98 protein-coding genes, 2 tRNA genes and 1 pseudogene (2 of these 101 only partly in view) are annotated in these 115,343 nt (G+C 64.8%); 37 read left to right on the top strand and 64 right to left on the bottom strand.

Annotated features, from left to right (window positions below; all coding sequences use genetic code 11):
- From FGM06_RS09645 to FGM06_RS09605, 9 genes are all read right to left on the bottom strand, one after another.
- Window positions 1-1,669, bottom strand: partial view of a hybrid sensor histidine kinase/response regulator gene (locus FGM06_RS09645; RefSeq protein ID WP_144799045.1) — the 5' portion only. 1,181 nt of this gene lie to the left of the window's left edge; 1,669 of the gene's 2,850 nt are visible here — the first part of the coding sequence; its start codon is at window positions 1,667-1,669; the stop codon falls past the left edge of the window.
- Window positions 1,670-1,756: 87 nt separating this feature from the next.
- Complete coding sequence (locus FGM06_RS09640) at window positions 1,757-2,212, bottom strand: Zn-ribbon domain-containing OB-fold protein (RefSeq protein WP_144799044.1); 456 nt, start codon at window positions 2,210-2,212, stop codon at window positions 1,757-1,759.
- On the bottom strand, window positions 2,209-3,375 hold the full coding sequence (locus tag FGM06_RS09635) for a thiolase domain-containing protein (protein ID WP_144799043.1): 1,167 nt from the start codon (window positions 3,373-3,375) through the stop codon (window positions 2,209-2,211). The genes FGM06_RS09640 and FGM06_RS09635 overlap by 4 nt, the downstream gene beginning before the upstream one ends.
- 80 nt (window positions 3,376-3,455) lie before the next feature.
- On the bottom strand, window positions 3,456-4,208 hold the full coding sequence (locus tag FGM06_RS09630) for a proteasome assembly chaperone family protein (protein WP_144799042.1): 753 nt from the start codon (window positions 4,206-4,208) through the stop codon (window positions 3,456-3,458).
- Between the two features lie 86 nt (window positions 4,209-4,294).
- Complete coding sequence (locus FGM06_RS09625; protein ID WP_144799041.1) at window positions 4,295-4,480, bottom strand: RNA-protein complex protein Nop10; 186 nt, start codon at window positions 4,478-4,480, stop codon at window positions 4,295-4,297.
- 28 nt (window positions 4,481-4,508) lie between these two features.
- Window positions 4,509-5,309 carry a translation initiation factor IF-2 subunit alpha gene (locus FGM06_RS09620; protein ID WP_144799040.1) on the bottom strand — a complete coding sequence of 267 codons (801 nt, stop codon included), beginning with the start codon at window positions 5,307-5,309 and terminating at the stop codon, window positions 4,509-4,511.
- 18 nt (window positions 5,310-5,327) lie between these two features.
- A complete protein-coding gene (locus FGM06_RS09615) occupies window positions 5,328-5,501 on the bottom strand; it encodes a 30S ribosomal protein S27e (RefSeq protein WP_008004084.1) in 174 nt (57 codons plus the stop codon).
- Between the two features lie 2 nt (window positions 5,502-5,503).
- Window positions 5,504-5,785 carry a 50S ribosomal protein L44e gene (locus FGM06_RS09610; protein WP_053771189.1) on the bottom strand — a complete coding sequence of 94 codons (282 nt, stop codon included), beginning with the start codon at window positions 5,783-5,785 and terminating at the stop codon, window positions 5,504-5,506.
- Between the two features lie 112 nt (window positions 5,786-5,897).
- A complete protein-coding gene (locus tag FGM06_RS09605; protein WP_144799039.1) occupies window positions 5,898-6,605 on the bottom strand; it encodes a cyclase family protein in 708 nt (235 codons plus the stop codon).
- 119 nt (window positions 6,606-6,724) lie between these two features.
- Here FGM06_RS09605 and FGM06_RS09600 point away from each other — a divergent pair, with 119 nt between their 5' ends.
- Entirely contained in the window at window positions 6,725-8,851 is a 2,127-nt protein-coding gene (locus FGM06_RS09600) for a S9 family peptidase (RefSeq protein ID WP_144799038.1), read from the top strand.
- A gap of 36 nt (window positions 8,852-8,887) precedes the next feature.
- Here FGM06_RS09600 and mce read toward each other — a convergent pair whose 3' ends face one another.
- Entirely contained in the window at window positions 8,888-9,274 is a 387-nt protein-coding gene (gene mce, locus FGM06_RS09595) for a methylmalonyl-CoA epimerase (protein WP_144799037.1), read from the bottom strand.
- Window positions 9,275-9,563: 289 nt separating this feature from the next.
- On the opposite strand from mce, the gene FGM06_RS09590 reads away from it, so the two are divergent.
- Entirely contained in the window at window positions 9,564-10,316 is a 753-nt protein-coding gene (locus FGM06_RS09590; RefSeq protein ID WP_394348620.1) for a formate/nitrite transporter family protein, read from the top strand.
- A gap of 79 nt (window positions 10,317-10,395) precedes the next feature.
- The gene (locus FGM06_RS09585; RefSeq protein ID WP_094523019.1) at window positions 10,396-10,710 is read left to right on the top strand and encodes a YbjQ family protein; all 315 of its coding nucleotides are present in this window, start codon (window positions 10,396-10,398) and stop codon (window positions 10,708-10,710) included.
- A gap of 39 nt (window positions 10,711-10,749) precedes the next feature.
- Here the strand turns inward: FGM06_RS09585 and FGM06_RS09580 are convergent, their stop codons facing one another.
- The 4 genes from FGM06_RS09580 to FGM06_RS09565 form a co-directional block, all read right to left on the bottom strand.
- Window positions 10,750-12,426, bottom strand: a complete 1,677-nt coding sequence (locus FGM06_RS09580) for an acyl-CoA mutase large subunit family protein (protein WP_144799036.1) — start codon at window positions 12,424-12,426, stop codon at window positions 10,750-10,752.
- Between the two features lie 113 nt (window positions 12,427-12,539).
- On the bottom strand, window positions 12,540-13,694 hold the full coding sequence (locus tag FGM06_RS09575; protein WP_144799035.1) for a DUF63 family protein: 1,155 nt from the start codon (window positions 13,692-13,694) through the stop codon (window positions 12,540-12,542).
- Between the two features lie 79 nt (window positions 13,695-13,773).
- Window positions 13,774-14,223 carry an Lrp/AsnC family transcriptional regulator gene (locus FGM06_RS09570; RefSeq protein WP_144799034.1) on the bottom strand — a complete coding sequence of 150 codons (450 nt, stop codon included), beginning with the start codon at window positions 14,221-14,223 and terminating at the stop codon, window positions 13,774-13,776.
- A gap of 166 nt (window positions 14,224-14,389) precedes the next feature.
- Complete coding sequence (locus FGM06_RS09565) at window positions 14,390-15,154, bottom strand: 4-phosphopantoate--beta-alanine ligase (protein ID WP_144799033.1); 765 nt, start codon at window positions 15,152-15,154, stop codon at window positions 14,390-14,392.
- Window positions 15,155-15,264: 110 nt separating this feature from the next.
- Here FGM06_RS09565 and FGM06_RS09560 point away from each other — a divergent pair, with 110 nt between their 5' ends.
- Window positions 15,265-15,501: a hypothetical protein gene (locus FGM06_RS09560; protein ID WP_144799032.1), complete on the top strand. Its 237-nt coding sequence runs from the start codon at window positions 15,265-15,267 to the stop codon at window positions 15,499-15,501.
- A gap of 67 nt (window positions 15,502-15,568) precedes the next feature.
- Here the strand turns inward: FGM06_RS09560 and FGM06_RS09555 are convergent, their stop codons facing one another.
- From FGM06_RS09555 to FGM06_RS09510, 10 genes and pseudogenes are all read right to left on the bottom strand, one after another.
- Complete coding sequence (locus FGM06_RS09555; RefSeq protein WP_144799031.1) at window positions 15,569-17,269, bottom strand: acyl-CoA mutase large subunit family protein; 1,701 nt, start codon at window positions 17,267-17,269, stop codon at window positions 15,569-15,571.
- 116 nt (window positions 17,270-17,385) lie between these two features.
- Window positions 17,386-18,222 (bottom strand): annotated as a pseudogene (locus tag FGM06_RS09550) (universal stress protein); the annotation flags it as partial.
- A gap of 92 nt (window positions 18,223-18,314) precedes the next feature.
- Complete coding sequence (locus tag FGM06_RS09545) at window positions 18,315-20,690, bottom strand: amino acid permease (RefSeq protein ID WP_144799030.1); 2,376 nt, start codon at window positions 20,688-20,690, stop codon at window positions 18,315-18,317.
- On the bottom strand, window positions 20,687-21,127 hold the full coding sequence (locus tag FGM06_RS09540; protein WP_144799029.1) for a universal stress protein: 441 nt from the start codon (window positions 21,125-21,127) through the stop codon (window positions 20,687-20,689). Before FGM06_RS09540 ends, FGM06_RS09545 begins: the two co-directional genes overlap by 4 nt.
- Window positions 21,128-21,247: 120 nt before the next feature.
- A complete protein-coding gene (locus tag FGM06_RS09535) occupies window positions 21,248-22,786 on the bottom strand; it encodes a TrkH family potassium uptake protein (protein WP_144799028.1) in 1,539 nt (512 codons plus the stop codon).
- Window positions 22,787-22,898: 112 nt separating this feature from the next.
- Window positions 22,899-24,401 carry a TrkH family potassium uptake protein gene (locus FGM06_RS09530; protein WP_144799027.1) on the bottom strand — a complete coding sequence of 501 codons (1,503 nt, stop codon included), beginning with the start codon at window positions 24,399-24,401 and terminating at the stop codon, window positions 22,899-22,901.
- A gap of 7 nt (window positions 24,402-24,408) precedes the next feature.
- Entirely contained in the window at window positions 24,409-25,746 is a 1,338-nt protein-coding gene (gene trkA, locus FGM06_RS09525; RefSeq protein WP_144799026.1) for a Trk system potassium transporter TrkA, read from the bottom strand.
- A gap of 65 nt (window positions 25,747-25,811) precedes the next feature.
- Entirely contained in the window at window positions 25,812-26,729 is a 918-nt protein-coding gene (locus FGM06_RS09520) for a mechanosensitive ion channel family protein (protein ID WP_144799025.1), read from the bottom strand.
- Window positions 26,729-26,974: a YhbY family RNA-binding protein gene (locus tag FGM06_RS09515; RefSeq protein WP_144799024.1), complete on the bottom strand. Its 246-nt coding sequence runs from the start codon at window positions 26,972-26,974 to the stop codon at window positions 26,729-26,731. Before FGM06_RS09515 ends, FGM06_RS09520 begins: the two co-directional genes overlap by 1 nt.
- A gap of 103 nt (window positions 26,975-27,077) precedes the next feature.
- Complete coding sequence (locus tag FGM06_RS09510; protein ID WP_144799023.1) at window positions 27,078-27,503, bottom strand: SHOCT domain-containing protein; 426 nt, start codon at window positions 27,501-27,503, stop codon at window positions 27,078-27,080.
- 151 nt (window positions 27,504-27,654) lie between these two features.
- On the opposite strand from FGM06_RS09510, the gene FGM06_RS09505 reads away from it, so the two are divergent.
- From FGM06_RS09505 to FGM06_RS09495, 3 genes are read left to right on the top strand one after another with little or no spacing between them, the layout of a single operon-like run.
- Window positions 27,655-28,749 (top strand): metal ABC transporter substrate-binding protein, encoded by a 1,095-nt coding sequence (locus FGM06_RS09505; protein WP_144799022.1) that lies wholly within the window; start codon window positions 27,655-27,657, stop codon window positions 28,747-28,749.
- An 11-nt stretch (window positions 28,750-28,760) separates the two neighbouring features.
- Entirely contained in the window at window positions 28,761-29,564 is an 804-nt protein-coding gene (locus FGM06_RS09500; protein ID WP_144799934.1) for a metal ABC transporter ATP-binding protein, read from the top strand.
- Window positions 29,561-30,613 (top strand): metal ABC transporter permease, encoded by a 1,053-nt coding sequence (locus FGM06_RS09495; RefSeq protein WP_144799021.1) that lies wholly within the window; start codon window positions 29,561-29,563, stop codon window positions 30,611-30,613. Before FGM06_RS09500 ends, FGM06_RS09495 begins: the two co-directional genes overlap by 4 nt.
- On the opposite strand, the gene FGM06_RS09490 is transcribed toward FGM06_RS09495, so the two are convergent.
- Together FGM06_RS09490 and FGM06_RS09485 are read right to left on the bottom strand one after the other, a co-directional pair.
- Window positions 30,610-33,108, bottom strand: a complete 2,499-nt coding sequence (locus FGM06_RS09490) for an efflux RND transporter permease subunit (protein ID WP_144799020.1) — start codon at window positions 33,106-33,108, stop codon at window positions 30,610-30,612. The two genes, FGM06_RS09495 and FGM06_RS09490, sit on opposite strands and share 4 nt — an antisense overlap.
- Before the next feature lie 60 nt (window positions 33,109-33,168).
- On the bottom strand, window positions 33,169-34,878 hold the full coding sequence (locus tag FGM06_RS09485; protein ID WP_144799019.1) for a COG1361 S-layer family protein: 1,710 nt from the start codon (window positions 34,876-34,878) through the stop codon (window positions 33,169-33,171).
- A 169-nt stretch (window positions 34,879-35,047) separates the two neighbouring features.
- Here FGM06_RS09485 and FGM06_RS09480 point away from each other — a divergent pair, with 169 nt between their 5' ends.
- Entirely contained in the window at window positions 35,048-35,722 is a 675-nt protein-coding gene (locus FGM06_RS09480) for a TetR/AcrR family transcriptional regulator (RefSeq protein WP_144799018.1), read from the top strand.
- A 45-nt stretch (window positions 35,723-35,767) separates the two neighbouring features.
- Here FGM06_RS09480 and FGM06_RS09475 read toward each other — a convergent pair whose 3' ends face one another.
- Complete coding sequence (locus tag FGM06_RS09475) at window positions 35,768-36,469, bottom strand: HD domain-containing protein (protein ID WP_144799017.1); 702 nt, start codon at window positions 36,467-36,469, stop codon at window positions 35,768-35,770.
- A 230-nt stretch (window positions 36,470-36,699) separates the two neighbouring features.
- Between FGM06_RS09475 and FGM06_RS09470 the strand changes: the two genes are divergently transcribed.
- Both FGM06_RS09470 and FGM06_RS09465 read left to right on the top strand, forming a co-directional pair.
- Window positions 36,700-37,707: a cation diffusion facilitator family transporter gene (locus tag FGM06_RS09470; RefSeq protein WP_144799016.1), complete on the top strand. Its 1,008-nt coding sequence runs from the start codon at window positions 36,700-36,702 to the stop codon at window positions 37,705-37,707.
- A gap of 103 nt (window positions 37,708-37,810) precedes the next feature.
- Window positions 37,811-38,497, top strand: coding sequence for a YqjF family protein (locus FGM06_RS09465; RefSeq protein ID WP_144799015.1), 687 nt, complete (start codon window positions 37,811-37,813; stop codon window positions 38,495-38,497).
- A 47-nt stretch (window positions 38,498-38,544) separates the two neighbouring features.
- On the opposite strand, the gene FGM06_RS09460 is transcribed toward FGM06_RS09465, so the two are convergent.
- Window positions 38,545-39,855 (bottom strand): Glu/Leu/Phe/Val family dehydrogenase, encoded by a 1,311-nt coding sequence (locus FGM06_RS09460; protein ID WP_144799014.1) that lies wholly within the window; start codon window positions 39,853-39,855, stop codon window positions 38,545-38,547.
- Between the two features lie 184 nt (window positions 39,856-40,039).
- Here FGM06_RS09460 and FGM06_RS09455 point away from each other — a divergent pair, with 184 nt between their 5' ends.
- Window positions 40,040-40,504 (top strand): PH domain-containing protein, encoded by a 465-nt coding sequence (locus FGM06_RS09455; protein ID WP_144799013.1) that lies wholly within the window; start codon window positions 40,040-40,042, stop codon window positions 40,502-40,504.
- A complete protein-coding gene (locus FGM06_RS09450; protein WP_144799012.1) occupies window positions 40,501-42,396 on the top strand; it encodes a PH domain-containing protein in 1,896 nt (631 codons plus the stop codon). The genes FGM06_RS09455 and FGM06_RS09450 overlap by 4 nt, the downstream gene beginning before the upstream one ends.
- Before the next feature lie 18 nt (window positions 42,397-42,414).
- On the opposite strand, the gene FGM06_RS09445 is transcribed toward FGM06_RS09450, so the two are convergent.
- Window positions 42,415-43,605: an acyl-CoA dehydrogenase family protein gene (locus FGM06_RS09445; RefSeq protein ID WP_144799011.1), complete on the bottom strand. Its 1,191-nt coding sequence runs from the start codon at window positions 43,603-43,605 to the stop codon at window positions 42,415-42,417.
- Window positions 43,606-43,803: 198 nt separating this feature from the next.
- Here FGM06_RS09445 and FGM06_RS09440 point away from each other — a divergent pair, with 198 nt between their 5' ends.
- On the top strand, window positions 43,804-44,871 hold the full coding sequence (locus tag FGM06_RS09440) for a phytoene/squalene synthase family protein (RefSeq protein ID WP_144799010.1): 1,068 nt from the start codon (window positions 43,804-43,806) through the stop codon (window positions 44,869-44,871).
- A gap of 28 nt (window positions 44,872-44,899) precedes the next feature.
- Here FGM06_RS09440 and FGM06_RS09435 read toward each other — a convergent pair whose 3' ends face one another.
- From FGM06_RS09435 to guaB, 3 genes are all read right to left on the bottom strand, one after another.
- Window positions 44,900-46,891 carry a DEAD/DEAH box helicase gene (locus tag FGM06_RS09435; RefSeq protein WP_144799009.1) on the bottom strand — a complete coding sequence of 664 codons (1,992 nt, stop codon included), beginning with the start codon at window positions 46,889-46,891 and terminating at the stop codon, window positions 44,900-44,902.
- Window positions 46,892-46,985: 94 nt separating this feature from the next.
- A complete protein-coding gene (locus FGM06_RS09430; RefSeq protein ID WP_144799008.1) occupies window positions 46,986-47,573 on the bottom strand; it encodes a HalX domain-containing protein in 588 nt (195 codons plus the stop codon).
- Between the two features lie 138 nt (window positions 47,574-47,711).
- A complete protein-coding gene (gene guaB / locus FGM06_RS09425) occupies window positions 47,712-49,199 on the bottom strand; it encodes an IMP dehydrogenase (RefSeq protein ID WP_144799007.1) in 1,488 nt (495 codons plus the stop codon).
- 536 nt (window positions 49,200-49,735) lie between these two features.
- Between guaB and FGM06_RS09415 the strand changes: the two genes are divergently transcribed.
- The 4 genes from FGM06_RS09415 (at window position 49,736) to FGM06_RS09400 (ending at window position 54,160) form a co-directional block, all read left to right on the top strand.
- Window positions 49,736-50,758 (top strand): DUF5794 domain-containing protein, encoded by a 1,023-nt coding sequence (locus tag FGM06_RS09415; protein WP_144799005.1) that lies wholly within the window; start codon window positions 49,736-49,738, stop codon window positions 50,756-50,758.
- 75 nt (window positions 50,759-50,833) lie between these two features.
- Complete coding sequence (locus tag FGM06_RS09410) at window positions 50,834-51,055, top strand: DUF5795 family protein (protein WP_144799004.1); 222 nt, start codon at window positions 50,834-50,836, stop codon at window positions 51,053-51,055.
- A gap of 132 nt (window positions 51,056-51,187) precedes the next feature.
- Window positions 51,188-51,362 (top strand) — tRNA-Trp (locus tag FGM06_RS09405).
- Between the two features lie 227 nt (window positions 51,363-51,589).
- Window positions 51,590-54,160 carry a heavy metal translocating P-type ATPase gene (locus FGM06_RS09400; protein WP_144799003.1) on the top strand — a complete coding sequence of 857 codons (2,571 nt, stop codon included), beginning with the start codon at window positions 51,590-51,592 and terminating at the stop codon, window positions 54,158-54,160.
- 45 nt (window positions 54,161-54,205) lie between these two features.
- On the opposite strand, the gene FGM06_RS09395 is transcribed toward FGM06_RS09400, so the two are convergent.
- From FGM06_RS09395 to FGM06_RS09380, 5 genes are all read right to left on the bottom strand, one after another.
- On the bottom strand, window positions 54,206-54,895 hold the full coding sequence (locus FGM06_RS09395) for a hypothetical protein (protein ID WP_144799002.1): 690 nt from the start codon (window positions 54,893-54,895) through the stop codon (window positions 54,206-54,208).
- A gap of 81 nt (window positions 54,896-54,976) precedes the next feature.
- Complete coding sequence (locus FGM06_RS09390; protein WP_144799001.1) at window positions 54,977-56,701, bottom strand: cytochrome c oxidase subunit I; 1,725 nt, start codon at window positions 56,699-56,701, stop codon at window positions 54,977-54,979.
- Between the two features lies 1 nt (window position 56,702).
- On the bottom strand, window positions 56,703-57,245 hold the full coding sequence (locus tag FGM06_RS09385) for a cupredoxin domain-containing protein (protein ID WP_144799000.1): 543 nt from the start codon (window positions 57,243-57,245) through the stop codon (window positions 56,703-56,705).
- A gap of 6 nt (window positions 57,246-57,251) precedes the next feature.
- Window positions 57,252-57,407 carry a hypothetical protein gene (locus tag FGM06_RS16040; RefSeq protein WP_186311039.1) on the bottom strand — a complete coding sequence of 52 codons (156 nt, stop codon included), beginning with the start codon at window positions 57,405-57,407 and terminating at the stop codon, window positions 57,252-57,254.
- Between the two features lie 71 nt (window positions 57,408-57,478).
- Entirely contained in the window at window positions 57,479-58,849 is a 1,371-nt protein-coding gene (locus FGM06_RS09380) for a heme o synthase (protein ID WP_144798999.1), read from the bottom strand.
- A 793-nt stretch (window positions 58,850-59,642) separates the two neighbouring features.
- On the opposite strand from FGM06_RS09380, the gene FGM06_RS09370 reads away from it, so the two are divergent.
- Window positions 59,643-60,779: a mandelate racemase/muconate lactonizing enzyme family protein gene (locus FGM06_RS09370; RefSeq protein WP_144798997.1), complete on the top strand. Its 1,137-nt coding sequence runs from the start codon at window positions 59,643-59,645 to the stop codon at window positions 60,777-60,779.
- Between the two features lie 72 nt (window positions 60,780-60,851).
- Here FGM06_RS09370 and FGM06_RS09365 read toward each other — a convergent pair whose 3' ends face one another.
- Complete coding sequence (locus tag FGM06_RS09365) at window positions 60,852-61,748, bottom strand: hypothetical protein (RefSeq protein ID WP_144798996.1); 897 nt, start codon at window positions 61,746-61,748, stop codon at window positions 60,852-60,854.
- Window positions 61,749-61,926: 178 nt separating this feature from the next.
- Here FGM06_RS09365 and FGM06_RS09360 point away from each other — a divergent pair, with 178 nt between their 5' ends.
- The gene (locus tag FGM06_RS09360) at window positions 61,927-63,858 is read left to right on the top strand and encodes an aldehyde ferredoxin oxidoreductase family protein (RefSeq protein WP_144798995.1); all 1,932 of its coding nucleotides are present in this window, start codon (window positions 61,927-61,929) and stop codon (window positions 63,856-63,858) included.
- Between the two features lie 72 nt (window positions 63,859-63,930).
- Here FGM06_RS09360 and FGM06_RS09355 read toward each other — a convergent pair whose 3' ends face one another.
- Together FGM06_RS09355 and FGM06_RS09350 are read right to left on the bottom strand one after the other, a co-directional pair.
- Entirely contained in the window at window positions 63,931-65,064 is a 1,134-nt protein-coding gene (locus FGM06_RS09355) for a DUF1611 domain-containing protein (protein ID WP_321167644.1), read from the bottom strand.
- Window positions 65,065-65,136: 72 nt separating this feature from the next.
- Window positions 65,137-65,430, bottom strand: a complete 294-nt coding sequence (locus tag FGM06_RS09350; RefSeq protein WP_144798994.1) for a DUF4242 domain-containing protein — start codon at window positions 65,428-65,430, stop codon at window positions 65,137-65,139.
- A gap of 197 nt (window positions 65,431-65,627) precedes the next feature.
- Here FGM06_RS09350 and fer point away from each other — a divergent pair, with 197 nt between their 5' ends.
- On the top strand, window positions 65,628-66,116 hold the full coding sequence (fer, locus tag FGM06_RS09345; protein WP_241662558.1) for a ferredoxin Fer: 489 nt from the start codon (window positions 65,628-65,630) through the stop codon (window positions 66,114-66,116).
- A 48-nt stretch (window positions 66,117-66,164) separates the two neighbouring features.
- Here fer and FGM06_RS09340 read toward each other — a convergent pair whose 3' ends face one another.
- The 3 genes from FGM06_RS09340 to FGM06_RS16035 form a co-directional block, all read right to left on the bottom strand.
- The gene (locus FGM06_RS09340) at window positions 66,165-66,704 is read right to left on the bottom strand and encodes a hypothetical protein (RefSeq protein ID WP_186310997.1); all 540 of its coding nucleotides are present in this window, start codon (window positions 66,702-66,704) and stop codon (window positions 66,165-66,167) included.
- 71 nt (window positions 66,705-66,775) lie between these two features.
- Window positions 66,776-67,072, bottom strand: a complete 297-nt coding sequence (locus tag FGM06_RS09335; protein WP_144798993.1) for an ArsR/SmtB family transcription factor — start codon at window positions 67,070-67,072, stop codon at window positions 66,776-66,778.
- 87 nt (window positions 67,073-67,159) lie between these two features.
- Complete coding sequence (locus FGM06_RS16035) at window positions 67,160-67,318, bottom strand: hypothetical protein (RefSeq protein WP_186310996.1); 159 nt, start codon at window positions 67,316-67,318, stop codon at window positions 67,160-67,162.
- Window positions 67,319-67,452: 134 nt separating this feature from the next.
- On the opposite strand from FGM06_RS16035, the gene FGM06_RS09330 reads away from it, so the two are divergent.
- Entirely contained in the window at window positions 67,453-67,755 is a 303-nt protein-coding gene (locus FGM06_RS09330; RefSeq protein ID WP_144798992.1) for an amphi-Trp domain-containing protein, read from the top strand.
- 75 nt (window positions 67,756-67,830) lie between these two features.
- Complete coding sequence (locus tag FGM06_RS09325; protein WP_144798991.1) at window positions 67,831-68,574, top strand: class I SAM-dependent methyltransferase; 744 nt, start codon at window positions 67,831-67,833, stop codon at window positions 68,572-68,574.
- 114 nt (window positions 68,575-68,688) lie between these two features.
- Here FGM06_RS09325 and FGM06_RS09320 read toward each other — a convergent pair whose 3' ends face one another.
- The 3 genes from FGM06_RS09320 to FGM06_RS09310 form a co-directional block, all read right to left on the bottom strand.
- Entirely contained in the window at window positions 68,689-70,407 is a 1,719-nt protein-coding gene (locus FGM06_RS09320) for a pyrroloquinoline quinone-dependent dehydrogenase (RefSeq protein ID WP_144798990.1), read from the bottom strand.
- 12 nt (window positions 70,408-70,419) lie between these two features.
- The gene (locus tag FGM06_RS09315) at window positions 70,420-71,322 is read right to left on the bottom strand and encodes a hypothetical protein (protein WP_144798989.1); all 903 of its coding nucleotides are present in this window, start codon (window positions 71,320-71,322) and stop codon (window positions 70,420-70,422) included.
- 576 nt (window positions 71,323-71,898) lie between these two features.
- Window positions 71,899-72,174, bottom strand: a complete 276-nt coding sequence (locus FGM06_RS09310; protein WP_144798988.1) for a hypothetical protein — start codon at window positions 72,172-72,174, stop codon at window positions 71,899-71,901.
- Window positions 72,175-72,366: 192 nt separating this feature from the next.
- Here FGM06_RS09310 and FGM06_RS09305 point away from each other — a divergent pair, with 192 nt between their 5' ends.
- The 3 genes from FGM06_RS09305 (at window position 72,367) to FGM06_RS09295 (ending at window position 76,766) form a co-directional block, all read left to right on the top strand.
- Complete coding sequence (locus FGM06_RS09305; protein WP_144798987.1) at window positions 72,367-74,574, top strand: AAA family ATPase; 2,208 nt, start codon at window positions 72,367-72,369, stop codon at window positions 74,572-74,574.
- Window positions 74,575-74,724: 150 nt separating this feature from the next.
- Window positions 74,725-75,894 carry an ABC transporter substrate-binding protein gene (locus tag FGM06_RS09300; RefSeq protein ID WP_241662557.1) on the top strand — a complete coding sequence of 390 codons (1,170 nt, stop codon included), beginning with the start codon at window positions 74,725-74,727 and terminating at the stop codon, window positions 75,892-75,894.
- A 41-nt stretch (window positions 75,895-75,935) separates the two neighbouring features.
- Window positions 75,936-76,766, top strand: coding sequence for an ABC transporter permease (locus tag FGM06_RS09295; protein ID WP_144798986.1), 831 nt, complete (start codon window positions 75,936-75,938; stop codon window positions 76,764-76,766).
- Between the two features lie 42 nt (window positions 76,767-76,808).
- Here the strand turns inward: FGM06_RS09295 and FGM06_RS09290 are convergent, their stop codons facing one another.
- The 5 genes from FGM06_RS09290 to FGM06_RS16355 all read right to left on the bottom strand — a co-directional run bounded on the left by FGM06_RS09290 (window position 76,809) and on the right by FGM06_RS16355 (window position 82,636).
- Complete coding sequence (locus tag FGM06_RS09290) at window positions 76,809-77,591, bottom strand: ABC transporter permease (protein ID WP_144798985.1); 783 nt, start codon at window positions 77,589-77,591, stop codon at window positions 76,809-76,811.
- A complete protein-coding gene (locus FGM06_RS09285) occupies window positions 77,588-78,367 on the bottom strand; it encodes an ABC transporter ATP-binding protein (protein WP_144798984.1) in 780 nt (259 codons plus the stop codon). Before FGM06_RS09285 ends, FGM06_RS09290 begins: the two co-directional genes overlap by 4 nt.
- Window positions 78,364-79,689 (bottom strand): ABC transporter substrate-binding protein, encoded by a 1,326-nt coding sequence (locus FGM06_RS09280; protein WP_144798983.1) that lies wholly within the window; start codon window positions 79,687-79,689, stop codon window positions 78,364-78,366. Before FGM06_RS09280 ends, FGM06_RS09285 begins: the two co-directional genes overlap by 4 nt.
- A 101-nt stretch (window positions 79,690-79,790) precedes the next feature.
- Complete coding sequence (locus FGM06_RS09275; protein ID WP_186310995.1) at window positions 79,791-80,972, bottom strand: sodium:calcium antiporter; 1,182 nt, start codon at window positions 80,970-80,972, stop codon at window positions 79,791-79,793.
- A 1,538-nt stretch (window positions 80,973-82,510) separates the two neighbouring features.
- Window positions 82,511-82,636, bottom strand: coding sequence for a hypothetical protein (locus tag FGM06_RS16355; RefSeq protein ID WP_277752402.1), 126 nt, complete (start codon window positions 82,634-82,636; stop codon window positions 82,511-82,513).
- Window positions 82,637-82,985: 349 nt separating this feature from the next.
- Here FGM06_RS16355 and FGM06_RS09265 point away from each other — a divergent pair, with 349 nt between their 5' ends.
- From FGM06_RS09265 to FGM06_RS09255, 3 genes are all read left to right on the top strand, one after another.
- Window positions 82,986-84,002, top strand: a complete 1,017-nt coding sequence (locus FGM06_RS09265) for a tyrosine-type recombinase/integrase (protein WP_144798981.1) — start codon at window positions 82,986-82,988, stop codon at window positions 84,000-84,002.
- 79 nt (window positions 84,003-84,081) lie between these two features.
- The gene (locus FGM06_RS09260) at window positions 84,082-85,230 is read left to right on the top strand and encodes a GTPase family protein (RefSeq protein WP_144798980.1); all 1,149 of its coding nucleotides are present in this window, start codon (window positions 84,082-84,084) and stop codon (window positions 85,228-85,230) included.
- A 772-nt stretch (window positions 85,231-86,002) separates the two neighbouring features.
- Window positions 86,003-86,923, top strand: a complete 921-nt coding sequence (locus tag FGM06_RS09255) for a hypothetical protein (protein ID WP_144798979.1) — start codon at window positions 86,003-86,005, stop codon at window positions 86,921-86,923.
- 52 nt (window positions 86,924-86,975) lie between these two features.
- Here FGM06_RS09255 and FGM06_RS09250 read toward each other — a convergent pair whose 3' ends face one another.
- Entirely contained in the window at window positions 86,976-87,584 is a 609-nt protein-coding gene (locus FGM06_RS09250; protein ID WP_144798978.1) for a hypothetical protein, read from the bottom strand.
- 1,221 nt (window positions 87,585-88,805) lie between these two features.
- Here FGM06_RS09250 and FGM06_RS09245 point away from each other — a divergent pair.
- Complete coding sequence (locus FGM06_RS09245; RefSeq protein WP_144798977.1) at window positions 88,806-90,065, top strand: hypothetical protein; 1,260 nt, start codon at window positions 88,806-88,808, stop codon at window positions 90,063-90,065.
- A 512-nt stretch (window positions 90,066-90,577) separates the two neighbouring features.
- Here FGM06_RS09245 and FGM06_RS16420 read toward each other — a convergent pair.
- The 3 genes from FGM06_RS16420 to FGM06_RS09230 all read right to left on the bottom strand — a co-directional run bounded on the left by FGM06_RS16420 (window position 90,578) and on the right by FGM06_RS09230 (window position 92,642).
- The gene (locus FGM06_RS16420) at window positions 90,578-90,808 is read right to left on the bottom strand and encodes a hypothetical protein (protein ID WP_144798976.1); all 231 of its coding nucleotides are present in this window, start codon (window positions 90,806-90,808) and stop codon (window positions 90,578-90,580) included.
- Window positions 90,809-91,119: 311 nt separating this feature from the next.
- Window positions 91,120-91,500: a hypothetical protein gene (locus FGM06_RS09235; protein WP_144798975.1), complete on the bottom strand. Its 381-nt coding sequence runs from the start codon at window positions 91,498-91,500 to the stop codon at window positions 91,120-91,122.
- A gap of 29 nt (window positions 91,501-91,529) precedes the next feature.
- Window positions 91,530-92,642, bottom strand: coding sequence for a hypothetical protein (locus FGM06_RS09230; RefSeq protein ID WP_144798974.1), 1,113 nt, complete (start codon window positions 92,640-92,642; stop codon window positions 91,530-91,532).
- A 268-nt stretch (window positions 92,643-92,910) separates the two neighbouring features.
- Here FGM06_RS09230 and FGM06_RS09225 point away from each other — a divergent pair, with 268 nt between their 5' ends.
- The 3 genes from FGM06_RS09225 to FGM06_RS09215 all read left to right on the top strand — a co-directional run bounded on the left by FGM06_RS09225 (window position 92,911) and on the right by FGM06_RS09215 (window position 100,926).
- Entirely contained in the window at window positions 92,911-93,858 is a 948-nt protein-coding gene (locus FGM06_RS09225) for a hypothetical protein (RefSeq protein ID WP_144798973.1), read from the top strand.
- A 466-nt stretch (window positions 93,859-94,324) separates the two neighbouring features.
- Window positions 94,325-96,871, top strand: coding sequence for a helicase-related protein (locus FGM06_RS09220; RefSeq protein ID WP_241662556.1), 2,547 nt, complete (start codon window positions 94,325-94,327; stop codon window positions 96,869-96,871).
- A 2-nt stretch (window positions 96,872-96,873) separates the two neighbouring features.
- Complete coding sequence (locus tag FGM06_RS09215) at window positions 96,874-100,926, top strand: Eco57I restriction-modification methylase domain-containing protein (RefSeq protein ID WP_144798971.1); 4,053 nt, start codon at window positions 96,874-96,876, stop codon at window positions 100,924-100,926.
- Here FGM06_RS09215 and FGM06_RS09210 read toward each other — a convergent pair.
- Both FGM06_RS09210 and FGM06_RS09205 read right to left on the bottom strand, forming a co-directional pair.
- A complete protein-coding gene (locus tag FGM06_RS09210) occupies window positions 100,909-101,457 on the bottom strand; it encodes a TATA-box-binding protein (protein WP_144798970.1) in 549 nt (182 codons plus the stop codon). The genes FGM06_RS09215 and FGM06_RS09210 overlap by 18 nt on opposite strands.
- A 106-nt stretch (window positions 101,458-101,563) precedes the next feature.
- Window positions 101,564-102,064: a TBP family protein gene (locus FGM06_RS09205; RefSeq protein ID WP_186310994.1), complete on the bottom strand. Its 501-nt coding sequence runs from the start codon at window positions 102,062-102,064 to the stop codon at window positions 101,564-101,566.
- A gap of 248 nt (window positions 102,065-102,312) precedes the next feature.
- Between FGM06_RS09205 and FGM06_RS09200 the strand changes: the two genes are divergently transcribed.
- The 3 genes from FGM06_RS09200 (at window position 102,313) to FGM06_RS09190 (ending at window position 109,475) form a co-directional block, all read left to right on the top strand.
- Window positions 102,313-102,876 (top strand): TATA-box-binding protein, encoded by a 564-nt coding sequence (locus FGM06_RS09200; protein ID WP_144798968.1) that lies wholly within the window; start codon window positions 102,313-102,315, stop codon window positions 102,874-102,876.
- A 43-nt stretch (window positions 102,877-102,919) separates the two neighbouring features.
- The gene (locus FGM06_RS09195; RefSeq protein WP_144798967.1) at window positions 102,920-108,223 is read left to right on the top strand and encodes a DEAD/DEAH box helicase; all 5,304 of its coding nucleotides are present in this window, start codon (window positions 102,920-102,922) and stop codon (window positions 108,221-108,223) included.
- 436 nt (window positions 108,224-108,659) lie between these two features.
- The gene (locus FGM06_RS09190) at window positions 108,660-109,475 is read left to right on the top strand and encodes a toll/interleukin-1 receptor domain-containing protein (protein WP_144798966.1); all 816 of its coding nucleotides are present in this window, start codon (window positions 108,660-108,662) and stop codon (window positions 109,473-109,475) included.
- Window positions 109,476-109,479: 4 nt separating this feature from the next.
- Here FGM06_RS09190 and FGM06_RS09185 read toward each other — a convergent pair whose 3' ends face one another.
- The 6 genes from FGM06_RS09185 to FGM06_RS09155 form a co-directional block, all read right to left on the bottom strand.
- A complete protein-coding gene (locus tag FGM06_RS09185; RefSeq protein WP_144798965.1) occupies window positions 109,480-109,728 on the bottom strand; it encodes a hypothetical protein in 249 nt (82 codons plus the stop codon).
- A 45-nt stretch (window positions 109,729-109,773) separates the two neighbouring features.
- Window positions 109,774-111,675: a DUF262 domain-containing protein gene (locus FGM06_RS09180; RefSeq protein WP_144798964.1), complete on the bottom strand. Its 1,902-nt coding sequence runs from the start codon at window positions 111,673-111,675 to the stop codon at window positions 109,774-109,776.
- An 827-nt stretch (window positions 111,676-112,502) separates the two neighbouring features.
- On the bottom strand, window positions 112,503-112,742 hold the full coding sequence (locus FGM06_RS09170; protein WP_144798962.1) for a hypothetical protein: 240 nt from the start codon (window positions 112,740-112,742) through the stop codon (window positions 112,503-112,505).
- Between the two features lie 2 nt (window positions 112,743-112,744).
- On the bottom strand, window positions 112,745-113,029 hold the full coding sequence (locus FGM06_RS09165; protein WP_144798961.1) for a hypothetical protein: 285 nt from the start codon (window positions 113,027-113,029) through the stop codon (window positions 112,745-112,747).
- An 82-nt stretch (window positions 113,030-113,111) separates the two neighbouring features.
- Window positions 113,112-113,309 carry a hypothetical protein gene (locus FGM06_RS09160; protein ID WP_144798960.1) on the bottom strand — a complete coding sequence of 66 codons (198 nt, stop codon included), beginning with the start codon at window positions 113,307-113,309 and terminating at the stop codon, window positions 113,112-113,114.
- 181 nt (window positions 113,310-113,490) lie between these two features.
- Window positions 113,491-113,565, bottom strand: a tRNA-Arg gene (locus FGM06_RS09155).
- Window positions 113,566-113,774: 209 nt separating this feature from the next.
- Here FGM06_RS09155 and FGM06_RS09150 point away from each other — a divergent pair.
- A complete protein-coding gene (locus FGM06_RS09150) occupies window positions 113,775-114,377 on the top strand; it encodes an RAD55 family ATPase (protein ID WP_144798959.1) in 603 nt (200 codons plus the stop codon).
- A gap of 83 nt (window positions 114,378-114,460) precedes the next feature.
- Window positions 114,461-114,883, top strand: coding sequence for a CoA-binding protein (locus FGM06_RS09145; RefSeq protein WP_144798958.1), 423 nt, complete (start codon window positions 114,461-114,463; stop codon window positions 114,881-114,883).
- 26 nt (window positions 114,884-114,909) lie between these two features.
- Here FGM06_RS09145 and FGM06_RS09140 read toward each other — a convergent pair whose 3' ends face one another.
- Window positions 114,910-115,343, bottom strand: the final stretch of a protein-coding gene (locus FGM06_RS09140; RefSeq protein ID WP_144798957.1) for a PLP-dependent cysteine synthase family protein. It continues 547 nt past the right edge of the window; the window shows 434 of its 981 coding nt (coding positions 548-981); its start codon lies beyond the right edge, outside the window — the gene reads right to left on this strand; the stop codon is at window positions 114,910-114,912.

Genomic DNA, 115,343 nt, shown 5'->3' with positions numbered 1-115,343 from the left:
CCGCGATCTCCTCTCGGGAGCCCGCCTGGATCAGGCTCCGCGTGGCGTCGTGAAGCCGCTCCAGGCGCGTCTCGCGGTCGACGCGGTCGAGGGCGGCCTCCAGGTGATTCGCCAGTATCTCGGCGATGAGGACGTCGGTCTCGGTGAACGCGTTCGCCGTCGACGCGGAGATGACGAACAGCCCGCGATCGCCGATCGGGTGGAGCACCAGGCTCTCCGCCGGCGTCTCCTCGTCGAGCCGGTCCGAGGCCGAGAGCTCGTCGATCGCGATCGGCTCGTCGCCGCGGTACGCCTCCCAAACGAGCGCCGACCGCGACTTCGGCGGCGCGTCCCGGTCGTACGACGGCTGCTCCTCGAAGAACATCGGGACGGACTCGGCGAGCGCGACCGGTTCGAGCGCGTCCCCCGCGTCGTTCAGCAGGTGTATCCCGCTCAGCTCGGCGCCGACGATGGCGTCGACGGCGTCGACCGCCAGCCCCGTCGTCTCCTCGACGGTCCGGGTGTAGTTGAGGTCCCGCGTCCACTCGCGGAGGCGCGACAGCTTCTCCTCGCGCCGCTTGCGGTCGGAGACGTCGCGCGTGTTGACGACGTACCCGCCGATCCCGCTGTCGTCGAGCCGGTTGCTGCCGACCGACTCCACCCACAGGTAGTCGCCGTCCGCTCGCTCCAGCCGGTACTCGACGGTCGGGTTCGTCGTCTCGCCGGCGATCGACTCCCGGAACACCTCGACGACTCGGTCGCGGTCGTCCGGGTGCACGCGTTCGAACGCGTCCTCGCCCAGGAGGTCCGCGGGCTCGAAGCCGAGCAGCGACTCGACCGACGGGCTCACGTATTGGAACGTCCCGTCGACGTCGAGCGCCGAGACGATGTCGCTGGACCGCTCGACGAACGCGCGGTGTCGCTCGCGCTCCGTCACGTCTCGGATGATCCCCACGAACCGGCGCTCGCCGTCCTCCTCGAACTCGCCGAAGGAGATCGACAGCGGCACCTCGTGGCCGTCGCGGTGCTGCCCCGGGAACTCGACGGCGGACCAGTCCGTCGTCGGGTCGCCGCCCGAGAGGTACCGATCGATCGCCTCGTGGTGTCGTTCGACCTTCCGATCCGGCATCAGCCTCGACAGCGGCTCGCCCTCCAGCTCCTCCGGCGCGTAGCCGAACAGCCGTTCGACGGCGGGGTTCGCAAACCGGATCCTGCTGTCGGCGTCGACGGTGACGATCGCGTCCATCGAGTTGTCGGTGATCGCGCGGAGGTGCGTCCGGGTCCGTTCGGCCTCGCGCTCCGCGCGGCGCTTCATCACGGCGTCGGCGATCCGGTTCGCGAGGATCTCGTACTGCTCGGTGCCGCCGCCCTTCTGGAGGTAGTCCGTCACTCCGGCGGAGATCGCCTCGCTGGCGACCGTCTCGGACCCCTTCCCGGTGTACAGGATGAAGGGGAGGTCGGGGTCGCGCTCGCGGACCCGCTCCAAGAATTCGATCCCGTTGGGTCCGGGCATGTCGTGGTCGGAGACGATACAGTCGATCCCGCCCTCGTCGAGCCGCTCCAGCCCGACCGTCGCGTTCGGGGCGGCCTCGACCGCGATCCGCTCGTCCTCGCGTTCGAGGAACGACCCCGTCACCTCGGCGAGGTCGGCGTCGTCGTCGACGTGGAGGACGCGGATCCGGTCGGTCATTGGACACGACTACAAGTGACCATCGTATAACCATTTGGTCGAGCAGCGGAAACGTCGGCCGCCACCCGGTCGGCGGTTACGCCTCCCTTACTCACCGTCAACCGGCCGAAACACGACCAGCGGCTCCCCGTCCGTCGCCCGCTCCTCGACGCCGGCGTCGACCGACAGCCCGACTTCGACCGCGTCGCCTTCGGGGTCGACGCCGCGCAGGACCCCCGTCGCTCGGACCGGCCCGAGGTCGACGACCGCGGTGACGTACGGGGCGTCGTCGGCGAACCGGGGCGAGGGGACGTGGACGACGCTGAACGTCTCGACCCGCCCCGTCCCGTCGAGCGGCTCCCGCGAGAGCGGGCTCGACCCGCACTCCGGGCAGCGCCGCCGCGGCGGGAGCGACCCGTGGCCGTCGGGGCAGACGAGCGCGTACCCCTCGCCGGCCGCGAGCGCGTCGAGCCACTCGTCGTAGTCGGCGTCGGTGACCGGCGCCGGCGTTCGCTCCGCGAGGTCGACGTCCCCGCCGTCCTCGCTCGCGCCGTCGTCGCTCATTCCGCCACCTCCAGCACGTGGACGACCGCGCTGGCGACGGTGCCTCCCGCGTTGTGCGCGACGCCGACCTCGGCGTCCGGGACGTGCTCGCTGTTCGGGTGGTCGCCGCGGAGCAGCCGCGTCAGCTCGGCGATCTGCGACCCGCCGGTCGCGCCGACCGGGTGCCCCTTCGCCTTCAGGCCGCCCGAGAGGTTCACCGGGAGGTCGCCGTCGGCGGTCGTGATCCCCTCGCGGGCGGCGGCGATCCCCTCGCCGACCTCGAAGAGGCCGAGCGACTCCGTGGCGAGCACCTCGGCGATGGTGAAGCAGTCGTGGACCTCCGCGACGTCCACGTCGTCGGCCTCCACGCCGGCGGCCGCGTATGCCGCCTCGGCGGCGTCGTCGGCGGCCGGCGTGCGCGCGAGGTGCTCGCGGTCGCCGAGCGCCATCCGGTCGGTCCCCTGTCCGGTGCCCGTCACCGCGACGGGGGCGTCCACGTCGTGTTCGGCGGCGTACTCGGGGGAGACGATCACCAGGGCGCTCGCGCCGTCGGTGATCGGGCAGGCGTCGTAGAGGTGGAGCGGCTCGGCGACCGGCGGCGCGTCCATCGCGTCGTCGACGGACACCTCCCGGCGGTACTGGGCGTACTCGTTCGGGACCGCGTTCGCGTGGTTCTTCGAGGCGACGTGAGCCAGGTCCCGCCGCTCGCCGCCGTACGCCTCGAAGTAGGCGGTCGCCATCAGCGCGTAGGCGCCGGGGAAGGTGACGCCCGACCGCACCTCGAACAGGTCGTCGGCGGCCATCGCGAGCCCCTCCGTCACCTCGGCGGTCGGCAGGTTCGTCATGCGTTCCATCCCCCCGGCGAGGACGACGTCGGCGTCGCCCGCGGCGACGGTCCGAACGGCCTCGCGGACCGCGACGCCCGCGGAGGCGCACGCCGACTCGTACCGGGTCGCGGGGCAGCGCACGCCCGCGGCCTCGGCCATCAGCGGCGCCTGGTGGCCCTGGTGCTCCGCGAGCGCGCCCATGAAGTTCCCGTAGTTCAGCTCCTCGACGTCCCCTCGCGGGACGCCGGCGTCCTCGAACGCGCGCTCCGCGGCCGTCGCGAAGAGGTCGCGTCCCGCGCGGTCCGCGTGGCTCCCGAAGCGCGTGAGCCCGACTCCGGCGACGCGTGCGTCGGTCATACACGAACGATGACCGGGGTCCGGTTTATCGTTGCCGGAACGCGCGATCGGTTCCGCGTCGGATCCGGTCGAGCCGAGCGCTACCCGATGTACCGCAGGTCGTCGTCCGGCACCGCGGGGCCGTCCTGCATCTCGCGGATCTTGCCGACGACCTCCTCCATCTCCTCGGCGCGGTCCTCCAGGCTCTCGTAGCCGACCGAGAAGTCGAGGACCGCCTCGAGGACTTCCAGCACCGCGCGGGCGCTCTTGGGGTCGACGAGGTAGCCGCTCGTCTCGCCCATGAGGCAGGCGGCGTCGAAGCCGCGGCGCCCGCCGAGCCCGAGCACCAGCCCGGAGACGCCGACGATCCCGCCGGCCGGCTCGTCGGGCCGGAACTCGACGCCGGCGTCCTCCAGCCCGTCGACGAGGTCTGCGTCGGACACCGCGCCGAGCACGGTGTACTCCTCGACGAGCTCGCCGGTCGGGACGCCGCCGAGCGCGTACGCGCGCGTCGCGCCGAACTCCTCGGCGACGTCGAGGAACGTCGTCGTGAGCGTGTAGTGGCCCTTGTTCGAGCCGGCCTGGTGGTCCCCGGTCAACACGAGCAGGTCGGCGCCGTCGGTCTCGACGGCGTGGAACTCGGCGCAGGTCAGCTCCGCGACGCCGTCGCCGTCGACGTTCACCTGCGGCGGGAACTCCGTGGTGTACACGCGGCGGACCAGCTCGCCGTCGAACTCCTCCAACAGGTGCTCCGCCGCCAGCTTCCCCACGTGGCCGACGCCCGGAAGCCCCTCGATGAGCACCGGGTCGTCGAGCTCCGGCGTCGCGACCTCGTCGATCTCGATGTCGTCCATGTCGGATCCGTCCGGGCGGCGGTCACAAGAGGGTGGCTATTCCGGCGTCGCGGGAGGGCGGACGGCCGTCCGACGGGGCTCGACGGCTACTCGCTCTCCCGTCGCCGCCGCGCCCGCCGCCGGTACTCTCCGTACGGGTCCTCCGGGCTGAACGGCGCGGGCGCGCTGTTCGCGGCCGGGCCGTCGCACTCGGGGCAGCGGTCGCCGAGCGTGTACACCGGGCGGTCGTGGGTCGTCTCCCAGTTCGCGCAGACGCGGATGTCGGATTTCACGGGTGGAAAAGGAAAGCGGCCGAACGGGTTACTCGTCGTCCTCGCGGCGCTCGCGGTGGAAGTCGCCGGCGCCGCCGCGGCCCTCGATCGCCTCGCGGGCGCGGGCCGCGGCCGCCTCCAGCTGGTCCTCGGCCGTCTTGTAGTCGGGCGCGCGGACCTTGATGCGGTACTCGGGCGAGCCGACGTAGCCGACCTCCAGGTCGACGCCGTCGGGGACCTCGCCGTCGCCCTCGGCCGCCTCGAGCGCCGCCTTCACGTCGTCGACGCCGTCGGGGGCCGCGGACTCGAGGTCGACGTAGCCGGTCACGTCGACGTACGGCACGGAGACGTTGTCGCGGGCGGCCTCGACGATCGCCTCGCGGGCGTCGTCGTCGACGTCGACGTCGTCGAGGGCCTCGTCCCCGCTTATCGCCGCCGCCTCGAAGGCGTCGTACAGCGAGTCGTACTCGACGAGGAGCGCGTTGGCGACCTCCGTGTAGCGGTCGTCGTCGACGTCCTCGCCCAGCGCGATGAGCATCCAGTTGTCGGCCTTCTGCGAGTTCTTCCAGGCCTGTATCTTGTCCTTCCGCTGGTGCTCGTTGACGTCTTTGATCGAGAGGTCGATCTGGTTCGCGGACTCGTCGACCTCCAGCACCTTCGCGACGACCGTCTGTCCCTCGCGGACGTGGTCGCGGACGTTCTTGATCCAGCCGGAGGCGACCTCGCTGATGTGACAGAGGCCGCGCTTCTCCTCGTACTCGTCGAGGTCGACGAACACGCCGAAGTCGGCGATCTCGTCGACGTCGCCGACCACCAACTCGCCGGGTTCGGGCCAGCCGCTGTACTTCATACGGAGGTAGCGAGGCGGTTACCGCGCCTCAACGGTTTCGACGATCTCGCCGTGGAGCTCGGCCTCCCCGCCGGTCGGGGTCGCGAGCGTCGTGCCGCAGACCGCGCACGACACCACGGAGGAGGCCTTGCCGAAGACGACCTGTTCGTTCTCGCAGTCGCCGCAGGCGACGCGGTGGAAGCTTCCCGCCATGCTTACTCCTGGAACGTGAGCCGGCCGGCGCGCCATCCCTCGCGCATGTGGGCCTTGCCGCAGTCGCCGCAGCGGTACTTCAGGTGGGTCTTCTTGGTCGGCTTGTCGCCACCGGGCACCTTCGAGTACCCGCCGGCGTTGCCGATCGTCGCGAGCGCGCGGCGTCGCTGGCGCGCGTCCCGCTTCATTCCGGTCGCCCGACCCGATCGAACCTTCTCCACCTCGTGCTCCTGGTGGGAGTCACAGTGCGGACAGTACGTGTTGAAACGACGTGGCATCTCCATGGATATCGACCTTGAGTCGCGGTTCGTCGCCGACGCTTAAAACGGGTTTGGTCTGTCCCCCGGCCGGCGATCGCCGGCTCGTCACCTCTCCCACTCCGCGGCCGCCGATCGGTCACGCCTCCCACTCCGCGACGGCCCGAACCGGTGATCCGTCTCCGTCCCGCAGGCGGAGCGGAAACGCGTACAGCCGGAACCGCGCCGGTAGCCCGTCGAGCCCGCACAGGTTCTCGACGATCGGGAGGTCGTCTTTTAACAGGACATCGTGCGCGGGGGTGCCGTCGGGTTCGTCGCTCGCGGCCGCGACGTCGGTCTCCGCCGCGGTCGGCGTCGGGTCCGGCCCGAACGCGTCGAGTCCGACGCCGACGCCCCGGTCGCTGCACCGCGCCGCGGCCGCCTCGGTCAGGTACGGGTGGTCGCGGTACCGTTCGGTCCCCCAGTGTGCGGCCCAGCCGGTGCGGCAGACGAGGAGATCGACCTCGGCGTCGACCGCGTCGATCTCCTCCTCGACCGCGTCGGTTTCGCCTCCGAGCGCCTCCGACAGCGCCTCCGCCGTGATCGCCTCCCGCGGCTCCAGCGGTCGGAGGTCGACGAGGCGGGCGTCGAACGCGAACCGGCCGGGGTCGACCTCGTCGACCGTCGCCCCCGCCGAGAGCGTGTGGCGCGGCGCGTCGACGTGGGTCCCGACGTGGGTGCCGGTCCGGAGCTCGCTCGTCGCGTAGCCGTCGGCCTCGTGGGTCGCGTCGGGCGCGAGCGTCACCGCGGGGTCGCCGGGGTAGACCGGCATCCCCGTCTCGATCGGGCGGGAGAGGTCGCGGAACACGGGCGATGATGAGAGCGCCACCGCTTAAAAACGGCGGGCGAGCGGCTCCGACGACCGTCGCGGTCCGTCCGACTTCCGCGGCCCGAACGTATTTCCTCCGGCCGCCGTTCGGTGCGTCCATGTCTGCACTCCCGCTCGACGCCTACTACGACCTGACGCAGATCGGCGAGGTCACCGCCTCTCCCTCCGGCGACCGCGTCGCCTTCACCGCCACCGAGTACGACCAGCGCGAGGACGAGGCCATGACTTCGCTGTTCGTCGTCCCGACCGACGGCTCCCGCGAGCCGCACCGCCTGACGAGCGCGTCCGGCGCCTCCGCGCCGGCGTGGGGCCCCGAGGGCGACCGCCTCGCGTTCGTGGCCGCCCGCGACCGCGACGCCGAGCGGCGGGTCGGATGGCGGGACCGGGAGGAGGAGGCTGCTGAGGAAGAACCGGACGGAGAAGCGGATGACGAGACCGACGGGGACGGCGAGGACGGAGATGCGTCCGCCGGCGACGACGAGCCCAAGCCGCAGGTGTGGCTGTTCGACCTCGCTCTCGGCGGCGACGCCCGGCAGGTCACCGAGCGCGACGAGGGCGTCGCCGACTTCGACTGGTCGCCCGCGGGCGACCGGCTGGTGATCGAGTCGCGCGACCCGACCGACGAGGAGGCCGACTACCTCGATCAGGTCCGCGAGGAGGGGGGACCGATCGAGACGACCCGGCTCCAGCACAAGGTGAACGGCGTCGGCTGGACCGACGACGTGACGCCGTACCTGTTCGTCGTCGACCTCGACGACCCCGAGAGCGATCCCCGCCGCCTCGACGACGCGTACGGCGGGGGCGCCTTCCAAGACGTGACTGGAATGGACCCGCACTGGGGCGAGACGGGTCGGATCGCGTTCACCTCTTGTCGGCTGGACCGCCCGGACGACACAACCGTCCGCGACGCGTACGCGGTGTCGCCCGAGGGCGGCGACGCCGAGCGGCTCACCGGCGGCGACCTGAGCCACGGGACCCCGACGTGGCGCCCGGGAAGCGACGAGCTGGCGACCGTCGCGGGCGACCCCGCCGACCCGCCCGCGCCGGCCGAGGTGTATCTCGTCGACGGCGAGGGAGGTTCTGAGATCGTCACCTCCCTCACCGCCGACCTCGATCGGACGGTCGCCCGCGGCGGAGAGCCGGTCTGGGTCGACAGCGCGATCTACGTCCCGATCGCCGACGAGAGCCACACGCGGCTGGCCCGCGTGGAGACCGACGGCTCCGTCGAACGGGTCTTCGCGGCGCAGGGACGCGACCGCGCCCTCGCCGGCTTCGACGTCTCGGCCGACGGGTCGACGGCGGTGGCGGTCCTCTCGGGCCCGACCGCGGGGACCGACCTCTACTCGGTCGACGTCGACGACCTCGATTCGGAGACGGAACCGGGCTCGTTCCGACGGCTCACCGCGGTCAACGACTCCCTCATCGACGAGTTCGCGATGCCCGAGGCGACGCGCATCGAGTGGGAGTGCGACGGCTGGACGCTCGACGGCGTCGTCTACCACGGCTCCGACACCGACCCGGCCGAGGGGGACCACCCGCTCGTGGTCGCGATCCACGGCGGCCCGATGTCGTACGACGAGCCCGTGTTCAGCTTCGCGCACGCCGCGCTGACGAGTCGCGGATACCTCGTTTTCCGGCCGAACTACCGCGGCGGCACCTCCCGCGGCCGGGCGTTCACCGCCGAACTGACGGGCGCGTGGGGGACCGCCGAGGTCGACGACATCGCGGCGGGCGTCGCGTCGCTCGCCGAGCGCGGCTGGGTCGACCCCGACCGCGTGTTCGGTCACGGCTTCTCGTACGGGGGGATCGCGCAGGGGTTCCTCGTCACGCGGAAGCCGGAGCTGTTCGCGGCGGCGGCGCCGGAACACGGCATCTACGACCTCCGTTCGGCGTTCGGCACCGACGACACGCACACGTGGTTCGAGGCGGAGTACGGCCTCCCGTGGGAGGACCCGGAGGCGTACGACGCGGCGACCGCGATCCTCGACGCCGGGAACATCGAGACGCCCCTGCTCGTGATGGCCGGCGGCGAGGACTGGCGGTGTCCGCCCTCCCAGTCCGAGCAGCTGTACGTCGCGGCCCGGAAGCAGGGGATCGACGCGGAGCTCGTCGTCTACCCGGACGAGCACCACAACATCGGCGACCCGGACCGGGCGATCCACCGGTTAGAGAAGATCCTCGACTGGTACGAGACGCACGACCCGGCGATCGAGGGCGGCGACTGAACCGGGACCGATTTCGCCCCCGCGGGCCCTCCGGGCTCAGTGCTCGACGAACTCCACGAGCACCCCGCCCGTCGACCGCGGGTGGAGGAACGCGACCTCGTGGCCCCACGCGCCGGGGCGCGGCTCCTCGTCGACGAGGTCGACGCCGAGGTCGCGGGCGCGACCGAGCGCTTCCTCGGCGTCGTCGGTCGCGAGCGCGACGTGGTGGATCCCCGGTCCCTCCCGGTCGAGGTAGTCGGCGATCGCGCCGCCGTCAGCGGGCTCTAACAGCTCGAAGTAGCCGCCGTCGTCGAGCGCGAGGAAGACGACGCGCATGCCGTCGAACGTCTCCTCGTGCGCGACCGGCGCGTCGAGGAGGCCGTCGAACAGGTCGGCGAGGTCGGCGGCGTCGCGGGCGGCGACGCCGACGTGGTCGAAGCGCATGCGGGAGTGTCGCGGCGCGGGGATTATAAACCGATCCGCACGGCGCGGCGGTGCGGAGAGGAGCGGCGGTGCAGAGAGGTGCTGCGGCGCGGGAAGGCACCACCGTCGCGAGTTCGACGCGTCGGATCGGGAGCGGGTTCGCCGATGGAAAAGGTTGGGTACCCCGAGCCACAAGGCGAGGCCAAGAACTCCCGTGAGCGATCAGAACGACGCGGCGACGGCGCAGCGGCTGGACGCCGACTCGGCACAGGAGACGGAGTCGCCGCAGGATCAGAAGACGTCGCGGTCGATCCTCGACTCCATCCTCGACAGCGCGCTCCACGAGATGAACCGCGAGCGGTCCGGGCTGTTCCTCTCCGGGCTCTCCGCGGGGCTCGACATCGGCTTCGGCCCCTTGCTGATGGCCGTGGTGTTGACGCTCTCGCCGGGCGGCTACGGGGACCTCCGGACCGAGCTGCTGCTCGCGAGCGTCTACTCGGTCGGCTTCATCTTCGTCATTCTCGGCCGCTCGGAGCTGTTCACCGAGCACACGATGCTCGCCGTGATCCCCGTGCTGGACCGACAGGCCTCGCTCGGCCAGCTCGGTCGCCTCTGGGGACTGGTGTACGCCGGGAACCTCCTCGGCGGGCTCTGTTTCACCCTGCTCGCCGTCCTCTTGACCCCCGGACTCGGCGTCGTCGAGGCGGCCGCGTTCGAGACCGTCGCGCTCAAGCTCGTCAGTCACGACCTCCAGTGGCTGTTCGTCGGCGGGGTGTTCGCCGGGTGGCTGATGGGGCTGCTGGCGTGGCTCATCACGGCGGCCCAGGAGACGACCGGACGCCTGCTCATGGTGCTGATCGTGACCGGGACCATCGGGATGCTCCACCTGCCGCACTCGATCGCGGGCAACGTCGAGGTCCTGTTCGGGCTGTTCGTCTCGCCCGCGATCTCGATCACCGACTACCTCGCCTTCCTCGCGCTCGCGACCGTGGGCAACGCCGTCGGCGGCGCGATCTTCGTCGCCGCGCTGAAGTACGAGCACGTGGTCCGCGGGGCGGACTGAGCAGGCGGCGGCGAGGTAGCGGGCGCGGTCGCGGCGACCGGCGCCGATATTATCTCGGTGGTCGACGAATCGACCTCGTATGGAGCTCTCCAACACCGAATCGATCGCCGGCAAGGAAGTGACCGAGACGCTCGGGCTCGTCCGCGGGAACACGGTCCGCGCCCGCAACGTCGGCCGCGACATCACGCAGGGCCTCCGCAACCTCGCGGGCGGCGAGCTGAAGGGGTACACCGAGCTGATGACCGACGCCCGCGACCAGGCGCAAGACCGCATGATCGAGGAGGCGGAGGCGCTCGGTGCCGACGGCGTGATCAACGTCCGATACACGACCTCGTCGATCGCCGACAGCGGCGCGGAGATCCTCGCGTACGGGACCGCCGTGCGGTTGCGGTAGTCCCGCGCTCTCCCCGTGCGGCTGCGGTAGTCCCGCCCCCTACCGCCCCGGCTTGTACTCGCCGAACTCGTCGCGGAACACGTCCGATATCTCCTGGACCGTCGCGTACGCCTTCACGGCGTCGACGACGTGGGGCATCACGTTCTCGGACCCCTGTGCGGCCTCGCGAAGCGCCGCGAGCGCGTCCTCGACCGCGTCGCCGTCGCGGTCGGCCTTCACCGCTTGCAGGCGATCGCGCTGGTTCTGCTCCTGCTCGGGGTCGACCTCCTCGAGGTCCATCTCCGGCTCCTCGTCGACCTCGTACTCGTTGACGCCGACGATGATCCGCTCGCCATCCTCGACCTCCCGCTGGCGCTCGAAGGCGACGTCCTGGATCTGCCGCTGGACCCACTGGCTCTCGACCGCCTCCAGCATGCCGCCGCGGCGGTCGACCTCCTCCAGTATCTCGAACGCCTCCTCCTCGATCCCGTCGGTGAGGCTCTCCACGTAGTAGGACCCGGCGAGCGGGTCGATCGTGTCGGCCGCGCCCGACTCGTGCGCGAGGATCTGCTGGGTCCGAAGCGCGGTCCGGACCGACTTCTCGGTGGGGAGCGCGAGCGCCTCGTCTTTCCCGTTGGTGTGGAGGCTCTGGGTGCCCCCCAGCACGGCCGCGAGCGCCTGGTACGCGACGCGGACGACGTTGTTCTCGATCTGCTGGGCGGTGAGGGTGGAGCCGCCGGTCTGGGTGTGGAACTTGAGCTGTTTCGACTTGGGGTTCTCGGCGCCGAACCGCTCCTCCATGATCTGCGCCCACATCCGCCGGGCGGCGCGGAACTTCGCGGCCTCCTCGAACACGTTGTTGTGGGCGTTGAAGAAGAAGGAGAGCTGCGGCGCGAACTCGTCGACGTCGAGCCCGGCGTCGATCGCGGCCTGCACGTACTCGATCCCGTCGCCGAGGGTGAACGCGACCTCCTGGGCCGCGGTCGACCCCGCTTCCCGAATGTGGTATCCCGAGATGGAGATCGTGTTGAAGCTGGGGACCTCGGCGGCGCAGAACTCGAAGACGTCCGTGATCAGCCGCATCGACTGCTTCGGCGGGTAGATGTAGAGGTTCCGCGCGATGTACTCCTTCATGATGTCGTTCTGGATCGTGCCGCGGAGCTCCTCGCGCGGGACGCCCTGCTCGTCGCCCATCGCGACGTACATCGCGAGGAGGACGGCCGCGGGGGCGTTGATCGTCATCGACGTCGACACCTCGTCTAACGGGATCCCGTCGAAGACGGTCTCGAAGTCGTCGAGGGTGTCGATGGCGACGCCCGAGCGCCCGACCTCGCCCTCGGCCATCGCGGCGTCGGAGTCGTACCCCATCTGCGTCGGGAGGTCGAACGCCATCGAGAGCCCGGAGGAGCCCTCGTCGATGAGGTAGTTGAACCGCTCGTTCGTCTCCGCGGCGGTGCCCATCCCCGCGTACTGGCGCATCGTCCAGAGGCGCCCGCGGTGCATCGTCGAGTAGACGCCGCGCGTGTACGGCTCCTCGCCCGGGTTCCCCACGTCCTCGCGGTAGTCGTGGTCCGGTACGTCGGCGGGAGTGTACAGCGGATCGACCTCTTGGCCGCCCGTGTCCGTGGTGAACGTCTCCTTGCGCTCGCCGAACCGGTCGACCGTCTCGCCGTAAGTCCCCTCCTCCCACGACTCCTTGGCCTCCCTGATCTCGGCCAGTTCCTCGGGATCGTACATTACTGATCCCGTCGTCCGAACGCGACTTAACCCTTTTCGGGAGTGGCGTACCTCCGACAGGTCGGCGTCGACGACGCGGGATCGGAGAGATCCCGCGGGTCCGCCGCCGCCAGTTAAATACCGAACGTCGCGCGCAGCATGTCCCGCGTCCCGGGTCCGAGCCCGACGGCCAGCACGGTGATGAGCAGCATCAGCGTGTAACGCGGCGATTCCTCGAACATCTCGCCGTTGAACACCCAGACGACGAACGTCGCGGCCGCGAGCTTGACGAGGAGGAACGGCCACGCGTCGCCGGTGACGGCGAGGATCGAGTCGGGGAGGAGCCGCGCGGTCCAGTCGACGATCAGCGCGTTGACGACGTGCTTGGGCACGAGGTTCGCCGTCCCCGTCAGCGCCGGCATCCAATTGAGCCCGATCACGTTGGCGACGCCGTCGATCGCGTGGCCCCAGATGATGACGATCCCCGCGACCCCCGTCCCCTGTCGGATCGTCGGCTCGTACGCGGTCGCGAGCTTCCAGGTGACCGCGGTCGCGACGGTCGCGATGACCAGCGTGAGCGCGAGCACCTGCGGGTAGAACTCGACGTAGTCGGTCGCGGCGGCGAGGTAGGAGAGGTACGCGAGCGAGGCCGCGAGCGCGAGCGTCCCCATCGCGAACAGCGGCCGGGCGTAGTCGTCCGCGACCCCGCGGTCCGCCAGCGAGTACGCCGCGATCACGCAAGCGAGGGTGACGCCGAACGCGGTGAAGTAGATGAACGGGCTGATGAGCAGCGCGCTCGCCGGGAAGGGGATCAGCGGCTCTGTGCCGGCGCGGACGGCGGCGACGCCCGAGTCCTCGACGGTGCGGAGCGCGCCGCCGAGCAGCATGAACGGGAACAGCGCGTAGAAGAACCGCAGCTCGTCGCCGATCTCCAGCCGGCGGAGCAGGAAGACGACGCCGATCAGCATCCCCAGCAGGACGACGACGTAGCTCACGGTCGAGACGGTGGTGTACCCCGGGAACGCGACGACCTCGCCCGCGCCGACGGCGGCCTGACACGCCGACGAGCTCCCGAGCAGCTCCGTGCCGCCGGCGTCCCGGACGGCGCACTGCGCGCCCTGTCCGTCGGCGACGACCGGCCCCCAGAAGTACCGCCAGACGAACCGGTCGTAGACGGCTCGCGGGAAGACGACCGATCCGACGGCGAGCAGGAGCGCGACCCCGCCGACGACCGCCGCCCACGCCCGCTCCGGCGACCCCTCGATCCGTCCGGCGACCCGTGTGCTCATGGTTCCCGTTCGGGGTGTTCCCGAGTTGAGCGTTCCGGTCCCGACTCGCCCCGTCGTCGTCCGCGACGCGGGACCCCGTTCAGATCGGCGGCCCGGCGGACTCGAAGTCGGTGCCGAGGATTATCATCGTCTGCGAGCGCGAGAAGCCGTCCATCTCCGCGATCTCCTCGAACATCAGCTCGCGGAGGCTGTCGGTGTCCGCGGCGACGACGCGCAGTATCACGTCCCACTCGCCGGTCGTCAGGTGGATCTCGCTGACGCCGTCGATGTCGTGGAGTCGGTCGAGCGCGTCCGCCTCGCGCCCCTGCTCGACGCGGAGTCCGACGAACGCGCTGACGCCGTAGCCGACCGCCTTGGGGTCGACCTCCGCGTGGTACCCCTCGATGACGCCGGCCTCCTCCATCCGCCCCACCCGATCGTGGACGGTCGCGCTCGACATGTCGATCTGCCGCGCGACCTCCGAGAACGGCGTCCGGGCGTCCTCCTGGAGGATCCTGAGGATGGCTCGGTCCGTCTCGTCGAGTTCCATGGGGGAGGGTACGTCGGGAGCGGACTTTGCAGTTCCGGCGTTTCGGCGCCGCTATCCGTTGTAATTCTAATGTTTCTCGCGGCGAACCGTGGTCGTCGTCCCTCCGAGACGACTCGTCCGACGGCGACTCGCCTGCTACCGCCGCGCGCAGCGGCGACTCGTCCGCTTATCCCTCGTCCGGCGTCTCGAACGACCCCTCTCGAATCGCGGCCTCCGCCGCCGCGAGCGCCTCGTCGGCGTCGAACGCGTCGGCGATCTCCCGGAGCTCGGCCGGGGAGGCGTCCGCGAGGTCGCGGGCGTGAGCCGTGACGTTCGGCACGGCGCGGATCAGGTTGTCGATTATCGGGACGTCGGCGGTCCGCGGCGATCGGCTCCCGGGGTTGAGGTCGATCACGATCTCCGTCTTCCCCATCGCGTCGAGCGCCGCGGCGCGGTCGCCGTCCTCCAGCGGGACGACGACGACGTCCGCCGCCCCGATCCCGTCGGCGTCGACGACGCCGCGTGCGTGCGACAGCCCGGGGATCTCGCCGTCCCCGGTCAGCCCCTTCACCTCGTCGGCGCCGTGCTCGCGGAGGTGGTCGGCGATGCGCCGGACGCGCTCGTCGGTGTGGTTGAAGAGGTTCACCTCCAGGTCGGCGTCGACCGCCTCGGCGAGTTCGACCGTCTCCGCGGGGGCGAGGGCCGCGACGTTGCCGTTCACCGATATCACCGGGCGGTCGGCCGCCAGCAGGGTCGCCGCGGCGGCGCGAGCGGCGCGGTCCGCGCTCGGGAGCGTCCGCTCGCCGAGGAGGTAGTCGAAGGCCTCGCCGCGCCCCTGTGCGATGAGCCCCTGCTTCGAGGTGATCCCCTTCTCGACGCCCGCCTCGATCCGGTGGCGCGTCACGAGCGAGGCGTACCGCGGGTGGTCCTCCGGGACCTCCGTCTCCGTCATACCCGAGCGAGGCGGCGCGTCGATTAAAGTGGACCGTTCGCGGCCGCCGTGTGGCCTCGACACCCGGACGCACAAACGTTAACATGGGTCACTGCGTAGCTCGACACGGGATGGATCGCACTGGCAAGTACACGATCGTGGACGCGTGCAACGACCACGGAGCGATCACGCTCCGTGAATACCCCCGCAACGGGACGCTGTACGTCGTCGAGTACGACGACCCGGACGTGGAGGCCGAGCTGTCGTCGCTCGACGCCGGGACGGTCGTCGAGCTCGACCTCCGGCGCGCGGGACGCCGGGGCAACGCGTGGTGCGCGGAGTCCGCACGCTCGGTCGACCCGGCGTAACACGCCCGGTCGACCCGACTCGCGCCCGGCCGGTCAGTCCGCTTCGCCGTCCCCGCTTTTTCCCCGCTCAGGCCACCCCGATGCGCTCGCGGTACGTCCCGTACTCCGCCTCGAACACCGCCATGATCTCGCCCATCGTCGCGTACGCCTTCACCGCCGCGACGATCGCCGGCATCACGTTCTCGCCGGCGTCGATCGCCTCGCGGAGGTCGTCTAAGGCGGCGTCGACCGCGTCGTCGTCGCGCTCCGCCTTCACCGACTCCAGTCGGTCGAGCTGGCGCTCCCGGGTCGTCTCGTCGACGCGGAGCAGGTCGGGCTCCGTGTCCGCCTCGACCTGATAGGCGTTGACGCCGACGACGGTCTCCTCGCCCTCGTCGACCCGCTCCTGGTACTCGTAGGAGGCCTGCTGGATCTCGCGGTGGAAGTACCCCTGCTCGATCCCGCGGAGGACGCCGTCGCGGACCGACCCGTCGCCCATCTCTTTGATCTCCTCGACGTACGCGGTCGCCTCCGCCTCCACCTCGTCCGTGAGCGCCTCCACGGCGAAGGAGCCGCCCAGGGGGTCGACGATGTCGGCCGCGCCCGACTCCTCCGCGATGATCTGCTGGGTGCGGAGCGCGACCCGCACGGCCCGCTCGGAGGGGAGCGCGAGCGCCTCGTCGAAGGAGTTGGTGTGGAGGCTCTGGGTCCCCCCCAAGACGCCCGCCAGCGCCTGCAGCGTGACGCGGACGACGTTGTTCAGGGGCTGCTGGGCCGTCAGCGACTGGCCCGCCGTCTGCGTGTGGAACTTCAACTGCTTCGAGGCGTCGGCCTCGGCGCCGTACCACTCGTCCATGACCCGCGCGTAGATCCGGCGCGCGGCGCGGAACTTCGCGACCTCCTCGAAGACCGAGTTGTGCGAGTTGAAGAAGAAGGAGAGCTGCGGGGCGAACGCGTCGACGTCGAGCCCGCGGTCGAGGCAGGCCTCGACGTACGCGAACCCGTCGGCGAGGGTGAACGCGAGCTCCTGGACCGCGGTCGAGCCCGCCTCGCGGATGTGGTAGCCCGACACCGAGATCGGCTTGAACTTCGGCGTTTCGTCGACGGCGAACTCGATCGTGTCCGTCACCAGATCGAGGGAGGGCTCCGGCGGGATCACCCACTCCTTCTGCGCGATGAACTCCTTGAGCATGTCGTTCTGGAGGGTCCCTCGGAGCTCCTCGCGCGGGACTCCCTGTTGGTCCGCGATGGCGACGTACATCGCGTATATCACCGGCGCGCTCGGGTTGATCGTGAACGAGGTGGACACCTCGCCGACGTCGATGCCGTCGAAGAGGACCTCCATGTCCCTGAGCGTGTCGACGGCGACCCCCTCCTTCCCCACTTCGCCGAGCGACATCGGGTCGTCGGAGTCGAGCCCCATCAGCGACGGCATGTCGAAGGCGGTCGAGAGCCCGGTCTGGCCCTCGTCGATCAGGTAGCGGAACCGCTCGTTCGTCTCCTCGGCGGTGCCGAACCCCGCGAACTGCCGCATCGTCCACGTCCGGCCGCGGTGCATCGTCGGGTAGACGCCGCGGGTGTACGGCTCCTCGCCGGGGAACCCGAGGTCCTCGGCGTAGTCGAGGTCGGCCACGTCCGCGGGGGTATAGAGCCGATCGACCTCGTGATTCGACACCGTCGCGAACCGGTCGCGCCGCTCGCCGTGCCGGTCGAGGGCCGGATCCAGCGTCTCCGCCTCCCACGACTCCTTGGCCTCGCGGATCTCGGAGAGCTCCTCGTCGTCGTACATGCCGCCCGCTACCCGCCGAACTCGTATAAATATTCATTATATTTTAAAAGGAGGCCGCCGCAGACCCGGAGCGCTCTCGCCGACGTCTCTCGACCGACCCCCGTGGGGCGACCGCGTCAACGACCGCCGAACAGCCGCTCGCGGAGCGACCGCGACGAGGGGCGCTCCGCGAGCAACACCGGCGTTTCGAGGCGCTCGATGGCCTCGTACGCCAGCGAGCCGCGAACGATACGCGAGAGGAGCCCGCGCTCGGTCGCGCCGACGATCACGAGGTCGTACGCCTCGCCGACGCGGGCGATCGTCTCGTCGACGTCACCCGTCTCGACCCGCAGCGTCGCGTCGCCGAGACCGTGCCCCTCGGCCCAGTCGGTGAGGAACTCACGGCCCGACTCCTCGTCGCCCGGCTCGACGACGTGCAGCAGCGAGACGTCCGACCCGACGACGTCCCGGAGCGCCGTCGCGACCTCGGCCGATAGGTCCGAGGAGGGACCGCCGGCGGTCGGCACGAGCACGTCCGAGGGGTCCAGCCGCTGCCCGTCCAAGACGAGGAAGTCGCACGGGAGGTCGTGAGTGAGTTCGTCCAGCGACCCCTCGACGCGCCCGCCCGCGAACCGCGTCCCGCCGTAGCCCATCAAGACGGCGTCGGCGTCGTTCGTCCGCGCGGCGTCGAACACCTCCTCGATCCCGCGGTGCGAGAGGACCGTCTTCGTCTCGATCGGGGCGTCGAAGGCGGCCGCGTCGGCGGCGGCGGCGTCGAGCAGCGCCTCGGAGGACTCGTCGAGCCGCTCCCTGTTCTCGGCCGCCTTCTCCAGCGACGTCTGGTCCGGGACGGTGACGACGTGTATCGCAAGCACGCGCCCGCGTTCGTACTCGGCGATCGCGCCGGCGAGCGCGACGAGCGCGCTCTCCGTGCGCGGGTTCGACACCGCGATCATGACCGTCGGGCCGGCGTCTGCGGACCCGTTCGTCGTCTCGAACACGGACTCTATCTCCTCGGTGGCCGCCCGTTCGCTCGTTCGTCCGGTTCGCTCATCTCTCCGCTCGCCTATTCCCCCGCCTGTTCGTCCGCTTCCGACCGCCCGACGCCGCCGTCGCCACGCGCCTGGGCGGTCGCGTCGTCCGTCTCAGCGGCGTCGACCGCGCCGTCGTCCGGGACGTTCGCTCGGGCGCCGCTTCCGAACAGCCGCGCTCGGATCCCCCGCTCGTCGCGCTTCTCGGCGAGCAGCACGGAGCACTCCACGTCGTCGAGCACCTGCAGCACGAGCGAGCCGCGGACCAGCCGCGAGAGCAGTCCCTTCTGGGTCGCACCGATGATCAGCAGCGTGGCGTCCCGCGCGGCGCGGTCGATCGACGCCTCCACGTCGCCGCTCTCGACCCGCAGCGTCGCGTCGGCGAGGTCGTGCTCGGCGGCCCACCCCATGAGGAACCGCCGGCCCGTCTCCTCGTCGTCGGCGACGTGCAGCAGGGTGACCTCGCTGTCGAACTCCGTCTGGAGCATCTTGGCGACCGCGCCGGAGAGGTCTGACGCCGGCCCGCCGGCGGTCGGCACGAGGATCCGCGAGGGGTCGAACCCGCGGTCGCGGAACACGAGGAAGTCGGAGGGGAGCGAGTGCGCGAGCTCGTCGACCGCCGTCTCGGCGCGCCCCGGCGCCCCGTGGGAGTCCTCGCCCCAGCCCATCACGGTGAGGTCGGCGCCGTAGGTCCGGGCCGCGTCGAACACCTCCTCGAACACGCGGTGCGAGAGCACGACGTGGGTCTCCACGTCGACGCCGAACGTCTCGGCGTCCTCGCGGGCCTTGTCCAGCAGGTCGTGCGCCGCCTCGTGGGCACCGCGGTCGCGCGCGGCCTCCAGCGACGTCTGGTCGGGGACGTTCGCGATGTTGACCGCGACGACCGTCCCGTCACGCTGCTTGGCGATGGCCGACGCGAGCGTGATCAGGTGCTCCTCGGTCGCGGGGTTCGCGAGCGGCACCATCACGCGGTAGTCGTCGCCGCTCGGCTGGACCGACGTGGCCGCCGACACGGCGGCCTTCGGGAGCTCGTCGGAGCGGTCGAGGATCCACGCGCCCAGCACGCCCCGCGACTCCACCTTCCCGCGGGCGTACAGTAGGTACCAGAGGACGGCGAACGCGACGAGGCCGAACGAGATCAGGATGATCGTCGGCTCGATGTAGATTATCAGCGCGAACGACGACACCGTCCCGATGATCGGAACGAACGGATAGAAGGGGACCTCGAAGTCGGGGTCGTACCCCTCGACCCCCGACTCGCGCATCACGATGAGCGCGATGTTGAGCAGGCCGTAGACGATGAGGTGGAGGACGGACCCCATCGTCGACAGCGACTCGACGCCGCCGGCGACGAGGAAGACGAGGATGAGCGCGCCGGTGAGCGCGATCGACTTGTACGGCGTGCCGAAGCGATCGTGGATCTCGTTGAGCTTCGGGGTGACGATCTTCTCGCGGCCCATCGCGAAGTTGATCCGCGAAGAGGAGAGGATCGACGCGTTCGCGGAGGAGGCGGTCGCGAGCAGGCCGCCGATCAGGAGCATGCCGGCGCCAACGGCGCCCAGCGAGTAGCCGAACACTTGGTAGTTGCCGAAGAGGAGTCTGGCGGCGTCGACCACCGCGGTCTCGTTGTTGGCGACGAGCTCGTTCGGGACCGCCGCGAGCAGCACGACGAGGAACAGCGCGTACACGACCGTGACGATCACGACCGACCCGAGGACCGCGAGCGGGAGGTTCCGCCCGGGGTTCTTGATCTCCTCGGCGACCGAGGTGATCTGGACGAAGCCGAGGTACGAGACGAAGATGATCCCGGTGACGGGGAGCACCTGGCTTGTCGTCCCCGGCGGCGCGATCGGTCGCAGCGATTCCATGTCGGCGTTCAGCAGGCCGACGACGGTGAAGACGGCGAGGATCCCCAGAAGCGACATGACGATGACGATCTGGAGCCCGCCCGTCTCCTTCGCGCCGAAGTAGTTGACCGCGATGAAGAGGAGGGCGCCGGCGAGGCCGATCACCTGTGCCGCCTCCAGCGTCACGGGTCCGACTCCGACCGAGCCGAGCCCGACGAGCGCGTTGACGTACTCGCCGAAGCCGTACATGTAGAACGCGGAGGCGAACGCGAGCCCGAGCCAGTTGGCCCACCCGGCGACGGAGCCGAACATCGGCCCGAGCGCCCGGTTGACGTAGAAGTACGCGCCGCCCGACTTCGGCATGGCCGTCCCGAGCTCGGAGGCCGACAGCGCCGTGAACAGGGCGATGACACCCCCGAGAACGAACGTGGCCGCCGCGAGCGGCCCCGCGCGGGCCACCGCGGTGCCGGGGAGGACGAAGATCCCGGCGCCGATCATCGTGCCGATCCCGATCGTGAGCGCGGCGAGGGGACCGAGGTCTTTCGCGAGCTCCTCGTCGCTCATTCGGCCGATCCCTCGCGCGGGAGCGCGATCACCGGCACGTGCGACTTCGTCACGAGCTTGAGCGAGAGGTCCCCGGAGAGGAACTGCATCAACCGGTTACCGTCCCGGGAGCGGTAGGCGATGGCGCTCGCGCCGACCTCGTCGACGGCGTCGAAGATCGCGTCGGCGACGTCGCGGGCGTACGCGGTGTGGTCCTCGGCGTCGGGGAACACCGAACGGACCGCGGCGTACGACTCGGCCGCGAGCTCCTCGGACTGTTCGACCGGCGTCTTATCGGGGGTGCCTCCGCCCTTCTCGACGACGTGGAGGGCGGTCACGCGCTCCGGTCGATAGAGCTCGAGCGCGCGCGCCGTCGCCAGCGCGTCCTCCTCGTGGGCGACCGGCAGGAGAACGTGGTCGAGCAGGTCCCGTTCCACCGGTTGGTCAGTGCTCGTCATACCAACACTCATTGCCTCGCCAGTTAAGAAGATACGCTCTGCGACGCCGCGGCGTAAGGTCAGCGTAAGAACTGTTTCCAGCGATTAGATCGCGTCCTTACCGCTCTCGACGACGGGCGATCACCGGTCGTCGACGCCGGCGACGAACAGCGCGAGCACGGGGACGATCTCCAGCCGACCGATCCACATCAGCCCGATCATCAGCAGCTTCGTCGTGTTCGGCAGGAACTCGTAGCTCCCGAAGGGACCGAGCGGCCCGAGGCCCGGTCCGATGTTCCCGATCGTCGCCAGCGAGGCCGCGAACGCCTCCGTCCCGGTGAGCGCTTCTCCGACCCGCGCCGTGTCGATCTCGATGAACACGGCCGCGAGCGCGAACAGCAGGAAGTACAACAGCGTGAACACCAGAATCCCGCGGATCACGTCTTCGTCGACGACCTCGCCGCCGAGTCGTACCGGCCGGACGACGTCGGGGTTCGCCGTCGTGTACAGCTCCCGGCGGAGCGTCTTCAACAGGATGAGCCACCGGATGATCTTGATCCCACCGCCGGTCGAACCCGCCGAGCCGCCGAGGAACATCGCGAACAGCAGGAGGAACTGCGTCTGGGTGTCCCACTGCGCGAAGTCCGCGGTCGCGAACCCGGTCGAGTTCAGCAGCGAGGCGATCTGAAAGGCGCCCTGTCTGAGGGCATTCTCCGTGGCGCCCTCGGTGATCCCGCCGATTTCGGTCGCGGGTGCCCCGCCGTAAAACAGGCCGACCGCGAGCACCGCCGCGAACCCGGTCACCAGCCCGAGGTACATGCGGAACTCGGTGTTCTCGAACATCCGCGTCGGGTCGTCGCGGAGCACGAACCAGAACAGCGCGAAGTTCACCCCGGCGATCACCATGAAGGGGACGAACACCCACTGGACCACGGGCGAGAACGCCGCGATGCTCTCCGCCTGCGGCGAGAAGCCACCGGTCGGGAGCGTCGAGAAGCCGTGGGCGATCGCGTTGTACAGGTCCATGTTCGGCGCGAGCGGCGTGAGCCCGAGTCCGAACAGGATCGCGATCAGCGCGGCCGTGAAGCCGGCGTAGATCAGCCAGAGCGCCCGCGCCGTCTCGGCGATCCGCGGCGTGAGCTTCTGGAGTCCCGGGCCCGGCGCCTCCGATTTCATCAGCTCCGCGCCGTTGACCGCCAGCTGCGGGAGGATCGCGACCATCAGCACGATGATCCCCATCCCACCGAGCCACTGCGTGAGCTGTCGCCACATCAACACGGCGTGCGAGTGCCGCTCGAAACTGATCTCAGCGGTCACCGTCGCGCCGGTCGTGGTGAACCCGCTCATCGACTCGAACAGCGCGTTCATCGGGTGGCCGAGCGCCGAGGCGGTCCCGTACCCGGCGATGACGTACGGGACCGCGCCGACGATCGCGGCCATCAGCCACGCGAGGGAGACGACCGCCAGCGCGTCCCGCGGTCCGAGGTCCGGCTCGTCGTCGAGCCGCTCCATTCCCGCGCCGAGCGCGACGCCGAGCGTCAGCGAGACTGCGAACGCGACCGCGTCCTCCCCGTAGATCAGCGCCACGACGAGCGGGACGCTCATCGCCGCCGAGAGGTATTTGACGATGCTCCCGGTGTAGCTCAGCGTCGCCCGCGTGTTGACCGTCGTTCGCGTCACGGGTGCCCCCTGATGATATCGATACCAGTCGTAGCCTTCCCGCGCGCAAAGAAGCCGTCGATGGCCGGACCGCCCGGAGACGAGCGGTCCCTCGACCCAGGATTCGCGCCCCTCATGAGGTCCAGAACGCCTTCGTGAACAGGACGAGCACGGGGATGATCTCGATCCGACCGATCCACATCAGGACGATCATCACGGCCCGCGTCGTCGTCGGGAACGACGCGAACGTTCCGTAGGGGCCCGCGTCGCCGAACGCGGGACCGATGTTGAGGAACGTCGTCGCCGCGGCGCCGAGCGCCTCGAACTCGGTCACCCGGACGTTCGCCCGCTCCGCGTCGACGACGATGACCACGGCGAGCAGGAAGAAGATGATGATCGACAGGAGGAGGTACGCGTAGATGTCGCGGATCGCCCTCTCGTCGACCGGCTTCCCCGAGATCCGGACCGGTCGAACTGACTCCGGGTGGACGGCGGTAAAGAGGTTCCGGCGGAACGTCTTCAGCGCGACCAGCCACCGCAGCGACTTGATCGAGCAGGTGGTCGACCCGACCATCCCGCCGATGAACATCCCCATGAACAGCATGTGCTTCGCCGCGGGCGCCCACAGCACGTAGTCGGTGCTGGCGTATCCCGTCGTCGTCACGATCGACGCGACGTTGAACACGGCGTGCCGGATCGTCCCCTCGGCGCCGAAGGTGGTAGCGGGATCGAGGAACAGGCCGACGGCGACGATCGAGGCCAGCGTCCCCATCGCCCCGAGGTAGAAGTGGAACTCCTCGTTGCGCAGGAGCCGCATCGGTTCCCCGTTGATGGCGAAGTAGATGAGGACGAAGCTCGTCGAGCCGATCACCATGAACGGGACGACCGCCCACTGGATGAGCGGGTGGAACGCGCCGACTGAGTGCGGCTCCGGCGAGAACCCGGCCGTCGCGACTGAGGTGAACGCGTGCGCGACCGCGTTGTACAGGTCCATCTGCGGGTCGACGGCGAGTCCGAGCAGGAAGTAGACGACGACCGCGAGCCCCGTGAGCCCGAAGTAGATCCCCCAGATGAGCCGCGCGGTCTGTGAGATCTTCGGCGTGAGCTTGTTGACGTCCTTCGTCTGGGACTCGGATTCCATGAGCTGGGCCCCACCGACGCCGATCTCCGAGAGTACCGCGGTCGCCAAGATGAGGATGCCGAGCCCGCCGAGCCACTGGATCACCTGCCGCCACATCATGACGGAACGGGAGTGGACGGAGAAGTCCCGGAGCACCGTCGCCCCCGTCGTCGTCAGGCCGCTCATCGACTCGAACATCGCGTTCATCGGGTGCGCGACCGTGCCGACGCCGGCGACGACGAAGGGGATCGCGCCGACCGCGGCGACGAGGAACCAGATCAGCGCCACCGCGAGGAACGCCTCGCGAGGCCCGAGGTCCTCCTCCGGGTCCTGAACCGACCGGAACGCCGCGCCCAGGGCGAGTGAGACCGCGATCGCCGCCGCGAACGGGAGCACGGACTCGCCGTAGTAGAGGGCGATCAGCAGCGGGAACGCGAGCGGGACCGGGAGGGCGGTGAGGACGTCGCCGGTGAGCCCCACGCTCGCCCGCCAACCGACCCGGATCCTGGTGGTCACGGCTGTCTCACGCCATCGAGGTGATCGCGCTCACGGAGTCGGACTCCACGAACAGGATGACGTGGTCGCCGGCGCGGAGCACAGTGTCGCCCCGCGGCGTGACGAGCTCGTGGGCCCGGGTGATCGCGCCGATGACGAACCGGGCGTCGGTGTCGGCGACGATCTCCGAGATCGGCCGCCCGACGAGTCCGCATCCCTCGGTGAGCTCGAGCTCCAACACCTCCGCCTGGTCGTTCTCTAACACCGCGATGTTCTCCGCGACGCTCTCGTAGGTGAACCGCGTGATCTCCTCGGCGGTCACGGTGCGGGGATTGATCGCGATGTCGATCCCGATCTCCTCGAAGACGGTGACGTAGTCCGGGCTGTCGACGACGGCGATCACCCGGTCGACGCCGAGCCGCTTGGCGAGCACCGCGACGAGGAGGTTCTGCTCGTCGGACCCGAGCGCGGAGACGACGATGTCGGCCTCGTCGACGTGTTCGCGGGAGAGGAACTCGGTGTCGGTCGCGTCGTGCTCCATCACGACGGTGTCCGGGAGGTTCTCCGCGAGCCAGCGCGCGCGGTCGGGGTCCCGCTCGATCAGCCGCGGCCCGAAGTCGCGCTCCTCCAACAGCCGCGCGGTCTGGTATCCGATCTCGCTGCCGCCGACGACGACGATCTCGTCGGCCCGGCCGGGGGTCGCATCCGGGGCGACGTCGGTCGCGAACGACTGGACGCTCTCGGGGCTCCCGATGACCACGGCGCGGTCGCCGATCGCGATGCCGGTGTCGCCTCGCGGGATCGTCAGCTCCCCGTCGCGGAACAGGCCGACGAACGTCAGCGACTCGAAGCGGTCGGCCTCGGAGACGGTCTGGCCGGCCACGGGGCTCCCCTCGGCGATCTCGAACTCGGCCATCTGGACCAGCCCGCTCGCGAACGGGTCGACGTCGATGGCGGCGGGGAGGCCGATGACCCGGACGATGTTCTCCGCGGTCAGCAGGTCCGTACACACCATGAAGTCGACGCCGAACGCGCCGTTGCTCCCCTCCCACGTCCGGAGGAAGTCCGTGCTTTTCACGCGGGCGATCGTGAACCCGTCGCCGAGCGTCTTCGCGGTGCCGCAGGCGACGAGGTTCGTCTGGTCGTCGTCGGTGCAGGCGATCACCATGTCCGCGCGGCCGACGTCCGCCGCCGACTGGATCTCCGAGGTCGTGCCGTCCCCGGCGATCGTGAGCACGTCGATCTCGTATTTGAGCTGTTCCGCGCGGTCGGGGTCGACGTCCACGACGACGACCTCGTGGTCCGACGAGAGGCTCGCGGCGATGCTCGTGCCGACCTCGCCGGCCCCGATAACGACCACATGCATGGGCACAACGAGTTACCGGACCCTCAAGTTCGTTACTATCGGTCCCGCCGGGATCGCGGAGCGCCCTACGAGTCCCCGCCGATCCCGGCCTCCGCCGCCCCGCCGAACGCCGAGGGGTCCGTCCACTCGTTCCGCCCCGAGACGGTCCGCTGCGGGAACGGGATCGAGATCCCCTCCTCGTCGAACCGCTTCTTGACGGCCTTCACGTAGTCGGCGCGCGCCTTCACGAAGTCGGCCCGCGACGGGTCGTCGATCCAGATCCGCGACTGCAGGCCGACGTACGAGTCCGCCAGCTCGGTCAGCCGGACAGACGGCGCGGGGTCGTCGAGGATCGCGTCGCTCTTCTCGGCCTCCTCGACGATGATGTCGGTCGCCTTCTCGACGTCGTCCTCGTAGTCGATCCCGAAGACGAACTTCAGGCGGAGCGTCTTCTTCGCGACGGGGTTCTTCACCACGTCGCTCGTCAGCGCGTGGTTCGGCACCGTGAGCAGCTCGTTGTCGAACGTTCGCACGCGGGTGACCCGGAAGGAGATGTCCTCCACGACCCCGGAGTTCCCCTGCCACTCGATCCAGTCGCCGATGCGGAACGGCTTGTCGGTGTAGATGAACACGCCCGCGACGAAGTTCTTGATCACGTCCTGGAGCGCGAAGCCGATCGCGAGCGTCGCCGCGGCGGCGATCGTCGCCAGCGACCGCAGGAACCCCTGATACCCCGCCGCCCCGAACGCGACCGTGACGCCCGCGAACAGCACGAGGAACGCGACGATCTTCTGGAGGGGTCGCCGCGCGTGCTCGTCGAGCCCCTGTCTGTCGAACACCCGCAGAACGAGCGCCGAGATGACGATCTTATACAACAGGTACGTCGCGACGACGACGGCGAGGAAGATCGCGGCGTCGATGACGAGCCCGGTCAGCGGGCCGAGGAACGGCTCTAACGTCCCCGCGAGGGCGACGACCGAACGTGTACCGCCCGCGGCGCTCATCAGTGGAGCACCGCCGTGTTCCCGCGCGTCTCCACGAGGTCCGCGTTGACGGCGTCAGCCAGTTCCGCCGCGAGCTCGTCGGTCGTGGTCCCGCCCCGCGCCGCGCGCAGGAACTTCACCTTCACGAGCTTGGCGTCGTCGAGCTGGTCGGCCGCCTCGTCGACGACGGCGTCGACGCCCTTCTTCCCGACCCAGACGGTGACGTCGAGGTCGTGCGCTTCCTTGCGAAGCTGTTGGTCGCTCATACGTCGTTCACTCGGTCGCGGCAGTTGAAGCTTGAGGTTCGCGGACGTCGGGGCCGCTCGGGGCCCGCGGGCGACGCTCGCGCCCGGATCGGCCGCGCTCCTCCTACTCGCGTTCGACGTCGCGCTCTCGCTCCGCGGCTCGCTCTCGCCGCACGTACTCGGCGGCGTCCTCCGGCGTCTCCGTCGCCAGCAACCGGTCGAGCTTCCGCTCGAACTGCTCGTCGGTGAGTTCGCCCTCCGCGTACCGGGTCCGCAGTCGGTCGAGCGCGTCCTGCACGCGCTCGGGTTCCGCCTCGGCGTCCGCGGGCTGGGCGTCCGACGCGTCTCCGGTCGGCGTCTCCGCCTCGTCCTCGTCCGCGTCGAACAGCAACGCGACCACGGGCACGACGACGATGTAGCCGAACAGCATGAGCGGGAGCCACCAGTCGACGTTGAGCAGGAGCGCCGCGAGCCACGTTCCCGTCACGGTCGTCGCGGCGATCCCGCTCGCGTTCCGCTCGAACCGCTCGCGCAGGGAGGACTCCGCCATGGTGCCATTCCTCTCGGTGCGACGACTAAATCGTATCGGCGGCCTCGGGACGCTCCACCGGCGCCTCCCCCGCCCGCGGCCAGAGTTAGACTAATCTAATCTTTTTCTTAGACCCAAAGTGTATTATATTCCCGTCGCCAAACGACTGGTAATGCGCACCGACACGAACGAGCCAACGGGCCTCTCTCGACGGCGGTTCGCCGGCATCGGCGCCGGCGTCCTCGCTGGCGGTCTCGCCGGCTGCACGGGGAACGCCGCCGATCCCGGGCCCGGCGGCGGGAGCGACGGCGCGAGCGGGGACGGCACCGACGGCACGAGCGGAGACGGCACCGGCGACAGCGAGTACACGGTCGTGGCTTCCTTCTTCACCTTCTACGACTTCGCCGACACGCTCGCCGAGGGCACGGCCCTAAGCGTCGAGAACCTGGTGCCGACCGGGCTCCACGGCCACGGCTGGGAGCCCGACCCCTCGATCCAGCGCCGGATCACCGACGCCGACGCCTTAGTCCACGTCGGCCCCGACTTCCAGCCGTGGGTCGACCGCGCGATCGAGACGCTGGAGGCGGAGTCGACGGAGACGGCGCTGATCAACGCCAGGGCCGGCGTCGAGCTGCTCGACCTCGCCGACTCGCTGACCGAGGACGAGGCGGTCGAGGACGCGAAGGACCCGCACTTCTGGCTCGACCCGCAGCGCGCGAAGGTCGCCGTCGCGAACATCGCCGACGGGCTGGCGGACCTCGCTCCCGGCGACGAGGCGACGATCCGCGAGAACGCCGACGCGATCGACGCGGAACTCGACGCGCTCGACGATGAGTGGCAGACCGTCTTCGACGCCGCCGAGCGCGACGTGGCGTTCCTCGCCGCGCACAACGCGTTCCAGTACGTCTCGGAGCGCTACGGCGCGACGATCGAGCCGCTGGTCGTGAACCTCGCGGCCAGCAACGACGTGCGGCCGGCCGACATGCAGCGGGCGCAGGACACCATCGCCGCCAACGACATCCGCCACATCGGCGCGGCCGTCTTCGAGCCGATCCGCCCGGCGCGACAGCTCTTAGAGCAGACCGACGTCGAGGCGTACTTCCCGGTGACGCCGTACGCCGGGACGGCGGAGTCGTGGGTCGAGCGGGGGTGGGGGTACTTCGAGATCGCCCGCGAGGTGAACCTCCCGACGTTCCGGATCCTCCTCGGGATCGACGACCCCGACGACGTGACGTTCGCCGACTACGGCCGGAACTTCGAGCCATGAGCGGGGAGGCGATGCGCGAGGAGACCACGAGCGAGGGAGCCACCGCCGAGCGCTCCCCCGAGAGCGACACCGAACCTCTCGTCGACGTCCGCGGACTGACGTTCGGCTACGCCGCGTCGCCCGTCGTCGAGGACGTGGACCTGCGGGTCGACCGCGGCGAGTACGTCGGGATCGTCGGACCGAACGGCTCGGGGAAGAGCACGCTGCTCCGGCTGGTCCTAGGCCTGTACGAGCCCGACGCGGGGTCGGCCGAACTGCTCGGCCACCCCGCCCGGGCCTTCGCGGAGCGCGAGCGCGTCGGCTACGTCGCGCAGGACGTGACCGAAGACGAGAAACGCATGCCGATCACCGTGAGCGAGGTCGTCCTCATGGGCCGGTTCCCGCACGCCGGCTTCGGCCGCGTGACGGAGGCCGACCGCGACCGCGTCCGCGACGCGCTGGCGACGGTCGGGATCGAGCACCTCGCCGACCGGAAGATCACCGCGCTCTCGGGCGGCCAGCGCCAGCGGACGTACATCGCGCGGGCGCTCGCCGGCGAGGCGGAGCTGCTCGTCTTAGACGAGCCGACCGTCGGCGTCGACGCCGAGTCGGTCGACGCCTTCTTCGACCTCCTCGACGGCCTCGTCGCCGACGGGCTCACCGTCCTCCTCGTCGAGCACGACATCGGCGCCGTCATCGAGCACGCCTCGCGGGTGGTCTGTCTCAACCGCGAGGTGTACTTCGACGGCGACCCGGTAGCGTTCGCCGAGAGCGACGCGCTCGACCGCGCCTACGGGACGAACGTGCGCCGCGAGGCGGGAGGGCTCCGAACGTGATCCCGGCGGTATCCGCCGCGGTCGCGTCCGTCCTCCTGTTGAGCGCCCCCTACGACGCACTCTCCCGGCTCGTCGGGCTGTGGAGCGACGGGCTCGGCTGGGTCGGCGACCGCCTCGGGATCGCGATGCTGGAGTACGTGTTCATGCACCACGCGTTCCTCGTGGGCGCGCTCATCGCGGTGATGGCGCCGCTGATCGGCACCTTCCTCGTCCACCGCCAGCTCGCGCTCATCGGCGACGCGCTCGCGCACACCGCGTTCGCGGGCGTCGCCGTCGGGCTGTTCGTCAACTCGCTGCTCGGAACCGGGATCTCGCCGTACGTTACCGCCGTCGTCGTCGCCGTGATCGCCGCCCTGGCGATCGAGCTGATCTCGGAGACCACCGACGCGTACAACGACGTGTCGATGGCGATCGTGCTCTCGACCGGGTTCGCGCTCGGCGCGGTCCTCATCAGCCTGAACACCGGCGGGCTCGCGGTCGGGATCAACCAGTACCTGTTCGGGAACCTCTCGACGGTCTCGCGGGAGAACGCCGTCCTGCTGGTCGTGCTCTTCGCGATCGTCGCGCTCGTCGTCACGGTCACGTACAAGCAGCTGCTGTACGTCACGTTCGACGAGACGGCCGCCCGGGTCGCCGGGATCAACGTCCCGTGGTACAACCGCCTGATGACGACGCTGACCGCGCTCGTCGTCGTCGGCGCGATGCAGATCATGGGCGTCATCCTCGTCGCGGCGATGCTCGTCGTCCCCGTCGCGGCCGCGGCCCAGCTCGCCCGGGGCTTCCGCGAAGCGCTGCTCGCCTCCGTCGTGCTGGCGCAGATCGCGGTGGTCGCCGGGATCACGCTGTCGTTCAACTACAACACGACCGCCGGCGGCACGATCGTCTTAGTCGCCGTCGGCGTCTACATCGCCGCGGTGCTCGCCGGGAAGGTGCAGTCGCGGCGGGCGGGCGACGAGATCCCCGAGCGCGTCGGCGGAGCCGAGCGGACCGCCGGGAAAGCCGGTGCCGGCGCCGGCGACGACGCGGCCGGGACGGAGTCGGCGGACTAGTCCGCCCGCTCCGCGCTCTCGCCGCGGAGGTTCCCGTCGAGCCCGAGGCCGACGCGGTCGCCGTACCGGTCCCAGACGACCACCAGCGACGGGACCAGCAGGATCGAACAGAGGTACGCGTACAGCACGCCGAGCGCGAGCAGCACGCCGAAGTCCCGCAGGAGCGGGATCACCGCGAGCCAGAGGACGCCGAGTCCGCAGACGGTCGTGAGCATGCTCCCGGTGAGCGCGCCGCCGGTGCCCGCGATGGTGACGTCGAGCGCCTCGTCGACCGCGTTGCCGGCCTTGAACTCGTCGACGAACCGGTGGACGAAGTGGACGGTGTAATCCACCCCGAGCCCGATCGACACCGAGAGGATCGGGGCGTTGATCGGCGTTAAGGGGATGTCGAACAGCCGCATCGACCCGACGAGCAGGCCGACCGTGACGAGCACGGGAACGAGGTTGAGCAGGCCGTAGACGGCCTTCCCCTCCAGGTAGGCGTACGACAGCGCGAGGAACACGGCGGTCAGCGCGAACGCGGCGATCAGGCTCCGGATCGCGGACGCCGTGAGCCGGTCGATCACGGCCTCGTTGACGACGAGGCTCCCGGTCGGCACCGCCTCCAGCGGGGTGCGCTCCGCGAGAGCCCGGACGTCCGCAACCGCTTCCGAGTTGTCGACGCCGGGGCGGATCGCGTAGTCGATCCGCGCGCTCCCGCGGTCGGCGGCGAGGTACCCGCGCGCCTGATCCCGAGAGGGCGAGTCGAGCAGCGCGTCGTACACCTCGTCGACGTCGCGGTCGGGGACGCCCGTGCCGAGCCGGTCGTTGCGGTCCACGAGCCTCTCGAACTCGGGGTCGCGCGCCGCCCGGTCCTCGATGACGGTCACGACGCTCGTCGAGGCGGCGCGGCGCTCGTCGGTCGTCTCGAAGGTGGCCGGCGGGTCGCGCGTGGTCCGGTCGATCAGCTCTAAGGCGTCGTCGTCGCGCACCGACTGGTCGACGTACAGCGTCACGCTGCCGACGAAGCTCCGCTCGAACTCCTCCTCGAACAGCGTGAGCACCCGGAGGAAGGTGTAGTCCGTCGGCGCGAGCGGCTCCGGCAGGTTCGAGTACGTCTCCAGCCGGTCCTCGTCGGGGAAGAAGGCCTCCTCCGAGAACTCGGTGTTCACGCCGGTCCCGTACGCGCCGCCGACCGCGCCGCCGACGAGGAGCAGGGCGACGACGGCGACGGGGGCGACCTTCGAGAGGTCGACCCCGACGCGGAGGACGCGGGCGAGCCGCGAGCCGCCCGATCCGAGCGGGGTCGTGCCGAACGCCGGGATCGGGAGCCGCTCGCGCCAGCGGTCGACGACCACCTTCGTCGCCGGGAGGAAGACCCCGAACACCGCGAGCGTGAACGCGATCCCCGCCGCGGCGACGAGCCCGAAGTCGCGGTTCGGCTCGAAGGGGCTCACGAGGTTCGAGGCGAGCCCGAACACCGTGGTGATCGTGACCAGCAGGAAGGCGATCAGGAGCTGGTCGGTCGTGGTTCGCATCGCAGCCCCGATGCCCAGCCCCTCGCCGCGCTCCTCCCGGTAGCGGTTGACGATGTGGATCCCGAAGTCGATCCCGACCGCGAGCAGCAGCGGGAAGACGGTGATGAGGGAGTCGGAGAACGGAATCCCCGCGTATCCCATGAACCCGAACGTCCACAGCAGCGACATGAGGAGCGCGACGAGCCCGATCCCCATGTCGATCGGGTCGCGGTAGGCGAACACGAGGAAGCCCAAGATCAGGAGCAGCGCCGCGGGGAACACGATGATCGCGGTGTCGGTGAGCAGCGCGGTGATCTCCGACTGGAGGACGCCGTCGCCGAAGAGGACCGCGTTCTCGCCCGCCTCGTTGCCGGGGACCGAGTCGACGACGGCGACGCTCTGCGTCTGCAGCTCGGTCACCCGGGCGGTCGTCGCCGCCTCGGGCAGGTCGTACGTGACCCCGACGATCGCGGCCCCCGCCCGCTGGGCGGTCGGGTTGTAGTCGACCGACACCTGCGCCGCCACGGCGCCGGCCGCGTCGGCGTCGGCGATCGCCGCCCGTAGCTCTCCCGGCGTCGCCTCGGCGACCGCGTCGCGGCGCTCGCCCGGCGTCTCCGCGCTCGGGTCGAGCCGCCGAGCGATCGCGTCGGCGTGGCTCGTCGTCGAGCGCACCCGCAGGGTCGAGCGCGACTCCAGCCGGTGCTGCGTCTCCAGGACGCGGATCAGCGCCGACCGCGAGAGCACGTTGTCGTCGGTGACGATCACCTGCGCCGACGTCGCCGACCCGCCGATCGACGTCTCGAACTCCTCGTCGATGTCGTCTAACGCGCGCTGGGCGGGGATGTCCTGTGTGAACTGGTCGGCGCCGGCGGAGGTGGTGATCCCGCCCACCCCGCCGACGGCGACGACGCTGATCAGGAGGAAGGCGGCGATCACCGCCGCCGGCCGCTCCGTGACGAGCGCGTCGACCCGCTCGACGAGCCGGTCGGCGGCGTTCACGGGCGCCTCCTTCGAGGCGGGCTCCCTCTGCGTCGTCCGGCTGACTGGTCGGACATCGAGCTACCGCCGCCGGTAGAAGACGACCGCTCCCGCGCCGGCGACGACGACGAGGAGGCCGACGGCGATCGGGACGAGCGGGAGCCCGCCGTCGTCGGTCGATTCGGTCACCTCGACCGGGTACTGGGTGACGTCCGAGATGCGGTCGTTCCCGCGCTCGTCGTCGTAGCGGAAGTCCAGCTCGATCGGGTGGGTCTCGACGCTCGCGCCGGGCGCGGCCGCCACGTCGAACCGGATCTCCGTCGACTCGCCGGGCGCCAGCTCGTCGACGAACGCCTCGTCGTCGGGGGCCGAGAGGGGGCTGTCGGCGTACAGCCCGGCGTTGATCGACGAGAGCGTCTCCGGGCGCCGGTTGGTGATCTCGAAGGTGATCCGGCGCGTCTCGCCCGCCGGAACGGTCGCGTTGTCGGCGACGAGGTCGAACTCCGGTTGCCGCGGCGCGATCTCGATCCGGCGGGTCTCGTCGACCGCGAGCGTCGCGTCCCCGTTCGTGTACTCGGTGGTGAACCGGAACTGCCGGGGGCCGGGGTCGGCGCTCCCGCTCACGTCGGCGTCGAACGAGAACTCGACCGACTCGCCCGCCGGGACCGCCGGGAGCGCGTAGCGCCCCTCGCCGATCGTCACCCGGTCGCTCTGCGGGTCGGCGACGAGCACCGCGTCGTCGACGTCGAGCGGCCCCTCGTTGGTGAGCGTGCCGCTGACGGTGCCGGCGTAGCCGACCTCCAGGGTCCCCTCCACGCCGTCGAGGGAGAACGACTGCTCGGGGATCGGCACCACGCCGGCCCGCGAGGACGGGGAGGTCGCCTCGATCCCGTCGGCGTCCCGGTAGTCGACCGACGCCACGAGCGCGTACGCCCCCTCGCCGAACTCCGGCGAGACCGTCGAGTCGAACGTCACGGTCCGGTTCTCCCCGGGCGCCCAGTCGCCGACGAACGACTCGGCGCTCCCGTCGCTTCCGATCACGGCTGCGCTGCCGGTCGAACTGCCCGCGACGACCGCGTCGCGGGCGACCTCGTCGCCGACGTTCCGGAGCGTCGCGGTCACGTCGCCGCCGCCCCCGACCTGCGCCTCCGTGTCGGTCTCCACGATCGCGAAGCGCGCGCCGTCGTCGACGACGATCGTGACGTCGAATTCGTCGGTGCCGCGCCGGTCCTTGTGGTCGTTGAACTCGGGGATGATCTCGAAGGTGTACCGATAGCGGGCCGTCACCTCGACCTCGTACCGACCGTCCGGCACGTCGTCGGGGACCGTGACGTCGAGCGGGACCTGCACGGGGCTCGCGTCGGTCCGGACGTCGCCGACGACCGTCCGACCGTCGCCGACCTCGATCGGCACGTCGCCGTCGTCGACCTCCAGGGTGAGCCCGCGCGCCGTCGTCACCCGCGGGTCGAGCTGGTTCCCGAACTCCATCTCGCCGGTGTTGAGGACGTCGAGCGTCACCGTCGACTCCGCGCCGCTCGGCACCGTCCGCTGGGAGGCGAACAGCTCGAGCGCCGGCGACCCGCGGATCTGGCGCTCCGTCGTCTGCGCGGTGACACCGCCGCCCGCGGTCGGACCGACCGCGGCGGTCCGCCCGTCGTCGACGCCCTGCCCGACCGCGGGGTCCGTCTGTCCGACCGGTGCCGCGGCGCCGGCGAACGCCGTGGCGCCGACGAGGGCCGCGACGGCGACGACCGCGAGGACCAGCGCGCCGGCCCGCGCGGGCCGGCTCATCTCCCGCCTCCGTCGCTTCTCCGATCGACCGCGGGAGGGCGCCGAACCGACGACCGACCGCCGAACGCGTCGCGTCGAGTCATACGGTCGTGTGGGTCGCTCCCGTGTTAAGCGTGTTGAATGAACGTTCAATCAGGAGCGTTTTGTGCGTGGCCGCGGTGGATTCACCATGCACGACCCGTTCGCGGAGCCGACCGACACCCGGCAGGCCATCCTCGGGGCGGCGTACCGCGCGCTCTGCGAGCACGGGTACGCCGACCTCACGATCAGCCGGATCGGCGAGGCGTTCGACAAGAGCCCGTCGCTCGTCTACCACCACTACGACGGGAAAGACGAGCTGCTCGTCGACCTCCTCGGCTTCCTCCTCGACGGGTTCGAGGCGTCGGTGTCGGCCGACGAGTTCGACCTGACGCCCCGCGAGCGGCTCGACGCCTACCTCTCGGCGACGACCGAACCGGGCTCCGTCGACGACGAACACGCGCCGGACGCGCAGTTCCTGACCGTCATCGTCGAGCTCCGGGCGCAGGCCGCCAGCGACGACGCCTACCGGGACCACTTCGACCGCAGCGACCGCGTGTTCGAGGCGTTCCTCGAACGGACGGTCCGCGAGGCGGCGGCGGAGCTCGAAGGGGACGGCGATTTCGGTGAGAGCGGTCCGAACGGCGCGCGCGGCGAGGCGTCTCCGGTTCCCCCTATCGAGGTCGCCTCGACGCTCCAGACGCTCGCGACCGGCGGGATGCTCCGCTGGGCGACGACCGCCGATCGGGACTGGGCCGACGACACCCGACGCGGCGCGCGTCGGTACATAGAGACGACGCTCCCGCGGGTCGACGTCGAGGGATGAGTCCGGAGCGAAACCGCGTCTCCCCGGAACCGGGACGCCCGGCGGTCAGCGCTCGGTGACGCCTTCGACGTCCATCCGCGTGACCTCCTCTTCGAGCCACTCGCGGAGCCACTTCACGCGCTTGATCCGCTGGTGGGCGATGCTCTCGGCGCTGTCGGAGACGACGCGCTCGGTGTGGTCGTTGGCGCGCTGGAGCACCCGGTCGACCATCTTCGCGGCGTCCATGTGCGTGCGGGACTCGTACCCCATCCGCAGCAGCATCAGGACGGCGCCGTTCGCGCCCACCTTGTCGAGCAGGTCGGCCTCCATCAGACACCGGCTCTCCAAGGGCACGTCGCTCAGGTCGCCCGTGTACGAGTGGTCGACGACCGCGCCGCACACCTCCTCGATGAACGACTCGGGGTAGTTGCCGCGGCTCTTGAGGTACTCGCGAGCGACGCGCGCGCCCGCCTCGGCGTGGATGTCCTGCTCCGCCTCCAGCTTCGCGACGTCGTGGAACACCGCGGCCACCCGGACGACGTCGACGTCGGCGCCCTCGGCCTCGGCGATCTCGGTCGCGAGGTCGACGACGTTGACGATGTGGTTGAACCGGTACTCCGCGGAGTGCCAGGGGTACCAGCGCATCCGCCCGCCGTCCTCCTCGCTCTCGACGCTGGCCGCGAGGTAGTCCCTCACGAACCCCATCATCTCCTCGAAGTCCTCGTCGCTCACCTCCGTTTCCTTAATCTCGACGCCCACGGGGACCACCTCGGGCGAAAAACTCGTGATTCATTACCGTAACCGAGGAGCGTTTCGTTCTTAGTCGTTACGACGGCGGGCGATCCGCGCCGCTCGGGCCGCACGCGCCGGCCGTCGGCGGTCTCGGCGCTCCTCCTCGCGCTCGGACTTCGGCGGCTCGCTCCGACCCCCGACCGTCCCGCGTCCCGCGTCGCCCGAACGGCGAGATTCTTAAGCACCGCCGGCGACGACCCGAACATATGCTGCGCCCCTGGGGTGACGGCGAGAAGGCCCGCTTCCGGCTGGCCGCGGGGGCGAACATCCTCGGCAACGCGCTGAAGATCGCCGTCGTCGGCGCCACCGGGCTGACGTTCGGGAGCGTCGCGCTGCTCGCCGACGCCGCACACTCGGTCGCCGACCTCGTCGCCAGCGCGGTCGTGTTCGTCTGGGGGGGTGCCCGCTACGACGCCGCCGACGAGACGCACCCCCACGGACACCAGCGGATCGAGCCGCTGACGGCGCTGTTCGTCGGCGCGATCATCGTCCTGCTCGGCGTGTTGCTGCTGCGGGAGTCCGTCTCGGAGTTCCTCGGGTCGCCGGAGATCAGGGCGAGCCCCGTCCTCGTCGCGGCGCTCCTGTTCGCGCTGATCGACATGTACCTGCTCTACTGGTACACGGAGCGCGTGAACGTGACCCTCGGGTCGACGGCGCTGACCGCGCTCGCGGCCGACTGCCTCAACGACATCTACACCACCGTCGCGGCGCTGGTCGGGGTGTTCGGCGTGCTGCTCGGGTTCCCCGTCCTCGACCCGATCGCCGGCGGGCTGGTCAGCGTCCTCGTCGTCTACCAGGGCGTCGAGATCGCCCGCGAGAACGTCACCTACCTCGTCGGCGCCGCGCCGCCGGCCGGAGACCGCGAGCGCGTCACGGAGGCGCTCCGCGAGCACCCTGCCGTCGAAGGGGTCCACGACCTGACGGTGTTCTACGACGGGACCGACCTGGAGGTCGAGGTCCACGTCGAGGTCGACGGCGGGATGACGCTCCGCGAGGCCCACGCCGTCGAGACCCAACTCGTCACCGGGCTCCGCGACCTGGAGGACGTCGGGGACGTCCACGTCCACCTCGATCCCTCCGGCCTCGGCGAGTGGAAGGAGGCCGAGGACGCGAGCGACGGGGTCGGGTTCGGTGACGGCGACGAGGCTGTCGACGGCGACGAGACGACCGACGGTCCCGAAGCGGTCGACGGCTCCGGCGCGCGAGACGCCTGAGCGAGAGCGATTCGCCGCTCAATCTTCGATTCCCGTTCGGACTCCGTCCGCCGGAGAGTTCGCCCGCCGTGCGGGTTTTGCCCCTCGCGGCCCTATCGCGCGTATGGTCGGACGCCGCTGGCTGGAGATGACGTGGCGCGACGGGCTGTTCTGCCACTGGCCGGTCGAGCCCGCCGTCGTCGACGACACGCTCCCCGATCGGCTCTCGGTCGCCACCTACGACGGTGAGGCGTACCTCGGCGTCGTCGCCTTCGTGATGGAGGACATCCGTTCGCGGGGCGTCCCGTTCGGGCTCTCGTTCCCGGAGCTCAACCTCCGGACCTACGTCGAGGGTCCGGACGGCCCCGGCGTCTACTTCTACAACCTCGACGCCGACGACAGGATCGGCGTCGCGGTCGCCCGGCGGCTGTTCGCCCTGCCGTACTACCGCGCCGAGATGAGCGCGACCCGCCGCGACGACGGGACCGTCCGGTTCCGGAGCCGCCGGACGCACCGCGGCGTCCCGAGCGCCCGGTTCGACGCGACGTACGGTCCGACCGACGAGGCGTTCGCGGCCGAGTCGGGGTCGCTCGCGGCGTTCCTCCTCGAGAACTACCGCTTTTACGCCCGCGGGAACCGCCTCTATCACGGCGAGATCGCCCACGAGCCGTGGACGCTGCGCGAGGGGCGCGTCGACGTCCGGGAGAACACCCTGTTCGAGGCGAACGGCTTCGAGCGCCCCGCGGGCGGTCCGATCGTCCACTGCGCGGAGCCGATCGAGGTGAGCGCGGACCGGATCCGGCGGGCCTGAGCGCGGATTCGCGGCGCAGACCGATAGACGACGGCGTCGCCGACCGCCTACGGGAAGAGCCCGCGGTACTCGTGGGCGCTCGCGGTGCGTTCGAGCGCGAGGGTGTACGCCGCGGTCCGGAGGTCCGGGAGCCCCTTCTCGTCGTACTGGTCGATCGTCTGGTCGAACGCCGTCCCGATGCGGCGTTCCAGCTCCGCGTTCACCGTCTCCAGGGGCCAGGAGAACTCCTGGGCGTTCTGGACCCACTCCAGGTACGAGACGATGACGCCGCCGGCGTTCGCGAGGATGTCGGGCACCACCTGCACGTCGCGCTCGGTCAGGACCTCGTCGGCCGCAACGGTGGTGGGGCCGTTCGCGGCCTCGACGACCGCCGACGCGCGCAGGTCGTCGACGTTGTCGGCGGTGATCACGCCCTCGACGGCGGCCGGGATCAGGACGTCGACGTCGAGCGTCAACAGCTCGTCGTTGCCGATCTCGTCCGGGTCGTCCCAGCGGTCGGCGCTCCCGTCTCCCTCGCGATCCCCGCGGTCGGCGCGGGTCTCGCCGGCGACGTACTCCTCGATGAGCCCGCCCGCGCTCACGTGCGCGGCGAGCGCGCTCACGTCGAGCCCGTCGGGGTCGTAGGCGGCCCCGCTCACGTCGGAGGTGGCGACGATCCGGGCGCCGGCCTCGTCGAGGAGCCGGGCCGCGTTCGACCCGACGTTGCCGAACCCCTGGATCGCGACGGTCGCCTCCGAGAGGTCCCGGTCGAGGTACTCGAAGAGCCGCTCGGTGACGATGGAGACGCCGCGGCCCGTGGCCTCGACCCGTCCCGGGGTCCCGCCGATCTCTAGCGGCTTGCCGGTGACGACCTGCGGGACGGAGTGGCCCTCGTACATCGAGTACGTGTCCATCATCCACGCCATCGTCTGCGGGTTCGTGTTCATGTCCGGCGCGGGCACGTCGGTCTCGGGGCCGATCATCCGGCGGATCCCCTCCGTGTATCGACGGGTGAGGCTCTCCAAGTCGTTCTGAGTGAGCTCCTTCGGCTCGCAGATCACGCCGCCCTTGGCGCCGCCGTACGGGAGGTCGACGAGCGCGGTCTTCCACGTCATCCACCCCGCGAGCGCCTCGACCTCCCGCTGGGTGACGGTCGGGTGGAACCGGACGCCGCCCTTGAACGGCCCGCGCGCGCTGTCGAACTGGCAGCGATACCCCTCGAACACCTCCACCTCGCCGGAGTCGAGCTCGACCGGGAGCGTGACCTTGAGCGTGCGCTCGGGGTGTTTGAGCCGCTCGAAGACGCCGTGGTCCACGTCGGCGTACTCCTCCGCGCGGTCCATCTGTGCCAGCATGTTCTCGAACGGGTCGTCCGCCATGCTCGCCTCGACTCGGAGGCGAGTGATATCGGTTTCGGCAATAATTGACTATGGCAGTAACTGTCTATCACGGTCGACCGCCGCCCGTGGCGGGGCTCCGGTCGGTCCCCGTTTCGCCCGGACTTATACGTCGGCGCCGACAACGGCGGCGTATGAGACACGGACACGCGGCGGGGGACCGCCGATGACGTCGCAGTCGCTGCATCCTCGCGTTCGGGTCGTGTGGGTCCTCCGCGCGGTGATCGTCGCGGCGGTGTTCGCCCTCCCCTTCGCCGGCGGGGTCTACATCGACCGCCTCCCGAGGTGGGCGCCCCTCGCCGCCGGCGGCGTCGTCCTCGCGCTCGGCGTGACCCACGCTCTGCTCAAGTACCGGCGGTGGAGCTACGAGATCCGCGAGGACGCGCTGTACCTCGACCGCGGCGTGGTCACGCAGGTCCGGACGACGGTGCCGCTGGTGCGGATCCAGCACGTCGATTCCCGGCGCGGTCCGGTCGAGCGCGGCGTCGGGCTGGCCTCCTGCGTCGTCTACACGGCCGGCTCCCGCGGCGCGGACGTCCGGATTCCGGGACTGACGCCGGACGGCGCGAGCGACCTCCGCGAGGAGCTGAAGCGACTGGCGATCCGGGCTGACGGGGAGGACGCGGTGTGAAGCTCGCGCCCCAGTCGGTCCCGTACCGCGCGCTCCAGAAGGTGTCGGGATTCGTCGTGATCGCCTTCTTCGTCGCGAACAGCAACGACTGGGGGCTCCCGGCGGCGGCCGCCGCCGGCGGGGCGATCCTCCTCGCGGCGCTCGCGTACGAGACCGCCTACTACCGGCGGTTCGACTACGAGCTCACCGAGGACACGCTCGACATCTCCTCCGGGGTCATCTCGCGGCGCGAGCGGGAGATCCCCTACCGCCGGATCCAGAACGTCGACGTGAGCCAGAGCGTGATCCAGCGGGCGATCGGGATCGCCGCGGTCGATCTCGAGACCGCGGGCGGCTCCTCCACGGAGGGGTCGATCCGGTTCGTCAAGCCGGACGAGGCGACCCGGCTCCGCCGCGAGGTCCAGCGTCGCAAGTCCGGCTCGTCGGCCGCCGAGTCGAGCGGGGCGGAGGGGGCCGGCGAGACCGCCGCCGGCGACGCGGTCGGTCCGGCGGAGGAGGAGCTGTTCGCCATCTCGCCCGGCGAGCTCGCCCTCGTCGGCGCGCTGTCGTTCGACGGGCGGCTCATCGGCCTACTGGTCTTCCTGAGCTCGGGATCGGTCCCGGTTCTCTCGGGATTCATCCCCGAGGCGTCCGCCGCCGCGCTCACCGCGACCGCGGTCGTCGCCGTCGGCGGGCTGTTCCTCGTGTCGTGGGTCCTCGGCGCGGGGGTCGCGTTCTCGAACTACTACGGGTTCCGCCTCTCGCGGGCCGGCGACGAGCTCCGGTACGAGCGCGGCTTGTTCCGGCGGTACAGCGGCTCGATCCCGACCGAGAAGGTCCAGACGCTGATGGTCTCCGACAACCCGGCGAAGCGGGCCCTCGGCTACGCGAGCCTCTCGATCGAGACCGCCGGCTACGCGCCCGGCCAGTCCGGCGATGGGGGGAGTCAGGCGGCGGTTCCCATCGCGACGACGGACCGCGTCTACCGGCTCGCCCACGAGGTGGAGTCGTTCGGGACGCCGACGTTCTCCCGGCCGCCGAAGCGGATCCGATGGCGCTACGCCGTCCGGTACGCGCTCGTCGTCGCAGTCCTCGTCGGGATCGCGTTCGCGATCGACTGGTACGTGACCCCCGATCTCCCGTGGTACGGCCCGGCGATCCTGTTGCTCGCCGTGCCGCCCGCCGCGCACCTGAAGTGGAAGCACCGCGGCTACTGGCTCGGCGACGACCACCTCCTCACGCGAAACGGCTTCTGGAGTCGGACCGTGACGGTCGTCCCGTACTACCGGATCCAGACCGTCATCGACAGCCGGACGATATTCCAGCGCCGCTGGAACGTGGCGACGATCGTCGCCGACACCGCCGGGAGCAGCTCGCTCGGCGGCACGTCGGCCGCCGCCGTCGACTTCGAGCTCGAGGAGGCGATCGAGCTCCGCGAGACGTTACAGGAGCGGCTCCAGTCGGCGCTCACCACTCACCGCGACCGGCGCGACCGCTTCGAGTGGTTCGAGGGCGACGTCGACGAGATCGTCGAGTCGGGTCCCGACGACGACGATGCGAGTGACGCCGCCGGAGCGGAGATCGCGGACGCCGAAGACACGGCTGACGCCGCCGCAGACCCCACCGGCGCCGCGGAGGTCGCGGACGCGACCGGGATCCCCGACGCCGAAGCCACCGACGTCGACGACACCGAAGAGACCGAGACGGGCCCTGAGATACCCGACGACGGTGTGGTCAGACCCGACTTCTCCACCAGCGAGCGCGACTACTCCGAGCCTGCCGAGCGGATCGACACCGGCGAGTACGCGGTGGACCGCTTCCCCTCGGACGCGGACGTGGCGCATCGCGGAGGCGAACGGGAGGAAGGGGAGAAGGAGGAGGGCGACGACGAGCCCGCTGACGACGAGAAATAGCGCGGCGTCTGCGCCCGCCTACTCGTCGAGTATCTGCTGTGCGATGGTGTTCCGCAGGACCTCGCTGGTCCCCTCGTAAATCTCGTTCAGCTTCGCGTCGCGGTAGAAGCGCTCGGCCGGGAAGTCCTTCGTGTAGCCGTAGCCGCCGTGGATCTGGATCCCCTCGTTGGCGACCTCCCGGGAGATCTCGGAGGCGTACAGCTTCGCCTGCGCGGCCTCCTTGATGTACCCCTCCCCGCGCATTTTCAGGTCCGCCGCCTCGTGCATCAGCAGTTCCGCGGCGCGGGCCTTCGTGTCCATGTCGGCAAGCTTGTGCTGGATGGCCTGGAAGTCGGCGATGGGGCGGTCGAACTGCTCGCGCTCCTGCGCGTACGACTTGGCCTCGTCGAGGGCGGCTCGCGCGATGCCGACGGAGCGCGCCGCGATCGTGATCCGGCCGCCGTTCAGCGTCTTCAGGGCTTGGACGAACCCCTCGCCCTCCTCGCCGATCCGGCGGTCCTCGGGGATCCACATGTCGTCGAACCGGAGCTCGGCGGTCGGACACCCCTTGTCGCCGAGCTTCTCCTCCGTGCCTTCGACGATAAACCCGTCGTCCTCCTCGGGTCGGACGACGAACGAGGAGATACCCTTCCGACCCGCGTCGGGGTCGGTCTTCGCGAACAGCGTGACCGTGTCCGCGACGGAGCCGTTGGAGATCCAGAGCTTCCCGCCGTTGACGAGGTAGCCGTCGCCGTCGCGCTCCGCGGCGACGCCGCTCCGTTCCGTGGCGCTTTGCGCCTCGCGCTCTGCCGTCGTGGTCATCGCCGGCACGTCCGAGCCGGCCTCGGCCTCCGAGAGCGCGAACGCCCCGATCTCCTCGCCGGTGTTGAGCGCGCTGAGGTAGGTCTCCTTCTGTCGCTCGTCGCCGAACTCGTACAGCATGTTACCGGCGAGCGAGGTGTGGGCGGCGACGACGGTGCCGAGCCCGCCGGAGCCGCGCGAGATCTCGGCGAGGCCGATCGCGTAGCTGTGGTAGTCGAGTCCGGCGCCCTCGTACTCGACCGGGAACGGCATTCCCATGAGCCCGAGCTCGGCCATCTCGTCGATCAGGTCGGCCGGGAACTCGTCGGTCTCGTCGATCTCGGCGGCCCGGGGGACGACCTCCTCGTCGACGAACGCCGCGACGGTGTCGCGGATCTGACGCTGCTCCTCGGAGAGCGCGAAGTCCATGCCACACACTCCCGCGCACGCCGACTTATCGGTTTCTACACGATCCTACACGGGGATACCGTTCTTCGCGGCGAATCGAGCCGCGGTCCACCGATTTCGCCCCGAAGAAACGGCACCGCCGCCACCGATCCAGCGCGAGAACGCTTGCGGCGTTCCACGAGGCTTTTTATGCGTTGTGCCGTAAGTGTCGGTAACTGAATGAGCGGACGAGCACACGACCCCGTCGAGCCCGACCTCTCGTGGTGTCACGAGGCGGTTCAGGGCGTTTCTCGGACCTTCGCGCTGACGGTCGACGTATTGGAGGAGCCGATGGCCTCGCAGATCTGCGTCGGCTACCTCCTCTGTCGCGTCGCCGACACCGTCGAGGACGCCGGCCACATCCCTCCGGAAGCGCAGAGCGACGTGCTGCGCACGTACCGCGACGCCGTCGACCCCGAGACGGAGGTCGAGATCGGCGAGTTCCGCGACGCGGTCGACGAGTGGCTCCCGGCGCCCGCCGAGCGCGACGAGGACTGGGAGGTCGTCGCCGAGGCCCCGACGATCGTGGCGACGTTCGAGGACTTAGACCCGGAGGCCCGCGAGGCCATCGTCCCGCCTGTACTGGAGATGGTCGACGGGATGGCGATGTTCGTCGACCGCCACGCCACCGAGGGCGGGCTCCGCATCGACGACCGCGACGAGTTAGAGCAGTACTGCTACTACGCCGCCGGCACCGTCGGCAACCTCATCACGAACCTCCTCACCCGCGGCGACGTCGGCGACGAGCGGGCGCGGCGCCTCCGCGAGACCGCCGAGGAGTTCGGCCTCCTCCTCCAGCTCGTGAACGTCTCGAAGGACGTGTACGACGACTACACCGAGGAGAACAACGTCTACCTCCCGGCCGAGTGGCTGGCCGACGAGGGGGTCGAACAGGAGCGCGTCGTCCACCCCGAGAACCGGGAGTCGTCCGCCCGCGTCGTCGGACGCACGGCGGAGTACGCCCGGTCGTTCCTCGACGACGCGCAGGCGTACCTGGAGACGATGCCGCTCTCGAACGGGAACACGATGGAGGCGTGGACCGTGCCGTACCTGCTCGCGGTCGGCACCCTCCGCGAGCTCAACTCCCGGCCCGAGGACGCGCTCACCGAGACCGGCGTGAAGGTGTCCAGACAGGAGGTGTTCGCGGTGATGTCCGTCGCCGGCGAGGTCGGCCGCGACTCGCTGGCCGACCTCCGGCGGACGATCGCCCGGACGCCGTTCCACCGGGCCGTCGAGCCGGCCGACTGACGGGCTCGGTCGCCTCTTCTCACTCCGCTCACAGCCGCGCTCTCGCCCGCGAGACCGCCGGCACGCTCACGCCGGTCGTCTCCGCGAGCGCCTCGGCCGCGCTCAGTAGCCACTCCGCGCGCTCGATTCGCGAGTCGAGATCGCCCGGCCCGATCCGGTACGCCTCGACGAGCTCCTCGACGGTGGCGCCGCCGATCCACTCGTCGAGGATCCGGGCGGTCTTCACCGACTCCAGCCACTCCTCGAAGTCGTCGGTCTCGCCCATCGACGTGGTCAGCTGTCCCGCGTTCGCCCGGGCGAACCGGTAGATATCGGCGCGCTCCTCGTTGCCGAGGTACGTGTCCTGCATGTCGGGAGTGTCGCAGATCACCTCGAAGACGGTGAGCGTCGTCGCGGTCTCCATCCCGGCGGCGGTCCGGAGCCCGGCGACGATCCGCTCGCCGGTCTCCGGCCTGACATACTGCTTCGAGGTGGTCTCGCCGACCGGCGTGGCCACCAGCCGGTACGCGTCGACGCCGCCGGTCTCCCGGCGGACCATCCCGGCGGCGACGAGGTCGTCGACCGCGACGGCGACGGCGTCGGCGAGGCCGCCGGCGCCCGCCTCCCGGGCGTAGAAGGTGCCCTCGAACACGCCGAGGATCTCCTCTTCCGTCTCGGCGAACCCGGTCGCTATCGCGGAGAGGACGTGCGTGCGGAGGGACGCGGGGTCGGCGAGCTTCGACTCGACGGCCTCGGGCTCGCCCTCCACGTACCGCTCGATGAGCTCGGCCTCGGTGTCGGCGTCGCCGACGAGCACCGCCTCGCCGTGCGGGTCGAGCCCGGGGCGGCCCGCGCGGCCGCACATCTGGTGGACCTCCAGCGTCGGGAGCCACTCCATCGCCGACCCGGCGTAGCGCTTCTGGTCGCGGACCACGACGCGCCGCGCGGGGACGTTGACGCCGGCGGCGAGCGTCGGCGTCGCGCAGATGCAGGCGACGTCGCGGTCGCGGAACGCCGCCTCGACGACGGAGCGGTGCCCGGAGCGGAGCCCGGCGTGGTGGAACGCCACGCCCGACCGGAGGCAGTCGGCGAGCTGTCGCCCGGTGACCGTGCCGTCGACGTCTTCGACCTCGTCGGCGGCCGCCGCCGCAGCCGCCTCGATCCCCATCCCCTCGGCGAGCCCGTCCTCGGCGAGCCGCTCCGCCAGCGCGACCGCCTCGGTCCGCGACCGGACGAACGCGAGCGACTGGCCGCCGTCGACGACCGTGTCGGCGACGAGCGCGGCCGTGACCTCGCTGTCGTCCGGGCCGTCGTCGTCGTCGTCGACGTTGTCGGCCTCCTCGGCGTCGGCGGTCTCACCGCTCCGCTCGCCGTCGACCGCGACGTCGATCGCCGTCCCGTCGTCGAATTCGACGTGCCCGCCGACGGCGACGCCGGTCCGGAGGTCGACGGGGCGCCAGTCGGACTCGACGAGCGTCGCGTCCAGCCACCCGGCGATCGCCTCCGGGTTGTCGACGGTGGCCGAGAGCGCGACGACCTGCACGTCGGGGTTCCGGCGGCGCAGCGTCGCGAGCGTCACTTCGAGCGTCGGGCCGCGGCGCTCCGCGCCGAGGAGGTGGACCTCGTCGACGACGACGCAGGCGAGCTCGTCGACCCAGTCGGCCCCGTTTCGGATCGCCGAGTCCACCTTCTCGCTGGTGGCGACGACGACGTCGTTGCCGGCGAGCGCCTCGCCCGTGGCGTCGAAGTCACCGGTGGAGATCCCAACGTCGACGCCGGGCAGCGCGGCGAACGCCTCGTACTTCTCCCGGGCGAGCGCGCGGAGCGGACAGACGTACAGCCCCGGGCCGTCCGCGGTCAACAGCCCCAGCTCGGCGACGAACGTCTTGCCCGAGGCGGTGGGGATCGCGGCGACGACGTTCGCACCCTCGCAGACGCCGGCGTCGACGGCGGCCGCCTGCGGCGGGTACAGCTCGCGGATCCCCCGCTCGGCGAAGTGGTCGACGTACGGCTCCGCGAGCGGGAGGTCGCTGACGCGCATTCGATCGTCGGTTCGGCCGGACCGTATTTAAATAGTCGGCGGGTCACGGGTCCGGGGTCGCGTCGGATGTCTGTCGAGGGCCGCGCCCGGACCGTCAGTTCCCGTCGTCGAACTCCTGAAACAGCTTCGCGAAGTCCTCGTCGTCCTCGGTGACCGCCTCCAGCGACTCGTCGGCCTGCGATCGAAGCTCCGCTATCCGGTCGGTGAGGCGGCGGTACTCCTCGTTGTCGGCGAGCTCGGTGGCGCTCTTCTCGGTCTCCAGCATCGCCTTCTTCGAGGTCAGCGAGAACAGCTCCTGTACCTCCGTGTCGTACTCGCCCCGTCGCAACAGCCCCGTGACCGTGTCCTTGAGGGTGTCGCTGGTGACGGGTTTCACGAGGTAGTCGTCGAACCCCATCTTCAGGATGTCGAAGTCGGGTTCGACGGCGGTGACCATCGCGACCCGGCAGTCGATACCGCGCTCGCGGACGGCCGCCAACACCTCGTCGCCCGAGAGGCCGGGCATCCGCCTGTCCAAGAGGATCGCATCGACGTCGTCGTCGACCTCGTCGAGCCGATCGAGCGCCTCCTGGCCGCCGTACGCGGTCCGAACGCGATACTCGTCGCCGAGCCACGCGGCGTACAGGTCGGCCAGGTCCGGTTCGTCCTCGACCACGAGGACCAGCGGCGGTTGCTCACTCATGGGTTCTCGGAGCGACGACGTGTTCGCTCACACGGTTCGTCTCTCCGCGGACTATATTAAAATACCTCTTCGGGTCCACGCCACCGCTTTCGAGCCCCGTCGGACCGGAGGCCAACTACCGACCGATTCGGCGGCCGATCACTCGTTCGGGCTGTAGTTCGGCGCCTCGTCGGTGATCATCACGTCGTGCGGGTGGCCCTCGGTCTGGCCGGCGCTGGAGACGCGGACGAACTCGGCGCGCTCGTGGAGTTCGGGGACGGTCGCGGCGCCGACGTACCCCATCCCGGAGCAGATGCCGCCGGTGAGCTGGTGGAGCTCCGAGGCGAGGCTCCCCTTGTACGGGGTCGCGGCCTCGACGCCCTCGGGGACGAACTCCTCGTCTTCGTCCTCTTCCTTGAGATACCGGTCGCCGCCGCCGGACTTCATCGCGCCGACGGAGCCCATCCCGCGGTACTGCTTGTACTTCTTCCCCTGCATCGTGATGACGCGGCCGGGCGCCTCGTCGGTGCCGGCGAAGTACGAGCCCAGCATCACCGCGTTCGCGCCCGCGGCGAGCGCCTTGATCGCGTCGCCGGAGTAGCGGATCCCGCCGTCGGCGATCACCGGGACGCCGTGTTCGGACGCGACGTCCGCGACCTCCGAGACCGCGGTCATCTGGGGCATCCCGGCGCCGCTCACGACGCGCGTGGTGCAGATCGACCCCGGCCCGATCCCCACCTTCAGCCCGTCGGCGAAGTCGACGGCGGCCTCGGCGGCCTCGCGAGTCCCGACGTTGCCGACGACGACGTCGGCGTCGACGGTCCCTTTGATCGCCCGGGCGGAGTCGAGCACGTTGAGGTTGTGAGCGTGCGCGCAGTCGATGAAGATCACGTCGACGTCGGCCTCGTCGGCCGCGATCGCGCGCTCCTCCTCGAAGGGCCCGACGGCGACCCCCGCGAGCAGGCGCCCGCGCTCGTCGCGGGCGGCCTCCTCGTGCTCGCGGCGCTGGAGGATGCCCTGCATGGTGACGAGCCCGACGAGCCGGTCGTCGCCGTCGACGATCGGGACGCGCTCGATCTTGTGGTCGTACATCAGTTCGAGCGCCTCGCGGGCGTCGACGTCCTCCGACGCGGTGATGACCTCGTCGGTCATCGCCTCGCTGACGGCGTCGTCCTCGCCGACCTCGAGGTAGGGGCGGATGTCGGTCCCGGAGATGATCCCGAGGACGGCGTCGTCCTCGTCGACGACCGGGGCGCCGGAGACGCCCTCGCGCTCCATCAGGGAGTCGGCCTCCCGAACCGTGTCGTCGGGCGCGACCGTCACGACGTTCTCCCGGCGGATGACGAGCTCGTGGGCGCGCTTGACGCGCTCGACCTCGGCGGCCGTCTCCTCGACGGTCATGTTGCGGTGGAGGACGCCGAGCCCGCCCTCGCGGGCCATCGCGATCGCGAGGTCGCTCTCGGTGACGGTGTCCATCGCCGCCGAGAGGACCGGTACGGTGAGTTCGACGTTCCTCGAGACGCGCGCGGAGAGGTCGGCGTCGTCGGGCTCCACCCGGCTCTCCTTGGGTCGGAGGAGCACGTCGTCGAACGTCAGCGCTTCCGGCACGTCGAGCTTCGCAGAGAATCGACCGGAGTTGGTCTCCATATAAACCGTCATGAGTGCCGGATAAAAAACGTTGCGAGTCAGCACGGACGTGCACGTCGTTCTCATTCTAGATCATAATATATACAATATTGTGGATCAAGGCCGTTTCCGTCGGGTCGAGATCGCTTCTGGGGATACGTCCGACTCGCGCGCGAATCCGAAACCCACGGATCGGCACCCGGACGACGAACGCAGCGACGATCCGTCGACGAAACGCGGTATCGATCGTCGGTTCGCACCTTGATTTATAAGTTCTCGGCGGTGATCGTCCGTGTCGTGCGGACGGGTCTCACACAACCTTTAACGCGACCGAAACGCGTATATGGGGTATGGACTCCGACAGTCCCGTGAACGCGCGCACCGCCGGCCAGCCGATCCGCACCCTCGGCGCCTCCTTTACAGCCGGCAATCCGCGCAAACTCTTCACACGGGCTCGTCGGGCCGCCTTCGGCTTCGACTCCGCACGCCGGGCCCTCGGCTATCGCGGGTCGTCCGCTTCCCACCGTGTACCCGTCGGTCAGGGACATCGACCCTGAATGAGCGTCTCACGCCACCCGATAGCGCTCCGCTTAGAGCGGCAGGTGGGCAGCGCGACGAAGCTGCTCGCGACGGTCATGGTGTTGCCGCTGATCGACGGCATCTTCCCCGCCTTAGTCGTCGCCGGCGTCTTGAGCACCGCGACCGGCGTCGTCGAGACCGGGATCCTCATCTTCGGCGGCTCGGCCACCGCGGCCGTGATCCTCGCGGAGATGGACGGCGACCGCCGGCAGATGGTCACCTCCGTGCTGCTGATCGGCGCGGTGATCGTCCCGCTGGCGGCGCTCGAAGCCGCCTTCGCGCCCACGTTCAGGGGGTTCCTCAACCTCCCCGTCTTCGAGCGGTTCGCCGGCCTGGTGATCCTCACGATCGCCGCCAAGACCGCGAGCTCGGAGATCGGCGAGTTCCTGCCGAGCCCCGGCGTCATCATCTCGCTCGGGCTCGTCGCGAGCTTCGACCCCAGCGGCTTCGCGATCGAGACCTCGCCGGAGTACGTGGTCAACGGCGCCGCCGCGGCGGGCGTCGGCGTCGCGTTCGCGCTGGCGGTCGCGCTGCTGTCGCCGCACCTCCGCGGCCGCGTCGACATCGACCGCTTCCGGTTCGGCTCGGCGGTCGCGCTCGGCGTGCTCGCGCTCCCGATCCTGCTCGGGCCGTTCGACCTGATGCAGACCGAGGCGCCCATCGCGCTGGCTGTCCTCGCCGTCACCACGCTGTTCGCCTACGACCCGAACGCCGACCCCGTCGCGGGCGCCGCCGACGACTCGCCGGACGACGGTCCCGCCGGCGGCGACGACGAGGGCACCGACGCGGCGGGGAGCGGCGACGACGGGGGCGCCGCCGGCGACGCTCCCGCTGACGGGGAGCGCGCGCCGACCGACCCGCCGCTCGACACGCCGCCGAACGCCCCCGGCCCCATCGTCGACGACGACGTGGCGGCGTTGGCCAACGGCGGCGACCGCGACGCGAGCGACGACGAGACGGACCCGTTCACCGACGACGACTCCCGGGCGCCCTGGCTGTAGGCGCCGCGTCCGGATCGGTGGGGCTCCGCATGGCCGTGTCGCCGGGGTTTAGGTGCTCCGCCGTCTACGCGGGGTATGTCCAACCGCGTCGTGCAGGGCCGAATGGTGACGCCGGAGACGCTCGCGGAGCTCGTCGAGGGCGAACCGGTGCTCGAAGCCGAGTCGATAGCGGACGCCGACCGCGACTGCCCGGAGTGCGGCGGCGACGTCATCACCGTCGGCTACATGCCGAGCGTCACTGAGTTCGTCACCGGCTTCAAATGCCAGGAGTGCGACTGGAGCGCCGACGACCGCTGAGGAGATCGCCGTCGACGGCGGCCGAGCGTCGCTCCGTGTCGGTCCCGCTCGCGTCGCCCTCTCGTCCCCCGATCGCTTTCGATCGAAACCCCTTTATCCGCGTTTCGGCAACCACCTATTGCGATACCGCGTGGGGCTGTGGCCAAGCCAGGCATGGCGACTGACTCCAGAGGTTCGCGCCCGGGACGACGCTCCAGACTGATATACCGAGCGGGCGACTGATCATCGCTCGCGTTGACGACCCTCTGGAGTTCCGAGGCGCACCGGAGATATCAGTCGATCGGGGGTTCAAATCCCTCCGGCCCCACTTTCTCCGCCGCGAGCAACGTCGCGAGCAGCGGTGCCGTACAGAGGAGGAGCCGCATCCGGGACCGGTAGCGAGCGCGCTTCGAATCCCCCCGACGCCGACGTTCCGACGTGGGCCCGCTGTCCCGGACCGGGGCGGTCGACCCGCAGTCGGGTCCCTCGTTCGTCGGCCGCCACCCGAACGTGTTCGCGGACACTGATTCCCGGGTCGGCGAGCGAGTGTGACCGATGGGACGCTGTCGGCTCTGCGACCTCCCGACCCCGGACCCGCCCGTCGGCGCGGCCGACGTCGACGGCGAGTTCTGCTGCCGCGGCTGCCTGGAGGTTGCCCGCCGGCTCGACGACGTAGACGACGCCGAGGCGGGGGCTGACGGGCTCGGGGAAGCGCCGGCCGACGGCGACCGAGCGACGACCGAGACGGCGCTTCCGCCGGACGCGGCGGAGGCGTACCTGGCGGTCGACGGGATGCACTGCACGACCTGCGAGGCGTTCCTCGGGCTGCGCGCGGACGACCGTCCGGGCGTCCGCGCGGTGGAGGCGAACTACGGCACCGAGACCGCTCGGGTCGTCTACGATACGGAGACGATCGAGCGGGGGGAGCTTCCGGCGGCGCTCTCCGGCTACGGGTACGCGCTCCGGTTCCGCGAGGGGACGCCGACGGAGAACGGGGGCGAGATGCCCGCCGGCGACGGCCCCGCGGGGGGTCGCCCGGACGACCGCGCGGTCGAACGGCTCGCGGTCGGCGCGTTTCTCTCGATGCTGATCATGCCGTGGTACGTCCTGTCGCTGTACCCGAGCTACCTCGGGATCGAGGCGAACGTCCTCGCGATCGACGCGACCACGGCCGTCGGCCGGTATCTCCCGCTCGCGTTCATCGCGGTCCTCACGACCGTGCTGCTGGCGTACACGGGCGCGCCGCTCCTGCGGGGGGCGTACGTGAGCGTCCGGGCGCGGCGGCCGAACATGGACCTCCTCGTCGCGGTCGCCGCGCTGTCCGCGTACGCGTACAGCACCCTCGCGCTCGCGACCGGCGGCACGCACCTCTACTACGACGTGACGGTCGCCGTCGTGATGGTCGTCTCGCTCGGCCGGTACTACGAGCGACGGGTCCGATCGCGGGCCAACGACCTCCTCGAAACCGTCACGGCCGCCCGCGTCGAGTCGGCCACGCGGCTCACCCCGACCGGCACCGAGTCCGTCCCGATTGCGGGCCTCGAACCGGGCGACCGGGTCCGGGTCGCGCCCGGGGAGCCCGTCCCGATCGACGGCACCGTGATCGAGGGGACCGCCGACGCCGACGAGTCCGTGATCACCGGGGAGTCGCTCCCGGTGCGAAAGGAGCCCGGCGATCCCGTGATCGGCGGCGCGACTCTGCTCGGTGACGTCGGCGACGCCGACGAGCGCGGGCCCGACGAGCGCGGACCCGACGGTGCGGTCGTGATGCGGGTCGGCGAGGACGCGGAGAGCACCGCGGACAGCCTCGCCGCCGCCCTTTGGGAGGTTCAGACCGCCGCGCCGGGCGTCCAGCGGTTCGTCGACGCGCTCGCGACCGTATTCGTGCCGGTCGTGCTGACGCTCGGACTGCTCGTCGCCGGCTGGGGGCTCGCGACCGGCGAGACGGTCGCGGCCGCGATGCTCGCCGGCCTGACCGTCCTCGTCGTCTCCTGTCCGTGCGCCATGGGACTCGCGACCCCGCTCGCCGTCTCCGGCGGGCTCCGCGACGCGCTCGCCCGCGGCGTCGTCGTCACCGACTCCTCGGTGTTCGAAGTCGCGCGGGAGACCGAGACGGTCGTCTTCGACAAGACCGGGACGCTCACCGCGGGGGAGATGCGCGTCGGCGCGACGTACGGCGACGACCGGACGCTCCGGCGCGCCGCCGCGCTCGAACGCCGCGCCGATCACCCCGTCGCGGACGCGATCCGCGAGGCGGCGAGCGGCGGGCGGCCGACGACCGAAGACCGGCCGGCGACCGACGGCGGCCTCGACGAGACGACGGTCGAGTCCTTTACACGGCACCCCGGCGCGGGGATCTCGGGGGAGCTCGTCGCCGGCGGCGCCTCCGAGGCTCGAACGACCGCGTCCGACGACCGAACGAGCGCGTCGGGCGACCGAACGACCGCCACGCGCGTCGTCGTCGGGACTCTCGGTCTGATCGAACGCGAGTGCGGCCCGGTCCCCGACGACCTGCGAGACCGCGTCGACGGCGTCGCGGATCGGGGCGCGCTGCCGGTCGTCGTAGGGTGGGACGGCGCGGCCCGCGGGGTGATCGCCGTCGAGGACCGCGACCGGGAGGGATGGGACGAGGCGCTCGCGGCGTTCGCCGACCGGGAGGTGGTCGTCCTGACCGGTGACGACGGCCCGCGCGCCGACCGGTTCCGGAACCACCACGCGGTGGACGAGGTCTTCGCCGGCGTCCCACCGGACGGCAAGCTTGAGGCGATCCGGGGGTTCGCGGCCGCCGGCACGACCGCGATGGTCGGCGACGGGACGAACGACGCGCCGGCGCTCGCGGCGGCCGATCTCGGGATCGCGATGGGCGACGGGACGGCCCGCGCCGTCGAGGCCGCGGACGCCGTGATCACCGGCGAGGACCTGCGCGCGGTCGAGACCGTGTTCGACCTCGCGGCCGGGACGCGGCGGCGCATCCGAGAGAACGTGGCGTGGGCGCTGTGTTACAACGCCGTGGCCGTTCCGCTCGCGGTCGCGGGCGCGCTCAACCCCTTCTTCGCCGCGCTGGCGATGGCCGCCAGCAGCGCGGTGGTCGTGACGAACTCGACGCGCTCGGTGCTGCGAGAGTGAGCCGCGGCCGCCAGTCCGGAGCGACGGGCCGATTCGACGGGCTCGTCAAACGGTCCGGACGAACCGTCGGAGAGTCTCTCCGTCCGCGTCTCGTAACTCGATCTCGAACTGTTTTCCGGACGGTCCGTCGGAGAGCGACTCGCGCGGGGCCGACACCGCGTACGGCGGCTCGTCGCTCCGGTCGATCTCGTCGCCGCCGGCGAGGAGCACGACGTGGTCGACGCCCTCGGACGTCTCGAGCTCGCAGGTGACCGGGTCGCCGTCGGTGTCGCAGACGAGCTCCGCGGTCACGTCGCCGCCGTCCGCGCCGAACCCTGACGAGAAGTCGAGCAGCATCACGCCCGGCGCGAGCGTCCCCGCGACCGCGACGATCACGAGGAACGTCGCGAAGTTGATCTTCGACCCGTGGCGAACGATCCGTCGTACGGCGGGGCTCTCGGCGGTGCGCCGCAGGCGGATCACGGTCGGAACGACGAACACGTGCGTGAGCGGCCCCCAGGCGATCAGGACGAAGCCGTAGGCGATCGCGTACCGCAGCGCGGTCGCGTCTATCCAGTAGGCCGACAGGACGTTCCCGCCCATCCACAGGAAGAGCCCGAGGAAGACGAGCGCGCCGCTCTTCAGCCAGCGCCAGACGGGCGTGTTCGCGTAGTAGACGCTCAGGAAGTCGCGCCAGGCCTGGCGAACGGTACCGCCGAGTCGCGTCCGAGGAGTCGTTCGTGAAGCGTCGGTCATTCGTTGGGTGTCGTGCGGTCGGTCGTCGATTCGAGAGGTGGGTCCGGCGGTGAGCCGGTCGGTGGTTCGGGCGGTCGGCGGCTACGCGCCGATCGCCCACAGCTGGGTCAACAGGTACCAGTTCAGCACGTAGACGGCGGCGAAGACGCCGAGGAAGATCAGGCAGAGCGCGAACGTCCCCCGGAGCTCGACCGCGTGAACCGGCTCGCCGCCGTCGGCGTGGAGCCCGCCCTCGGGGAGCATCCCCCCATCGTCGCCGTCGGGGAGCCGGTCGCCGAACAGCAGCGAGCCGACCGAGACGCCGACGAACAGGACGCCGGAGAGGATCGCCAACAGCGCGAAGACCCCGAAGATCATGAATATCGGGACCGCGGCCGCGAAGCTGAACTCCGAGCCGGGGATGTTCCTGACGGCCTCGGCGGTCCGGCGCGGCACGCCGTAGAGGATCCCCGCGTACATGAGCATCAGCGTGGCGACGCTCATCGCGGCCCCGTAGGCGTACGGGATCGCGCTAGCGAGCGCGTCCGAGACGAAGTCTCGACGGAACATCGTCTTGATGACGAAGAGGACGAGCCCGAAGAACGCGAGCGTCGTCCCGAGCGCGACGGTGGCGTGGAAGTGTCCCACCGTCGCGAGGGTGTTGTGCCAGGTCATGTTCACCTGGATCTGGCCCATTACGACGCCGGTGATCCCGCCGAGGAAGCCGAAGAGGATGATGCTGAAGATCGTCGCGGCGAAGACGGGGTTCCGCCACGGCGCGGAGGTGAGCCAGCCGAACAGCCCGCCGCCCTGTCCTCGCCGGCGGCGCCCGGCCTCGATCCCGGCCGGGATCGCGAACGCGTGGATCATGCTCGCGAACGCCGCGCCGTAGAAGGCGTAGGAGGTGTTCCAGATGCGCCAGCCGGCGGACATGCCGGGGTCGACGAGCAGGTGGTGGGCCGCCCCGAGATTGATGAAGAAGAGGTAGAGGATAAAGGCGGTCCGGGATATCTTCTCGGAGACAACGACCGCGCCCCCCACGACGTGCGTGAGGAAGTACCACACCGTGATCATCGCGAGCAGGTTGATCTGCTGGCTCCCGTGGCCGATGATCCAGTAGAGCTGTCGGTAGATGCCCGGGTCCACCGAGGCGATGAGGTCGATCCGCCACGCGAGCGCGTACGCGAACGCGGCGATGCCGCCGAGGATCGCCTCCACGGCGATGATTCCCGTGACGAACGCGCCGAAGGCGACGAGCGGGAGCGTCCTGTCGCTGTCGCGCGTCTCCGACCAGATCGTCGCGAAGAACGGGAGCGCCGCGATCGTCGCCCCGAGCAGGAAGACGATCGCCGTGCCGTAGAACCACGGCGTGACGGGCAGCGGGACGTACGCTGTCAAAAGCGGCGCCTCGTTCGGCGCCTCGGCCAGCCAGATGGACGCGTTCACACCGATCGCGCCGACCACCATCGTGACCCAGCCGAGGGCGGCGAGCCGGCGGAGCGGGAGCTCCCGGCCGAGCACCATGGGGCCGCCGACGTAGAGGACGGCGATCTCCATGAACACCATCCAGAAGATGAGCAGGTTCCACGCGTGCATGCTCAGGTGCGTGTAGTAGCTGCTCGCGTCGAGCAGGCCGACGAACTCCCAGCGGGTCATCGCGACGGAGAAGGCGAAGCTCCCGCCGACGGCGAGCGCGATCACCGCAGTCAGCCCGAACAGCTTCACGTAGTTCTCCACGGACCGGTGGACGTCGAGCCCGGTCACCGAACACGCGCGGAACCCGTCCGCGCCGTAGTCGTTCCGGAACAGCGAGGCGATCGCCGACATGCTACCCCTCCACCACCGTGAAGCGACCGTGCATCGTCCGGTGCCCCTGTCCGCAGAACTCGTTACAGACGACGTGGTAGGTGCCCGGCTCGTCGAACGTCATCGGGATCACCCACTCGGAGCCCGGGAACACTTGGAGGTTGATCTGCTTGTTCAGGTTCTCCTCGGGCCTGACGGAGAATCCGTGCTGGACGTCGTAGGCGCCGAGATGAATGTCGTACTCGCGGCCCGCTTCGAGGACGACCGGGAGCCCGTCCCAGTTGAACCGCATCGCGCCGACGTACACGTCGTCGCCGGGCGGGATCAGCCCGTCGTCGGTCTCCTCGGTGGTCTCCTTGTATTCGCCGACGCGCGCCTGGTACTCCTCGGGGTCGACGTCGTACGTCGTCCCGATGGGGTTCTGATCGCCGAACTGCGTGAACCCGGCCATCCACGTGAAGATGCCGAGCGACCACGCGCCAGCGAGTCCGAGCCAGATGCTCTCGCGGCGGTTCACCGGGGAGTTCCACCAGTCGTCGTCGGGGTCTTCGAGTGGGTTGCTCACGGGATCTCACCTCGCGGGCAGCGACAGGATGTCGAGCAACCCCCATCCGACGTAGGCAACGAGGAAGAACAGTATCGCCGCCGCGGCCAACAGCCAGATCCGGTTGTAGAGGCGTTGCATCGCGGGAACATCCCCGTCGTCGCGTGTCGTACGGTTGCTCATCGGTCGCTCACACGTTAGATACACGGATACCCGTGGTGAGCGTTGTCACGCACATGTTCGCCCGGGCGGGTTCACACCGCGAGCGTCTCCACGAGGATGGCCGCGAGAAGGGCCCCGAGGTAGGCGTTCGAGGCGTGGAAGCTCCGGTAGGCGGCGGCCCGTACGTCGTCGGCCCCCTGCCGGCCGACGTCGTACTGTCGGGCGACGCTCCGCACGAACAGCGCTCCGAGCGCCGTGGTGGTGAGCGCGTAGAGGACGCCGAGCTCGGTGACGGCCCCCAGCAGGACCGCGGCGATCAGGGTGACGCCGAGCCACGCGAGTATCCGCCGCCGCGCGGTCGCGACCCCCGCGACCACCGGCAGCATCGGGTAGTCGGCCCGCGCGTAGTCCTCGCGGTGGGCGATCGCGAGGTTGTAGAAGTGCGCGGGGGTCCAACAGCAGACGACGACTGCGAGCAGGACCGCCGGGAGGCCGACGGTCCCCGTCACCGCGGCGTACCCGATCAGAGCCGGCAGAGCGCCGGATCCCCCGCCGATCACCGTGTTCCACCGCGTGGTCGGCTTCAACAGGACCGTGTACACGTACGCGTAGTAGACGACCGCCGCCGCCGTGAGCGCGGCCGCGAGCGCGTTGACGAACGCGAGGAGGACCGCCATCGAGGCGACGACGAGCGCGACGGCGAAGCCGATCGCCCGGCCGACGCCGACCTGATCGGTCGCGATCGGACGATCCGCGGTCCGCCGCATCTTGCGGTCGCGGTCGCGCTCGTACACGTGGTTGAACGCGCCCGCCGCGCCGATCGCGAGGACGCCGCCCGCGAGGGTCGCGACGACGGTCACGCCGTCGAGCGCGGCGCCGGCGGCGACGGCCAGCCCCATCCCCGCCAGCGCGAGCAGGCACAACAGCCACATCAACCGGGGCTTGGTCAGCTCGAGGTACGCCCGAAGTCGACTCCTAACTGTGAGCGCGTCGCGTTCGGTCGTTGCAGTCGGGGCGTCGCAGTCGGCCGCGCTCGACGCTCCGCGGTCACCGATGCCGGCCGAGTCGCTCGTCGTCATCTCCACCCCCGGACCGCTCGTCGTCGCCTCCACTCGTATCACGAGCGTCGCGAGGAGGACCGCGAAGACGCCGATCCCTCCCAACAGGTGCACTCCGCCGTCGAACGGGACGACGCCGGTGCGGCCCGCGAGCCCGACGCCGGCCTGTCCCAGATACGCGAGCAGGACCGCGATCGTTCCGACGCGGACGCGACGCGAGGCCGCCGTTCGGCGGGCGAGAAGCGCCGTGGCGGCGAGCAGGACGCCGACGACCACCGCCGCAACGTGGTGGACCGCGGCGACCGCAGAGCCGACCTCCGTGGCGGCCGTGGCCCCGAGCGCGACGAGCAGATACGTCCCCGCGACCGACCAGGTCAACAGCGTCGTGAGCCGCGGCGGATCCATACGTTCAGTCCGCGCCCGGCCCCCGCGTTTCTTCCCCCGAACATATTCGGAGTCGTCCTCCCCGGAAAAGCGAACCCGGAATCCGTTAACGGACGTCACGGCCGTGGAGTCGAAACCAACGCGGAGCTCGCGAACCGGGGTGCAACGCCCCGACCGTCGATGCACCTCAGGTTCGGCTCAATCCCGATAATTATAAATTTTGAATACAGTACTGAGTTTTTATATATTGCCGCACCAGTCGGCTTCGGGCTACCGTTCGCGACTGCGCTCACAGAGCTGACCTACAGCCAGGGAACGACCAAGTTCCGAACCACGCTGGGAGTTGATGAAACCGGGGTCCGACTCGCCGATGAACACCACGGGCCGTACGTCGCCGTCGCTGCTGAATAACCCGATCCGCTCCGAAAACGGCTCGAATCGAAACGAAGAGCGTGATCGGAACCCGATCCGGTCGCGGTGCTCCGCGACGATCACGACGCGGCTGGCGCGGCCCCTTCGTCGATGGCTTGATATCTCGTCGACGGCGCGATTTCACGTCGCTGATTCCGTGGTACATGCGACCGTCGTCTGGGGATGTCTGACACGGTGATGGCAACTCCCATTAATATGTCCTATATGGTATTAAGAAGAAAATGTAATTTTTTAGTTATTTCAGAAACACGGGTCGCGCGGTCGAGGCGTCGTCTCCTGACATACGCGTCGATACCGCCGGGTCCCGCCTGAAGCTGTGGCCGAACGGGCTCGATACTCATCATCCTTTATTACGATCGACGCACACCGCGTACAGACCACCATGGAAATACGCAGCGTCGAAGCGGTGCCGCTCAGGCGAGAGCTCGACGAGCGGTTCGCGAACGCCCAGAAGTGGATCTCCTCGCGCGAGTACTGCCTGGTCCGGATCGAGACCGCCGACGGCGCCGTCGGCTGGGGAGAGTGTTGGGGACCGATCGCGGGTACCCGCGAGACCGTCGACGACCGGGTCGCACCGCTGCTCCGCGGGCGCGACGCCCGGGAAGTCGAGTCGATCCACGAAGACCTTGTCTTCGACCTCCGCTCGGCGTACCACTCGACGGTGCCGGCCGGCGTCGTCAGCGGCGTCGACCTCGCTCTGTGGGACCTCCGCGGGAAAGCGGCGGGGGCGTCCGTCGCGACGCTGCTCGGCGGCGCGCGCCGCGACGCGGTCCCCGCATACGCCACCGGGCACTTCTGGCCCCCGGTCGACGAGTTCGCCGAGCTGGAGGCGGCGGTCGTCGCCGAGGCCCAGTCGCACGTCGAGGCGGGGTTCGACGCGCTCAAGATGAAGATCGGCACGGAGCGCCACTTCGGCTGGGGGCCGGAGGCCGACGTGAAACTGGTCCGCGCCGTGCGGGAGGCCGTCGGGGACGACGTCGCGCTGATGGCGGACGCGAACCACGCGTACGACCTCCCCGCGGCCCGCCGGGTTGCCGACGGGCTCGCGGCCCTCGACGTGCGGTTCTTCGAGGAGCCGCTCCCGCCCGACCGGACCGAGGCGTACGCGCGGCTGAACCGGGACGCCGATGTCCCGATTGCCGGCGGGGAGTGCTGGGCCCTCGCGCCCGAGTTCCGCCGCGTCGTCGACGCCGGCGCGGTCGACGTCCTCCAGCCGGACGTGACCAGCGCGGGCGGGCTCACGTCGGCGCGCCGGGCCGCGGAGACCGCCGACGCCGCCGGGGTGGCGACGTACCCGCACGTGTTCGGGAGCGCCGTCGCGCTCGCCGCGAGCCTCCAGCTGCTCGCGACGCTGCCGGGATCGCCCCGGCTGGAGTTCGACCGCACGCCGAACCCGATCCGCGAGGGGCTCGCCGTCGACCCGATCCGGAACGAGGGGACCGAGGTCCCCGTCCCCGACGGGCCGGGGCTCGGGATCGAGATCGACCCCGAGACGCTGGCGGAGTTCCGGATCGACTGAGTCGCCCGACGGTCGCGTCTCACAACCGCCGCGAGCGCGAGCGCGGCTCCACGGAGGACGCGCCGCGCGGCGTCAGGCCGACGGAGACGCGGGCCGGTCGGACGGCTCCTCGCCGTCCACGCGTTCGATCCACGTGTCCGCGGCCGACGCGGGCACCACGTGGTCCCCGAGCAGCGCCTCGCACTCCCGACACGCCGTCTGGACGGCGACGTGGGGGCGACGGCAGCAGTGGTCGAGCCGTTCGACCGTCGTCTCCGTGGGGGAGCCGCACGCGGGACAGCGTTCGACGCGCAGTCGGAGCCCGGTCAACACGTCGCGTCGGTCGCCGCGGTGGAGGGCCTCCCAACCGTCGAGCCGGTCGTCGAGCTCGGCGGCGAGCGCGGCGTCCACGGCGACCGCCTCGGCCGAGACCCAGCGCTCGATCCCCTCGCCGTCGACCTCGAACGAGGTCGCTCCGAGCGCCCTGACGTCGTCCGCGCACAACGCCGCGCGAACCCCGTCCACGTCCGGGTCTACCTGCGCGTCCGAGTCGCCCGATTCGATCCGTTCGCGGAGTGCCGTCCGAAACCCGTCGGCGAGGACGACGGCGTCGCCGTCCTCGGCCAGCACGCCCGCCCGCGACAGCGTCGCCGCGATCGCCTCGTCGTCGACCGATTCGAGGACCGGGCGGTCGGCGTCCCCCTTGCCGAACGCCTCGAGAACTCGGTCGGGGAAGTACCGGCGCGTGATCGTCGGCGTCCCCGGGATCAGGTAGCCGCGCAGCGCGATCGCGGCCAGCGCGGCGGCGAACACGGCACCGCCGGCGCCGGCCGCGGAGGCACGGGACCCGCCCGCCGCGAGGCCGCCGGCCGCGACCGCGACCGCGGCGACGACGGCGAGCGCGACGTTCAACGCTGTGCACGGCAGACACCGGTTCTCGCCCGTGTACTCCGGTCGGCGAAGCCGGTCGACGACGCTCTGATCGCCCATACCCGGAGATGCCGGGCGACCGTGATAAACGTAGGGCGTATGACCAATCGCGGATCCGCACGTCGGGCGCGCTCGAACGCGCCGGCCGGTCCTTCGACGGCCCGAACCCCCCGATATGGGGGTTAGTAATGGCAATAATTAACACACAGAAGCGCAAACATCCAGTCCGCATACTGCCATGACTGAAATGGGCGGCTACAGGGACCGAGTGGCACAGGTCGATCTCGGCGACGGCGACGTCAGCTACGAGGGCATCGACGACGCGGACGCGGAGAAGTACATCGGCGCGCGCGGCCTCGGAGTGAAGTACCTCTTCGAGGCCGGACCGGACGTGGACCCGCTGGGACCAGAGAACCGACTGGCGTTCATGACGGGGCCGCTCACGGGGACCCAGACCGTGATGAGCGGCCGGATCGCCCTCGTGACGAAGTCCCCGCTGACGGGGACGGTCACCGACTCGCACCACGGCGGCTGGTCCGGCGCGCGGCTCAAGTGGTCCGGGCTCGACGGGATCCTGCTCGACGGCGAGAGCGACGACCCCGTCTACCTGTTCGTCGAGGACGGCGAGGTCGAGATCCGTGACGCCTCTCACCTCTGGGGGAAGGAGACGGACGAGGCGATCGACGCGCTCGGGGAGGAGGTCGACGGCGCCGTCGGCAAGAACCTCTCCGTGATGACGATCGGCCCGGGCGGCGAGAACGGCGTCCGCTACGCCTGCGTGATGAACGAGGACGATCGGGCGTCCGGCCGCGGCGGCACGGGCGCGGTCATGGGATCGAAGAACGTCAAAGCGGTCGTCGTGAAATCGGGGACTGACATGCCGAAGCCCGCCGACCCCGAGACGTTCCAGGAGGGGTACCAGCAGGCGATGGGCGTCATTCAGGAGTCGGAGGTCACCGCGCCCAACGAGGGCGGACTCTCCGTCTACGGCACCAACGTCCTGATGAACGCGACCGAGGAGATGGACGGCCTCCCCACCAAGAACGCCAAGTACACCTCCACGAGGGCGTACAACGACGCGGAGGGGATCGACGTCGACGCCGAGCGCGTCTCCGGCGAGAACGTGGAGGAGAACATCCTCGTCAACGACCCGACCTGTCACTCCTGCCCGGTCGCGTGTAAGAAGGAGGTCGAGACCAACGTCACCCACAAGGGCGAGGACATGAACGTCCACATGGAGTCGTACGAGTACGAGTCCGCGTTCGCCCTCGGCCCGAACTCTGGACACACCCACCGCGACGAGATCGCGCTGATGATCCAGCGCTGCAACGAGGTGGGCGTCGACACGATCGAGGTCGGCAACATGATGGCGATGGCGATGGAGATGAGCGAGGAGGGGAAGCTCGACGACGTCGAGACGATCGACTGGGGCGACACCGAGCGCATGATCGACCTCATCGGCGAGATCGGCAACCGCTCCTCCGACCTCGGCGACCTCCTCGCCGAGGGGGCGGACCGCGTCGCCGACGCGAAGGACGCCCACGACAACTCGCTGGCAGTCAAGGGGCAGTCGATCCCGGCGTACGACCCGCGCTGTATGAAGGGGATGGGGATCGCGTACGCGACCTCCAACCGCGGCGCCTGTCACCTTCGGGCGTACACGCCGGCCGCCGAGATCCTCGGTATCCCGGAGAAGGTCGACCCGTACGAGTGGGAGGGGAAAGGCGAGCTCACCGCCACCTTCCAAGACCTGCACGCGATCTCGGACTCGTTCGACATCTGCAAGTTCAACGCGTTCGCCGAGGGGATCGAGGAGTACGTCCTCCAGTACAGCGGCATGACCGGCCGCGAGGTCACCGAGGACGAGCTGTTCGAGGCGGGCGAGCGCGTCTACAACCTCGAGCGCTACTTCAACAACCTCGCCGGCTTCGACGCCGAGGACGACGACCTCCCCGGCCGCTTCGTCGAGGGACACCCGGACGCCGTCCCCGGTCAGGGAGGCAGCGAGGGCGAGCTCTGCGAGCTCGACGAGATGAAGGCGGAGTACTACGAGACCCGCGGCTGGGTCGACGGCGTCGTCCCCGACGAGAAGCTCGAAGACCTGGGAATCGATGTCGGTCCGGGCACCGGCGTCTCCGCCGGCGACTCCGCCGCCCCCGCCGACGACTGAACGCGACCGCGCCGCGGTCGTCCGGCGGTCGGCTTTTCTTTTTTTTAACGCGACCGCTCGCCCGCGGGCCGCTCAGCCGACGTCGACGGCGTCGAGGATCGGGTCCGCGTCGAACCGAACGGGGTCGGTCGCCGGCGCGCCGAGCCGGTCGGCGAAGTCGGAGACCGCCTCGCGCGCCGCCGGGGGCGTCGCGACGTTCATCGTGTTGAGCGCCCCCGCGACGACCGCCGTCTCCGCGACCGGCGCGGCGACGCGCTCGTACAGGTCGACGTACGCCGCGGTCGACGGCAGGTCGACGTCGTACCCGTGCATGAGGTCGCGGCCGGCCGAGTGACAGAGGACGAGCCCGTCCGGTCTCGCGCCGTGGAGGAGCCCGCAGGTCTGGCCGGAGGACCCGGGATGGCAGATCGCTCCCCGCCCCTCGACGACGAGCAGGTCGTGACGCTCTCCCCGCTCGCGGACGAGGCCGTCGATCACATCGTAGACCCGTCCGGTCGGGACGCGGTCGAGCGAGACCCCGGGTCCGTCGAGCAGGACGCCGACCCCGCTCGTCGGCACGAGCGCCGCGTCGATCCCGCGCTCCCGGGCCGCGTCCGCGAGCTCGAACGCCGTCGCCGAGGTCCCCACGTACCGGTCGGTCCCGATCGTGAGCAGGACCGCCGCGTCGGCGTCGGCCGTGCGGTCCGCCGCTTTCGGCCGGTCCGCCGCTCTCGGCCGGTCCGCCGCTCTCGGCCGGCCCGCCGCTCTCGGCCGGCCCGCCGCTCTCGGCCGGCCCGCCGCTCTCGAACGGTCCGGCGGCGGGGCGCCGACGTCGACGATCTGCCCGCCGCCGTCGGCCGTCAGCCCCTCGAACTCGGGGTCGTCGACGGGGAACCCGGCCTGCGAGACGACCACGTCGCACCCGGCTTCGAGCGCGGCGCGCACGTCCCGGCGCACCGGTTCCGACAGGTCGGCGTCGTCGCCGTCGCGGCCGACGTCGATCCCGACGTACAGCGCGTCGATCGGCTCGTCGACGTCGTCGAACCGCCGCACGATCGGAATCTGCGGGAGCGACCGGACGAGCTGCGAGGTGACGGGCGACCGCCTGGCCGTGTCGACCACGGCGACAACCTCCGAGCGCCCGTACCGGATGAGCCCGATCGCCGCCCGCGCGTCGTCCGGGAACCGATCGTGGGCGAGCACGGCGATGCGCTCGTGGCGGATCATCCGCTCGGCGGGAGCGCGGGTCCCGTTCCGCGCGGTCGGCGCCGGAGCGCTGTCCGGGAGGCCCTCAGGCGGTCACTCACCGGAGAGCGGGTCGCCGCGTCGGGTCACCTTCGTCGCCGGGAGCCCGGCGCGCTCCGCGTGCTCCCGCACGGCGTCCTCGCTTTCGGCCTCGTAGTGACAGAACGTCCCGACGATGCCGCCGTCGTCGTCGGTCAACACCTCCGAGTCGACCCACTCGATGTCGACGCCCTCCCCGCGGAGCTCGGAGAGCGTCTCGCCGGACGCCTCGGCGGCCGCGTCCAGCTCGTCCTCGGTGATCGGCTCGGGCAGTTCGCGCAGGATCAGGAAGTCGTCGGTGTCGCTCATATTGCGATCACAGCGTGTGTCCCCCGGGATTGTAATTGTTTCTGCGGCGCCCCTCGGCGCGCCGGGAGCGGTCCCGGTCGTCGGCGCGCGGTCTCACCGCCGGCGACGTCCGCGGCGTCGCTCCGAACCGACGACGCCCGCGGTGTCGGGGGGTTCTCCCCGTGACGTTTAGGTACGTGGGGTCGTATCACGGACGTATGCCCGAGGACTCCAGCCTCCCGAACATCAAGATCGGAAGCGACGCGGCCAAGGATCCCGACTTCGAGGGGGGTGAGGCGGAGGTTTCGACCGTCGAGTACCTCGACTACGGGGTCGTCGCCGCGAACGACTGGGCGATCGACGACGACAACCTCTTCGAGAAGGCGGCCGCGGCCGGATTAGGCGAGGAGGAGTACGGCACGATAGAGGTGAGCAGGAATCGGAAGATCCTCGACGCCGCCGAGGACAACGGGCTCGAGTGGCCCTTCTCCTGTCGCGCCGCCTCGTGTGCGAACTGCGCCGGGATCCTCGTCGACGGCGAGCTGGAGATGGAGATGAACCTCATCATCACCGACGAGGAGGTGGAGAAGCGAGGGATCCGACTGACCTGTCAGAGCAAGCCCGCGACGGACCACGTCCGGGTGATCCACAGCGCGAAACACCTCGACTACCTGCAGGACCGCGTCATCGGAGAGCGCGAGGTCTGACGGGGCGTCGGAGCGGCTCCGGCGACGCCGGAGCGGTGCCGCCGAAGGTCACTCGTCGCGGCTCGCGGCCGTCAGTCGCTCGGCCGGGGACTGATCGACGACTCCCTCCTGCATGCGTCGGACCTCGGAGAAGTCGACGTCGATGTCCTCCTCGTCGAGCGCCTCGACGACCGCCGCCAACACCAGCGACATCTCGTCGACTCGCCCCTCGACGCTGTTCAGCTTCTGGAAGTTCCGCTCCGCGAACCCCGTGAAGGAGTCGGAGAGCTCCGAGACGTTCTGTTCGATCCGCTGCGAGTAGCGTTCGCCGAGGCTGATCCGAGCGAAGTTGTCCAACTCCTCCAGTTCGGCCTCGAGGCTCGCGACCTCCCGCTCGATCTCGGCGACGCGCTCGTCGATCAGCGCCTCGATCTGGCGCTCGATCGGTCCGTCCGAGCCCACTTCGGCCTCCGTGCCGTCCGCCGCCTCCCCGTCTCGCTCCGGTTCGACGTCGGCCGGTGGTTCGTCGTCCGCCTCGACTCCGGCGACGGCGGACAGTTCTTCGGTCTCCTCCGGTTCCGGGTCAGGCGTGTTAGGCAACGTAGCCATACGATGACAATTAACACAGTACCGCTTAAATTTTGGTGGCGACTCGGCGAGTCGCTCGCCGCCGACCGACCCTACTCGTCGCCGACCGGTCCCGTCGCCCGCTCCGCGCCGCGCTGTAAGATGAACCGGCGTTCCGGCGGCGGGGAGATATCGAGTTCGACCGCCCGGATCAGTCGGTAGTACTTCCGATTGCCGTCCCAGTAGTGATCGACGAGGTCCGCCTCCTCCAGCACGGCGAGGTGGTGGACCGCCGACTTCCCGTTCATGCCGACGGCGTCGGCCAGCTCCGTGACGTACATCGGCCCCTCGGACAGCTGCTGGATGATCCGGAGTCGTTGGGAGTTTCCCAGCGCGTCGATCAGCGACATCGTCTACCCCTCACTGTAAAGACACAAAAGCGTTTCTCGGGGAGGCCGCCCGAGGAGCGATTCACAGGGCGAGGGGAACCGACGGCGTCAGTCGCGGGTCGCCGACGGCTCGGGCACGACGGCGTGACACTCGATGCACTGCCAGCTGTCCTCGTCGACCTTCCGGTGGCCCTTCCGGGACGAGGCGGTTCCGCCGCGGTACCACTCGACGCCGCACTCGGGACAGGCGGTCGGGAGTCGCGCCATACCGGTTCGATCCGCGCGAGCAGTTATCAACGTTGTCCAGGGGCCGAACCCAGCACTTCAGCAGGGGCCGACCCCCGTGCCGGGTGTGCCACATCGTCACAAGAGATAAGATAGCGGACGTGTATGATGCACGTATGGCAGACAGTGTCGACTTCCCCGAGTCCGACGAGCGTGACAAACGAACGGTCTCCGACGGGTTCTTCGAGCGGGAGGTGTACCTCTCGGCGGACGAGACGGCGGCGTTCCTCCGGTCGGTGGCGGACTCGCTCGAGGACGGCGACGAGCTGACGATCAGCGGGGACGACTGGGAGATCCCCTTCGCGTTCCGGGAGCCGATCGAGGTGGAAGTCGAGTTCTCCTCTCGGCGGGAGCGCGAGCTCGAACTCGAGGTGGAGTTCACCGAGCGCTCGGACGGCGGCGGTATCGACGTCGCCTAAACCACGGGGGTCCCGGGCAGGCCGCGACGTATCGGGCGGCGACCGCATCGGAGAGACGCGGGACGCAATGGTCGGATGTACTGGTTCGGTCTCTACCACTGGCGGCGTCGGTTCCGCGCGGTCGGCGAGGGGCTCGTCGCCGCGCTCGCCGGAGTTATTTTGGCGCGGCGACGCTCCGATGGAGCGAGTCGGACCCTCGCCGCCGTCGCCGTCGCGCTCGGCTGCGTCCGCGCGGGCCGCGCGCTCTCGACGCTGCTGTCGCCGCCGCCGTGGCGTCTCGAGCGGTACAAGTACGACGCGCTCGCCCGGGAGCTCCCGCTCGCCGACGCGGACCGCGTGCTCGACGTCGGCTGCGGCACCGGGCGGTCCCTCGTCGGGCTGGCGCCTCGGCTCTCCGGGTCGGCGACGGTCCTCGGGGTCGACGTCTTCGACGACAGGGTGATCCTCGGCAACGGTCCCCGGCTCGCTCGGCGGAACGCCCGGCGGGCGGGGATCGCGGTCGAGCCGGTCCGAGGCGACGCCGGCTCCCTCCCGGTCGCGGCGGACGCCGTCGACGTCGTCACGGCGTGTCGCGTGCTCCACGACCTCCCGGCCGAGCGACACGATGACGCGCTGGAGGAGCTCCGTCGGGTCTGCCGGAGCGACGGCGCGGTCGGGATCCTCGAACTCCCGATCGCTCCGGACGCCGTCGACGTCTCCCCGGAGCGGTACTGGCGGACCCGCGTCGCCGACGCCGGTTTCTCGGTCCGGACCGTCGAGCGCGTCCCGCGGCGCGGCGGCGGTGACCCGTACCTCGTCATCGTCGCGACGCCGGCGTGAGTCGGCCGGTCCCTGAGGCGAGACGAGCCGACCGGGGACGCCGCCGAGCGAGTCGCTGCGACGGGGTTCCGACGAGTCGTCGACGCGCTTCAAAAAAAATCGACGGCGGACGGATTACGCCTCGAGCGAGAACACGCAGAGCCGGTCGTCGCGGCCCGCGGTGCCGCGGCGGAGCCAGCCGCTACCGCCGATCTGAATGGCCACGTACTGCTTCTCCGTCTCGGGGTCGTACCAGCTCATCGGGCTGCCGGAGATCGCCGTGTCACCGGTGGAGTACTCCCAGAGGCGGTCGCCGCTCTCGCCGTCCCAGGCGATGACGTCGCCGTTCTGGGTGCCGCCGAAGACGACGCCGCTCTCGGTGGTCAACAGCCCGCCCCAGATGTAGGCGTCGCTGTCGATCCAGTCGCGCCAGACGAGCTGTCCGGTTTCCGGGTCGACGGCGCCGACGGCGCTGATGTGGTCGTTGTACCCCTCCGGAGGCTGGTCGATCTCGTCCTCGAGGATGCCGCCCCAGTACTTCTTCCCCTCCTCGTACTCCTCGAAGCGCCACCAGGCCTCCTGGGGCGAGTTGTTCATCTTGAAGTACGCGAGGCCGAGTTCGGGGTTGTACGCGGGCGGCTGCCAGTCGTTCCCGCCCATCGCGCCGGGCATGAACGGCATCCGCCGGCCCTCGTCGATGTGCGGGATCATCCGGAACATGTTCAGCTGCTGGACGCCGGGCTCGCTCCGGTTGAGGAGCTTTCCGCTGTCCGCTTCGATCGTGTACGACCAGGCGGTCTTCCCGAGCGAGACGACGGCGTCGTCCGCGTAGTCGCGGTGCTCCACCTCGAAGTCGCGGATGAGCATCCGCGGCGCCGCGGAGTCGTAGTCCCACACGTCGTGGGGGGACTCCTGGTGGAACCACTCTCGCTCGCCGGTCTGCATGTCGAGGCAGAGCGTCCCCGCGCTGTTCCGGTTCGGTCCGGGTCGGACGGAGCCGTCGAAGTCCGGACCCGGGTTCCCGACGGGCATGTACAGCTTCTCGTTCTCGGTGTCGATCGTCGCCGTCATCCAGTTCGTCGCGCACGACTGCTCGATGCTGTCGCCGACCCACTCCTCGTCGGGCGACGTCCACGTGCGCCACACCTCGTCACCGGTCTCGGCGTCGAGCGCCACGTGGAAGCCGCGGACGCCGTACTCGCCGCCGGCGCTGCCGGTGAACACCTTCCCGTCGTACACCACCGGCGCCCACGTCGCGGAGTACCCGGACTCGTGGTCGGCGGTGCTGGTGTACCACTCCTCCTCGCCGGTGTACCGGTTGAGCGCGACGACGCCCGAGTCGAGCGTCGTCATGAACACCTTGTCGTCGAGGATCGCCACGCCGCGGTTGTTGTCGTCACAGCAGAGGACGACGTCCGACGGCACCGCGTACGTGTAGCTCCACAGCACGTCGCCCTCCCGCGCGTCGATCGCCTTGACGTGGTTCGGTCCGTTCGACTGGTACATCACCGGCGGGTCGCCGGGGACTATCAGCGGCGTGCCCTCCATGCTGGACTCCGCGCCGACGTGGAGCTCGTACTCGAGCTCGAGGTCGCCGACGGTCTCGGGAGTGATCACGTCCGCGGTGGTACAGCGGTGCTGTTCGTAGTTCCCGCCGTACGTGAGCCACGACTCCGGATCGCCGGCCGAGTCGACGATGTCCTCCTCGGTGATATCCCTGCGCGGGATCCGATCGGTGTCGTGCTGGTGCGTGATGGACTCCTCTGGCGATCCGAGCACCCGATACCCCTGATCCGTTTCACGTACGACTGTGTCCTGTGCGGCCTTGACTGCTCTGTCTTCTTCTATTGCCATTGTTGAATCCTCCTAGCGTGCCGGAGTCGGATTACGCATCTCTTCCGTGATCCAGTACACGTCCTTACAGATCTCTTCCTGGTTGACGATCGCGATCGCGGCACCGCCGGTCAGCGCGGCCACCAGCTGGGAGTCGCTCATCGCTCCGTCTTCGGCGATGTCGAGCGCCGCCCGCGCGATCAGGTCCACGCCGGCGAGCATCGCTTTCACGTCCCAGTAGCCGTCGTCGAGGATCTCCTCGGTGACGAGCACCTCCTTCTGCCAGAGGTGGACGTCCATCGAGTTGACCCACAGCAGCGCCCCGCCCATCGCGCGCTTGTGGAGCGGCGGGACGTGTTCGACGTCGAACTCCACGTCGCTGGGGATCTCTTTCGTCGGAACCCACCGAGCGAGTCGAGTGTTGTTGTTCACCACGTTCATCACGAGCACGGTCTTCTCCCGCTCGTCGAACCCGAGCTCGTCGAGCTCCTCGCTCAACGCGTCGAGCCGGACCAGCTCGTGGGCGGTTCGCTCGATGTGATTCGGCGTGAACCGGGGGAGCCGCTCCTCGAGGCTCTCGAAGAACCCGGCCTCGACGAGGTGATCGTAGAGGCGCCACGCGGGCTGAACGACCTCCCGGTACAGCGTCTCCGGCTCCTCCGCTCCCTCCGGGATCCCCGCGTCGCGGACCTCCGGGAGCCGAGCGATCTGCTCTTCGAACGCCGAGAGTTCGGACGCGAGCAGGTCGGCGTCGAGCTCTCTCGCCATGTCGTCGCGGATCGCCTCGCCCATCGAGGCGAACTCCGGATCCGTCTCCGTCTCGACCGTTCGTCTGAGCTCCGACAGCGTGGGTCTCTCGCCGACGTCCGACCGACTGATGCCGAGCGCGTCCGTGAGCTCGTCTCGGCCGTCGATCGTGATCTGTTGTCTCGTCATAGTGGTATCGTGGTGCGGAAACTCCCCATGCACCCGCAGTATCGTGTGGCACTTTGACCCATATAATAATTATTATAATCTTTTGACATGTGTGTGCTCGGCGCCACGGCGAGTCCTCGATCCGACCGGCGTCGGTGGCGCGGCGGCCTCGACTTCGACGTAACCGTATCTGTTCCCGATCTGCCGTATCGTTCGTGATACCGGTTCTGAATATCATCGTTCGTATGTGTATCCGCGTTGTGAATCGCATATATAATCAATATTATATTATTGTCCTGATCATAAGGGATGTTAATTATGTATTCGGTCATCCGGGTGCCATACGGAGCGGGGCCATTACAATCGTAGTAATGTAATGTGTCATCGGCTGTCGTAAACTCATTATTAATCTGAAAATCGTTCGGCGAGATCCGGTTATTCCCGTCGGACGCCCGTCTATCTAACACCGATCTGATAACAATTCAGCTGGGCCGAACGGGCCCCACAGTGGCTGTGACGGTGCAAACCGGGGATCGCTGAGAATAACCGTACCCGAGCCCGTCGCCGACGTCCCTCCCTCGGTCTCCGCGTTCCGCGTCACTCCTCGATCAGGACGACGTCGCCGGTCGACCCGCAGGCCGGGCACTCGAGAACGCCCTTGGTCTCCGTGATGCTCTCCCGGCGAGGGAACTCCGCGCCGCACGCCTCGCACCGCGCGTTGTTCCGATCGATCCGCACGTCGTCCGTCGGGTTCCCCTGGACGAGCCCGGAGCCGCAGATCGGACACTCGAGCGCGGTCGTGCCGCCCGTCTCGGCGCGCGACCGCGGGAACCACAAGCCGCAGTCCGCACAGCGCGCGTTCTGTCGCGTCATATCGGATTCCTCGTCCGCGACCACCTTCAACGTACGGTCGGTACCGTCGGCTCGATCGTTCGATCGAACCGATCAAACCGATCGAACCGATCGAGTCGCCCGAGTCCGGACCGCCGGGAGCGGCTGTCCGCGGCCGTCGCGGCGCCCCACGGTTTCATTACGCTCCCCGTCGTCGTCCCGACGAGAGCCACCATGTCAACGGACCGCGATCGACGGCCCGAAGCGACCCTCCGCGTCGCGTCGGTGCGGGGCGACGCGAACGACGACGACGGCGTGGTGCGGGTCGGGCCGGACGCGATGGAATCGCTCGGGGCGAGCCGGGGAGACACCGTCGTCCTCGAGGGGCCGCGGGGATCGGTCGCCGCGCGGGCCTGGCCCGCCGACCCCGACGACGACGGGACCGTGCGAGCGTCCCACTGGATGCGGCAGTCCCTCGGCGCCGGCGTCGACGACACGGTCGCGGTCCGCCCCGCCGTCGCGCGCGACGCGGACGAGGCGGTCGTCGCGCTGCCGGACGCGGTCGACGTCGACGACGCGCTCGGCCTCTCCTTCCGCGACGCGCTCGTCGACCGAGTCCTGACGGCCGGCCAGGTCGTCCCGGTCGCGCTCGGCCTCGACTCCGTCCCCGGGGCGCCGGAGCGAACGGTGCCCGTGAAGGTCGCGGAGACGAGTCCGTCCGGACCGGTCGTCGTGCGAGAGGGGACGCGACTGGCGGTGTCCGAGGAGCCCGCGACGGACGTCGAACTCCCGGCGCCGGGGCCGGAGGGACGCGCGACGTACGACGACGTCGGCGGTCTCGACGCGGCCGTGCGACGGCTGCGGGAGACGGTCGAGCTCCCCATGCGGAACCCGTCGCTGTTCCGGGAGCTCGGCGCGAATCCGCCGACCGGCGTGCTGTTGCACGGCCCGTCCGGCGCGGGGAAGACGCTCCTCTCGAACGCCGTGGCGAACGAGCTGGACGCCCACGTCGTGCGGGTCCGCGCCCCCGAGGTGACATCGAAGTACCGGGGGGAAAGCGAGGAGCGCCTCCGCGAGGCCTTCGAGGAGGCGACGGCGGAGGCCCCGTCGCTCCTGATCCTCGACGAGCTCGACGCCGTCGCCGGCGACCGGAGTCGCGGCGGCGAGGCGGACGGGCGGCTCGTCGGCCAGCTGCTCTCGCTGCTCGACGACCTGGGCGAGGGCGACCCCGTGATGGCGATCGGCACGACGAACCGGGTCGACGCGATCGACCCGGCGCTCAGGCGGCCGGGCCGGTTCGATCGGGAGATCGGGATCGGCGTTCCCGACCGCGACGGCCGCGAGGAGATCCTCGACGTCCACGCGCGGGACCTCCGCGTGGGCGACGGGGTCGACCTCGCCGCCTACGCGGAGAACACCCACGGGTTCGTCGGGGCGGACTTGGAGCGTCTGGTGACGGAGGCCTCGATGAACGCGATCCGCCGCGTGTGGCCCGACCTCGCCGACGACCCGGAGACGGCGCCCCCGGAGGCCACCGCGTCGGTCGCGGTCACCGACGACGATTTCAAGGCCGCTCTGCGGGAGGTCGAGCCGTCGGCGCTCCGGGCGATAAGCGTCGAGGTCCCGGACGTCACTTGGGACGACGTCGGCGGACTCGGGGAGGTGAAAGAGCGGCTCCGGGAGACGGTGCAGTGGCCGCTCGAACACCCCGAGGCGTTCGAGTCCGTCTCGCTCGACCCCGACCGCGGGATCCTCCTGTACGGTCCGCCCGGAACGGGAAAGACGCTGCTCGCGAAGGCCGTCGCCAACGAGAGCCGGTCGAACTTCGTCTCGGTGAAGGGGCCCGAGCTGCTGGACCGGTACGTCGGCGAATCCGAGAAGGGCGTCCGCGAGGTGTTCTCGAAGGCCAGACAGAACGCGCCGACGGTCGTCTTCTTCGACGAAATCGACGCGATCGCGGCCGAGCGCGGCGGATCCTCCGACGCGAACGTCGGCGAGCGCGTCGTCTCGCAGCTGCTCACCGAGCTCGACGGGTTAGAGGAGATGGAGGACGTCGTCGTCGTCGCCACGACCAACCGGAAGGACCTGATCGACGACGCGCTGCTGCGCGCCGGACGGATCGAGCGGCACCTCCGCGTCCCCCGACCGGACGCGGCGGCGCGGCGGGAGATCCTCGCCGTCCACTGCCGGGAGCGCCCCCTCGCCGACGACGTCGACCTCGACGCCCTCGTCGACCGGACCGAGGGGTACGTCGGCGCCGACATCGAGGCGGTCTGTCGCGAGGCCGCGGCCGCGGCCGTCCGGGAGTACGTCCGCGGCGACGAACGCAACGCCGACGGGATCCGGATCACCGGCGACCACTTCGATCGGGCGCTCGACGCGGTCGCCCCGAGCGGTCCCGAGGCCGCGGCGAGCGCGACCGACGCCGACGAGGGAGGCTGATCGCGCCCCGCGCGATCGGGTCGCCGATCGGCCCGGGCCGCCGATCGGCCCGAGCCGCCGATCAGTCCGAGCCACGAATCGTCGTCGCGGGACGACCGGATCCGGTTACTTATAAATGTTTACGGAAAACCATTATGTATATTCAATCACATGGGACCGAACGGGATGATCCGAACCAGGCGAGCGGTTCTCGCTACGCTCGGAACGGCCGCGGTATCGGGATGTACCGGCCGCTTCGGCGGTGACGGCAACGCCGACGGAGGGAACGAGGGGAACGGGGACGGCGGCGGAAACACGGCGAACGGCAGCGACGGCGACAGCGACGGCGGGAGCGACAGCGGCGACGACGACGGAGATCCCTCACTCGGCGTCGAGAGCCCGTCGCTGCTGCTCAACTGGCGGATAAGCGGCCTCCACGCGCCGTACTTCGCCGCGCAGTCGCAGGGGTTCTACGAGGAGGAGGGGTTCGAGTCGGTCGCGATCGAGAGCGGCGAGGGGTCCGACTTCGCCGCCCAGCAGGTCGCGCTCGGCAACACGGAGTTCGGGATCTCCAGCAGCGACCAGATCCTCGGCATCAACGCCGGGGACCTCTCCCCGCTGGCCGTCGGGGTCGTGATGCAGCGGAGCCCCGTCGTCGTCTTCTCGTCGCGCGAGCAGTTCGGCGAGGAGCTGACGGACGCGTCGCAGCTGTCGGGCGCGACGGTGGGGAGCGGTCCCGGGATGGTCCGACAGATGATGCGCGGTTACTTCGAGGCCACCGACGTCACCGACGTGGAGTACGTCGACACCGGATTCGACACGGTCCAGCAGCTCCTCACCGGGGAGATCGACGCCGCGGGGGGCGTCTTCGGCGACGTCGTCGACGCGCGCCACCAGGGCGCCGAGATCGACGTGCTGTCGGTCCACGACGTCGTTCCGTCGTACGGTCACGTGGTCTCCGTCGGGGAGTCGTTCGCCGAAGAGAACCCGGAGACCGTGGCCGCGTTCCTCCGGGCGACCGCCCGCGGGGCGGTGTGGGCCAACCGGAACCCGGAGGGGGCGATCGACGCGCTCGTCGACGCCCAGGGCGAACTCGCGGAGGTCCGGGAGAGCCAGCGCGACAAGTGGGACCTGATGCGGTCGGAGTACATGCTCTCCGACGCGGTCCGCGAGGAGGGATGGGGGTGGAACCGGCCAGAGCCGTGGCAGCGGACCTACGAGACATTGGACGCCGGGGACTTCTTCGAGGGGTCCGTCGATCCCGAGGCGGTCTGGACGAACGAGCACCTCGACACGGACGCCGAACCTATCGCTAACTACGCCGACCTCGTCGACCGGTGACTCCCGTCTCGCCTCCCCCCGTCTCGGAGGTGCCGTGAGCGATGGCCGAACCCGAGCGCCAACGCGAGTCGCGGACGCCCTCCGTCCTCCCGACTTGGGAGCGTCGAGAGCGTCGGGTGCGAACCCGGCTCCTCGCGGCGGCGAAGCGCGTCTTCCCGCCGCTGCTGCTGTTCGTCGCCCTCGTCTTCGCGTGGCACGGCGTCGTCGTCGCGCTCGGGATCCCGGCGATCATCCTGCCGACGCCCGCCGCGGTCGCCGACGCGTTCGTCGCCAACGGCGCGACGCTGCTCGCCGACGCCGCCGTGACGGGCGCGACCGCAGCGACGGGTCTGCTGGCCGGCTGCGCCGTCGGCGTCGCGCTGGCGTTCGCGATGACCTACTCGCGGACGGCCGCTCGGATCGCCTTACCGTACGTCGTCGCGCTCCGTATCGCGCCGCTGATCGCGGTCGCCCCGCTCGTCTTCCTCTGGTTCGGCCGGGGGATCCCCGCCCGCGCGGCGCTGGTCGCGACGCTGGCGCTGTTCCCGATGACCGTCGCGACGCTGGACGGGCTCCGGTCGACGCCCGAGCGGTACCTCGCGCTCGCGCGGTCCGTCGACGCGTCGAAGCCGTCCGTGTTCCTCCGGGTGCGGGTGCCCGCGGCCGCGCCGAGCGTGTTCGCCGGGCTCAAGCTCGCGGCGACGCTGTCGGTCGTCGGGGCCGTCGTCGCCGAGTTCGTCACGCTCAGGGCCGGTATCGGCTACCGCGTGTTCGTGACCGCGGAGCGCCTCCGGACCGCGGAGACGTACGCCGCGCTGGTCGCGCTGTCGGCGCTCGGGGTCGCCTTCTACCTTGTTCCCGTCCTCCTCGAACGCGCGGTCTGGACGGAGTGAGTCCGCCCTCCCCGTCTCCAGCGGAGCCGACCCGCGACCGGCTCAGTCGGCGGTCGGCGTCCAGCCGAGGCGCCGTTGCGCGACGACTATCAGCCCGTACAGCGCGAGCCCGAGCGCGACGAGCACCGCGAGGGCGGCGAGCATGAGGTCCACCTGGACGTTCTCCGAGGCGAGGAGGACGATGAACCCGAGCCCGCTGTCGGCGACGATCCACTCGGCGACGACGGCGCCGATGACGGCGAGCGTCACCGACTGCTTGAGCCCGGCGAACAGGTCCGGGACGGCGTACGGCAGTTCGAGCCGCAGGAACGCGTTCAAGGGGTTTGCGTCCACCGACCGCAGCAGGTCCCGCTGTTCGGCCGGGACGCGATCGAGCCCCGCCGCCGTGCTCAACACCATCGGGAAGAACGCGATGAGTCCGATGAAGACGACCGCGGTCGCCGTGCCGGTGCCGACGTATATCAGCAGCAGCGGCGCGATCGCAATCTTCGGGAGCACCCGCACGGTGACCAGGTACGGGTACACCGCGCGCCGGAGCCACGGGAGCCGGGAGATCGACACCGCGAGGAGGAACCCGGCGGCGACCCCGACGCTACCGCCGATAGAGACCTTCTCCGCGGTCGCGGCGGCGTTCCGGGCGAACAGCCCCGGGTTCCCGAGGATCACCGCGGCGACGGCGTCCGGGGGTGGGAGGAGGTACGGAGGGATATCCAGCGCGGCGACGAGGGCCCACCACGCGCCGGTCGCCGCCGCGAGGCCGCCGAGCGGGAGGGCCACGTCGGCCGCCGTCACCGGCGACCCGGACTCGCGGACGCGGCCGTTCATGGCCCCGTGAGCGTCGTCCCGGCCGTCGACGACGCCGAGCGCCCCTCGTGTAACACGCTGCGGACCGCCGCGACCTGTTCCTGGAACGCGTCGCTGCTGTACGCCTCGTCGGTCCGCGGCCGCGGGAGGTCGACGTCGAACGTCTCGACGATCCGGCCGGGGTCGCTCTCCATGACGACGCAGCGGTCGGCCAGGAAGACGGCCTCCGGGACGCTGTGGGTGACGAACACGACCGTCTTCCGCTCGGCCCGCCAGAGCCCGCGGATCTCGACGCCCAGCCGCTCCCGCGTTATCTCGTCGAGCTCGCCGAACGGCTCGTCCATGAGCAGGAGGTCCGCCCCGAGGTGGATCGCCCGGGCGATGGCGACCCGCTGTTTCATCCCGCCCGACAGCGCCGCCGGGCGAGCGCTCTCGAACCCCTCTAACCCTACCTCGCGGAGGAGCCGTCTCGCCCCCTCCCTATCGGCCGGTTTCCCCGCCATCTCCCGGAGGAACGCGACGTTGTCGACGGCCGACTTCCACGGGAGCAGCGTGTGCTGTTGGAACACGTACCCGAGCTCCGCGTTCGATCGCGCCGCGTCCGTCGTCCGCCCGTTCACGCGGACGCGACCCGCGGTCGGCTCCTGAAGCCCCCCGACGGTCCGCAACAGCGTGGTCTTCCCGCAGCCGGAGGGGCCGACCACCGTGAGGAACTCCCCCTCCTCGACCGTCAGATCGACGTCCTCGACCGCCCGGACGTCGTCGAACGCGACGGTCACGCCGTCGAGCTCGATCACGGGGTCTCACCGAGCAGATCGCCCTGCTCCAGCGCGGCCTCCAGCCGGTTCCACGTCGCCGGCCCGTGCCACCCCCATCCCTCGTCGCGAACCGCGTCGCCCGTCCCGAACGACTCGACCGCCCGCGCGAAGCGGTCGCTCACGGCGCTCGCGGGCTCGTCCGTCTCCGCGGCCACCGCCGCGGCCGCCGGGTCGGGGCCGGTCCGCGCCGTCGCCCAGCCCGCCGCCGTTCCCGCGAGGAACCGCCGCCAGCGGTCGTCGGTTCGATCGAACAGATCCGCCGGGCCGACGAGCGTGAGCCCGTAGATCGGGAAGTGGTCGCCGATCGAGAGGACGTCGACCGTCCGATCGGCCGCCTCCAGTTCGAGCGGATCGGCGAACGACCCCGTCGCCACGTCGGCGTCGCCCGCGAGCAGCGCGTCGCGCTCCTCGCCGTCGGCGTCGACGAGGTCGACGTCGCGGAGCAGGTCGGCCTGCGAGAGGAACAGCCTCGCGAGCAGACACGTCTCGGAACCCGTCGTGGTGAGGATCCGCCGTCCGCGCAGCTGATCCACGCTCTCGAACGGCTCGCCGAAGCGGTCGCGGATCGCGTACAGCACCGTCGCGGTCCGCTGGTGGAGCACGGCGAGCGGCGCGACCGGGCGGTCCGCGGCCAGCGCCCGGACGACGGACCCGGCGCCGACGAGAGCGACGTCCGCCTCCCCGTCGAGAACGGTTTCGAGCGCTCGGTGCGAGCCGCGATGGGTGGTGAGTCTCGCGTCGAGCCCCCGTCGCTCGTACGCCCCCTCGTCGAGGGCGGCGTACAGCGGGAGGTGGAGCGCGTTGGGGCGCCAGTTGAGCGCGACGGCGATCTCGCGGTCGGGCTCGGGCGCCGAGCCCGCTACCGTTCCGTCTCGCGGGCCCGATCTCCCTCGCGGGCCCGATCTCTCTCCCGGCTCCCGATCGACGTCCGCGACTGCGGCCGCCCGCTCGAGGAGGGCGTCAGAGTGGGTGCGGTACACGTGATCGACGGTCTCGCGGCGGTCTCGGACGGGCCGCCACGCGTTCGGCGGTCGCCCGCCGCCGGACGATTCGAGGGTCGCTCGCTCGACCAGGTCCCGCGTTTCGAGCCTCGAGACGGCGTCGTCGACTGCCTTCCCGCTCAGTCCCGTCCCGATGCGGATCTCGATCGACGTCGCCCGGGACCGTTCGATCCGGTCGTTGTCGCGGCGCAGGAGGAGGTACGCCAGCACCCGCGCCGCGTCGCGGCCGAGCCCCGCCGCGAGCCGCTCGACGAGCGCGCGGTCGTCGTCGTCGAGCACCCAGTGTTCGACCGTGTCCATCGTTCACGTATGCGTCGAACCGAGATAAAAATGCTCGCCTCGGCGACCGCCGGACGCCCGCCCCGTCGGTGGGGTCGCCGACTCGAATGGACCGGCGCCGATCAACCGCCGATCGGAACGCCACCGAAGACGAGGATCGCGACCACCCAGTAGACGGCGTAGAGCCCGCCGAGGAGGAAGCCGTGCCAGCGCTTGAGCTCCCCCGAGTAGAGGAAGTACGCCGCCAGCGTCGTGACGAGGATCACCGACGGGAGGTGGAACGTCAACACCGACCGGGAGATCTCGAGGTCGCTGAGCAGCATGATGACGCCGACGTTGCCGGTCACCGAGAAGAGAACGCTCCCGATGACGTTCCCCACGCCGATCTCTGGGACGCCCCGCCGCACCGGCTCGATCGTCAGCATGACGTCCTCGAACGTCAGGATCGCCGTCAGCACGGTGGCGCCGAAGACGGTCTGTTCGAGGCCGAACCCCTCCATGACGACCTCCGAACCCCCCTCGAGCAGCATCGACGCGAACACGATCCCGGCCAGCGCGAGGACGGAAAGCACCATCCAGGGCCACCCGGACGCGGAGCGACCGCCGATGAGCCGGTCCTCCGGGATCTCAGAGAGGGACTGGGGCGCGGCGACCCCGCCGTCGGCCCGGAGCGACTCGCCGAGCTCGGTGTTGCGAAACACCGGCGTGTCGCGCTGGCGCTCGCGGAGGATGATGTACCCGAACGCCAGGAGGAAGAACCCGAGAAGCACCAGCCCGTGGACGGTCGTCAGGGTCCCCGCCAGCGCGAACGGGACCAGGATCACCGGCCCCAACGCGAAGAGCACGACGTAGTCCGTCGGGAGGTCGACCGGGAACGGCCTGATGATCGCGGCGAGCGCCAGCGTGACGCCGATGATCGCCAACCCGGTGCCGAGCGCCGTCCCGAGCGCGGCCCCCTCCAGGTCGCCTGCGGACAACACGAGCGCGAGGACGGTGTCGTCGAACTCGATCCCGGTGAAGACGATAGCGAGGGTGAACAGCGACACTCGCAACCCCAGCGCCGCCCTCGTGAGATAGCTTATCAGCTTCTCGACGCAGACGGTCAGAATGACGGCACCGACGAGGAGAACGACCACGGCGCCCGCCAGCCCGAGCCCTTCGATGAACCCCTCGATCTGTCCCTCGATACCTCCCTCACCCGACTCCGCCTCTTCGCCGCCGTCCTGCGCGGCCACGGGAGCGGCCGTGAAACCCACGAGCAACACGACGACGAGCGACGCGACGACCAGCCGAGACACGTTCATGGCCGCCGACACGTTGGAATGACTTATGAAAATACGGAGTCATGTACTGATTTCCGTTGAACTGCTGTACACGCGGTTCCGTTCGGCGGCCACGGAGGCGGAGCGTCGACCGCCACTCGACGACGTGTCCGAACCGACGCGCCACGGTTGGATAGATTCGCGAACCGGTTCCGGAGTACCGTTCGGACGAACCGTCCATGCGAAAGCGACAGACCAGAATCGCTCGTCGGCGGTTTCTGTTCCCGCGGTATAATAATTACTGATAACTGATAGTTTCTTATTATTATATTGAATGAGATATATTGTGTCGCCTGCCGAGTTCCGCGTCGTTCGTATGCCGAACCGATAACTCGATCTCCAGAGTATCGCTGATGTGGCACCGCGGTATCGACGACCGGTATCGCACTATCGACGGGTGCGGTCGCGCCAGGCGTGTCGTGTTCGTGACGCAGCGTCGCGGATAACCGACCGTTACATTGCTTTTCGCAGCCGATTTAAACCGCTTGTGGCAACTCGTTCGGTTCGGGGTCGACGGCGGCGCGGGACCGAGACCTCCGCTCGTCGAGACGAGCCGCGGTCTCGTCGACAGCAACGATGTCACCTTCCAGTCAGTTTCCGACCGTGGAGCGGTCTCGAGCTTCCAGACGTGAACGGCGGGCTGTACCTAAAAAGAACCAAAATCATAATAAATCGAGATAGTATTTTAATCCGTCAATTTTGGCTCCCGTCATCGCACATCGGCCGTCGTTGATAGGGACGGCGCTGTCTCACGAGACACAAAACCGGTGTCGAACGACGGGTGCGGTACGTCGGAGGCGCCCCGTTCCTCGGGACGAATCGGTCGGCGGCGTGGGCCGCTCGTCGGGACGTGCCCCGCCGGCGCCGACCACGCCCTCGTGGCGCCGGTCGCCCGCAGGTCGTTGAGCGCTCGATTCAGGAGTTCACGAGGGACGAGCTCCTCGTACGGTTCGGTTGCACCGGATTCGTCGGGGGGCATTCCGGGATCGCCCGCACCGTCCCGGGAACTGCAGGCCCGTACTGAACGCCGGGCGTAGAGTCGGCACACTCAGTCTGATGCCGTTATGAGCCCTGATTCACCAAGTCATCAAGTTATCGGCTTTGCATGAGTATTGATCACATGGTGCGTGTTCTGAACGAAGTAACGAACACGGTGCACAAACAGGCGACCGGCACGTCGAAAATTGAAACTCCTTGTGGTGTCACGTACAACGTCGCAGACGATCACCTTCGCCAGGTAGCCACCGGAGATCTCGTCACGACCGTCACAAAGTGCGGCCGGTGTTTCGACGACGGAGGCGGATACTGAGCTGCACCCGTCCGTCGGAACGGGTTCCTCGCACTCTGTCCGTCTTGGATCCCAACGGGTACCGGCGACTCGGAGACGACGCTCACGGAACGTGAACTGACACGCGGACTCGCCTGCGACGAGCGACTCCGCGAGTCACGGACCCTCGCAGAGAGCCGACGCGGAGAGGGAAGCGAGCGGGGCGCTCGGAGTTCGATTCACTCGCGGGCTCTCACGCGCCGAGCAGGCGGGCGACGATTCCCGCGAGCATGAGGATCCCGCCGACGATGAAGGTTCCCGGAAGCGGGAGAGCGAACACAACCACGCCCACTGCGATGACGATTGACGAGGTTCGCATGCGGGATCCGGTTCGTCTTCTCGACAGATAACGGTTGTGCCAATTCCAGACGAGGAAACGAACGACTTGTGAGAATGGTATAAAAATTTCGTCACGATCCCCGCTGCCGAACTCGGTACTGCCTGTTCTGCGCTCCCTTAGCTGGCGTTTGAGCATCGATCGGAGCGGCAAACCCGTTCGATTGACGGTAACCGTCGCTCTGTCCGACGATTATCCGTCCAGCAATTAATGGGCGCTGCAGGATTTGGAACGAACCCGACCGCACGGAAAGGTCGAAAGCCAAAACCACCCAAAGGGACCAAGCGCCACGGGTAACGCTCAGGGTATCGGTTGACAGAGGAACCCAAAAATGTCAACCACCAAAGAACTTGAAAACATCGAACCCCAGACAGCGGTGCAAATGTACCTACAAGAAAAAGGTAGAGAATGCACCGAATGGACAGTCTATAGCCACGACTCCCGACTCTCACACTTCATCGAATGGTGCGACTCCGAAGGAATCCAGAACCTGAACGACCTAACAGGTCGGGACCTTCACCGCTACAAACTCTGGCGTGGAGAAGACATCAACAAAGTAACCCTCAAGACCCAGATGGACACGCTCAGAGTCTTCATTCGATTCTGCGAACGGATAGACGCAGTTACCGAAGACCTCTCAGAATCCGTCCTCTCTCCAAACATTACCAAAGAAGAAAACAGCAAGGACGAGATGCTGGACAAAGAAGTAGCAGAGAAAATTCTCTCATATGTCGATAAATACGATTACGCCACCAACAAGCACGTAACCCTGATACTGATGTGGCGGACGGGAATGCGGGTTGGAGCAATCCACGCACTAGATGTCGACGACTACGATTCAGAGGGCCAGTACATACACCCTCGCCACCGTCCCGAAACCGGAACCGGGCTGAAGAACAAACAAGCTGGTGAACGCTACATATCTCTATCATCCGAGACCTGTGCGGTGCTGAACGACTATATCGAAGACCAACGCCACAACGTAACCGACGACTCCGGGCGAGCCCCGCTTATAGCAACAGCACACGGGCGACCGCATACGACTACGTTGCGGAAATGGACGTATATCTACACGCAACCTTGCAGCATTGGGGCCGATTGCCCCCACGGACGAGACCCCGAAACTTGTGAAGCAAATAACTACGACAAACCATACCAATGTCCGTCCTCTCGTTCCCCGCACGCAGTCCGTCGGGGGGCAATTACATCGTGGCTACAAAACGATACTCCGCCACGAGCCGTTTCTGACAGGGTTAACTCATCGGAAGAGGTTATTGAACAACACTACGATGAGCGGACAGAAATTCAAAAAATGAAACAACGAAGGCAATACTTCGACTCTTCCTGATTGAAGGAGGATTTGATTCGCTTTGTAGCCACCTCTATCAGTACTCAAATTCATATGGGTCGGCTATCAGGAACATATCATGGCCTTAGATCCTGAGAAGTTCAGGGAGTTCAGAGAGAACTTAGATGAAATCATCGAGATGGCTCCCGGCAGCGAGGACTTCAACAAATCTATCATGGATACCGCTTTTGGAGATGCGCTTAGGGAAACAGAGGAATTGGTCGATGACTCTCGGCCACCCAGACTCTATGTCTTCGGACGTTCCGGCGCAGGGAAGTCGTCCTTGATCAACGCTCTTGCTAACAAAGAGGTAGCTGATGTCGGTACGGTAGAACCCACTACCGTCGAGTCCGAAATGTACCACGTCGAGTTCCCAGATCGCTACGCTAGCTGGGATATTGTTGATTCACGGGGGTTATTTGAGAGTGTTTCACCGGATGGCGACGTACCTGCGGATACTGTCGAGTTTATGAAGGAGGATCTGGAGGAATACCGACCCGATATTCTAATCCACGTTATGACTCCTGATCAGGTTCGAGCGGGTGAAGAGGACTTTGAAACTGTTCAAACCCTCCGGAGCGAACTTGGAGATCTATTCCCCCCAATTGTCTACTGTCTCAACAAGGTAGATATGCATGCCAGTCCCGGCGAGTGGCCACCGGACGAACATGAATCTCTGGCAGGAGACATCAAGAGCAACTTAGACTTTGTCGCCCGAATCCTCGGTGAAGACGAGAAGACCGCCTTTGATGACAACCGTCCGCTCCACGGCTACAAATTTGATTCTGATGAACACATCGGAGTCGTCCCAGCGTATCTGCAAGAGGAGGGTGAGTACTGGAATGTTGAGACGCTGTCTTGGCTAATCGGCGATTTTTTGCCGACTGACGCACGGCTCCAGTTCATACAGGCTCAACAACGGGACGAATTGATGAGAGATATGTCCAGAGATCTCACCAAACGCTTCGCTGGGATCAGTGCTGGAGTAGGTGCTTACCCCACATCGCTGGCAGACTTTCCACCATTAACCGCAATGCAGTTGCTGCTCGTCGGGATGATTGGCGGATTCTCCTGCCGAGAGATCGAGAGAGAAACCGTAGAAGATTATCTATCTTCTATGGGCGGTACGACCCTCGCAGCTGTCGGCTTTCGAGGATTAGCGAGAGGTCATTCGTCTTTAGTTAAGAAATCGCAAGACAGCAGGACGATTACTTTGCTGTGCAAGTAGCGGCTGAGATCTATTATGATAATATTTTGATCTGAATTACGATAAGCCGATAAGCTTACCGTGCACTTGGTGCACATGTTTCTAAGAGCGTCTAAGATTATGACTCGAACCAAAATGGGTGTCTCCGTCCGAACTGAACTCGTCGAAGAACTCGATACACTCGTCGATGAGTGCTCAGATCTCGGAGCAAGCCGCTCCGAGATCGTTGAAGCGATCCTCACAGCATATTTGCAGAATGATGAAGAGAGAATAGAAAAGACCCGAGAGCTGGTTATCCGCAATCGGAAACGATCTAACTCGTAGAGAAGTCCGTGCACCAAGTGCACGGACTTCTTAGAGCGTTATTCGAAATCACAAATTGACTGTATTAATATCGCCACCTCCTTAGGCGAATAGAAAACTGCTCTCTGCTAACTGATCCCGTCGCTGTACCGCGATTTCGCTCTTAACTAAAGACGAATGGCGAGAGGTATCATCCAATTTGTCCCCGGCTTTGGTCAAGCGGTCTCGGGGGCTGTTGCTGGGGCAGGAACCTACGCAGTTGGACGTTCCGCAGAGAAATTCTTCTTCGACGATGAGGTAGAGAAGCCGTCCGTGTTTATGGGAAAAGGAAAGGAGTGGATACAAAATAAGGGATAGCAACAAACTCGGATGATTAGCTGAATTCACTCTGACCCTATCCTCTTCTTCCTTAGCGGCTGTAACGTCCCCTTCCCGAGGTGAAGAGCCAAGTGTACTGCAAACACTTGTAGAAATACTCCAATCGACGACAATGACTAATGATCGCTTCTCTCCTCCGGATAAACTCATCAAGACGATGCTCCCATACTTCGAGAAGTTACTCGGAGGGAAGGAGAATATCGAGAATTTCGATAAATCGGTTAAAGACCATAGCGTGTTCCCAAGAAACGCTCTCTACATCGAATACTGGGAAATGCGCCGGTATCTCCAACAAGGAATCGCTCGTCCGCTTTGGCTGATCAGATCAGGATACCACGCACAATGTCTCAAGTACTGTATCGATAAAGTGTCCGTAGTCGACGTTGACGGGCAGGAACTCAACATCGATACTATAGACTATATTGCCGACACAGCATCTCCAGAACGAAGTATCGATATACTGAGCGAGTTAGAGTTCGCATCACAACTGCCCCTCAATGTGGATTCCGTAGGGCTGATCGCCGAGATCGAAAAGAGCCGAATGGATTCTCCGAAGAAGCGACCCGACATTTTGCTCAAACACAACGGAAATACGACTTTTATCGAATGTAAGCGGGCAGAGTCGAAGGATAATCCCAGTAGGGCCGATATTCAAGATGACATCGATAAAGCAGCCACGAGTGGTAAATTTCGAGATGAGTTCTACCAAGGGGAGAACCAGAATTGTATTCTCCAAATACTCGTCCCGCATACGTTAGATTACATAACTAACGGGGAGATGATGGCACTGCTCGAAGAAGCGAATGACAGAGTCTTGGGCAAAGGCGATAGGAGTGAATATATCTCCTCAGTCGTATCTACCTATTACACATTACAGCTCAAAAGAGAAGAGAGAACAACTCTATTCGGCCCGATATTTGTGGAAACCACTTCCCCGAATAGTGATTTCAAACTCGGCATTGAGTCTCCAATTCAGGGCACAATACAGAATGAACCAGTGTACGACGTTGAGGGGATTGCTGAATCTGAGTAATGCGGAATCAGACTCCCTAAGGGGACCAACGTGAGCCTCAACAGGATCAGTTCTACTTCTCTTTATTCTCCTCTTTAACGAGCCTAAGAGACCATACTACTATCTTTTGTAGCGCAATATCAAGCAAGCGAGCAACGGGAATGATAAGTAGAAAGACAGCCGCCATCATTGTGACAATCCCCGTCAAAAACACCATATCAGTAGCTGTTACACCAAGCGCAGAGTTCGACGGGAGATAAACCACTACGACAGTAACAATCCCGGAGAAGAATCCGATCAGAATCAAAATCCCGAACAGCAACGTCGGCACATACGCTCCACCAAGCGAATCAAGCGAGAACAGCGGTCGAAGTTCACTTCCTGCTGCCCACAACTGAGGAGGGGTAGCTTCACGTACCCAGTATCGAATTCCTCCTGCGCCACGACCGTCCCACTGTACGTACCGCTGGTCGTCGATATATTTGGTTTGTAGATAGCCTGCTTCGTGAAGACCGTCGATGTGACGACTCACGCCACTCTCATCAATATCGAATGCACCTACGATCTCCTGTCTCGAAACCCATCGAGCGGGACGGGAATATAGATATTCGCCGATCTGACGTTTCTTCTCTTGATCGGCTCGATTGAACTGATTCCGGAGGTCGGCTAATCGGTCAGGCATATTTCAGTGATTGGGATGTGCAGGTGCGTCTGTAAAGAGAGGCAATCGTGAATTTGGATTTGCAGACCCTCCTGTAAAACATAAATAAAATGAACTGTCTATCGTTTTTATATTTATGTGCTCTCTACGTCTCATTGCCGATGTTCCAACAAGCAACGGGTTGGTTAACGAACCTGCTAGCGACCAGAGATGATGTTCAAGAAATATGAGGAATCGAAGCATCAACTACTTCCTTGGAAGTCTGTTCAGTCGGCAGGCAATTTATGCGTACGGGATCGCTGGGGGCGTCACAACTGCTGGTCAGCTGCTACTCCTTTGGTTAGATGTCTTTTCGGGGGTACCACAGCGTACAGAAACGCTTCCCGTAGTCGTGGAGATGTATATTGAGACGCTTATTCCTTTGTGGATCCCGCCGATCACGCCATGGAACGCCCTCATTTTCTTCCTGAATGTCATACTTGCGCTCTGGGTTCTCCTCTGGTGGACACTCAACTACGAGAGATCATTTTAGATGATTAGCTCACCGTAGATGTGGAGTGGCCAAGAATTGAAGACAGACCTAATCGATCAGACAGCCAGAAACGGGGACAAAATGCGCCGATATAACCATACAGGCACCCTAAGAACGGCGAAGAAGTCCAAATAACCGGCTACGAAACCCGTGAGAAAGTCCTTCAAGCCGACACCTTCCAAGGCGCTCGTGGAGAAACACGACGACAAATAAAAAAAGATAGTCGACCACGACGACCTCCGCCCTCTCGAAGAAGTATTCACAGAATTCGAACCCTGAAGTGTGGCCGTAGAATAACTCCTTTTTTTCTTCCAACCAACTTTGAACTCCACAAGGAGTGGTGAAGGGACAGCCACCCGATATGGAGAGTGAGAGTTACGATGTGGCTTCCTCCGAGAATATATTTTTTGAGCCTCTTCCGAATTTTGCTCACGAGAACACTTCTATATGCTCGCTTCGCTCGCTTTTATGATAATCCCCGAAACGCTGGATTTCGTCAGTCACAACAGGTTACGATGGGTTATAGGGGCTTCGCCCCTCTGTGGTTGTAGCGGTGTAAGCTCTTCTGTGGCAATTCCACTCACACCCCCCACATACTACTATACTATATTACTAGATAAGGTAATATGACCTTATTTATATAACATAAGTAAGGTTGGCACCCTTATTTACGCCCAACACTTATAGGCAATGTTATCTTTAGTACATATATGGACACAATAGGATTCCAGAGTCGTGGTAAAAACAATGAAAAGTTAGTCGAGAAACCAATCAAGATGCACCCCGATGTGTATGACCGTTTTGGTGAGGCATATTCAGAGGCAGAGGGCTTCACAATGGCGAATTTAGTAAATGAGGCGTTGGCACATTTCGTTAATGCGGGTGATTTGTCCCGGTCTATTGAGTTGGCCGAAGAACAGTTAGAGAGTCGTGGTGTAACGCTCCCGCCACACAGCAGGTCTGAGGTGACGCAAAAAAATAATTCTGTACTGGATGGGGAGAAATCGTTCAATCAGGTGTATGATGTCACTTCGTATAAAGAATGGAAGCACCTAGATAAGGATGACACCACTATTTTCCCGAACACGAACGTGGATATGTGGGAGGCGTTGAAGAAGTATCCGGGGCGTGTCGGGTATGTCGCACAAGTTGCCATTGTAGTGTGGTTAGATAACCCGTTTGATGGGATGTTTAATAATCTCGTCAGTCTTCAGCAGATGCAGGCCGTAGCTGAAGGTGAGGAGGTCTCGGAAGAGGAGGCGACGGAGTGGGTTGAGCGACGGATGCTCGGAATCAGGAAGGAGTCCGACGGAGACTACCACGAAGAGTGGGAGGCATTGTTCTCCGAAGATGGTTCCGCAACGTTCGACATCTCGGAGGTCTCGGTTGATGATGAGGTTGAGATTGAAGAAGAGGAAGCACGGGAGGCGTGGAAGCATAGAGAACTAACTCAAAACGGAAAGAATCCCGTGGGCGTTCTTCGTGCAGTTCTCCGCTCAAAATCAGCCGGTGTGTGGGATCGTGAATCGGTCGAAGAAATAGCCGAGAATGTCTTCTTCGACGCTTCGGAACAATCGAAGGAAAAGTACGTAAATAAGGTACTGGATGAGGTCGACATCGGGGTAGAGTATGAGTGGGACCTGCCAGATACTTCGGAGTTCAAAGCGTTGCAGGATATTGGTATGAAGGAGTCGTACAAGTCGGAAGGTGATATGATGGACGACCTCATTCACAACTTCGGTCTGGCTCTTGAAGAAGGAGCAACCGGCACCACTACGGCTAAGATGGATTGTGCCAAGATATTTGCGGCTCGGTTGATTGAGGAAACTGAATTTGAATGGTGGAATGCGGAGCGGGAGGATAAGCTTGTTCAAGAAATCACGGAACACCAAGAGGAACACCAGACAACTAATGGGATGACGACACGAATACGGCAGGCAATTGAAAAACAGACTATGATTGAGTGGTAAGGCTTCTTTGCCCAATTTTTTTATACTTTTCTTGTGTCTCTTGATATTCAAGTGTTGATATTCAAGGACTATCAAATACCCTCCCCTAAAGTTCATATAGTAAACCCCGATACGACAGGGTCCCCATTGGACCCCCTATGCGATGCACCAAGTGGAATCCGGGATCTGGTCTATAGAAAGAGGTGACCACATATGGGGGTGTGATGCGCCTCTTTCCATGTAGATATAGTACACGATTCGAAAGATGTGAAGATAAATTGGTGTTTACGATGGTGGCAGCTGGCGGTGTATTGTTTTCCCGCTCAATCTTGAATAGAGGCTTATTCTCGAATGAGTGGAAGATATAAGACGGGCTATCGATACCGGGTCATTATGGGCGAATCTGAACCTGAGACATCCCAGACTGTTTAGCAGGCGGAGAGAGGGGGCTATATTGTATATCTCGGTGGATCGGGGTACTATCTACGGATTGGTAGTGAAAATGCCTGTGTGTGCGTGTATGAGGTTGATAGCTACTCCTGAAATGGGGGCCTGATGTCACGCCATCGGAGATCTACTGCTTCTCCTGATTCTAATCGGAGTCGGTAAATCTGAGAATCCCGTGAATCGCCCGTTTCCCGTCCTGCGTCGTCATCAATAATCTCTACCACCTCGCCATGTTCTCCATGGTATTCATAGTCAGGATCCGCCTCATTTGGAATATCAACTCGAACTCGATCTCCGATCTGAATTGGTTCAGTCATCGTAGTAGTCCTACAACCTTGTACTCAAACAGGTCATCTATGAGGTCTTCAATCGGTTGGCCAGTTTCTGATACAGCGTGTGTGGTTATCCAAGCTGTGATGCTACACCGAGGTTCCCAGCCTGATAGTGGAAATTCAGGGATCTATAAAAAGGAGGTCGGGAGGGAATCGAACCCTCCGTGATTCACCAGAATCGACCTCGGTTTCCTCTGAAGGCCGGACGATCCTTCGCAGATCGGTATCCGGCTAGTATTGATTGAACGGTGCTTGGAGAACCCTCCCGATGAGGCGGATGTGTTATTATCAGCTGGTCAGGGCGACTCACCATTTTCTCCCCCGTTCTCCTCTGCGATTCGTGTAATCTGCTGTAGCGCATCTTCGATGTTTGTGAAGGACCACGGGCTCTGGTGTTTTTGCTTGCCTGCCTCGTGAACCTTGATGTCCAGTTGGGGTGAGGAATCAATGTCATCGCTCTCAATTTCAAGACGCACTTCTGTATCGTGAAGCTCACCCGTTATCGAGGCGGCCAAAGAGTGCTTCCACCCCGTCGAAATGGAAGCATCAGTAACATTGTAGCCTGCTCGCTGAAACCACCCAATTAGCGCCCGTATCAACTGGTCGCCCTGCCTGTGGAATTCACCAGCTTCGATGCGGAAATCAGCATTACGAAGAGGGGTACAATCGCTACTCATACCGACCACCTTCGGAGAGGCTGGCACGCTCATACTTGCTCATAGTTCTCACCAGCGGGTTGCTCTGTCAGTAGCCAATCGATTGCACCCACGTCTCTCCCAGACACCTTCCGCTGGAGGCGCTTGAGAGCTTCTTTGCCTTGGTGGAGGGTGAAACCAGCCTTGACAGAAGCATTGACCAAGTCGAAGGCATCCTTGAACCGGTACTCATCGTCCAATTCGAAGAAGAACCCATCCTGAGATGGGAGATATTGAACGAGTATACTGTCTCCATGTAGCGAAAGCAGTAACCAATTGTCCGAAGCCACTCCCGTTCGTTGGTGATTGGGTTTGGGGTCCGAAGCGAGAGCGATGACCATGTTTTCACCCAAGCTACTGATAGCATCTTCACAGACCCCTTGCGAGACCGTATTACCGAAGGCTCGCTTTTCAGTCAACATCTCTCTGAGTGAAGGGAAGTTCGGCTCTTCTGAAGGCTCTTCGAGGACACCCTGGAACTGGTCGGCAAAGGCGTCTACCCCCTCCGATGGAAGTACCGGCTGTAGAGAGGGGGTTTCAACCTGCGAGTAGAGAACCTCGTTTCCAAGGGTTGGCGAGAGGTCTGGGCTGGCAAGCAGGTCAAAGGGATACTTTTTCTCAAGCTCTACAAACTCAATCTGGTCGGCGAGGAGGTCGAATGATTTGACCCACCCTCGGTCGACGTGGGCTTCGAGCAACAGACCATCGTTGATTACGGATGGCATCGCTGTAACGACTCTAGCGCCGCAGTACGAGAGTACGGATACAAAATCCGTTAGGGACATCACATCAGGAAGGTGTCCAGCATCGCTTACAATACTGGCAACTTGGTCAACTATTTCTTCAACGCTGTCACATTCGTGGGAAGTCTGCTCTTCTGTTTCAGTGACCAGTTTTGAACCGTCCTGTGTTCCAAGGAGTTGAGTTCGAACAAACCGTACCTCGTGAGACTCCCACAGTTGGATTTCAATAATACCAAGGATTGTTTGGTGCCCGCCATCCTCGTCGATTGACACCAGCAGTTCAACATTATCAGCGTGGCAGTTTGGTTCCAATACAACACAGTTCTTGACGATGTCTTCATCCGCACGAAGACTCGAACGCAGGTCATTTTGTAGCTCCATTGCGTTTAGAAAAACGAAGTAATTATTTATATATTTAACGAAAATAGGACTTAAGATTTAGACTCTAAACTTCCGCTTTGTACTGTATGGAGTTTTGTGATCCTCCGTTGTCTTGCGATTAGAATGAAACAAGGACTCACAACCAAAATTAACAACTGATGTATAGCTGGCAGATCGAGTCAATGGCCAGTCCGTGCAAATAAAGGCGGAGAAGATCGACGGAACGCCTCCGGTCGAATTTTATTGCCTAAAGTACATTCGAATACGTATGAAAGGGGAAGATCCAGAACATTCACTCACGGTTTTCGACACACTCGATTTGGGTAATCCAAAAGAACGGAGGTTGGCAGTCTATGCGCTGAATGATTACTATGGAGGGGTTTTCGCAGAGAATAAAGACTCTCTTGATTTTTGGCAGAGAGACCTTGAGATGGGTATCAAACACCAATGGAAGAAAACAAAATCTCGTCTTGATGCGTTAGATGACATCGAGATACCGGGTGAGTACAATACTGCTATAGAAAGTGTGAATGAGATTAGAAACAACGTATCTCACGACTTCACAGAAACGCCACCAAGAGATATTTTGGAGAAATCCCGTGAACTGGCACCTGAGTGGCGTGAGTGGATAAACGAAGTCTCAGAGGAATACGAAAGACATCAAGAATCACTAACGGCAACGGAAGCACTAGTCCAAGTCGGGAAGAGAAGATTAGAGTACATAGAAGATTCTCCACAGAATTATTCATTTGGTCTTGATCGAAGACAGGAGTCGTTAAATGACGACGTTAGTGAATTGCGACAAGACTTAGAGGAACTTTCTGATGAGGAAACTGTCTCTCGGGGTTTAGTCGAAACAATAGCTGACGTGATGGACTTGGAGCGGGACAAAGATTCCCTTGAGAATGAGCATGGCCTGCGAGAAGAAGAGGCACGAAGGGAAGAGGAGATTAGACAGGCAGAAAATACACGAAGAGTGATTGTTACCGAGAGTGTCAACGAGTTTGGTGAAATAGTGGTTGTTACTCACGAGGTTGGACAGCCGGACGAAACGTATGTGCTTGATATTAACCATCCAGATACTCCGAAGGATGTCCGTGAACGTCTTGCTGATCTGGAACCGAATGAAGAGGTCCAACTACGGATTGAAGAAGATATGATCCGTGACAAAAATGGGCGTATCAAGACAGAATCGTACGTAGCAGAGATCAGGTAGGATCCTCTCCAGAACGGAGGAGGAATAAACAAAAGATCGGATTGTGTACCGCTGCCCCGGTAGAGATAAGTGCGTTCTCTTTGCAGGTTATTAGTATCTTCAGCAGCCAACGTAGGACCATCTTAACCTCCAACAAATGAGTTCACAACTTCCATCAAATATCCAACCCGGTTCTGTGGTAGAAAATCGCAATCGACTCTGGAGAGTTGACGCTGTTGACGGAAATGTAGTCACCGCAACTCCTCTCGATGGGAACACGGCTGACAGACACCGATTCTATACGCCTGTCGAAAATATCGAAGAGGGAAGTCTCGAACCACCAGACCCGAAGAAGCTTGGCAACCCAGAGTTTCAGCGCTTGTTGAATCGGGCCTATCGCCTCTCGATGCTACACGGGACTGCCCCGCTCGTAAGTCTTCAGCGATCTCGGGTGATCCCAACGGAGTACCAGCTTACCCCGGTCGTGATGGCCCTCGATATGCCTCGGGTCCGGATGCTACTGGCGGATGACGTCGGTCTCGGGAAAACCATCGAGGCGGGTCTTATCACCAGCGAGCTTATCGCTCGCAACAAGGCTGAACGAATTCTCATCATCACACCTGCGAATCTCCGAGAACAATGGCGTGAAGCGTTCAACTACTTCTTCCACATCGATGCGGACATCATCAGCCGTCGCCACCGGAAGGCGATGGAAAAGGAGATCCCGCCGGGAACCAGTCCGTGGGAACACTTCTCGAAGCTCATCGTCAGTATCGACTATGCGAAGCAGAATAGCGTTCGACACGAGATTCTGGACCAAGACTGGGATCTCGTCATCATCGACGAGGCACACCAAGCGGCGAAACCCCACGAATCCGGGGCGAACGAAACGGTCGATATGCAGCGCTGGGACTTTGCGACCGAGATCACCGACCACGCCGAACACTGTCTCCTCCTGACGGCTACGCCTCACAACGGGTACACGGATTCCTTCGCCAGTCTGATCCGAATGCTCGACGTCGACGCCGTCACCGGCCCCCGTCACGATCCCACTATTCATCGGGATGTTGCTCGAAAGCACGTCGTTCAGCGGCGGCGAGACGACGTCAAGAAATGGTTCTCCGATGTCGACGGGAAGAGTCCCTTCCCAGAACGTGATCAGGACGAGGTACGAGTTACCCCCACAGAGTACGAACAAGAAACGTACGACGCCGTCCGAGAGTACGGCGAACTGCTGATGTCATCGGCCAAGCGTTCCAGTTCCAAGAGCCAGACGCTGGCACGTTGGTCCGTTATTCACTTCCTCAAGCGAGCATTGAGCAGTCCAGAAGCCCTCCGGCGATCTCTGAAGAATCGTCAAGACAAACTCGAAGGTCGGTTAGAGGATCTTGACGAAGAAGACACCCAGACCGTAATCGAGGAAACAGCCGGGATCTCCGAATCGATGGCACAGGCGAATGCGCTCGACGACGATCCCGGAGAGGAGTACAGCGAGGAGGAAGTCGGAGAACGAGTCGAGCGAGTCGTCACGGGTGACAAAGCCGCCATCGAACAGGAACTGGACGTTCTCGAAGACGTCGCAGAGAAGGCAGAACGGGTCACAAAAACCCGTGACGCAAAGCTCCAGCGACTCCTCGACGAAACACTCCCCAATCGGTTCCAGTACCCCCGTGTCATCATCTTCACAAAATACGTGGACACGCTGGAGTACCTCGAAGAGCAGATCAAGGACTCGCAGAGCGACGAGACCGATGTCTTCACGCTTCACGGGTCTCTGAACGAAGCCCAACGGAAAGAGCGGTTCAAGGAGTTCGAGGACTCTACACGGGGCGTTCTCATCGCTACCGACGTCATCAGCGAGGGGATGAACCTCCAGCACGCCGCAAACCAGATCATCCACTACGAGCTGCCGTGGAACCCGAACCGGCTGGAGCAACGGAACGGTCGAATCGACCGGTACGGGCAAAAGAACGACGAGGTCGTCATCCGGACAATGGTGGTCGAGGACCAGATGGACGTCGCCATCCTCGAAAAGCTGGTCCAAAAAGCGAACAACATCAGACAAGAGTACGGTTTCTCACCGCCGTACTTCGGTGACGACGAGGGGATCCTCGAACTCCTCAAAGACGAGGGGATCGACGCCGGCGTTCCACAGGCAACCCTCGAAGAGTTCGGTGGCGGTTCCGCACCAGCAGAGCGTGAGAGTGCAAGCGTCTTCGACGACCAGACGCTCGACCGGATCAAGTCCGAGTCCTTCTACGGACACACCGAAGTCGGACTGCAAGAGGTTCAGAAGCGTCAAGAAGAGACGCACCAGCGGATCGGCGGTCAGGGAACCTTGGAGCAGTTCGTCAAGAGCGCTCTGGACCTGTTCAGTTGCTCGTACGAGATGAACGTCCAAGGTCATCTCGACATCAAAATCACTGCTGATCGGCTTCAAGGGCCAGACATCAAGCGAGAGTACGAGGACGTGACGTTCGATCCGAACGAGGCATCCCAGTCCTCGGATACGGAGATGCTCGACATCGCCCATCCGCTCGTACAACGGCTCATCGAAGCCGTCAAGGAAACTGCCTTGACCGACGAGGATCGTTACGGGCGGACAGCCATACGGGGAACGAATGAAGTGAGCGAGCCGACAGCAGTGTATACAGCACTGGTTCGATACGTGGCAGACACCAAGCCCGACCCGACGATTATGGAGGAGTTGGTACAGGTCGGATTGCCGATCTACGGGGATGAGCCGCTCGATCAGGATCTCGTCGAGGCGCTGGAGGAGAGCGAAGCCAAACCGGTTCAGCGTACTTCGATGGAGAAGGAAGACGATCTCAAAGACGCTCTCGGACACGAGGCGTTCGAACAGACGCTACAACAGCGAGCAGAACAGCGGCGTGACAAGATCGTCGAACAGCGGACGGAGATGCGAGCGGAGCTTGAGAAGTCCGGAAGTGGAAGCTGGTTGTCCGGGATTGACGACGTCGAGATTGCGAGTAAAGATCTGCTGACTATCACCGTCTACTACGGGAGCAACTAACGATGAGTATCGATACACCCTCTACCGACGCCGAAGCCGAATCGAGTTCCAGTACGCCACGAACCGGATCGACGACGTTCATCAACACCAGCGGCGGTTTGCTCACGGACGAACTGGTGAGCAAGCTCCGCCAGCGTCATTGCGGGGAGTCCGCCGTCCGACCGGAGACCTTTGCGTTACCGAACAAAGAGCCGCCCGAAGAGGCCGACATCGAAGCGGAGATCGGGGATACGTGGGACACGCTTCGAGAGCGGTGGGACGAGCTCACGATGGACGAGACGCTGTTCCATATGGACGTTTCGGACGCTCGTGTGAAGTGGATCCTCAAGCTGTTCCAGAATATAGGGTTCGAACCGGTCTTCCAGCGGGAGAATCTCGAAGCGGGCGGCATCGAGGCGAACCTCTCACACAAGGGGTGGCCCGACGGGGAGATCGAAAGCTACGGTGAGATGGAGGGGCGGACGGCTCCGATTATTCATACCGTCGAACCAGAACAGAAGCTGGACGAGAAGCCGGAGAATGCTCCCCGTGGAACGAAGAGTCCGCACGATACGCTCCAGGAGTTCCTGAACGCCAGCGACGAACACGACTGGGCCGTCGTAACCAACGGGCTGACGCTCCGGGTCCTTCGAGATTTCTACCACACGTACACCCGTGGGTACGTGGAGTTCGATCTGGAGAATATGTTCACGAGCCGGAACTATGGGGACTTCCGGGCACTCTACCGGCTCTGCCACGCTACACGGTTCATCGAGCCGGTCGTAGCCGACGAAGAAGAAGATGACATCGAGACCCCGCTGGAGCAGCTGTATCAGGTCGCTCTGTCTACTGGAGTCAAGGTCGGTCAAGACCTCCAGTCCAACGTCGTAAGTGCCATCGAGACGCTGGGAACCGGACTACTCAATCAAGAAATTCGGGAATACCTCGAAGAAGGCGGTGAAGAGAAGGCCAAGGAGTACTATCAGGAAGTTCTCCTCTTAGTGTATCGCCTACTTTTCCTCATGTATGCGGAACAGCGGGGGATGATGGCTTCCCGTGATAGCCTGTACACCGACGAGTACAGCATCACGAACCTTCGGGAGAAAGCCGAAACACGCCGAAGCGGGAGTGACCGGAACACCGATCTCTGGCACGGCTTGCAGTCCACCTTCCGCCTCGTCGAGAAGGGTGACGAAGAGCTTGGTGTCCCCTGCTACAATGGGATGCTCTTCGACTCAGATCGGCTCGAATGGGTGTCTGAGAGTGAATGTTTTAACGACGATCTCTTGGACGCAATCGAGGACCTGACCCTCATTGAACACGAAGGAACTCGCCAGCGCATCTCGTACGCCGATCTCGGTGTCGAGGAGATTGGCTCCGTCTACGAGAGTCTGTTAGAATTCACACCCAAACTAGCGACCGAAGTAATTGAGCTAGAGAATCGGACAGTTTCCCGGGGAGAGTTCTATCTCGACGACCGTGGAACCGATCGGAAGGAGACAGGGAGCTACTACACGGATCCGGGACTGGTTCGAGAACTCGTTCAAAGTGCGCTCAACCCTGTCGTCGAGGATCGTCTCGAAGACGCTACCAAGACTGAGGAGCAGGAAGACGCTCTCCTCGACATCAGAGTCTGTGACCCAGCGAGTGGGAGCGGTGCGTTCCTGATCGCCGCCAACAACTTCCTCGCACAGCGACTCGCACGCATTCGATCTGACAGCGACTATCCCCCTGAAGACCAGATACGTGAGGCACGGCGAGATGTCCTGCAGCATTGCATCTATGCCGTTGACCTCAATCCGATGGCCGTTGAACTGGCAAAGGTTAGTCTGTGGATCAACTCCGCCGTGGAGGATAAACCGCTGAATTTCCTCGACCATCACATCAAATGCGGAAATTCCCTGATCGGAACCAATTCGGAACTTCTCGAAGGGGAATTCCCCGTGGATGCCTATGAAACGTCCGGTGGGCGTGACTGGCACGTCGGAAACGAGATCCGGAAGCGGGTCAGGAACGAAAACAAGGAACGGTCTAAGGGTTCCTCCGAGTCGTCGCTACAACAATGGGGTGCGGGCAAAGAGGAGTACGTGGATATCGCCGAACGACTCGATGAGATTGATGAGGAGGATACTGAAGATATCGAGAAAAAGAGGGAGCTGTACAACGAACTCCAACAGTCAGAAGCGTACCAACAAGAGAAGCTAGCGTACGATATCTGGACAGCAGCGTTTTACTGGCCTATGGATGGCTCTACGAAAGAATATCCATCTCCATCCACCATCGAAAAGGTTCGCCGGAATCCGAATCCGAATGATGGCGCACTTCAGGATCTGATAGAACGAGCTACGAAGATCGCAGAACAGCAACGGTTCTTCCACTGGGAACTTGAGTTCCCGGAGATATTTTACAACTCTGAATCCGGGTTTGACTGCGTGCTCGGTAATCCCCCCTGGGATAAAATAAAACCAGAAGAGAAACAGTGGTTTGCCGGGAAAAATGAGAAAATTGCCACTACAGATGCAAAGCGTAGTAGAAGTCGACTCATAAACGAATTAGAAGATACTGATGAGGATCTCTATACTAAATGGGAAAATTATAAGAAATCTATATCCAGTACCTCTGAATTCATCCGAAGTTCGGGAAGATATCCCTTGTCTGGTTCTGGTGAATTAAATACGTATCCAATTTTCACCGAATTAGCAGGTGTCGATATATTGGATCCGAAGGGTAGAATGGGTATGGTTGTCAAGACAGGAGTTGCGACAGACAAGGGGAATGCCGATTTCTTTTCCTACTTAATCGAAAATAATCGGATCGATTCTCTATTTGACTTCGAAAATACGGAGGGTATTTTCGCCGATGTCGAGAAGAATGAGCGCTTCTGTCTTCTCACCCTTGTTGGTAGTCAGATATCGGTAGATAAGGTTAGATTTTCGTTTTTCAATAAAAATGTAGAGATGGTACGTGATTCTGAACGGCGATATTATTTGTCTCCTGATGAGATAATTCGTATAAATCCTAACACCAAAACATGTCCTACTTTTCGGAATACTCTGGTCAAAGATATAGCTATAGAAATGTATACTGGGCTACCAGTTCTGATTAATGAGTCTGAAAATTCCAATCCTTGGGGGATCACCTACCATAGATTATTTGATATGACCCTTGATTCTGAGCTATTTGAAGACAATACTTTAGAAACTCTAAAGCAAGACTTTAATCTAAATGAATTAAATCATTTTGTTGGCGAAGGTGAAGAATATCTTCCGTTTTTTGAAGGGAAGCTATTTAACCAATTTGATCACCGATTCGGTAGCTTCGATGGGGTTGACAAAGAAAACAGGTTTGGAACAAAGGCCGAAACTAGAAAATTGTTGGCAGAAGAGAAGAAGGATCCGCATGTAGAGACATTTCCACGATATTGGTTGAACAAGGAAGAATTTAATCAAGAATTAGAAAACATTGAGTGGGAACAAGATTGGATATTTGCCTTCAGAAATGTTGCCCGTTCCCATACAGACTTCAGAACATCCGTTGGAACAATCATTCCCTGTTACCCCTGTGGCAACAGCGCCCCCGTTCTCACCTTCGATGATCCCTCAGTAGAGAAAGCTATGGTATTTACATCACTTTTCACATCTTTTGCTTTTGATTTCACTTTACGCCAGTCCATTGGCGGTGCAAATCTAAACTTATACATCCTCAAACAGCTCCCCATGCCCTCTCCTGAAACGGTTAAAAACACCACACTGGAGAAAGAGGGGGAGAAAATCAACACTTGGGACTATCTCTACGAGAGAGGTGTAAAGCTCACCTGGACCTCCCACAGTCTTGATTCCCTTGGACAAGAAACCAACTTTGAAGGTCCTTTCATTTGGGATGATGAAGAGCGACGTCAGCACCGTGCAGAGATTGATGCAGCTATTGCCAAGATCTATGGCTTATCCAGTGGTGAGTTTGAATTCATCCTGAACGAATTCAGAGTTCTCAAAGATAAAGAATCGGACGAATTCGGTGAATTCCGAAGTAAGAAGAATTGTCTCAGAGAATTTGATAAACTAAGTACTATTGAATAATTCATCAAATATTTTGAATAAATCATCAAACGCACTAGAAATATTCTTCAGATCAGAGTCCCCTGTGTAAATCACTTTCCCGGTTCTATATATTAGAAAAGTGCCATAGTTTGGTCCAATTGAAAAACGAATAGCAGGCATATCTTCTGGGTTATAATCGGACTCTTCAAGCGCATCTGATAATGTCTCTAAGTCTAGTTTAGATGAATACTCATTCACAGCTACAATATTTCGGACTTCACAATCAGCCTGATAATCTAAATCGTTCTCGTCACTAATGCCCTCTATATATGTTTTTAGCTCCGTATGTGTTTGGTATAATTCTTCAACAGATTTAGCACCAGTAATATGGAAATTGCCAGAACTGAATAACATAACTGTTGGACCATCTTCATCAAACTTGAATTTAAACCCCGAATGTATTTCCGGTTCATAATCCATATCGATAAGAGAGGACTTAGATGCGATTTTATGAAGATCTAGATCTATTTTGAAACCGCCGCCTCCAACAACATTAACGATCTCGATCATTGGGTACCAGATTTGATCTCGGTATAAAACATATCCTGCTTAAACGACTGACTTTTACTCAGGATAGTTCTAAGGTCACCGGACAAATTTCTATTAAGTAGATACATTATAGATTGGTCGAAGTTTGTTCCAATATTTCTTTAAGTTCGATAATTCTTGGCTCGATACATTCTCTTTTCTTGAGCCCTTGTATAGAGAACTTTCCGTTTGAGAACAATAGAAATGTGGTTGCGGGGTTTTCTAGTTTGACAATTATTGCTGGGAATTGCTCCGGTTCATACTGAACATCTATCTCTTCTTTTCGTAGGTCTTGTACAGCTCGCTCTAATCGGAGAGGTTCTCCAAAATCCCCGTTAACAGATATATTCGAGATTTCTATATCTCCTATTAGTTTGGCATCATGACCTATCTCCCTGACTCTTTGGATCAAAGTTTCAACATACTCGATTGCCGTTTCAGAGGAGTTAGTACCATATACTAGAATTCGCTTTTCAGACCAATCATTCCCGAGCAGGGTTAGACGGACGTTTGTATCCTCCGGGACAAATTTATAACCGGACTGGTTCCGTTCAAAACCATCAAGCTTCTCTAATGTTGTTGGATCCATCTGGACAATACACTTATATATACATAAATGGGCTCGATAAACCACACCGTTTACTTGGCAAGTTTCATCAGCCCCCGGATCCATTAGTTGTATCCCATTTAGGACGGAGTGACCTGACTCTTTTGTATTGCGAAGATTTTGATTACCAGTCGTCAATAGAGGTACTTGGGAGATCATCGAACAGGTAGTTCCCCTGTCGAGAAGAAGCAACATCAATTACTCCTGGATTCGTAATAGACAATAAGTACGTGACTGATGTTGAGATAGCGAATATTGTCGGGATACTCGATTTCCATAGGGAACTAGACTTGGCCGCTGTCTGCGATTTGTTAGAATCGTCTAACAAGGTGCTTGAAGTAAATTACTCCCCCGAGGAAAACCATTGGCTCCAAACTAAATTTGAATTTAGTGGGGATTCAAAATACGTAGCTTTCTACCGATCTGGATCCTGTGCATTGGTTGGTTGTAGCTCATTTGAGCGATTAGACCAACTTGTAGAGCTTGTTAAAGATGCTATGAGGCCGGCAATCCGAGAACCCCCTACGCTCGAAATTAAGAATATAGTGTGTGTTGGTGAATTAGACCACCAGTTGGATTTAACACACTTAGCGATTGCTGCAGGTCTTGAACAGGTTGAATATGAACCTGAGCAATTTCCGGGATTAATTTATAGAGGTAAGGATTCTGAATCGGTCTCTCTTGTCTTCGCTAGTGGGAAAGTAGTTATTATGGGAGTTACCACAATTGAGGCAGCAAATAAGTCATTTCAGGATTTCATAGCGAAGTTAGCAGAATGGGGATTTAGAGACTAATTCAGCACAAGCATTTTGTCGCACTTGGCCATCTGACAATGTAATGGCCACTCGTCTCAATCCTTTCGACGCCCTCGATAACGTCCAATCCTCCTATCGCTCCTACGTCGAGACGTTCCAGAACGTCGACGACGAGACGATCAACGCTTGGATCGAGAACCGCATTGAGACGGGGAAGGTACTGTGGAAGGAGCCGTTCGTCCAACTGAATCAGCGCTTCCAGTACGGTGATACCCTCGAAGAGTTCGTTGCGGACGATAAGCTCCACGAGGGTATTCTGGACGTGTTCACCGGGGCTGGCGGCGATCCCATCGAACCGTACAAACACCAGACCGAAGCAATTCAGTCTATCCAAGCTGGGAACAACACCATCGTCTCCACGGGTACGGGATCAGGGAAGAGCTTCGCATTCGGGATTCCAATCGTCAGCCATTGTCTCGAAGCCAAAGAGCAGGGTGAGGACGGGATCAAGGCGGTCATCATCTATCCGATGAACGCTCTGGCGAACTCCCAGTACGAGGACTTCGCAGAGCGGCTCGACGAGACGGGCCTCCGGCTGGGACTCTACACGGGCGACACGCCACACAACCCTGACGAAGCACCTGAGTTCCTCCGGCAATTCGGCCGTGAGGAGGCCTTCGACTCCGAAGTCGTCTCTCGGGAGGAGATGCAGAACGATCCGCCGGACATCCTGATGACGAACTACGTCATGCTCGACCTCATCCTTACCAGGCATGACGACAAGAAGCTCTTCCCAGAGATGCACGAGGGAGTATTACAGTATCTGGTCCTCGACGAGATTCACACCTACACCGGTCATCAGGGAGCCGATGTCGCCGCACTCGTCCGCCGACTGAAGCAGAATACCGACGCCGGAGAAGAACTCGTCTGTGTAGGTACCTCTGCGACGGTCCAGAGCGACGAGGGAATCAATGCCAACGACGAGATCGCCGAGTTCACCGGGAAGATATTCGGCGAGGAGGTCGACGCTGACAACGTCGTTCGAGAGTCTCACTATCCGCTACCCCTCTCCGACGACGAACCGCTCCCGAACGACATCGAGGTCATCGAGGAGGACATCGTAACCTTCGACGGGAGTCTCGAAGCCGCACAGGACCTTACCGAGAAGCTCCTCGACCGGGATCTGATGCCAGCCGAGACGACCGATGCGTCGGCACTCGGGAATGCGCTGGAGGATCACCCCACGATCAAGTTCCTCGACGAAGAGCTTAGCTCTCAGAGCCAGCAGATCTTCGCCGGTGAGGATGACGAAAGCGAAGACGGGAAGGACCTCGTCAGTAGCTATCAGGAACAGTACCGGCCCGACGCATCTCGGTACGACATCGAGCAGGAACTACAGGCTGCTCTGCTCGTTGGAACGGTTGGAACGACCGAGATACAGGGTGAAGAACAGCCGATCTTCATCCCGAAGCTCCACACCTTCTTCAGTCAGGGGAGTGGTCTCGTCTCCTGTCTCACCGAGGAGTCCTTCGAGGACGACGATCCTCATCTGAGTGACGCCGGCGACATCGAGTGTCGTACGTGCGCCCAAGAACACGACCGTACCCGGACTGCCTACCCGCTCTCGTTCTGTCGGGGATGCGGTCAGGAGTACTACACCACGGTCGTCGATCAAGAGAACACTGTCACACAGGGTGCGCTGAGTACCTTCGTAGACACGGAGGAAGACGAAGAGGAGGCGTACCTGATGCGGGGCGATTGGGACCGAGAAACCGCTCCACTCCCCGATGAGTGGCTGAATGACAACGGGCAGCTTCGAGACACCTATGTCGAGGCTGAACCCCGACCAGCTACCTACTGCCCGGAGTGCGACCAGCTTACCCCCGGACGAGTGGAACAGGGGCAGCTCGAATGTGGATGCTTCGCTGCGCAAGGCGTCGAGGTGATGCGAGTCAACCAGCCGTTCCTGTTCTGCCCGAACTGCGGGGTTCATTACACTCGTCGGGTCAAGAACGAGTTCAACAAGCTGTTCACGTTCGGGACGGTCGGTCGTTCGACGGCGACGGACGTTCTCATCGGAAACACGATGCGGAATCTGCCCGATAACCAGCAGAAGACTATCGCCTTCTCTGACAATCGACAGGATACTGCGTTACAGGCGGCTCACTTGAATAACCTCTACCAGCGGGTTCGATTCAGACGCTCGCTGTATCATACCCTCGCAGAGGGCGACGACGTTAGCCTCACCACGCTCGGGAACGACGTCTTCGACCTCCTCGGTGACGAGGAAGCCCTTCCGCCAGCCATCGACACGGGAATGTTCGGGCCATCGGCAGAGGACCGTCAGAACTACAGCGACTACCTGCTTTTCAACGTCATTCTCGAACTCGGTCGTGAACAGCAACGCACCCAGCAGAGCCTCGAAGACGTCGGGCTGATCGATGTCGAATACGAGAACCTCGATAAGCTTGCGGACGTCGACGATGTCTGGGACTCGATCCCCGTGCTTTCGAATGCAGATCCGACGGTGCGGGAGGAGTACGTTCACGGCTTCTTGGACATCTTCCGCCGGAGTATTGCGATAGACCACGAGAGCACCACGAACTTCGCCGACTTCAAGCGGAATGTCATCAACCAACTCGACGAAGAGGTCCATTTCCACGGGCAGGAGTTCTTCAACTTCCCGGTTGGCTACAGCGACACGGCAAGTACTAGTGGGAGACACCGTGTCCGTCGACTCACACACCCCCGCTCTCGACACGTCCGTTGGACAGCCCGTGCGTTAGACGTCGACACCGATACTGCGAAAGCGATCATCAACAGCGTCATCGACCTCATCAGCGACGACGAGGTACTCAAGCTGTTGACGCAGGAGTCGCTGAAGTACACCGGGAAGGTGTATATGCTCAACCACAGTGCGATTCGGGTCACGCACGCCGATCCCGAGGACGTGCGAGTCTGCCCGAAGTGTGGAACACCGACGACTCGGGATGAACTCGACGTCTGTCTGAACTACAGCTGCGACTCGATCACGCCCGAGGAGACGGATCTCGAATCGTCCTACTTCTACGATCTCTATACCGAGTCGTTCGACGACGCCGTCGACATCATCGCCGGCGAACACAGCGGTCAGGTTGAGAACGAGAAACGGAAGCAACTGGAGTCGGACTTCCGAGAAGGCGAGAAGGTGAACACCATCGTCTCGACGCCGACGATGGAACTCGGGATCGACATCGGTGACCTCTCGAACGTCTATATGCGAAACGTCCCGCCGAACCCGAGTAACTACGCCCAACGTTCCGGGCGAGCCGGGCGACAAAACCAGCCGTCACTCGTCACGACGTTCTGTGGCCGTGGGTTCGGACGTGGCTCCCACGACCAGTATTTCTACCGAAATCCGGAACGGATTATCGCTGGGGAGATCAGCCCGCCGACGTTCCTGCTCAACAATCAGGATCTGGTTGAGGCGCATATCAACGCTCTCGTTCTCGAACAGATCGAACTGAAATTCCAAAGCAAGCCCCGCCAGATGCTGGTCATCGAGGAGGGAAGCGACTACGAGATTATGCCCGATTATCGGGCAGATCTGGAGAATGCCGTCAAGAACAACAGACAGAAGATCATTCAAGCGGTGAAGCAAGCGTTCGCCCGTGAGCGTGAGCAGGATACCGTCGGGGAGTGGTTCACCGACGCCTTCATCGAGCGCCAGGTGGACAACTTCGTCGAGAATCTCGATGAAGCGTTCGAACCGTGGCGACGTGAGTACACCCGCCTGAGCCGTGAATTGCGGCGCTTGAACCAACTCCTCGCCACAGAAGGAGGATCGTATCAGGACCGGATCGAGCGCAACGCTATCGAAGACCGGCTTGAGGATATGCGTTCGGGGAAGAAACGCTTCTACACTTATCAGTACCTCCGCTCACAGGGATTCCTGCCGAACTACGGATTCCCCAGACAAAGTACGACTCTGACGTTCACTTCCCGAGAGGACGATATTCAGCGGGATCAGACACGGGCTATCAGCGAATTCGCCCCCGGAAATCACGTTTACTACGCTGGAGAGCGGTTTGCTGTTCGGTATGCCCGTCCCCGGACGAAGGATTCGGAGCCAGTCACTCGACATCTCCGTGTCTGTCCGGAGTGCGAGACCATCCTGATGGGAGAGGATGCTCAGGAGGCCGCAGCGTGTCCCTCCTGTGAGACAGCCTTCGATGGGACCCATCCGAATCCGAATGCGATGGAACTCCCGAACCAACACGCTCGACCAGAAGAGTACATCACCAGCGACGAGGAGGAACGCCGTCGACAGGGCTACGACATCAATAGCTACTACGAACGGTCTGATCCCCAAGCATACGAGTTAGAAGGTAATGGGATTGAGGCCCGAGTCACCTACGAGGGAAGTGCGAATATTGTCTTGGTCAATAGCGGGCTTCGAGATGCTGACGAAGACGACCTCAACGGATTCGCCCTCTGTATGGAGTGTAACCGCTGGCTGACTAGCGAGGACCAAATCGAGAGTCACGTCGACGAAGACGATCCTGATTGCTATGCTAATGCGTCAGAGGAAGCGATCAAGCGTGAGATAGAGTTGTTCTCTGAGGGACAGCACGACACGGTGACACTGACAACGCCACTCCCCAGCGATCTTGAGCCTGAGCAGACTGAAGAATTCTATCGAACCCTAAAGGAGACCGTCTATCAGGGAATTCTGGTTGCGTTCGATCTGGACGAGGAAGAGATCGACACGTTCGTGAAACCAGCGACAGGGGAACACGGACAGGTCACCATCGTAATCTACGAAACCAGTGAGGGTGGCGCAGGTGTGCTTCATTCGCTAATGGACGAAGCACGCTTCAGAAAAGCAGTTCGGGAGGCACAGACCGTCCTACACGGGGATCCCGATGACGATGGTTGTGAGCGAGCGTGTTATGAATGTCTCCTATCCTTCTACAACCAGCCGGAGCACGAGTTCCTCGACAGAACGCTCGTTGATTCGTGGTTAGGAAATATGGAAACTGCGACCCTGACGGAAGTGGCTGGTCCGAGTGAAAATGGGGGTGGCGAGAACTTTGATGAGCTACTGGAAGCCTGCGAATCCAGCTTCGAGAGTGAGGTGCTTCACGCTATTCGAGATCAAGGCTTCGAGCTTCCCGATGAAGCTCAAAAGGTCATCTATGACGGCGACGAGCCGGTCACAAAGCCGGATTTCTTCTATGAACGGCCCGGCAGCTCTATAGCAGTATTCGTCGATGGGCCTGCTCACGAGAAGGATTACGTCAAAGAAGATGACGAACACAAGCGAACGAAGCTCAAGCGAATGGGGTATAGAGTCATAGCAATCACCGATCTGGATCAGGTCGAAGAGGTGTGGGGCAATATCTGATTCCAGAGTCTGTGTCGATGCCAATCTGATTGCTAACAGAGATTGGATTGACTGCCCAGATTATGACGAAAGGTGCTGTATCCAGTTTTCTGGATTTTCTCTCGCCTCTTTCAGTATCGCCTCGTGTATTTCTCTTCTTTCGGCTTCTTCAACGACGATGTTTTCTAACTCTAGCCGTTTGATTGTACGCTGAAATTCCTCTTTGCTACGGGTGTAGAGCGTAACTCGCTCAAAGTCGGTATTACATTTAGACATGTAGTTTATATGATGATGTACTACCCCAAAGGTGCTCCCCCGGTGCGAAAGTCACAGTCCTCACCCGCCGACTGTTTTGCACGAGTAAGTTTTCGAACGTAGGCTTCCAACAGATTGAGCCGAGTTCAGATAATAGAGAGTGGATGGTACTTAACTCAGTTGAGTCTCCACATCGTCGTAAATGGCTCCCGACACAGACAGATCTGAATCAAGTCCGGATGTTATGATCTCCTATGCTCACGCCGACTCTAAGAGCATCGCAGAGGAGCTATATCAAGAACTGACTGCATATGGTCTTGAGGTCTGGTATGACGATGTAGAACTCGACCTTGGGGATGATATTCGAGAATCTATCGACAAAGCATTGAGCGAGTCCGACCACGCCGTGCTTATCATCTCTCCCTCGTATTTCGAGGGAATGTCCCAGTTTGAATTAGGTGGGGTGGTTCAGATGCACAACAACTCCGATGATAATGTTCTCATTCCGGTTTTACACAAAATGAGCTTCGAGGAATTGAGAGAAGAGAGTCCTACTTTGGCAGGAACTATCGGCATTCAGATTACAGAAGACAATGTGGATGAAGTTACCGCTGAAATCTTTTCTTCGATTGATTCCGCCGGCACCAACACGGGAGGAACCTTATCCAATGAATCTGATAACGCCAAAAGAGTCGATGTTGGCGTTACCTTGGACGATCTAGCAGATATTTCTAAGGGGTCAAAGGTGACCGTCAAAGAATGGAGAACAGAAGGCACTCCACATGACAGAGGGATTAGAGCCGTGGAAATGACGGTCGAAGATAACGGGCTTACGTATTCTGGTGCGAATTTTGTCGGGACTACCAGAGTCGTCAAAGATGAGCCGCTGGAAGGTTATGTCTCGGGGATTTCTGAGAAATCAGCCGGCAATACGGAGTTCTCTCTGCGCATTCCACAGACACGATTAAATGAGCTTTCTGATGACCCAGATGATTACAAGTCTGGACTCGTTGGGTAGTTCTTCACTCTCCAGAATACTCGTAATCTTTCAATTCCTCGTGATTGCTAAGGCCCATCTCTTCTAATTTATCCAGAACATCCCGTGCAGTCTCAAAATCGGTTTCCATCAGAATCGAATCATCTCCTCGTTCGATGATTAGTTCTACAGAATCATCATCAGGGTCCGAATCGATTTCTTCGATAGGATCAATATCGGCCATTCCAGCTAACTCAATCGTCATCCTGAATGCCGGCATATGGTAGGCCTCCACACGAGCGATGATAAAACGGTCTTTCTAGACTGATACCTCTTTGTCTCACATAGAGACTGTCGCCGGCTCTTCTACCTCTTTAACTGGGAGTTCTTCCTCTAATCGTTCTCTAATCAATTCGAGGCGCTTGTTCAGAAACTCTGGATAATTCTCGTACTCGTGTAGACTCGGATCAGATGGGACCCGGTGCTGATTGAAGTAGTCCTCTCTGCTTGCAACGGAATCTACCTTATCTTCATCGAGTCGGTCTAGCCAGTCAGTCAAATCTCGATCACTCTTTGACTGATTCTCCCCGTTTTCGGCACTAAGGAGTTGGAGATTAGCGAGGTGATCTCTATTCTCCTTGTACCAATCAATCTGTTCCGGATCTACCCCTTGGTCAAGGAGGAACTCCTCGTCACCTAATTTGCCTCGTGGGAAGATATGGTCAACCTCGTATCTCTTGTACCCTGCTCGACGGTCATCGTAGAGGTGGGTGAGGAGTACGTTCCGGCGAGACCCTGACCGATAATCTACCTCGTCCAGTAGCTCGTCCAGTACCTCGTTATCCAATCGTATGACTGCGCCACTTCCTCGAAGGTCGTTCAATATCTCGGTCGCCGGGAAGCTATCAGTTCCCGATTCCCGTATGTGTCCTCGGGCAGTCTTCAGCACCCTCTCAGACCCGATGTTTCCAAATACGCTATTCAGGACAGTCGTAGTTAACCAGTAGTGGATCGACTGGCGATCCTGTGATGTAGCAGGCGTATCCTTTTCGTAGAGGTACTGGATGACTGGTGTCACAACGTTTTTACTGGAAAGCGCTCCGCTGTGGAATCCAATTTCCGATGAAAGCTGGAAGGTGTCAATGATCGCCTGCTCAAACTCCTCGTCTTGGAAGATGTTTTCAGCCTCTCTCAGTCGGTCACCGTCATATCGTCCATCCTTACGAAATGCCGGGCGTTCGTCGGCGAACAGTAGGAGAGTCCGGAGTACGAAGTTCTTCCCGAACGTGAACCCGTAGTCGGATAGTTCCTCATTTGCCGAGAGTTTCTCGGTGAACCTCTCAATCTGCTTTTTTGCATCCGTTGGTTTGCTCTCGTCATCTACTCGCTCCCAGTAGCCAGTAAGAAGAGCGAGAAGAATATCCACCCCGCTCAGAACTTTTCCCGCTTTGTTTCGACGTATGAATAGCTCACGGGCTGTTCTTTCGTCTGTGTGAGTCGTCTCGTAGAGAATTGCCTCACGCTGATTGACGCCCCACCAGAGACGTTCTAAGTTCTTTTCGACCTTCGGAACTGCATCTGCTTCGACTTTGCTCTGTATCTCGGGGAGCTTCTCTTCCAGTAGCGTCTCTTTCTCGACAAACGACTCAGAAGTCAGAGAATCCGAATCAGTCACAAGCTCATTGACTGGGAACCAGTAACTATCACCGGACTCGCTCAGCCCTCTCCCTTTTCGGAAATCAAAGTCATACACGAGATCTCGGTCGTGGTCTTCGGTCTTATCGCCCGACAACAGATCAAAGTGCAATTCCCGTTGATTCCACGCTCCTCGATTGCTCTTCCATCCGCCGTGTTTGCGAGTCGTGAAGCTCCCCATCAGACTCAGATAGAAGGATGTGAGCCGCTGTTGGCCGTCGAGCACCAGCGAATAAGAGTCGGGGAGTTCTTCGAAGTTGAATCGCTGGCTGTACCGTTGTGGACCATCGTCCCACGAATATGCTCGTTCATCGACATAGTGTTGAATAAATGAGTATGCGGGTTCTGTCCGCACTCCGTCACCCTCGTCTTCCCAGATGAGGAGAGAACCCAACGGCAGGCCTCGGAGCAAAGAGTCCCATAGCATCTTGATCTGTTTTTGTTTCCAGCAGTAATCCCGCTGGAGGCATGGGATGAAAAGCGAATTATTCAACCGTGGAAGTATATCACGAACACTCTCCGTCTCCGGAGTTGCCTCGACCGGCATAATGAGGAGGAGTTGTCATAGAATACTGAAATAGATTGGGCTGTGTCGTCGTGTGATGATACATAAAGAGGGTCTATGAGCCAACCTCAATAGAATCAGAACAACTCCAAGCCTCGCAGTAGCTCACTCTCCGTATCCACTTCAACCGGAACTGGAAAATCAAAGATGTCAGCCACGAACTTCTTAGAACCGATTGACCAAGCCGTGCCCCTATAGACTATCATCCACCGGTCTAGATGCAGTACCGCATCTCGCCCCCTGATTTGAAACCGATATACAGATTCTCCTTGCAATTCGGCCGAGAAGTCGGTGACGACGTCATCAATGTACTGTGCGACTCTGTACGCATCATCCCACGATTTAACGCTCACAGCCGCACGCAATTCCAGAAACTGAATGTGAACTCGTCCCGAGCCCTCCTGATACAATCGCAGGTCGTAGACTCCCTCTCTGCTAACGGAGTACCGCTCTGTTCTCACCCTGTTAGGAACAGCGTCCGCAAAAAGCGGACTAAGAGCCGATGTTCCAGCCATTTCGAGAAACCGGCGACGAATCATGTTAGGACCATCACCACCCCATACATAACGAGACTCAGGAGACCCAGACCAAGACCGAAAGCCAACGCAAACGCCACGATACGTCCCGGAATCATACGTCAACCCAAACCCCATCCGCTGGGCACATTATCTGACTTGCCCCTCCGATGAATCCCCCACCTTTAGAGCGGAACCCCTCTCCGGCCACGCAATCATTGCAGACGAACGTCTCACAACAGCGTAGCTCAACCCCTCTTGACCACTCCCCGCAGAAGACACATTCCTCGGCCATTATCTGAACCCCCCTTCCTGCGTGACGACCGAATCCATCGCCCGGCTCCACTCATCGACATCCCTCAATACGAAATCATAGATACGATAGAACTGTTCCTCACACGCCTCTCTATCGTGGTTCTCTACCGAAATCGAGAGGTTCCCGATACTCACGTCAATCTTCGTCCGTTCTGTCTCCTTGCCCCCGTCCTCGCCATCCTCAGCACCATCTTCATCGGTGGAAGGATGTCCAGACATCGTTACTCACCCAGCCCGAAAATCGACAGTTGCTCTTCCTCTATTGCCTCCATTTCGCCCCGTAGACTGTGACGCATTAGCGCCTCCATCTCGTCAGAGGCCATGTCTACCATATCCCCTAGCTCCTTTTCCTCAGACTTCAGGCGGACACTCAAGTCGTATGCCTTGATTTCGACCTCTTCGGGGTGCGTCCGACGATTTACACCCTCGTCAGTCTCTACATCAATACTCTCTTCTCGACCGTCGCTGGAGCTATGGCTGTCGCTCCCATCAGGTGCTTCACTCATTAGCTGAAAACCTCACTCAGATATTGGGCTGGTTACCACTTAATTGCTGCATATATTTGCGCTCGAAAACCCGCAGTGATAACTACTGTAGCTCTTCCCGCTGTTCTTCGAAGAGTTCCTCTAACCGTTCCCGCTCCTCATCATCTTCGACGTGCCGGACAGCATAAGAGAAGCCGTGTAGGAATTGTTCTTCGGCTATCTCGGTCTCAGCATCGCTTGGATCGTGGATACCCATCGCTTCCGACAGCTTCTCTTTGAGGTCGTCTCTGGATAGAACCATACTCCGCACTCTCGCCCGGAGCACTTACAGATTTGGCTCTCGAAAACTCCCATACACCGATACCCTGCGTGTTGCCACAACTTGGGATCACCAACCACCCAACTGACAGAAAACGCCAGAACCCCGAAGTAAGAGCCTATCCTTCGGGTTCAGTTTGGCGGTGCGGTGCGTTGCAGCAGGATGGGCGCTGCAGGATTTGAACCCGCGGCAACTTGGTCCGAAGCCAAGCACTCTATCCAGACTGAGCTAAGCGCCCGTACCCTTTGCTATCTCGCTGGACGTTTTAACTCCCGCGGTTCGGAAGCGTCCGGAAGTCGTCGCCGACGGCGGTCGAGTTCGCTCCCGCGAGCGATCAAAAAGAATATTATCGGGACTGGGTATGTTCCCCCTAGTAGATGTGTCTTGGTCGTACGGCCTCCCAGCCGAACGAGTGGCCCGGGTCTGTCCCGCCGTCGAGGTACCTCCATGTATGACCTGAGGCCGCACTTCGAGGAGGCTGTCGACCCCGGGACGAACCTCCTCTTCGCCGGTCCACCGCTGACCGGCAAGCGGTCCATGATGATGGACGTGTTGGCCGCCGGCACCGAGCGCGGCGACGGCGCGATCGTCGTCACCACGAAGGACGGCGCCGACCGCGTGCTGAAGGATTACGAGAAGCGGACGCCGTACGAGGGGAAGCCCGTCGCCGTCGTCGACTGTGTCACGCGCCAACAGGGCGTCAACGACGCCCGCGAGTCGGACCGGATCAAGTACGCCTCCTCGCCGGTGGACATGACCGGCATCGGTATCAAGCTCTCGGAGTTCCTGCAGGCGTTCGGCGACCGCGGCATCGACCAGAACCGCGTGATGGTCCACTCGCTGTCGACGCTGCTGATGTACTCGGACCTCCAGACGGTGTTCCGGTTCCTTCACGTGTTCACCGGGCGCATCCAGAGCGTGAACGGGCTGGGGCTGTTCAGCATCGACTCGACCTCCCACGACGACCAGGCGATGAACACCCTCAAACAGCTCTTCGACGGCGTTGTCACGCTCTCCGAGGACGGCGAGCCCGAGATCCGGCTGGCCTGAGTCGGTCGATCCGGCCTCTGCCGGTCCGGCTGACCTCGAGTTCGAGTGATGGACTTAATCGCCGCCGCCGCGAACGTTCAGCTATGCCCGTCACCGACGACGAGGAACTCGACCGGCTGCTCGACGCCGACACGATCGCCGTGATCGGCTGCTCGCGAACCCCCGGAAAGGCCGCGCACGACGTGCCAGCGTACCTCCAGCGGCACGGCTATCGGATCGTTCCGGTGAACCCCTTCGCCGACGAGGTCATCGGCGAACCCGCCTTCGACGCGCTCGCGGACGTCGACGCCGAAATCGACCTCGTGAACGTGTTCCGGCCGAGCGAGACGATACCGGAGGTCCTCGAGGAGGTGCGCGAGCGCCACGCGGCGCGCGGCGACGCGGGCGCGGCGTGGCTCCAACTCGGGATCAGCCACGACGAGGCGGCCGCCGCCGCGGAGGCCGACGGGATCGAGGTGGTACAGGACCGCTGTATGAAGGTCGAACACGGCCGCCTCCGCGGGTGAGGCGCGGGTCGGATCCGATCGGGGCCCTACCCCTCCCACTCCTCGAACGACCGATACACGCCCTTCGAGAGGTAGCGTTCGGAGGAGTCTGGGAACACGGTGACGACCGCGTCGTGTGGCGCGTCGACGTCGCCGTCGCGGATCCCGCGGGCGACCCGCTTGGCCGCGATCGCGTTCGCGGCCGCGGAGGAGGCGACGAGGTGGCCCTCCTCGCTCGCGAGCCGAGCCATCTCCTCGTGGACCTCGCGGTCGGGGATCGGTCGGATGTCGTCGACGAGCGCGGGGTCGAACAGCTCGTTGGTCTCGATGTCGTGGGTGCCGATCCCTTCCGTCTTGTACGCCTCGTGCTCGACCGCCTCGCCGAGGAATTCGCGGTACGCTGAGCCGGCGGGCTCGACCGCGACGACGTGCGTCTCGGGGTCGCGCTCGCGGAAGTAGCGGGCCATCCCCATCAGCGTCC

Source organism: Halorubrum depositum (genome assembly GCF_007671725.1).
GTDB lineage: Archaea > Halobacteriota > Halobacteria > Halobacteriales > Haloferacaceae > Halorubrum > Halorubrum depositum.
Note: the sequence above shows the minus strand (reverse complement) of the source record. Positions and strands in the feature narration are given on the sequence as shown.

Coding starts and splice junctions, on each gene's coding strand:
- FGM06_RS09640 (WP_144799044.1), bottom strand. CDS start 2,212: ATGAGCGACGACGGCGCGAGCGAGGACGGCGGGGACGTCGACCTCGCG.
- FGM06_RS09635 (WP_144799043.1), bottom strand. CDS start 3,375: ATGACCGACGCACGCGTCGCCGGAGTCGGGCTCACGCGCTTCGGGAGC.
- FGM06_RS09630 (WP_144799042.1), bottom strand. CDS start 4,208: ATGGACGACATCGAGATCGACGAGGTCGCGACGCCGGAGCTCGACGAC.
- FGM06_RS09620 (WP_144799040.1), bottom strand. CDS start 5,309: ATGAAGTACAGCGGCTGGCCCGAACCCGGCGAGTTGGTGGTCGGCGAC.
- FGM06_RS09615 (WP_008004084.1), bottom strand. CDS start 5,501: ATGGCGGGAAGCTTCCACCGCGTCGCCTGCGGCGACTGCGAGAACGAA.
- FGM06_RS09610 (WP_053771189.1), bottom strand. CDS start 5,785: ATGGAGATGCCACGTCGTTTCAACACGTACTGTCCGCACTGTGACTCC.
- FGM06_RS09600 (WP_144799038.1), top strand. CDS start 6,725: ATGTCTGCACTCCCGCTCGACGCCTACTACGACCTGACGCAGATCGGC.
- mce (WP_144799037.1), bottom strand. CDS start 9,274: ATGCGCTTCGACCACGTCGGCGTCGCCGCCCGCGACGCCGCCGACCTC.
- FGM06_RS09585 (WP_094523019.1), top strand. CDS start 10,396: ATGGAGCTCTCCAACACCGAATCGATCGCCGGCAAGGAAGTGACCGAG.
- FGM06_RS09580 (WP_144799036.1), bottom strand. CDS start 12,426: ATGTACGATCCCGAGGAACTGGCCGAGATCAGGGAGGCCAAGGAGTCG.
- FGM06_RS09575 (WP_144799035.1), bottom strand. CDS start 13,694: ATGAGCACACGGGTCGCCGGACGGATCGAGGGGTCGCCGGAGCGGGCG.
- FGM06_RS09570 (WP_144799034.1), bottom strand. CDS start 14,223: ATGGAACTCGACGAGACGGACCGAGCCATCCTCAGGATCCTCCAGGAG.
- FGM06_RS09565 (WP_144799033.1), bottom strand. CDS start 15,154: ATGACGGAGACGGAGGTCCCGGAGGACCACCCGCGGTACGCCTCGCTC.
- FGM06_RS09560 (WP_144799032.1), top strand. CDS start 15,265: ATGGATCGCACTGGCAAGTACACGATCGTGGACGCGTGCAACGACCAC.
- FGM06_RS09555 (WP_144799031.1), bottom strand. CDS start 17,269: ATGTACGACGACGAGGAGCTCTCCGAGATCCGCGAGGCCAAGGAGTCG.
- FGM06_RS09545 (WP_144799030.1), bottom strand. CDS start 20,690: ATGAGCGACGAGGAGCTCGCGAAAGACCTCGGTCCCCTCGCCGCGCTC.
- FGM06_RS09540 (WP_144799029.1), bottom strand. CDS start 21,127: ATGACGAGCACTGACCAACCGGTGGAACGGGACCTGCTCGACCACGTT.
- trkA (WP_144799026.1), bottom strand. CDS start 25,746: ATGCATGTGGTCGTTATCGGGGCCGGCGAGGTCGGCACGAGCATCGCC.
- FGM06_RS09520 (WP_144799025.1), bottom strand. CDS start 26,729: ATGAGCGCCGCGGGCGGTACACGTTCGGTCGTCGCCCTCGCGGGGACG.
- FGM06_RS09515 (WP_144799024.1), bottom strand. CDS start 26,974: ATGAGCGACCAACAGCTTCGCAAGGAAGCGCACGACCTCGACGTCACC.
- FGM06_RS09510 (WP_144799023.1), bottom strand. CDS start 27,503: ATGGCGGAGTCCTCCCTGCGCGAGCGGTTCGAGCGGAACGCGAGCGGG.
- FGM06_RS09505 (WP_144799022.1), top strand. CDS start 27,655: ATGCGCACCGACACGAACGAGCCAACGGGCCTCTCTCGACGGCGGTTC.
- FGM06_RS09500 (WP_144799934.1), top strand. CDS start 28,761: ATGCGCGAGGAGACCACGAGCGAGGGAGCCACCGCCGAGCGCTCCCCC.
- FGM06_RS09485 (WP_144799019.1), bottom strand. CDS start 34,878: ATGAGCCGGCCCGCGCGGGCCGGCGCGCTGGTCCTCGCGGTCGTCGCC.
- FGM06_RS09480 (WP_144799018.1), top strand. CDS start 35,048: ATGCACGACCCGTTCGCGGAGCCGACCGACACCCGGCAGGCCATCCTC.
- FGM06_RS09470 (WP_144799016.1), top strand. CDS start 36,700: ATGCTGCGCCCCTGGGGTGACGGCGAGAAGGCCCGCTTCCGGCTGGCC.
- FGM06_RS09465 (WP_144799015.1), top strand. CDS start 37,811: ATGGTCGGACGCCGCTGGCTGGAGATGACGTGGCGCGACGGGCTGTTC.
- FGM06_RS09460 (WP_144799014.1), bottom strand. CDS start 39,855: ATGGCGGACGACCCGTTCGAGAACATGCTGGCACAGATGGACCGCGCG.
- FGM06_RS09455 (WP_144799013.1), top strand. CDS start 40,040: ATGACGTCGCAGTCGCTGCATCCTCGCGTTCGGGTCGTGTGGGTCCTC.
- FGM06_RS09445 (WP_144799011.1), bottom strand. CDS start 43,605: ATGGACTTCGCGCTCTCCGAGGAGCAGCGTCAGATCCGCGACACCGTC.
- FGM06_RS09440 (WP_144799010.1), top strand. CDS start 43,804: ATGAGCGGACGAGCACACGACCCCGTCGAGCCCGACCTCTCGTGGTGT.
- FGM06_RS09435 (WP_144799009.1), bottom strand. CDS start 46,891: ATGCGCGTCAGCGACCTCCCGCTCGCGGAGCCGTACGTCGACCACTTC.
- FGM06_RS09430 (WP_144799008.1), bottom strand. CDS start 47,573: ATGAGTGAGCAACCGCCGCTGGTCCTCGTGGTCGAGGACGAACCGGAC.
- guaB (WP_144799007.1), bottom strand. CDS start 49,199: ATGGAGACCAACTCCGGTCGATTCTCTGCGAAGCTCGACGTGCCGGAA.
- FGM06_RS09415 (WP_144799005.1), top strand. CDS start 49,736: ATGAGCGTCTCACGCCACCCGATAGCGCTCCGCTTAGAGCGGCAGGTG.
- FGM06_RS09410 (WP_144799004.1), top strand. CDS start 50,834: ATGTCCAACCGCGTCGTGCAGGGCCGAATGGTGACGCCGGAGACGCTC.
- FGM06_RS09400 (WP_144799003.1), top strand. CDS start 51,590: ATGGGACGCTGTCGGCTCTGCGACCTCCCGACCCCGGACCCGCCCGTC.
- FGM06_RS09395 (WP_144799002.1), bottom strand. CDS start 54,895: ATGACCGACGCTTCACGAACGACTCCTCGGACGCGACTCGGCGGTACC.
- FGM06_RS09390 (WP_144799001.1), bottom strand. CDS start 56,701: ATGTCGGCGATCGCCTCGCTGTTCCGGAACGACTACGGCGCGGACGGG.
- FGM06_RS16040 (WP_186311039.1), bottom strand. CDS start 57,407: ATGAGCAACCGTACGACACGCGACGACGGGGATGTTCCCGCGATGCAA.
- FGM06_RS09380 (WP_144798999.1), bottom strand. CDS start 58,849: ATGGATCCGCCGCGGCTCACGACGCTGTTGACCTGGTCGGTCGCGGGG.
- FGM06_RS09370 (WP_144798997.1), top strand. CDS start 59,643: ATGGAAATACGCAGCGTCGAAGCGGTGCCGCTCAGGCGAGAGCTCGAC.
- FGM06_RS09365 (WP_144798996.1), bottom strand. CDS start 61,748: ATGGGCGATCAGAGCGTCGTCGACCGGCTTCGCCGACCGGAGTACACG.
- FGM06_RS09360 (WP_144798995.1), top strand. CDS start 61,927: ATGACTGAAATGGGCGGCTACAGGGACCGAGTGGCACAGGTCGATCTC.
- FGM06_RS09355 (WP_321167644.1), bottom strand. CDS start 65,064: ATGATCCGCCACGAGCGCATCGCCGTGCTCGCCCACGATCGGTTCCCG.
- FGM06_RS09350 (WP_144798994.1), bottom strand. CDS start 65,430: ATGAGCGACACCGACGACTTCCTGATCCTGCGCGAACTGCCCGAGCCG.
- fer (WP_241662558.1), top strand. CDS start 65,628: ATGCCCGAGGACTCCAGCCTCCCGAACATCAAGATCGGAAGCGACGCG.
- FGM06_RS09340 (WP_186310997.1), bottom strand. CDS start 66,704: ATGGCTACGTTGCCTAACACGCCTGACCCGGAACCGGAGGAGACCGAA.
- FGM06_RS09335 (WP_144798993.1), bottom strand. CDS start 67,072: ATGTCGCTGATCGACGCGCTGGGAAACTCCCAACGACTCCGGATCATC.
- FGM06_RS16035 (WP_186310996.1), bottom strand. CDS start 67,318: ATGGCGCGACTCCCGACCGCCTGTCCCGAGTGCGGCGTCGAGTGGTAC.
- FGM06_RS09330 (WP_144798992.1), top strand. CDS start 67,453: ATGGCAGACAGTGTCGACTTCCCCGAGTCCGACGAGCGTGACAAACGA.
- FGM06_RS09325 (WP_144798991.1), top strand. CDS start 67,831: ATGTACTGGTTCGGTCTCTACCACTGGCGGCGTCGGTTCCGCGCGGTC.
- FGM06_RS09320 (WP_144798990.1), bottom strand. CDS start 70,407: ATGGCAATAGAAGAAGACAGAGCAGTCAAGGCCGCACAGGACACAGTC.
- FGM06_RS09315 (WP_144798989.1), bottom strand. CDS start 71,322: ATGACGAGACAACAGATCACGATCGACGGCCGAGACGAGCTCACGGAC.
- FGM06_RS09310 (WP_144798988.1), bottom strand. CDS start 72,174: ATGACGCGACAGAACGCGCGCTGTGCGGACTGCGGCTTGTGGTTCCCG.
- FGM06_RS09305 (WP_144798987.1), top strand. CDS start 72,367: ATGTCAACGGACCGCGATCGACGGCCCGAAGCGACCCTCCGCGTCGCG.
- FGM06_RS09300 (WP_241662557.1), top strand. CDS start 74,725: ATGGGACCGAACGGGATGATCCGAACCAGGCGAGCGGTTCTCGCTACG.
- FGM06_RS09295 (WP_144798986.1), top strand. CDS start 75,936: ATGGCCGAACCCGAGCGCCAACGCGAGTCGCGGACGCCCTCCGTCCTC.
- FGM06_RS09290 (WP_144798985.1), bottom strand. CDS start 77,591: ATGAACGGCCGCGTCCGCGAGTCCGGGTCGCCGGTGACGGCGGCCGAC.
- FGM06_RS09280 (WP_144798983.1), bottom strand. CDS start 79,689: ATGGACACGGTCGAACACTGGGTGCTCGACGACGACGACCGCGCGCTC.
- FGM06_RS09275 (WP_186310995.1), bottom strand. CDS start 80,972: ATGAACGTGTCTCGGCTGGTCGTCGCGTCGCTCGTCGTCGTGTTGCTC.
- FGM06_RS16355 (WP_277752402.1), bottom strand. CDS start 82,636: ATGCGAACCTCGTCAATCGTCATCGCAGTGGGCGTGGTTGTGTTCGCT.
- FGM06_RS09265 (WP_144798981.1), top strand. CDS start 82,986: ATGTCAACCACCAAAGAACTTGAAAACATCGAACCCCAGACAGCGGTG.
- FGM06_RS09260 (WP_144798980.1), top strand. CDS start 84,082: ATGGCCTTAGATCCTGAGAAGTTCAGGGAGTTCAGAGAGAACTTAGAT.
- FGM06_RS09255 (WP_144798979.1), top strand. CDS start 86,003: ATGACTAATGATCGCTTCTCTCCTCCGGATAAACTCATCAAGACGATG.
- FGM06_RS09250 (WP_144798978.1), bottom strand. CDS start 87,584: ATGCCTGACCGATTAGCCGACCTCCGGAATCAGTTCAATCGAGCCGAT.
- FGM06_RS09245 (WP_144798977.1), top strand. CDS start 88,806: ATGGACACAATAGGATTCCAGAGTCGTGGTAAAAACAATGAAAAGTTA.
- FGM06_RS16420 (WP_144798976.1), bottom strand. CDS start 90,808: ATGACTGAACCAATTCAGATCGGAGATCGAGTTCGAGTTGATATTCCA.
- FGM06_RS09235 (WP_144798975.1), bottom strand. CDS start 91,500: ATGAGTAGCGATTGTACCCCTCTTCGTAATGCTGATTTCCGCATCGAA.
- FGM06_RS09230 (WP_144798974.1), bottom strand. CDS start 92,642: ATGGAGCTACAAAATGACCTGCGTTCGAGTCTTCGTGCGGATGAAGAC.
- FGM06_RS09225 (WP_144798973.1), top strand. CDS start 92,911: ATGAAAGGGGAAGATCCAGAACATTCACTCACGGTTTTCGACACACTC.
- FGM06_RS09220 (WP_241662556.1), top strand. CDS start 94,325: ATGGCCCTCGATATGCCTCGGGTCCGGATGCTACTGGCGGATGACGTC.
- FGM06_RS09215 (WP_144798971.1), top strand. CDS start 96,874: ATGAGTATCGATACACCCTCTACCGACGCCGAAGCCGAATCGAGTTCC.
- FGM06_RS09210 (WP_144798970.1), bottom strand. CDS start 101,457: ATGATCGAGATCGTTAATGTTGTTGGAGGCGGCGGTTTCAAAATAGAT.
- FGM06_RS09205 (WP_186310994.1), bottom strand. CDS start 102,064: ATGGATCCAACAACATTAGAGAAGCTTGATGGTTTTGAACGGAACCAG.
- FGM06_RS09195 (WP_144798967.1), top strand. CDS start 102,920: ATGGCCACTCGTCTCAATCCTTTCGACGCCCTCGATAACGTCCAATCC.
- FGM06_RS09190 (WP_144798966.1), top strand. CDS start 108,660: ATGGCTCCCGACACAGACAGATCTGAATCAAGTCCGGATGTTATGATC.
- FGM06_RS09180 (WP_144798964.1), bottom strand. CDS start 111,675: ATGCCGGTCGAGGCAACTCCGGAGACGGAGAGTGTTCGTGATATACTT.
- FGM06_RS09170 (WP_144798962.1), bottom strand. CDS start 112,742: ATGTCTGGACATCCTTCCACCGATGAAGATGGTGCTGAGGATGGCGAG.
- FGM06_RS09165 (WP_144798961.1), bottom strand. CDS start 113,029: ATGAGTGAAGCACCTGATGGGAGCGACAGCCATAGCTCCAGCGACGGT.
- FGM06_RS09160 (WP_144798960.1), bottom strand. CDS start 113,309: ATGGTTCTATCCAGAGACGACCTCAAAGAGAAGCTGTCGGAAGCGATG.
- FGM06_RS09150 (WP_144798959.1), top strand. CDS start 113,775: ATGTATGACCTGAGGCCGCACTTCGAGGAGGCTGTCGACCCCGGGACG.
- FGM06_RS09145 (WP_144798958.1), top strand. CDS start 114,461: ATGCCCGTCACCGACGACGAGGAACTCGACCGGCTGCTCGACGCCGAC.